Source organism: Pseudomonas sp. S3_A03 (genome assembly GCF_054668275.1).
Genome location: NZ_CP162753.1, coordinates 1,152,434 through 1,266,521, shown reverse-complemented (window position 1 = coordinate 1,266,521; position 114,088 = coordinate 1,152,434). Strand labels below are relative to the sequence as shown.

The 114,088-nt window shown below is 61.0% G+C and carries 96 protein-coding genes, 1 tRNA gene and 11 pseudogenes (2 of these 108 cut by a window edge); 46 read left to right on the top strand and 62 right to left on the bottom strand.

The window, feature by feature from the left end; genetic code table 11:
• Positions 1-620, top strand: the 3' portion of a protein-coding gene (locus AB4O25_RS05535; protein WP_460150625.1) for an ADP-ribosylglycohydrolase family protein. The gene continues 310 nt to the left of window position 1, outside the view; only the last 620 of its 930 coding nucleotides appear in the window; its start codon lies beyond the left edge, outside the window; its stop codon occupies positions 618-620.
• Positions 621-645: 25 nt separating this feature from the next.
• Here the strand turns inward: AB4O25_RS05535 and AB4O25_RS05530 are convergent.
• The 3 genes and pseudogenes from AB4O25_RS05530 to AB4O25_RS05520 all read right to left on the bottom strand — a co-directional run bounded on the left by AB4O25_RS05530 (position 646) and on the right by AB4O25_RS05520 (position 3,936).
• Positions 646-1,892: pseudogene (locus AB4O25_RS05530) on the bottom strand (NAD(P)/FAD-dependent oxidoreductase).
• A gap of 137 nt (positions 1,893-2,029) precedes the next feature.
• Positions 2,030-2,977: a dihydrodipicolinate synthase family protein gene (locus AB4O25_RS05525; RefSeq protein ID WP_017530542.1), complete on the bottom strand. Its 948-nt coding sequence runs from the start codon at positions 2,975-2,977 to the stop codon at positions 2,030-2,032.
• Positions 2,978-3,009: 32 nt separating this feature from the next.
• Positions 3,010-3,936, bottom strand: a complete 927-nt coding sequence (locus AB4O25_RS05520) for a 4-hydroxyproline epimerase (protein ID WP_460150624.1) — start codon at positions 3,934-3,936, stop codon at positions 3,010-3,012.
• 196 nt (positions 3,937-4,132) lie between these two features.
• On the opposite strand from AB4O25_RS05520, the gene AB4O25_RS05515 reads away from it, so the two are divergent.
• Entirely contained in the window at positions 4,133-4,912 is a 780-nt protein-coding gene (locus AB4O25_RS05515; protein WP_217855047.1) for an AraC family transcriptional regulator, read from the top strand.
• Positions 4,913-4,995: 83 nt separating this feature from the next.
• Positions 4,996-7,059, top strand: coding sequence for a maltose alpha-D-glucosyltransferase (treS, locus tag AB4O25_RS05510; RefSeq protein WP_460150623.1), 2,064 nt, complete (start codon positions 4,996-4,998; stop codon positions 7,057-7,059).
• 64 nt (positions 7,060-7,123) lie between these two features.
• Here treS and AB4O25_RS05505 read toward each other — a convergent pair whose 3' ends face one another.
• The 5 genes and pseudogenes from AB4O25_RS05505 to AB4O25_RS05485 all read right to left on the bottom strand — a co-directional run bounded on the left by AB4O25_RS05505 (position 7,124) and on the right by AB4O25_RS05485 (position 14,839).
• Positions 7,124-8,353, bottom strand: coding sequence for an alginate lyase family protein (locus AB4O25_RS05505; protein WP_065879023.1), 1,230 nt, complete (start codon positions 8,351-8,353; stop codon positions 7,124-7,126).
• A pseudogene (locus AB4O25_RS05500) lies at positions 8,350-11,417 on the bottom strand (efflux RND transporter permease subunit). Before AB4O25_RS05500 ends, AB4O25_RS05505 begins: the two are co-directional and overlap by 4 nt.
• Positions 11,414-12,532 carry an efflux RND transporter periplasmic adaptor subunit gene (locus AB4O25_RS05495; RefSeq protein ID WP_460150622.1) on the bottom strand — a complete coding sequence of 373 codons (1,119 nt, stop codon included), beginning with the start codon at positions 12,530-12,532 and terminating at the stop codon, positions 11,414-11,416. The pseudogene AB4O25_RS05500 and the gene AB4O25_RS05495 overlap by 4 nt, the downstream one beginning before the upstream one ends.
• A 16-nt stretch (positions 12,533-12,548) precedes the next feature.
• Positions 12,549-13,361, bottom strand: a complete 813-nt coding sequence (locus tag AB4O25_RS05490; protein WP_137220115.1) for a MipA/OmpV family protein — start codon at positions 13,359-13,361, stop codon at positions 12,549-12,551.
• Complete coding sequence (locus tag AB4O25_RS05485) at positions 13,358-14,839, bottom strand: efflux transporter outer membrane subunit (protein ID WP_460150621.1); 1,482 nt, start codon at positions 14,837-14,839, stop codon at positions 13,358-13,360. The genes AB4O25_RS05490 and AB4O25_RS05485 overlap by 4 nt, the downstream gene beginning before the upstream one ends.
• 96 nt (positions 14,840-14,935) lie before the next feature.
• On the opposite strand from AB4O25_RS05485, the gene AB4O25_RS05480 reads away from it, so the two are divergent.
• The 4 genes and pseudogenes from AB4O25_RS05480 to AB4O25_RS05465 all read left to right on the top strand — a co-directional run bounded on the left by AB4O25_RS05480 (position 14,936) and on the right by AB4O25_RS05465 (position 19,066).
• A complete protein-coding gene (locus AB4O25_RS05480; protein WP_017530533.1) occupies positions 14,936-15,625 on the top strand; it encodes a response regulator in 690 nt (229 codons plus the stop codon).
• A 5-nt stretch (positions 15,626-15,630) separates the two neighbouring features.
• Complete coding sequence (locus AB4O25_RS05475) at positions 15,631-16,806, top strand: sensor histidine kinase (RefSeq protein ID WP_460150620.1); 1,176 nt, start codon at positions 15,631-15,633, stop codon at positions 16,804-16,806.
• 345 nt (positions 16,807-17,151) lie between these two features.
• Positions 17,152-18,632 (top strand): annotated as a pseudogene (locus tag AB4O25_RS05470) (APC family permease).
• Positions 18,633-18,802: 170 nt separating this feature from the next.
• The gene (locus AB4O25_RS05465) at positions 18,803-19,066 is read left to right on the top strand and encodes a hypothetical protein (RefSeq protein ID WP_080598193.1); all 264 of its coding nucleotides are present in this window, start codon (positions 18,803-18,805) and stop codon (positions 19,064-19,066) included.
• A gap of 83 nt (positions 19,067-19,149) precedes the next feature.
• On the opposite strand, the gene AB4O25_RS05460 is transcribed toward AB4O25_RS05465, so the two are convergent.
• Positions 19,150-21,081, bottom strand: a complete 1,932-nt coding sequence (locus tag AB4O25_RS05460) for an acyltransferase family protein (protein WP_460150619.1) — start codon at positions 21,079-21,081, stop codon at positions 19,150-19,152.
• Positions 21,082-21,171: 90 nt separating this feature from the next.
• On the opposite strand from AB4O25_RS05460, the gene AB4O25_RS05455 reads away from it, so the two are divergent.
• The gene (locus tag AB4O25_RS05455) at positions 21,172-21,363 is read left to right on the top strand and encodes a hypothetical protein (RefSeq protein WP_065879031.1); all 192 of its coding nucleotides are present in this window, start codon (positions 21,172-21,174) and stop codon (positions 21,361-21,363) included.
• Between the two features lie 37 nt (positions 21,364-21,400).
• Here the strand turns inward: AB4O25_RS05455 and AB4O25_RS05450 are convergent, their stop codons facing one another.
• The gene (locus AB4O25_RS05450) at positions 21,401-22,003 is read right to left on the bottom strand and encodes a helix-turn-helix domain-containing protein (RefSeq protein ID WP_017530528.1); all 603 of its coding nucleotides are present in this window, start codon (positions 22,001-22,003) and stop codon (positions 21,401-21,403) included.
• A 161-nt stretch (positions 22,004-22,164) separates the two neighbouring features.
• Here AB4O25_RS05450 and AB4O25_RS05445 point away from each other — a divergent pair, with 161 nt between their 5' ends.
• Positions 22,165-22,860 carry a B3/B4 domain-containing protein gene (locus tag AB4O25_RS05445; protein WP_460150618.1) on the top strand — a complete coding sequence of 232 codons (696 nt, stop codon included), beginning with the start codon at positions 22,165-22,167 and terminating at the stop codon, positions 22,858-22,860.
• A 26-nt stretch (positions 22,861-22,886) separates the two neighbouring features.
• Here AB4O25_RS05445 and AB4O25_RS05440 read toward each other — a convergent pair.
• Together AB4O25_RS05440 and AB4O25_RS05435 are read right to left on the bottom strand one after the other, a co-directional pair.
• A pseudogene (locus tag AB4O25_RS05440) lies at positions 22,887-23,769 on the bottom strand (alpha/beta fold hydrolase).
• Between the two features lie 412 nt (positions 23,770-24,181).
• Positions 24,182-24,268, bottom strand: a tRNA-Leu gene (locus tag AB4O25_RS05435).
• A gap of 281 nt (positions 24,269-24,549) precedes the next feature.
• Between AB4O25_RS05435 and AB4O25_RS05430 the strand changes: the two genes are divergently transcribed.
• Together AB4O25_RS05430 and AB4O25_RS05425 are read left to right on the top strand one after the other, a co-directional pair.
• A complete protein-coding gene (locus AB4O25_RS05430) occupies positions 24,550-24,741 on the top strand; it encodes a DUF2188 domain-containing protein (RefSeq protein ID WP_083221580.1) in 192 nt (63 codons plus the stop codon).
• A gap of 150 nt (positions 24,742-24,891) precedes the next feature.
• Positions 24,892-25,350, top strand: coding sequence for a GFA family protein (locus tag AB4O25_RS05425; RefSeq protein ID WP_017528104.1), 459 nt, complete (start codon positions 24,892-24,894; stop codon positions 25,348-25,350).
• Positions 25,351-25,352: 2 nt separating this feature from the next.
• Here the strand turns inward: AB4O25_RS05425 and AB4O25_RS05420 are convergent, their stop codons facing one another.
• The 5 genes from AB4O25_RS05420 to AB4O25_RS05400 all read right to left on the bottom strand — a co-directional run bounded on the left by AB4O25_RS05420 (position 25,353) and on the right by AB4O25_RS05400 (position 28,711).
• Positions 25,353-25,880, bottom strand: a complete 528-nt coding sequence (locus AB4O25_RS05420) for a DinB family protein (RefSeq protein ID WP_017528103.1) — start codon at positions 25,878-25,880, stop codon at positions 25,353-25,355.
• Positions 25,881-25,885: 5 nt separating this feature from the next.
• Positions 25,886-26,497 (bottom strand): LysE family transporter, encoded by a 612-nt coding sequence (locus AB4O25_RS05415; protein WP_017528102.1) that lies wholly within the window; start codon positions 26,495-26,497, stop codon positions 25,886-25,888.
• Positions 26,498-26,579: 82 nt separating this feature from the next.
• Positions 26,580-27,050, bottom strand: coding sequence for an arsenate reductase ArsC (locus AB4O25_RS05410; RefSeq protein WP_017528101.1), 471 nt, complete (start codon positions 27,048-27,050; stop codon positions 26,580-26,582).
• Position 27,051: 1 nt separating this feature from the next.
• On the bottom strand, positions 27,052-28,335 hold the full coding sequence (locus AB4O25_RS05405; protein WP_017528100.1) for an arsenic transporter: 1,284 nt from the start codon (positions 28,333-28,335) through the stop codon (positions 27,052-27,054).
• 19 nt (positions 28,336-28,354) lie between these two features.
• On the bottom strand, positions 28,355-28,711 hold the full coding sequence (locus AB4O25_RS05400) for a metalloregulator ArsR/SmtB family transcription factor (protein ID WP_116078745.1): 357 nt from the start codon (positions 28,709-28,711) through the stop codon (positions 28,355-28,357).
• Positions 28,712-28,885: 174 nt separating this feature from the next.
• On the opposite strand from AB4O25_RS05400, the gene AB4O25_RS05395 reads away from it, so the two are divergent.
• The 4 genes from AB4O25_RS05395 (at position 28,886) to AB4O25_RS05380 (ending at position 30,701) form a co-directional block, all read left to right on the top strand.
• A complete protein-coding gene (locus AB4O25_RS05395; RefSeq protein WP_017528098.1) occupies positions 28,886-29,101 on the top strand; it encodes a hypothetical protein in 216 nt (71 codons plus the stop codon).
• A gap of 71 nt (positions 29,102-29,172) precedes the next feature.
• Positions 29,173-29,868, top strand: coding sequence for an AzlC family ABC transporter permease (locus AB4O25_RS05390; protein ID WP_116078746.1), 696 nt, complete (start codon positions 29,173-29,175; stop codon positions 29,866-29,868).
• Positions 29,865-30,176, top strand: coding sequence for an AzlD domain-containing protein (locus tag AB4O25_RS05385; RefSeq protein ID WP_065879038.1), 312 nt, complete (start codon positions 29,865-29,867; stop codon positions 30,174-30,176). The genes AB4O25_RS05390 and AB4O25_RS05385 overlap by 4 nt, the downstream gene beginning before the upstream one ends.
• Before the next feature lie 171 nt (positions 30,177-30,347).
• The gene (locus AB4O25_RS05380; RefSeq protein ID WP_026067277.1) at positions 30,348-30,701 is read left to right on the top strand and encodes a hypothetical protein; all 354 of its coding nucleotides are present in this window, start codon (positions 30,348-30,350) and stop codon (positions 30,699-30,701) included.
• Between the two features lie 142 nt (positions 30,702-30,843).
• Here AB4O25_RS05380 and AB4O25_RS05375 read toward each other — a convergent pair.
• The 10 genes and pseudogenes from AB4O25_RS05375 to AB4O25_RS05330 form a co-directional block, all read right to left on the bottom strand.
• Positions 30,844-31,549 (bottom strand): annotated as a pseudogene (locus AB4O25_RS05375) (YoaK family protein).
• Positions 31,550-31,642: 93 nt separating this feature from the next.
• Positions 31,643-32,671: a DNA topoisomerase IB gene (locus AB4O25_RS05370; protein ID WP_065879039.1), complete on the bottom strand. Its 1,029-nt coding sequence runs from the start codon at positions 32,669-32,671 to the stop codon at positions 31,643-31,645.
• A gap of 73 nt (positions 32,672-32,744) precedes the next feature.
• Positions 32,745-33,830 (bottom strand): molybdenum ABC transporter ATP-binding protein, encoded by a 1,086-nt coding sequence (gene modC / locus AB4O25_RS05365; RefSeq protein WP_017528092.1) that lies wholly within the window; start codon positions 33,828-33,830, stop codon positions 32,745-32,747.
• Positions 33,830-34,510 carry a molybdate ABC transporter permease subunit gene (modB, locus tag AB4O25_RS05360; protein ID WP_065879041.1) on the bottom strand — a complete coding sequence of 227 codons (681 nt, stop codon included), beginning with the start codon at positions 34,508-34,510 and terminating at the stop codon, positions 33,830-33,832. Before modB ends, modC begins: the two co-directional genes overlap by 1 nt.
• Positions 34,511-35,263, bottom strand: coding sequence for a molybdate ABC transporter substrate-binding protein (modA, locus tag AB4O25_RS05355; protein WP_065879042.1), 753 nt, complete (start codon positions 35,261-35,263; stop codon positions 34,511-34,513).
• 114 nt (positions 35,264-35,377) lie between these two features.
• A pseudogene (locus tag AB4O25_RS05350) lies at positions 35,378-36,435 on the bottom strand (NAD(P)H-dependent flavin oxidoreductase).
• 105 nt (positions 36,436-36,540) lie between these two features.
• The gene (gene ada, locus AB4O25_RS05345) at positions 36,541-37,587 is read right to left on the bottom strand and encodes a bifunctional DNA-binding transcriptional regulator/O6-methylguanine-DNA methyltransferase Ada (protein WP_460150617.1); all 1,047 of its coding nucleotides are present in this window, start codon (positions 37,585-37,587) and stop codon (positions 36,541-36,543) included.
• Between the two features lie 75 nt (positions 37,588-37,662).
• Positions 37,663-38,328 carry a DNA oxidative demethylase AlkB gene (alkB, locus tag AB4O25_RS05340; protein WP_460150616.1) on the bottom strand — a complete coding sequence of 222 codons (666 nt, stop codon included), beginning with the start codon at positions 38,326-38,328 and terminating at the stop codon, positions 37,663-37,665.
• Between the two features lie 3 nt (positions 38,329-38,331).
• On the bottom strand, positions 38,332-38,499 hold the full coding sequence (locus tag AB4O25_RS05335; RefSeq protein ID WP_017528086.1) for a hypothetical protein: 168 nt from the start codon (positions 38,497-38,499) through the stop codon (positions 38,332-38,334).
• Between the two features lie 25 nt (positions 38,500-38,524).
• Positions 38,525-38,827, bottom strand: a complete 303-nt coding sequence (locus AB4O25_RS05330) for a DUF1883 domain-containing protein (protein ID WP_003173824.1) — start codon at positions 38,825-38,827, stop codon at positions 38,525-38,527.
• Between the two features lie 212 nt (positions 38,828-39,039).
• On the opposite strand from AB4O25_RS05330, the gene AB4O25_RS05325 reads away from it, so the two are divergent.
• Both AB4O25_RS05325 and AB4O25_RS05320 read left to right on the top strand, forming a co-directional pair.
• Complete coding sequence (locus AB4O25_RS05325) at positions 39,040-39,390, top strand: hypothetical protein (protein WP_017528085.1); 351 nt, start codon at positions 39,040-39,042, stop codon at positions 39,388-39,390.
• A 22-nt stretch (positions 39,391-39,412) separates the two neighbouring features.
• Positions 39,413-39,643, top strand: a complete 231-nt coding sequence (locus tag AB4O25_RS05320; RefSeq protein ID WP_017528084.1) for a hypothetical protein — start codon at positions 39,413-39,415, stop codon at positions 39,641-39,643.
• Between the two features lie 7 nt (positions 39,644-39,650).
• Here the strand turns inward: AB4O25_RS05320 and AB4O25_RS05315 are convergent, their stop codons facing one another.
• The gene (locus AB4O25_RS05315; protein WP_017528083.1) at positions 39,651-39,932 is read right to left on the bottom strand and encodes a hypothetical protein; all 282 of its coding nucleotides are present in this window, start codon (positions 39,930-39,932) and stop codon (positions 39,651-39,653) included.
• A gap of 142 nt (positions 39,933-40,074) precedes the next feature.
• Positions 40,075-40,260 carry a hypothetical protein gene (locus tag AB4O25_RS05310; RefSeq protein WP_017528082.1) on the bottom strand — a complete coding sequence of 62 codons (186 nt, stop codon included), beginning with the start codon at positions 40,258-40,260 and terminating at the stop codon, positions 40,075-40,077.
• 311 nt (positions 40,261-40,571) lie between these two features.
• Here AB4O25_RS05310 and galU point away from each other — a divergent pair, with 311 nt between their 5' ends.
• Together galU and gorA are read left to right on the top strand one after the other, a co-directional pair.
• On the top strand, positions 40,572-41,411 hold the full coding sequence (galU, locus tag AB4O25_RS05305; protein ID WP_003173830.1) for a UTP--glucose-1-phosphate uridylyltransferase GalU: 840 nt from the start codon (positions 40,572-40,574) through the stop codon (positions 41,409-41,411).
• 106 nt (positions 41,412-41,517) lie between these two features.
• Positions 41,518-42,876, top strand: a complete 1,359-nt coding sequence (gene gorA, locus AB4O25_RS05300) for a glutathione-disulfide reductase (RefSeq protein ID WP_460150615.1) — start codon at positions 41,518-41,520, stop codon at positions 42,874-42,876.
• Here gorA and AB4O25_RS05295 read toward each other — a convergent pair whose 3' ends face one another.
• Positions 42,877-43,884: a DNA-binding protein gene (locus AB4O25_RS05295; protein ID WP_065879045.1), complete on the bottom strand. Its 1,008-nt coding sequence runs from the start codon at positions 43,882-43,884 to the stop codon at positions 42,877-42,879.
• 171 nt (positions 43,885-44,055) lie between these two features.
• Between AB4O25_RS05295 and AB4O25_RS05290 the strand changes: the two genes are divergently transcribed.
• The 3 genes from AB4O25_RS05290 to ahpF all read left to right on the top strand — a co-directional run bounded on the left by AB4O25_RS05290 (position 44,056) and on the right by ahpF (position 47,378).
• Complete coding sequence (locus AB4O25_RS05290) at positions 44,056-44,988, top strand: site-specific integrase (protein WP_017528078.1); 933 nt, start codon at positions 44,056-44,058, stop codon at positions 44,986-44,988.
• A 133-nt stretch (positions 44,989-45,121) separates the two neighbouring features.
• Positions 45,122-45,685, top strand: a complete 564-nt coding sequence (ahpC, locus tag AB4O25_RS05285) for an alkyl hydroperoxide reductase subunit C (protein ID WP_003191303.1) — start codon at positions 45,122-45,124, stop codon at positions 45,683-45,685.
• A 127-nt stretch (positions 45,686-45,812) separates the two neighbouring features.
• Entirely contained in the window at positions 45,813-47,378 is a 1,566-nt protein-coding gene (gene ahpF / locus AB4O25_RS05280; protein ID WP_068931860.1) for an alkyl hydroperoxide reductase subunit F, read from the top strand.
• Positions 47,379-47,428: 50 nt separating this feature from the next.
• On the opposite strand, the gene gloA is transcribed toward ahpF, so the two are convergent.
• On the bottom strand, positions 47,429-47,950 hold the full coding sequence (gene gloA / locus AB4O25_RS05275) for a lactoylglutathione lyase (RefSeq protein ID WP_460150614.1): 522 nt from the start codon (positions 47,948-47,950) through the stop codon (positions 47,429-47,431).
• A 197-nt stretch (positions 47,951-48,147) separates the two neighbouring features.
• On the opposite strand from gloA, the gene AB4O25_RS05270 reads away from it, so the two are divergent.
• Complete coding sequence (locus AB4O25_RS05270) at positions 48,148-48,684, top strand: DUF4946 domain-containing protein (protein WP_460150613.1); 537 nt, start codon at positions 48,148-48,150, stop codon at positions 48,682-48,684.
• A 112-nt stretch (positions 48,685-48,796) separates the two neighbouring features.
• On the opposite strand, the pseudogene AB4O25_RS05265 reads toward AB4O25_RS05270, so the two are convergent.
• The 3 genes and pseudogenes from AB4O25_RS05265 to AB4O25_RS05255 all read right to left on the bottom strand — a co-directional run bounded on the left by AB4O25_RS05265 (position 48,797) and on the right by AB4O25_RS05255 (position 51,849).
• Positions 48,797-49,154, bottom strand: a pseudogene (locus AB4O25_RS05265) (histone-like nucleoid-structuring protein, MvaT/MvaU family).
• A 198-nt stretch (positions 49,155-49,352) separates the two neighbouring features.
• On the bottom strand, positions 49,353-50,894 hold the full coding sequence (locus tag AB4O25_RS05260; RefSeq protein WP_460150612.1) for an EAL domain-containing protein: 1,542 nt from the start codon (positions 50,892-50,894) through the stop codon (positions 49,353-49,355).
• 85 nt (positions 50,895-50,979) lie between these two features.
• A complete protein-coding gene (locus tag AB4O25_RS05255) occupies positions 50,980-51,849 on the bottom strand; it encodes a LysR family transcriptional regulator (RefSeq protein WP_460150611.1) in 870 nt (289 codons plus the stop codon).
• Positions 51,850-51,925: 76 nt separating this feature from the next.
• On the opposite strand from AB4O25_RS05255, the gene AB4O25_RS05250 reads away from it, so the two are divergent.
• Together AB4O25_RS05250 and hppD are read left to right on the top strand one after the other, a co-directional pair.
• Positions 51,926-52,849 (top strand): DMT family transporter, encoded by a 924-nt coding sequence (locus AB4O25_RS05250; RefSeq protein ID WP_460150610.1) that lies wholly within the window; start codon positions 51,926-51,928, stop codon positions 52,847-52,849.
• 241 nt (positions 52,850-53,090) lie between these two features.
• Positions 53,091-54,167, top strand: coding sequence for a 4-hydroxyphenylpyruvate dioxygenase (gene hppD, locus AB4O25_RS05245; protein WP_017528070.1), 1,077 nt, complete (start codon positions 53,091-53,093; stop codon positions 54,165-54,167).
• 54 nt (positions 54,168-54,221) lie between these two features.
• Here the strand turns inward: hppD and rarD are convergent, their stop codons facing one another.
• The 3 genes from rarD to AB4O25_RS05230 form a co-directional block, all read right to left on the bottom strand.
• Complete coding sequence (rarD, locus tag AB4O25_RS05240; RefSeq protein WP_017528069.1) at positions 54,222-55,103, bottom strand: EamA family transporter RarD; 882 nt, start codon at positions 55,101-55,103, stop codon at positions 54,222-54,224.
• 186 nt (positions 55,104-55,289) lie between these two features.
• On the bottom strand, positions 55,290-56,300 hold the full coding sequence (locus AB4O25_RS05235) for an aldo/keto reductase (protein ID WP_116078758.1): 1,011 nt from the start codon (positions 56,298-56,300) through the stop codon (positions 55,290-55,292).
• Positions 56,301-56,383: 83 nt separating this feature from the next.
• On the bottom strand, positions 56,384-57,286 hold the full coding sequence (locus tag AB4O25_RS05230) for a LysR family transcriptional regulator (protein ID WP_017528067.1): 903 nt from the start codon (positions 57,284-57,286) through the stop codon (positions 56,384-56,386).
• Between the two features lie 101 nt (positions 57,287-57,387).
• On the opposite strand from AB4O25_RS05230, the gene AB4O25_RS05225 reads away from it, so the two are divergent.
• Positions 57,388-58,092 (top strand): SDR family oxidoreductase, encoded by a 705-nt coding sequence (locus AB4O25_RS05225; RefSeq protein ID WP_017528066.1) that lies wholly within the window; start codon positions 57,388-57,390, stop codon positions 58,090-58,092.
• A gap of 48 nt (positions 58,093-58,140) precedes the next feature.
• Here the strand turns inward: AB4O25_RS05225 and AB4O25_RS05220 are convergent, their stop codons facing one another.
• Entirely contained in the window at positions 58,141-59,451 is a 1,311-nt protein-coding gene (locus AB4O25_RS05220; RefSeq protein ID WP_460150609.1) for an MFS transporter, read from the bottom strand.
• Positions 59,452-59,625: 174 nt separating this feature from the next.
• On the opposite strand from AB4O25_RS05220, the gene AB4O25_RS05215 reads away from it, so the two are divergent.
• The 4 genes and pseudogenes from AB4O25_RS05215 to AB4O25_RS05200 all read left to right on the top strand — a co-directional run bounded on the left by AB4O25_RS05215 (position 59,626) and on the right by AB4O25_RS05200 (position 63,659).
• A complete protein-coding gene (locus tag AB4O25_RS05215) occupies positions 59,626-60,732 on the top strand; it encodes a sugar diacid recognition domain-containing protein (protein ID WP_116078919.1) in 1,107 nt (368 codons plus the stop codon).
• A 91-nt stretch (positions 60,733-60,823) separates the two neighbouring features.
• A complete protein-coding gene (locus AB4O25_RS05210; RefSeq protein ID WP_460150608.1) occupies positions 60,824-61,963 on the top strand; it encodes a glycerate kinase in 1,140 nt (379 codons plus the stop codon).
• Between the two features lie 52 nt (positions 61,964-62,015).
• Positions 62,016-63,086 (top strand): DUF1176 domain-containing protein, encoded by a 1,071-nt coding sequence (locus AB4O25_RS05205; RefSeq protein WP_460150607.1) that lies wholly within the window; start codon positions 62,016-62,018, stop codon positions 63,084-63,086.
• A 61-nt stretch (positions 63,087-63,147) separates the two neighbouring features.
• Positions 63,148-63,659, top strand: a pseudogene (locus AB4O25_RS05200) (GNAT family N-acetyltransferase).
• On the opposite strand, the gene AB4O25_RS05195 reads toward AB4O25_RS05200, so the two are convergent.
• Complete coding sequence (locus AB4O25_RS05195; RefSeq protein ID WP_065879059.1) at positions 63,656-64,348, bottom strand: aspartate/glutamate racemase family protein; 693 nt, start codon at positions 64,346-64,348, stop codon at positions 63,656-63,658. The pseudogene AB4O25_RS05200 and the gene AB4O25_RS05195 overlap by 4 nt on opposite strands.
• 193 nt (positions 64,349-64,541) lie before the next feature.
• Between AB4O25_RS05195 and AB4O25_RS05190 the strand changes: the two genes are divergently transcribed.
• Positions 64,542-65,213: a DUF3313 domain-containing protein gene (locus tag AB4O25_RS05190; RefSeq protein ID WP_017528059.1), complete on the top strand. Its 672-nt coding sequence runs from the start codon at positions 64,542-64,544 to the stop codon at positions 65,211-65,213.
• Here the strand turns inward: AB4O25_RS05190 and AB4O25_RS05185 are convergent.
• The 6 genes from AB4O25_RS05185 to AB4O25_RS05160 form a co-directional block, all read right to left on the bottom strand.
• Positions 65,210-66,196: a DUF3829 domain-containing protein gene (locus AB4O25_RS05185; RefSeq protein ID WP_065879060.1), complete on the bottom strand. Its 987-nt coding sequence runs from the start codon at positions 66,194-66,196 to the stop codon at positions 65,210-65,212. The two genes, AB4O25_RS05190 and AB4O25_RS05185, sit on opposite strands and share 4 nt — an antisense overlap.
• Positions 66,193-67,743 carry a J domain-containing protein gene (locus AB4O25_RS05180; RefSeq protein WP_460150606.1) on the bottom strand — a complete coding sequence of 517 codons (1,551 nt, stop codon included), beginning with the start codon at positions 67,741-67,743 and terminating at the stop codon, positions 66,193-66,195. Before AB4O25_RS05180 ends, AB4O25_RS05185 begins: the two co-directional genes overlap by 4 nt.
• 37 nt (positions 67,744-67,780) lie before the next feature.
• The gene (locus AB4O25_RS05175) at positions 67,781-69,181 is read right to left on the bottom strand and encodes a DUF1254 domain-containing protein (RefSeq protein ID WP_460150605.1); all 1,401 of its coding nucleotides are present in this window, start codon (positions 69,179-69,181) and stop codon (positions 67,781-67,783) included.
• A gap of 152 nt (positions 69,182-69,333) precedes the next feature.
• Positions 69,334-69,696 carry a response regulator gene (locus tag AB4O25_RS05170; RefSeq protein ID WP_017528055.1) on the bottom strand — a complete coding sequence of 121 codons (363 nt, stop codon included), beginning with the start codon at positions 69,694-69,696 and terminating at the stop codon, positions 69,334-69,336.
• Positions 69,697-69,947: 251 nt separating this feature from the next.
• Entirely contained in the window at positions 69,948-73,370 is a 3,423-nt protein-coding gene (locus AB4O25_RS05165) for a hypothetical protein (RefSeq protein WP_460150604.1), read from the bottom strand.
• A complete protein-coding gene (locus tag AB4O25_RS05160; RefSeq protein WP_460150603.1) occupies positions 73,367-73,795 on the bottom strand; it encodes a hypothetical protein in 429 nt (142 codons plus the stop codon). Before AB4O25_RS05160 ends, AB4O25_RS05165 begins: the two co-directional genes overlap by 4 nt.
• A gap of 258 nt (positions 73,796-74,053) precedes the next feature.
• Between AB4O25_RS05160 and AB4O25_RS05155 the strand changes: the two genes are divergently transcribed.
• From AB4O25_RS05155 to AB4O25_RS05135, 5 genes are all read left to right on the top strand, one after another.
• On the top strand, positions 74,054-77,551 hold the full coding sequence (locus tag AB4O25_RS05155) for a response regulator (RefSeq protein WP_460150602.1): 3,498 nt from the start codon (positions 74,054-74,056) through the stop codon (positions 77,549-77,551).
• Positions 77,524-78,381, top strand: coding sequence for a CheR family methyltransferase (locus tag AB4O25_RS05150; RefSeq protein ID WP_460150601.1), 858 nt, complete (start codon positions 77,524-77,526; stop codon positions 78,379-78,381). Before AB4O25_RS05155 ends, AB4O25_RS05150 begins: the two co-directional genes overlap by 28 nt.
• The gene (locus AB4O25_RS05145) at positions 78,378-78,977 is read left to right on the top strand and encodes a chemotaxis protein CheB (RefSeq protein ID WP_017528051.1); all 600 of its coding nucleotides are present in this window, start codon (positions 78,378-78,380) and stop codon (positions 78,975-78,977) included. The genes AB4O25_RS05150 and AB4O25_RS05145 overlap by 4 nt, the downstream gene beginning before the upstream one ends.
• Positions 78,971-80,164 carry a hybrid sensor histidine kinase/response regulator gene (locus tag AB4O25_RS05140; RefSeq protein WP_460150600.1) on the top strand — a complete coding sequence of 398 codons (1,194 nt, stop codon included), beginning with the start codon at positions 78,971-78,973 and terminating at the stop codon, positions 80,162-80,164. The genes AB4O25_RS05145 and AB4O25_RS05140 overlap by 7 nt, the downstream gene beginning before the upstream one ends.
• A gap of 78 nt (positions 80,165-80,242) precedes the next feature.
• Entirely contained in the window at positions 80,243-80,620 is a 378-nt protein-coding gene (locus AB4O25_RS05135) for a response regulator (protein ID WP_017528049.1), read from the top strand.
• A gap of 44 nt (positions 80,621-80,664) precedes the next feature.
• Here the strand turns inward: AB4O25_RS05135 and AB4O25_RS05130 are convergent, their stop codons facing one another.
• The 4 genes and pseudogenes from AB4O25_RS05130 to AB4O25_RS05115 all read right to left on the bottom strand — a co-directional run bounded on the left by AB4O25_RS05130 (position 80,665) and on the right by AB4O25_RS05115 (position 89,880).
• Positions 80,665-85,368 (bottom strand): hypothetical protein, encoded by a 4,704-nt coding sequence (locus tag AB4O25_RS05130; RefSeq protein ID WP_460150599.1) that lies wholly within the window; start codon positions 85,366-85,368, stop codon positions 80,665-80,667.
• Positions 85,369-85,507: 139 nt separating this feature from the next.
• Positions 85,508-87,100 (bottom strand): ATP-binding protein, encoded by a 1,593-nt coding sequence (locus AB4O25_RS05125; protein ID WP_460150945.1) that lies wholly within the window; start codon positions 87,098-87,100, stop codon positions 85,508-85,510.
• A 77-nt stretch (positions 87,101-87,177) separates the two neighbouring features.
• Positions 87,178-88,677 (bottom strand): annotated as a pseudogene (locus AB4O25_RS05120) (ATPase domain-containing protein).
• 144 nt (positions 88,678-88,821) lie between these two features.
• The gene (locus tag AB4O25_RS05115) at positions 88,822-89,880 is read right to left on the bottom strand and encodes a tetratricopeptide repeat protein (protein ID WP_017528045.1); all 1,059 of its coding nucleotides are present in this window, start codon (positions 89,878-89,880) and stop codon (positions 88,822-88,824) included.
• Positions 89,881-90,149: 269 nt separating this feature from the next.
• Between AB4O25_RS05115 and AB4O25_RS05110 the strand changes: the two genes are divergently transcribed.
• From AB4O25_RS05110 to AB4O25_RS05095, 4 genes and pseudogenes are all read left to right on the top strand, one after another.
• Positions 90,150-90,917: an SDR family NAD(P)-dependent oxidoreductase gene (locus tag AB4O25_RS05110; RefSeq protein ID WP_116078779.1), complete on the top strand. Its 768-nt coding sequence runs from the start codon at positions 90,150-90,152 to the stop codon at positions 90,915-90,917.
• Positions 90,918-90,929: 12 nt separating this feature from the next.
• Positions 90,930-92,114, top strand: coding sequence for an acetyl-CoA C-acyltransferase (locus AB4O25_RS05105; protein WP_068931850.1), 1,185 nt, complete (start codon positions 90,930-90,932; stop codon positions 92,112-92,114).
• A 12-nt stretch (positions 92,115-92,126) separates the two neighbouring features.
• Positions 92,127-93,253 (top strand): annotated as a pseudogene (locus tag AB4O25_RS05100) (acyl-CoA dehydrogenase).
• 11 nt (positions 93,254-93,264) lie between these two features.
• Entirely contained in the window at positions 93,265-94,038 is a 774-nt protein-coding gene (locus AB4O25_RS05095) for an enoyl-CoA hydratase (RefSeq protein WP_017528040.1), read from the top strand.
• 76 nt (positions 94,039-94,114) lie between these two features.
• On the opposite strand, the gene AB4O25_RS05090 is transcribed toward AB4O25_RS05095, so the two are convergent.
• From AB4O25_RS05090 to arnC, 12 genes are all read right to left on the bottom strand, one after another.
• Positions 94,115-95,266 carry an acyl-CoA dehydrogenase family protein gene (locus AB4O25_RS05090; protein ID WP_017528039.1) on the bottom strand — a complete coding sequence of 384 codons (1,152 nt, stop codon included), beginning with the start codon at positions 95,264-95,266 and terminating at the stop codon, positions 94,115-94,117.
• Positions 95,267-95,269: 3 nt separating this feature from the next.
• On the bottom strand, positions 95,270-96,376 hold the full coding sequence (locus AB4O25_RS05085) for an enoyl-CoA hydratase/isomerase family protein (protein ID WP_017528038.1): 1,107 nt from the start codon (positions 96,374-96,376) through the stop codon (positions 95,270-95,272).
• A gap of 139 nt (positions 96,377-96,515) precedes the next feature.
• Positions 96,516-97,226: an HPP family protein gene (locus AB4O25_RS05080; protein ID WP_017528037.1), complete on the bottom strand. Its 711-nt coding sequence runs from the start codon at positions 97,224-97,226 to the stop codon at positions 96,516-96,518.
• Positions 97,227-97,389: 163 nt separating this feature from the next.
• A complete protein-coding gene (locus tag AB4O25_RS05075) occupies positions 97,390-97,599 on the bottom strand; it encodes a type VI secretion system contractile sheath small subunit (RefSeq protein ID WP_017528036.1) in 210 nt (69 codons plus the stop codon).
• 190 nt (positions 97,600-97,789) lie between these two features.
• On the bottom strand, positions 97,790-99,412 hold the full coding sequence (locus AB4O25_RS05070; protein WP_460150598.1) for an ArnT family glycosyltransferase: 1,623 nt from the start codon (positions 99,410-99,412) through the stop codon (positions 97,790-97,792).
• 3 nt (positions 99,413-99,415) lie between these two features.
• Positions 99,416-100,795 carry a UDP-glucose dehydrogenase family protein gene (locus AB4O25_RS05065; RefSeq protein WP_017528034.1) on the bottom strand — a complete coding sequence of 460 codons (1,380 nt, stop codon included), beginning with the start codon at positions 100,793-100,795 and terminating at the stop codon, positions 99,416-99,418.
• Positions 100,792-101,193, bottom strand: a complete 402-nt coding sequence (gene arnF / locus AB4O25_RS05060) for a 4-amino-4-deoxy-L-arabinose-phosphoundecaprenol flippase subunit ArnF (protein WP_065879072.1) — start codon at positions 101,191-101,193, stop codon at positions 100,792-100,794. Before arnF ends, AB4O25_RS05065 begins: the two co-directional genes overlap by 4 nt.
• On the bottom strand, positions 101,190-101,537 hold the full coding sequence (gene arnE, locus AB4O25_RS05055) for a 4-amino-4-deoxy-L-arabinose-phosphoundecaprenol flippase subunit ArnE (RefSeq protein ID WP_017528032.1): 348 nt from the start codon (positions 101,535-101,537) through the stop codon (positions 101,190-101,192). The genes arnF and arnE overlap by 4 nt, the downstream gene beginning before the upstream one ends.
• The gene (gene arnT, locus AB4O25_RS05050) at positions 101,534-103,189 is read right to left on the bottom strand and encodes a lipid IV(A) 4-amino-4-deoxy-L-arabinosyltransferase (protein ID WP_460150597.1); all 1,656 of its coding nucleotides are present in this window, start codon (positions 103,187-103,189) and stop codon (positions 101,534-101,536) included. The genes arnE and arnT overlap by 4 nt, the downstream gene beginning before the upstream one ends.
• Positions 103,186-104,070, bottom strand: a complete 885-nt coding sequence (gene arnD / locus AB4O25_RS05045) for a 4-deoxy-4-formamido-L-arabinose-phosphoundecaprenol deformylase (protein WP_017528030.1) — start codon at positions 104,068-104,070, stop codon at positions 103,186-103,188. Before arnD ends, arnT begins: the two co-directional genes overlap by 4 nt.
• Complete coding sequence (gene arnA / locus AB4O25_RS05040) at positions 104,070-106,061, bottom strand: bifunctional UDP-4-amino-4-deoxy-L-arabinose formyltransferase/UDP-glucuronic acid oxidase ArnA (RefSeq protein ID WP_460150596.1); 1,992 nt, start codon at positions 106,059-106,061, stop codon at positions 104,070-104,072. Before arnA ends, arnD begins: the two co-directional genes overlap by 1 nt.
• The gene (gene arnC / locus AB4O25_RS05035; protein WP_460150595.1) at positions 106,058-107,092 is read right to left on the bottom strand and encodes an undecaprenyl-phosphate 4-deoxy-4-formamido-L-arabinose transferase; all 1,035 of its coding nucleotides are present in this window, start codon (positions 107,090-107,092) and stop codon (positions 106,058-106,060) included. The genes arnA and arnC overlap by 4 nt, the downstream gene beginning before the upstream one ends.
• A gap of 413 nt (positions 107,093-107,505) precedes the next feature.
• On the opposite strand from arnC, the gene AB4O25_RS05030 reads away from it, so the two are divergent.
• On the top strand, positions 107,506-108,318 hold the full coding sequence (locus AB4O25_RS05030) for a M949_RS01915 family surface polysaccharide biosynthesis protein (protein WP_460150594.1): 813 nt from the start codon (positions 107,506-107,508) through the stop codon (positions 108,316-108,318).
• 108 nt (positions 108,319-108,426) lie between these two features.
• Positions 108,427-109,341, top strand: coding sequence for a site-specific integrase (locus AB4O25_RS05025; protein ID WP_017528026.1), 915 nt, complete (start codon positions 108,427-108,429; stop codon positions 109,339-109,341).
• 5 nt (positions 109,342-109,346) lie between these two features.
• Here the strand turns inward: AB4O25_RS05025 and AB4O25_RS05020 are convergent, their stop codons facing one another.
• The gene (locus AB4O25_RS05020) at positions 109,347-110,555 is read right to left on the bottom strand and encodes a multidrug effflux MFS transporter (protein WP_017528025.1); all 1,209 of its coding nucleotides are present in this window, start codon (positions 110,553-110,555) and stop codon (positions 109,347-109,349) included.
• 158 nt (positions 110,556-110,713) lie between these two features.
• On the opposite strand from AB4O25_RS05020, the pseudogene AB4O25_RS05015 reads away from it, so the two are divergent.
• From AB4O25_RS05015 to fucP, 4 genes and pseudogenes are all read left to right on the top strand, one after another.
• Positions 110,714-111,421, top strand: a pseudogene (locus tag AB4O25_RS05015) (MCP four helix bundle domain-containing protein); the annotation flags it as partial.
• Positions 111,422-111,463: 42 nt separating this feature from the next.
• Positions 111,464-112,327 carry a methyl-accepting chemotaxis protein gene (locus tag AB4O25_RS05010; protein WP_370737697.1) on the top strand — a complete coding sequence of 288 codons (864 nt, stop codon included), beginning with the start codon at positions 111,464-111,466 and terminating at the stop codon, positions 112,325-112,327.
• Between the two features lie 147 nt (positions 112,328-112,474).
• On the top strand, positions 112,475-113,395 hold the full coding sequence (rbsK, locus tag AB4O25_RS05005; protein WP_017528023.1) for a ribokinase: 921 nt from the start codon (positions 112,475-112,477) through the stop codon (positions 113,393-113,395).
• Positions 113,396-113,423: 28 nt separating this feature from the next.
• Positions 113,424-114,088, top strand: the start of a protein-coding gene (gene fucP / locus AB4O25_RS05000) for an L-fucose:H+ symporter permease (RefSeq protein ID WP_017528022.1). Its footprint extends 667 nt past the window's final position; only the first 665 of its 1,332 coding nucleotides appear in the window; the start codon lies at positions 113,424-113,426; its stop codon lies off the right edge, out of view.

Below are 114,088 nucleotides of genomic sequence, written 5' to 3'. Positions count from 1 at the left end.
TTCGCCAGGCGCTGGCGACATTTGAGACCACCGGCGACCCGTTTGCAGGCTCAACGGACCCGCGTTCGGCCGGTAATGGTTCGATGATGCGTCTGGCCCCCGTCGTGTTGTTTTACTTTCCAGACCCGGTAAATATTCGTGCCTACACCCTCCAGAGTTCGCGAACTACCCACGCGGCGCAAGAGGCGCTTGAGTGCTGCCTGGTACTTGCGCAGGCGATCAGCAACGCGCTGCGCGGCGAGCCAAAGGATGACGTGTTGCGCTTATCCAGCGCAGGATTGTCCGCGCCCAAAGTCATCGCCATAGCGCATGGCGAATATCGCAGCAAGTCGACAACCGAGATCACTGGAACAGGGTATGCAGTCGCGTCCTTGGAGGCAGCGCTGTGGTGTTTCCACCACACTGACAGTTTTGCCGAGGCAGTGCTCGGCGCGGCAAACCTTGGGGATGACGCCGATACCACTGCGGCAATCGTGGGGCAATTGGCGGGCGCTTACTACGGTGTTCAAGCTATCCCTGCTGATTGGACAAACAAACTGTGGCTGCAGGATGAAATCGAGGGCATTGCTGACGCGCTATTGAGCGCGTCCGCGCACCCTGGGCAAGCGCCCACGCTTTAAGGCGTCGCGCGCAGGCCCACCTCTTTCAAAACCGATCCAGCCGATACGGCCCTGGCGCCGGCACATCTGTTTGCCCAACGTCGGCACACGCCAGTTGCCCTATCATTTCTGCCGTCACCGCCGCCTGCGTCAACCCCAAGTGCTGATGACCGAATGCGAGCAGTACTTTTGCGTCACACACCCGGTCAATGACCGGCAGCGAGTCCGGCAGGGATGGCCGAAACCCCATCCACGGCGTTGCGTTCCGCACATTCAATTCCTCACGAAACAACCCCTGGCTCAACCGATGCAACTGCCAGGCGCGGGCCATGTTCGGCGGGCGCTCCAAGCCGGCGAATTCCACCGTGCCGGCCAGGCGCAGGCCGCCGGTCATGGGGGTCATGATGAATTTGCGTTCTAGCGAGGTGACGGCAAACGGCAGCCGCTGGTGCTCGTGGGGCAGCATCAAGTGATAGCCGCGCTCGGTGTCCAGCGGGATTTTTTTGCCGGTGAGGCAGGCGGTGAGTCGGGCCGAGTGGGCGCCGCAGGCGATGAGTACCTGGCGTGCGGTGAGAGTGCCCTGGTCGGTCGTCAACACCACGCCATCAGCGTCAACCCTTGCATCGCGCACCTGACGCGTGACGAATTGCACGCCGCTGGCCTTGGCCGCTTCCACCAGTTCGCATAGCACGTGGTAAGGGTCGACAAAATGCCCCGTCGCGGGAAAAACAGCCCGCCCAGGACCTGCTCGCTTAACTGCGGCACGGCCTTGCGAATGGCCTCGGCGGGCCAGAAGTCCACCGCCACATGTTGTTGGCGCATTCGTTGTTGCAAGGCGTCGAGGGCGGGACGCGAGTCGGCCCGTTCGTACACCAGCAGCGAGCCCTCTTCGCGCAACAGTTCAGAACGATGGATGCTGGCCAGCAAACGCTGCCAGGCGCCGAGGCTGCCTTCGTTCAACGCGCGAATACCCACTACGGTGCGCTGGTATTGCGTCGCACGCAGGTTCAGCAACAGCCGCACAAACCAGGGCAGGGCGCGAGGCAGGTATTTCCAGTCCAGGCGCAAAGGGCCCATGGGGTCGGTGAGCATGGCGGGCAAGCGCTTGAGGATCGACAGGTCGGCGATGGGAAACACCTGTTCCGTCGCCAGGTGGCCGGCGTTGCCATAGGAGGCGCCTCTGCCGGGCGCCTGCGCGTCGAGCACCATCACCCGCCGACCTTGGCGCGCCACCTGCAAGGCACAGGCAACCCCGATAATACCGGCGCCGACCACGACGAAATCTTCGGCCATGGCCTATACCTCTCTCTGGCCGTCGCGATGGCCGCAGAGCAAGTGCCGACCGCTCAACAGCGTGCCTGTCAAAGTCATGAGAGCGTCCTGGAAAAACACAGTTGGCCGCAGTGAACAGCACAGCGGCGCCTAAACAATCAGCCGACGTTCTGTTCCGCCGACCAGTTGGCGTACCACTGGCGGAACAGCGCGTACTGGGTTTCGGCATAGCGGCGCTGGGCGTCGCTGAGCACGTCGGTTGCATTGAAATGCAAGTCGTAGCCGGTGTCGCCGTTGAGCACCATCAAGTGTTTGTAATACAGCACCAGGTCACCGCCTTCATCGAAGGACGACAAGACCGCCAACGCGGCCTCCAGCTCATGCGCCTGGCGCCGGGCCGTGGCATCGCCCCTGGCCGCCTGTTTGCTCAGGGCCACCAGTTGCAGCACTTCCCGTGGCAGCGCGTTGCCGATGCCGGTGATTGCGCCGGTGGCGTTGCAGTTGACGAAGCCGTGTACCACCTGGGTGTCGACGCCGACCATCAGGGTCACGTTATCGTCCTGGGAGGTGATGTGTTCGGCGGCGTATCGCAGGTCGGCGCCGCCGCCGAACTCTTTGAAGCCGATCAGGTTGGGGTGTTCGCGACGCAGCTCGAAGAACAGATCGGCGCGGGTGGCGAAGCCGTAGTACGGGCTGTTGTAGATCACGGCCGGCAGCTTGGGCGCGGCTTTGAGGATCGCCGAGAAGTGGGCCTTTTGCGCGGTTGCAGAGGCGCCCCGGGACAGCACGCGCGGAATCACCATCAGGCCGTGTGCGCCAACCTTGGCGGCGTGGGCCGCATGGGCCTGCGCTTCACGGCTGTTCACCGCGCCGGTGCCGACGATGGTCGGCACCCCGGCCGCCACCAGACGCGCCACGCCTTCCTGGCGCTGGGCCTCGGTGAGCAACGGCCAGTCGCCCATGGAACCGCAATACACCACGGCGTTCATGCCGATATCGACCAACTCGCGGCCCTTGGCGACCAGTGCGTCGAAGTCCGGTTGGCGCGCGGTGGTGCACGGGGTCATCAGCGCGGGGATACAACCGGTGAAGATGTTATCGCTCATGGTTCCAGCTCCGTTCAATCAAAGGAGGGGGCTCAGATGCCCCAGGCAAAAGGGTCTTGCTCGTCGATCAGCAGGGTGCTGTCGGCGGTCATGTAGGCGCGGCCGGTAATCAGGGGAATGACGCGCTCGCCCGCCCACTCAAACCGGCCTTCGAATTGGCTGCCGGTGATGCTGGCCTGTCTCCAGGTCTGCCCTTCGACGAGCTTGCCGTCGGCGGCCAGGCACGCCAGTTTGGCGCTGGTGCCGGTGCCGCACGGCGAGCGGTCGTAGGCTTTGCCGGGGCACATCACGAAGTTGCGGCTGTCGGCGTGGGCGTCGTCGGCGAACAGTTCGATATGGTCGATCAGCGCGCCGTCCGCGCCACCGATGCCCTGATCTTCCAGGGCCTTGAGCATCGCCCAGGTGTAATCAGTGAGGGCGTCGACGTTGCTCATCTCCAGCGCCTTGCCGTGCTCGGACACCAGGAAGAACCAGTTCCCGCCCCAGGCGATATCGCCATGGACCGTGCCATGCCCCGGCACCCGCACCGGCACCTGTTGGCGATAGCGATAGGCGGGCACATTGCGCAGGGTCACGCTGCCATCTTCGTGCAAAGTGGCCGCCACCGGGCCCACCGGGGTGTCGATGCCGTGTACGCCCGGCTGGATGCGTCCCAGGTGGTACAACGACGCGATCAGGCCGATAGTGCCGTGGCCGCACATGCCGAGGTAACCGGCGTTGTTGAAGAAAATCACCCCACAGGTTGCCTCCGGCGTCACCGGCGCGCAGTACAACGCGCCGACCAGTACCTCGTTGCCACGCGGTTCGAGCAGGCAGGCGCGGCGCCATTGGTCGTGTTCGGTGCGCAGGTTGTCGAGCTGCTCGGCGAGCGTGGCGCCCCTGAGCGCGGGGAAACCGTCCATCACCAGGCGCGTGGGCTCGCCGCCGGTGTGGGAGTCGATCACATGCAGTCGCTTCATAACGGGCTCCAGACGGTGGGTAGCGGGACGCTGGCCAGGCGGCAGTGGTCCTATCCTGAACGGGCGGGCGGTGGCGCGATTGATGTTTTTTGCTGACATCGATGACGAATTCAGCACAGTGCGCATCGCTCGACAGCACCGCCATGCATCGGGCAATCTGCTACGCGTCTAGGCGATCAGCAGGGGCTACACAGTGATGATGCACAGCGCATTTGCCGGCCTTTGCCAAGGCAGCGAGACGAGCCGCCCGCACGACATCCAGCAGTTGGTGGCCGGCGTGGCGCAGTTGCTGCCGATGCTGGATGCGATCCCCAACGCCGCCATTTTCATCAAGGACACACACGCGCGTTACGTCCTCGCCAACCGCACCCTGGTGCAACGCTGCGGCCTCAAGCAGTTGCAGCCGCTGCTGGGCAAGACCAGCGCTGACGTGTTCCCGGCGCCGCTGGGCCCGGGTTATACCGAGCAGGACCGGCGCGTGCTGCAGCAAGGTTTGGTGCTCGAAGACCAGTTGGAACTGCACCTCTACGGCACACGGGAACCCGGCTGGTGCCTGACCCGCAAATGGCCGTTATACAACCACCAAGGCCACATCATCGGCTTGGCCGGGATTTCCGTAGACCTGCAATCGGCCAGCGAAACCCACCCCGCGTATCAACGCCTGGCGGCGGTGGACGAGCACATCCGCATGCATTTCAACCGTCGCGTCACCCTCGGCGAACTGACGCGCATCGCCGGTATTTCAGTGGCGCAACTGGAGCGTTACTGCAAGCGCGTGTTCCACCTCACCCCCCGGCAAATGATCCAGAAGGTCCGGCTGGACCATGCCCATCGCTTGCTGCACGGCGACCTGCCGATTACCGAGGTGGCGCTGCAGTGCGGGTATACCGACCACAGCGCGTTTACCCGGCAGTTCAAGGCCTCGACCGGGTTTACTCCGCGTCAGTATCGCCAGGCGACGCAGGGTTTGGCTTAGCAGAGCCATAACAATGCAACGAATGGCCCGCGTACCCCTCATATGTCTACGAGCGATTTTTTACAACGACAGGGACCAAGCTTATGACCGCGGCTGACAACAACCATGTGAACTGGCTGGTGGAACAATCGATGCTGCACGCAGCCCGCCAGCGCGCCAAGCTCTACTCCGGGCAAGGCAGGTTGTGGCAACAGCCCTTTGCGCAGACGCGACCGCGCGACGCTTCGGCGTTGTCCTCGGTGTGGTTTACCGCGTACCCGGCGTCGATTGTGACCCGCGAGGGCGGCACGGTGCTGGAGGCGCTGGGGGACGAAACGCTGTGGCACACCCTGTCGAAAATCGGTATCCAGGGCATTCATAATGGCCCGCTGAAAAAGTCCGGTGGCCTCAACGGCACACTGCATACGCCGACCATCGACGGCAATTTCGACCGCATCAGCTTCGAGATCGACCCGCAAATGGGCACCGAGGCGCAGTTGCAGGCGCTGACGCGCATGGCGGCGGCGCACAACGCGGTGATCATTGACGATGTGATTCCGTCCCACACCGGTAAGGGCGCGGACTTCCGCCTGGCCGAGATGGCGTACGAAGACTACCCCGGTCTTTACCATATGGTAGAAATCCGTGAGGAAGACTGGCACCTGCTGCCCGACGTGGCCGAAGGCCGCGACGCGCAGAACCTCAGCCCCTTGCAGGTGGACGCGCTGCGCGACAAGCACTACATCGTCGGCCAGTTGCAGCGGGTGATCTTCTTCGAGCCGGGCGTCAAGGAAACCGATTGGAGCGCAACCCAGGTGGTGATCGGCGTGGATGGAAAACCGCGACGCTGGGTGTATCTGCATTACTTCAAGGAAGGCCAGCCGTCGCTCAATTGGCTGGACCCCACGTTTGCCGCGCAGCAAATGATCATCGGCGACGCACTGCACGCCATCGACGTGATGGGTGCGAAGATCCTGCGCCTGGATGCCAACGGGTTTCTCGGCGTGGAGCGCAAGCTCGATGGCACGGCCTGGTCAGAGAGCCATCCATTGTCGATCACCGGGAACCAGTTGCTCGGCGGGGCTATTCGCAAGGCGGGCGGCTTCAGCTTCCAGGAGTTGAACCTCACGGTGGATGACATCGCCTCGATGTCCCATGGCGGTGCCGACCTGTCCTATGACTTCATCACCCGGCCTGCCTACCAACATGCGCTGCTGATGGGTGATGCGGAGTTCCTGCGCTTGATGCTGCGCGAGATGCATCGCCAGGGTATCGACCCCGGCTCGCTGATCCATGCGTTGCAGAACCACGACGAGCTGACCCTGGAACTGGTGCACTTTTGGACACTGCACGCCCATGACAGCTTCCTGTACCAGGGGCAGACCTTCCCCGGCAACATTCTGCGCGAGCACATCCGCGAGCAGATGTATGAACGCCTGACCGGCGAACATGCGCCGTACAACCTCAAGTTCGTGACCAACGGCGTGTCCTGCACCACGGCCAGCATCATCACCGCGGCGCTGGGTATTCGCGACCTGGAGGCGATTACCCCGGCGGACATTCAACAGATCCGCCAGATCCACCTGCTGCTGGTGATGTACAACGCCATGCAGCCGGGGGTGTTTGCCTTGTCCGGCTGGGACCTGGTAGGGGCATTGCCACTGGCGGCGGCGGACGTTGCGCATTTGATGCAGGACGGCGACACCCGCTGGATTCATCGCGGCGCCTATGACCTGGTGGACCTTAACCCCGACGCACACTTATCCGCCGGGCAGATGCCACGCGCCAAAAGCCTGTACGGCAGCCTGAACAGCCAGTTGCAGGACCCCGAGTCGTTTGCCGCGCAACTGCAAAAAATCCTCGCGGTGCGCCGCGCTTACGACATCGCCGCCAGCCGCCAGGTGCTGGTGCCGGATGTGCAAAACCCCGCCCTGTTGATCATGGTCCATGAACTGCCGGCCGGCAGAGGCACGCAAATCACCGCGCTGAATTTCGGCGCCACGCCGATCACCGAAACCGTGAACCTGCCGGATATTGCAGCGGGGATGGTGGTGGACATTATCAACGAGCGGGTGGAAGGGGACCTGACTGCGCAGGGGGAATTCACTATCACGCTGGATGCCTATGAAGGGCTGGCGTTGCGGGTGGTGAGCAATTCGCCGATCTGATAGTCACCGCCTTCCAACGGTGGGAACGGGGCCTTAGCCGACGCATGGGGCAGTTGATGCATCGCTACGGCACCAGTTCAGCGTTTGACAGGCCGTACTCCCCCAGCGAATAGAGCAAGGTCCCGTACCCCAGTTGGTCGTAGCCACCGCTGTTGGGACCATAATCCCCGCCACCGCCTTCCACCTGGGCTTTGTTCGCGAAGGCCTTCACGTTCGGTGCGCTGAGGCCTTCAAGCACCCCGTAGTGGTTGTAGAGCAGCTCCCAGATCGGACGGATTTCGCCTCGATGCTCGGCCGAGATGGTCGTCTGCTTGAACGCGCTGTTGGTGAAGGTGGTGAATGGCACATCCTGGCCCAGGTTGTATTTGGCCACGTATTCGGCGCCTTGCAGCACGCGGTTGTTCTGGTAACCGAACAGGTCATCGCCCTGGTTCCAGGCCATTTGGCAGAAGCTACCGAGCAAGGCGATGTCGAGCAGTGTGTGCGCCTGGTCGCGCCCGCTTTCCTGGACCTGGCCCAGGCCATTGCCGTAGAGCTTCCAGACCACGTGTTCAATGGAACCGTTGCCGGCGCCATGTTTGAAATAATTGACCGCTTCATCATAGATATCGCGACGGTCGGTCAGTACGCCGATGGCCAGCATCGCGTTCATATTGGCCAGGTCCCAGTTGGCCCAATAGTGGTCGACCAACGCGTTATTGTGATGCGCCAGGAAATCATGGTTCATCGGGTAGAAGACCGTGAGCATCATGCGCTGGAACTGCTGTAAGTCCGCCGCCTTCCACTTTGGATAACCGCGCAGTATTTCGGCGGCATTGGCGAGCTGGTATCCGTACAAACCGGCGGCGAGAAATCGGTCCGAAGTGCCCTCAATGGCGGTGAGGGTGGTGGACCACTGGTTCAACAAAGCGACGGCTTTGTCGGCATACGCAGGGTCGCCCGACAGCTGCCAGCGCAGGGCCAAGGCGTACGCGGCGGCTGCGTCGTTGAATAACCTGGCGTAGTTCTCCGGATGTTGGCCATCCGCGCCCCGGTACACCACCGCGACGGGGCTCGGGTTCCAGGCCAGCGATGCATGCCGGTTGGCGATCAATTTTTGCCAGCCGGCCAGCCACGGCTGGTTATGGTTGGCCAGTTTTTCGCGGATGCGCAGGAAGTCTTGCTGGGTCTGCAACAGGCCTGGGTGGACGAACGCGGAGGCTTGAGCACCGAGACTCAGCGAAAGCGCGCCGAGCAGCACGGCCCCGCGGGTTGTGCGCTTGAGGTTGCGCGTTGCCTTCAACGAAAAAATCATGCTGTGCTCGCCTTGATATGTGAGTGTTTACGCGGTGTAAACAGCAATACGTACAGCACCGGGATCAGCCCCAGCGTGACCAATGTGCCGAGCGCCAGGCCGCCCATCAGGGTGATCGCCATGCCTTCCCACAGCGGCCCGGCAAACAGCATCAGCGGCACCAGCCCGATGATGCAGGTCAGTTTGGTCATGACGATGGGGCGCAGGCGCTTTACGGCGGCGTTCACCACCGCCTCGTAAACCGGCAGGCCCTCGTGGAGTTCGGCCTCGATACGTTCCAGCAACAGCACGGCGTTGTTCACGATAATCCCTGCCAGTGACAGCAGGCCGAACGTGGCCATGAACCCGAACGGGTAACCAGTGATCAGCAGCGCAACTGCCACGCCGATCAGGACGAAGGGGATGGCGGAAACCACAATCAGCAACTTGCGAAACGAATTGAATTGCCAGACAAACAGCAACAGCATGGCGACCAGCGCGTGGGGCAGGTATTGCAGCAACGCCTGGTTGGCGTCCGCCGAGTCCTCGATCTCGCCGCCCAGTTCAATGCGATAGCCCGGCGGCAGCGCCAGTGCCGCCACCTGCGGCGCGAGTTGCTCGACGATGGACGTCGCCGTCAACGACGGGTTATGCCCGACCACGGTAATGGCGCGTTCCTGATTGCGCCGCATCAGCGTCGAGGGTTCGCTGGCCGCGACGATGCGGGCAACGGCCGCCAACGGCACGGGGGGCGAGCCGTCGGCCGGGTAGACCAGGATGCCGCGCAGATCGGGGGAGGCCTCGGTTGTCGTCGCAGGCTCGCGCACCACCAGCGGGACGCGGGTTTGTTTATCCTGCAATGCCGAAACCTGAATGCCGCCGAAGTGCAGTTGCAAGGCCTGGCCGATGGCTTGGGTGTCGACACCGGCGCGGCGCGCACTCTGCTGATCGACCTCGACGGTATAACGCGTCAGGCGAATGCTCCAGTCGTTGCGCACATCCAACGTGCCCGGCACTTCACGCAGGGCCTTTTCGATCTGGCCGGCCAGGCTGCGCAGTACCTGTTCGTCCGGGCCCAGCACACGATAGATCGCCACACCGGCCTCAGTGGTGCCCAGGGAAAAACGCTTGGGCTCGGCGCGCAGTTCCGGGTGTTGCTTGAGCAGATAGCGGCGGGTATTGGCGATCACCGCATCGATATCCGTACCGGGCTTGACGCTGACGGTGAAGTACGCGGTTTCCGGTGCGGGCAAAGGCGGGTTGAGGCCCAGCACGATTCGTGGCCCGCCGTCGCCGACATAGCCGATGCTGTCGGCTACCTGGGGCTCCTTGCTCAGCCACAGGCTGATCTCGCGCACGCTTTGCAAGGTCTTGAGCGAGCCGCTGCCGGGTTCCAGGCTGATGGGTACCTGGAACTGCAAGCGGTCCGATTGAGGCAGAAAGTCATAGGGCACGCGCATCAGTTCGAAGATCGCGGCGGCGAGTAACACCAGCATCGCCATCAGAAACAGTGCTTTGTGTTGCAACACGCGGCCGATGACCGCGCGGTAGCCTCGGTAAAAACCGCTGTCGTAACTGTCTTCCGACGCCTCGTGGCGCGCAGCCTTGGCGAAATACAGGCACAGCAGCGGCGTGACGGTGATACTCAACAGCCACGAGCCGAGCAGCGTCAACGCCAGTACGACCGCCAGTGAACGCAGGTATTCATTGGTGCTGGTCTGGCCGAGGAAGAACGGCGAGAACGCCAGCACGATCACCAACGACGAGGTCAACAGCGGAATCGCCAGGGTGCGCCCGGCGTCTTCGCAGGCCTGGCGACGGTCCTCACCGGCGTGGAGCCGGCGCTCGATGTCCTCGGCGATCACAATGCCGTTGTCCACCAGCAAGCCGAGCGCGAGGATAATCGCGGCAATCGACACGGTTTGCAGCTCGACCCCGAGCATGCGCATCGCAAGCAGCGTACCGAGGATGGTCAGCGGCACAATCGCGCCGACCACCAGCCCGGTGCGCCAGCCCAGAAACAGCATGACTACGGCCATGACGATGACCACCGTCTCGATCATCACGTGTTTCATCTTGGCCATCTGCTGGTCGACCACATCGGCCTGGAACGTCACCATATGGGCCGTGAAACCCAACGGCAGCTGCTGTTCCAGCTCGGCCAAGCGCTTGCGCAAGGCCATGCCGAATTGGTGCACGTTCTGTCCTGGCGCCATGGACACCGCCAGCACCACCGCGTCCTGGCCTTGATAGATCGCGGCGCTCTGGGGCGGGTCGGCAGCCATCACCGAGATCTGCGCGATGGCGCCGAGGGCCACCGATTGCGCGATGCCGTTGGCGCCGGGCAGTTGGATCGGCAATTGGCGCAGTTGCTCCACGCTGAGCACTTCGCCGGTCACGGTGAGGGTGGTGATCTGCCCGCCAATATCGGCAATACCGCCGGGCGCCAACACGTTCTGTTGCTGCACTTGCTGGAACAGCTGCTGCGGGGACAAACCCAGCCCCGCCAGGCGTTGCGGGTTGAAATCGATCGAGAGTTGCTGGTCCTGCACGCCGTGCAACGTCACCTGGCCGATGCCGGGCAACCCGCCCAATTGGTCGCGCAGGCGTTTCAACGGCCCGCGCATTTCGCTCATGCTGTAGCCGGGCGCGGTGACCGCAATGGAGGCGACGGCGACGCGTCCGAAATTATCATCGACAAAGGCCCCTGGGTGCCAGGTGGAAATCCGGCGCCGGCCTCGGCGACTTTATTGCGTACCTGCTGCCACAGCACGCCCAGGTCCTTGATTTCATCGCGGGCCGTCACCTGGATAATCACGCTGCCGGGGTGGACGGTAGTCACGATGTTTTTGATCTGCGACAGCTCGCGCAGTTTTTCTTCGGTAGGCCGGGCCAGCAACTCTTCGGCGCGTTCGCTGGGCAGGCCGGGGAATTGGATACTCACCAGTGCATCGCGGATCGTCACCGAGGGCTCTTCCTGGGTCGGGAAACTCAGGAATGTGGCCACGCCTGCGAGCAGGATCAGCAAGGCGGTGAATAACGTCAGGCGGCTCGCGCCCAGGGCGTGACGGGTCAGGTTGATCATTCGGGTGTGCTCAGACGGCTGGAGGGCGAGAGCAGGTTGACGGGCTGGCCGTCGGTGAGGAACGCGACGCCGGTGACGACCACTTGCTCGCCGTCCTTGAGGCCGTTGTCGATGGCGACACGGCCCTGGTCGATCAGGCCGATCCTGATCTCACGCAGGGCGACCTTGCCCTGGGCCGGGTCATAGACGAACACCTGCACCTGGCTGGCGTCGCCGCCCATGCGCAGCGCCTGGGTCGGAATCGACAGCGCGAGCGCGGCAGGGGTCGCCAATCGCACGTTGAGGTTCACGCCGCTGGGCAGCGCCAGGTCGCGGGCGTCCAGGCGAAAACGCGCGCTTTGCAACATGCCGTTCTGCGCGCGTGTCGACAGGCCCTCCAGCACCAGCGGCAGGGTCGATCCGGGCGCGGCCGGGTCGTTGGCGACGGCGTGGTCGCCAGGCTTGAGGCCGGCGGCCTGTTCCACCGGGACTTGCACGATGACCTGCAACGCGCCGCTGGCTTCCAATTCCATCACCACTTGGCCGGGCGATAACTCGCTGTACAACTGCGCGGGTCGTGCCACGACGCGACCGTCAAACGGCGCGATCAACTGGCCCTGGCGTTGGTCGCGTCGCACCAGGTCCAGGGCCGCTTCATCGGCGGCCTGCTGCGCTACGGCGGCCTGCCACGCGGCTTCGGCTTGCTCCACCGCGCTGGCCGCGACGCTGCCCTGGGCATACAGCAGTTGCTGGCGCACCTTGTTACGCTTGCGCTCGGCGGTTTGCGCCACGCTGGCGAACAAGGCCGCCTGCGCTTGTTTCAGGCGCAACCGCACGGCCGCCGTATCGAGGCTCGCCAGCACCTGGCCTTGTTTTACGCTATCGCCGATGTCGACATTCAACGCCACCAATCGGCCCGCGCCTTCGAAGGCCAAGACCGCGCGCTGGCGTTGGCGCACCACACCGGTCAACGGCGCGGCGTCGGCGCCGTAGGCGCGCACGCTGGCGACTTTCACCGACCTTATGGCCGGCTCCGGCGCCGCCTCCTCGCGCGAACAGGCCACCACCATCAGGCAGGCAACGCCGAGCACCAGGGGGCGGCCCCAAGAACGGAACAACTGAGCAAAACCCTGCATGCCTGGCGCCTCGTTATCAGAAGGTGTAGTTGATGGCGAACATGCCCAGGCCGGCGCCTTCACGCTTGACCAGTGGGCTGTTACGGGCCTGGTCGGCGTACTGGGTCAGCGTCAGGCTGGCCAGCGTCGACCAGTGCGCGTCCAGGCTGTGCTGCCAGTTCAAGGCGGCGGAATAGGCGTAGATCCCGGCATCGGCGTTGTATCTGCCGTAGAGCGAACGCTGGCTCTGTGCCTGTGTGACGCCGAAGAAGGTCTGGTTGTAGCGGCCATCGCCGGCATGGGCGTCGATGTCCAGGGCCAGGGTGTCGCTGTCTGTGTGAAACAGCACGCCTTCGAGGCCAAAGCGGTAGCGGTTGCCACGGTGCTCGCCGGCCATGCGCAGTTCCGCTTCGCCGCTCACCGAGAGCCAGTCAAGCAGCTGCTGGCTGAGGGTGAAGTCGGCGACGGTGGCGCCGCCGATATCGCCCATGCCTTTGAGCTCGCGGTCGCCGGGGCGGCTGGTGCTGTCCTTTTCCTTACGGCCCAGGTCGTAGTTGATTGCCGCGCTGGCGCTAAAGCCGCTGTCGGATTGAAATTGCAGGCCCACCCCACGGGTGGTGTCGGCGAACAGCACGCCACGCTGGATGCTGAACATCGGCAGCACCAGTGAGCGGTAGCGGTCGGCGCCCATGTAGCGCGGCGCGACGCCCATGCCAAGGCCCAAAGTTGCGGTGGTCTTGTCGGCTGCGGGGCTGGCGTCGGCGGCCTGCGCCTGGGGCACGAGGGCGCAGGCCATCAGGGCGGCGGCGCCCCAGAGCACGGTACGGGTAGGGGCAGTGGTCAATGTCATGGTGAAACCCTTTCTTTGGATGAAAACAATGGTGCGCCGGACAGCGCGCGATACAGCGCCAGGCGGTTGAACAACACCTGGTAGTTGGCCTTGCGTAACTCGATGGCCGATTCAGTCAGGCGAATGGCAGCGGCCAGGTGCTGCGAACGCGCAGCCGCGCCGGCGGCAATCTGCTGGTCGACACGCTTGGCCTTTAATGCCGTCGAAGCGGCCAGGTCGATGTGTATGGTGGCGTCGGCCAATGCTTGTTGGCGTTGGCTCAACAGGTCGGCGATTTCGCGGAAGGCGTCCTGCACGGTCTTTTCGTATTGGGCGACAGCCGACTGTTGGCGCGCAGTGGCCAGGTCAAGATTGGCTCGGTTGCGGCCGCCGTCGAACAGCGGCAGGTTCAGTTGCGGCGTGAACAGCCAGGCGCCGCTGCCGGATGAAAACAGGTTGCTCAAGCGCGGGCTGGCGATGCCCGCGCCGGTGCTCAAGGTGATAGAGGGGAAGAACGCCGCCCGCGCGGCGCCGATGTTGGCGTTGGCGGCGCGCAGGGCTTGTTCGCACTGGCGCACATCGAAGCGCTGTAATAGTCGTTGGGACGAGAGTTCGATCAGCCACGGCGGGGTATCCAAATCAATTACAGGGTCTGTCGTGGCAGCGATCGAAGGCGTGGCCTGATAGCCAGTCACCCATGTCAGCGCCTGCTGTGCGCTGGCGTGGTCGGCGCTTGCATCCTGCCATTGCTGGGTGGCGCGCCGAACCTCCATGCGCTGGGTGTCGACCGTGTCCTGGGCGACGAGGCCTTCTTTTTGCTGACCGTCGAGTACGCTCAGCAGCAGGTTTTGGTCGTTAAGAATGGACTGCGTGTCGACCCGGACGCCTGCTTGTAAGCGTTCCTGCAAATACAGGCGCGCCACTTCAACGATCAGCGCCTTGCGCGCGGCCAGGGCACCGTAGCGCGTGGCCAGGTAGTCATGTTGCGCCGCTTCGGAGAGGCTGCGCACCCGGCCGAAAAAATCCAGCTCGAAGTCCGAGATACCCACGGAGGCCACCGCGATGTCCTGTCCATAACGTTCGTCGGCAGCCTTGTCGTGCAAGTGCTGGCGGTTGCGTTGCAGCCCCAGCGCCACGGTGGGCAGGCGATCGGCGTGGGAAATGCCGTACTGGGCGCGAGCTTGCTCCACACGCAGCGATGCAAGGCGCAGGTCGCGGTTATACGTCAGGGCTTGTTCCACCCGATGCGGCAACTGCGCCGATGAATCCAGACCGGCCAGCAGCTGTTTCTCGTCCTCGGCAAGCGCCTCTGTGTCGTTGGCCTTGGAGGAGGGCGCGCCTACCGCAGGGTTGCCCAGCAGCGTTTGCGGCACGGGCAGCGGGGGTGCCTGGTACTCAGGCGCCAGTGAGCAGCCGGCCAACAGGGCAACCAACAGCAAAACCGCGCCGTGGCGTTCAGGCAGCTTGATAGGCTTGGACAGCGATGCGGTGGTCGGCATAGGATCGGTTCGCGAAAGTCGGCGTAGGGCAATACTGGCAGCGGACTTTCAATAAACCGTTCGTGAATTATCAAGGTTTCATCAAGAGGCTTCTTTGTGTCAGGAAAACGTATCCTCATCGTCGAAGACGACGCCGACAGCGCCAACATTCTCGAAGCGTATCTGCGCCGGGACGGCTTCGAGGTGGCCCTGGCCGAAGACGGCCAACGCGGTCTGGACCTGCACAAAAGCTGGCGGCCCGACCTGATCCTGCTCGACGTGATGCTGCCGCGCCTGAGTGGCACCGAGGTGTTGTCCGCCGTGCGTCGCGGCAGTGACACGCCGGTGATCATGGTGACGGCCATGGGCGACGAGCCGGAAAAACTCGGCGCGTTGCGCTATGGCGCCGACGACTATGTGGTCAAGCCCTACAGCCCGCGCGAGGTGGTGGCGCGGGTGCATGCGGTGTTGCGGCGTAGCGCGGGCAGCCAACCGGTGGAACAGGTGCTGCGCTATGAAAACCTGCGAGTCGACCTGCTCGCGTTCACCGCCGCCATTGAGCACCGCGATGCGCCACCGCAGTGGCTGGAACTGACACCGACCGAATTCAAGTTGCTGGCGACGTTGCTCAAGACCCCGTCCAAAGCCTTCACCCGCGATGAATTGCTGGAAATCTGCCTGCCGGAAAGCGAGGCCCTGGCCCGCGTCGTCGATGCCCACGTGCACAACCTGCGGCGCAAGCTCGAAACCCATGGTATCGCCGGAGTACTGGTGACGGTGCGCTCCATTGGCTATCGGTTCAGGTGAGCAACATGCTGGAAAAATCACGGGCCAACGATAAACCTCTGTGGCGCTGGGTCGGCATGCGTATGAGCCTGTTGGCCATCGGCGCGGTGGTGGTGATCGCCGTTTGCATGTGGATCAACTTCAGGCTGTCGGACCAGTATTTTTTGCAGCGCCTGCCGCCGGCGGCGCGCGAGGAGTTGCTGCAGTTGCGCGCCGAGCCGCAGCTCAATGAGACACGCTTGCGCCAACTGGTGGCCGAGTACTATCCGGTGGAGTTCTTCCAGCCGGATATGGCCAACCGTGACTGGCTGATCCTGGCTTGCCTGGTGCTGGCCGCTATCCCGATCATCATTCTCTGCGGTTTGTGGTTTTCGCGGCCCTTGTCCAGCCAGTTCTCGGCGATTGCCCAGGGCGCACGGCGGGTCGCCGGCGGTGATTTCCTGACGCGCCTGCCGGTTCACCACGACGCACCCGACGAGCTGCAACGCCTGATCAGCGACTTCAACAGCATGACCACCCAACTGGAACGTTATGAGCGCGATGTGCGTGAGTCCAGCGCGGTCATCGCCCACGAACTGCGCACACCGTTGAATGCCGCGATGGGGCGCGTGCAGGGCATGCTCGACGAGGTATTCCCCAGCGATGCCACGCAGTTGGGCATGGTCAAGCGCCAGCTCGATCAACTGCGTAAATTGGTGGACGACCTGCACCTGCTGTCGATGGCCAGGGCAGGGCAACTGGTGCTGGAGCGCAGCGATTTTCCCCTGGCGGCGTTGGTGAGCGAACGACTGGCCTGGTTCCAGCCGCAATTGGACGAGGCCGGTGTGCAGGCACGGGTCAGTATCGAGGACGGGGTTCGTATCCATGCCGATCGTGATCGCCTGGGTCAGGTGCTGAATATCCTGATCGACAACCTGCTGCGCTATGCGGCGGCGGGCGGCGAATTGAACATCATGGCGCGCCAGGTCGAAGACCGCGTCGTGATTGAGATGGGTGACCGAGGGCCGGGCATCGAAGCACAACACCTGGACAGCGTATTTGACCGCTTCTGGCGGGCGGAGCGCTCCAGGGCACGTTATTCGGGGGGCAGCGGGCTGGGCTTGTCCATCGCCCGTGCGATTCGCCAGGCCCATGGCGGCACTATCGCTGCCAGCAATCGTGCCCAGGGCGGCACCTTGATCAGGGCGCAATTTCCGTTGTAGTTCGGCGCAGCAGGTGCGTGAGGACGTCTTGGGATCATGGCGTTACCCAGCTATCTATTTAATCGAACGCGGCGTTCAGTATTTAATATTTGCCGGACTCTGCCGCGGCTATTAGCCTCTTTCCAAGCCTCCAACGAAGCGCCGGACTTCAGGAGGCTGCTGCAATAGCCACACGAACGGAGCACTCGCCAAAAGACGTGCGCGCCTGCGAAAACCGCGCCCGCCAGTGGATGCCCAGGCAACCCCCCACACCCATTACAAGAATACCGAGCCGGGACGAACCTTGAGGGTTTGGCCACGGCTTCGGACAGCCAAAATCTGCCGATTTTCTGGAGCCACACCGCCATGAGTGCACGTCCCCAAACCGGCGTAGACGCCGATAGCGACGCCGAACAATTGCGCAAACTGGGTTACACCTCGAACTTCAATCGCAGCATGAGCCTATGGGAAAACTTCGCCCTGGGCTTTACCTACCTGTCGCCGGTGGTGGGTGTCTACACCCTGTTCGGCCTGTGCCTTGCCGCCGGCGGGCCGCCGATGTTCTGGGCCTACCTGCTGGTGGGCTGCGGGCAATTGCTGGTGTGCCTGATCTTCGGCGAAGTGGTTTCGCAATTCCCGATTTCGGGCGGCGTCTACCCTGGGCCCGACGCCTGGTGGGTAAGCGCTGGGCATGGATGGTCGGCTGGATCTACTCCATCGCGCTGTGCGTCACCATTGCCGCCGTCGCGGTCGGAGCCGGGCCTTACCTCGCGGCGATGCTCGGTTTCGAGGCGAGTAACAACACCAATATCGTCATCGCGGTGGTGCTGACGCTGTTCGCCACCCTGGTCAATCTCAGCGGCACCAAGATGCTGGCCCGCATCGCCATGTTCGGCTTTCTGTGTGAGCTGGTCGGCGCGGTAATCGTCGGTGTGTACCTGTTGGTATTTGAACGTCATCAGCCCATCAGCGTGCTGTTCAACACGTTTGATATCCGTATCGACGGTTCCTACTTGCCGGCGTTCCTCACTGCATCGCTGGCGGGCATGTTCCTTTACTACGGCTTTGAGGCCTGCGGCGACGTGGCCGAGGAAACCCCCAACCCGAGTAAACAAATCCCGGTGGCCATGCGCATGACCATATATATCGGCGGTGTGGCCGCGATGTTCGCCTGCCTGGCGCTGATCCTCGCCGTGCCGGACATGCAAGCGGTGATCAACGGCACCGATAAGGACCCGGTGACTACCATCCTCAACAATGCCTTTGGCAGCGTCGGTTCGAAGGTGGTCATGGGCGTGGTGATGATCTCCTTCATCTCGTGCGTCATCAGCCTGCAGGCCGCCGCCAGTCGACTGCTGTATTCCTACGCCCGCGATGAGATGGTCATCGGCAGCCGCCTGCTCAAGCGGATTTCGCCGACCACTCAGGTGCCGGTGGCAGCGCTGTTCGTCTCCGGTATGCTGCCGACCCTGATCATCACCCTCGGTTTCTTCCTTCAGGACGCGGTGGCGACCATCGTCAGCTTTGCGGCCATCGGTATCTACCTGGCCTTCCAGATGATCGTGCTTGCGGCCCTCTACGCTCGCGCCCGGGGCTGGAAACCCAGCGGCAAATTCGCGTTGGGGGCCTGGGGCCTGCCGGTGAATATCGGCGCGCTGATCTATGGCGTCGGTGCAATCATCAACATGGCCTGGCCGCGCACACCGGATGCGGCCTGGTACATCAACTACGCGATGGTTCTCAGCACGGCCATCGTGATTGGCCTGGGCCTGCTCTACATGTGGCTGGGCAAACCCTATGACCGTGGCACCGCACCCGCCGGCGATGCCTGGGAAGTCAGTCGATAGCCGGGGGAGGCGCGGGCTGAGTCTTGCAGGCCACTCGCTGGCTTGAATGGTTCTATGAAATGCTACAAAAGTGGATCTTTTTACCGAACCATTTCGTTCCTATAGTCGCGCCGTATCTTGAGCACTCAGCGCTGTTCGCTGAGTGCTCCTACCCTACGGGAACGCGATCTATGAATTATCAAAAATGTTCTATCGGCCTTGGCGCTTGTGCACTGTTGGTTTTGTCCGCGCTGCGATTGTCCGCCGGCCAACCGCCGGCCAGGGAAGACTTTATAAAATATCCCTCCCTGCGACAAAAGTGGTCGGCAATATGCGACCCGCGCAGCAACCTCGCCGAAGTTAACGCTGAAGGTTGCGAGCATTTACATCAATGGACGGCCGCCAGCGAATTCTCTGTTTTGGATAACTTAATGAATCAAAACCTGGGCAAGTAACAACGCTCGCTGCGGTGTTGCGGCATGTCGATTACTTAAAAAGCAGCGTCATGCCGGAGTTTGCATTGCTGTCGCTCAGTCACTCAGAGATGCCCGCTTTGTTTGAGCTTCTTGGCCAGGTATCGAGAGCCTTCAATGGTCAGGTGGTTCGGATCCCTGAATAGCAGTTTGCCGCCGCTCACCATCGAGCAATTGTTGGTGTTGCAGAAGTACTGGAGCACCGGAACGTATTTCACATTCGGCGATTTCTCAACAGCTTCAGCCAGCGCTTTATGGTACAGGGCCTTATTTTTCATCTGTTGATCAAAAGGCCCGGTGCAGGTTGGGCCGTCTGCGCTGAACCTGCGCCCGTATTTGCATGCCTCAGGGTCAAACAAGAAGGTTGGAACATCATCAAGTAGGGTGACGGATTTATGGTTGTCGGTGAAGAGTTTGAAGGTTCTTTCAAGCTGGCCGGCCGGATCTTCAGTGCTGGGTTGGATCTTTTGTTCCCAAAGCGCGGAGATGAAAACCTTTTTGATGTCTGGGTCTGCCGCGACTCTTTCTATAGCTTCACGCATGACTGGGCTGTCAAGTGCGGGCAATTGTTTTTGAGAGAAAGAGGCGACATTGCTGCTGTTGAATTCATCTGCAAACCCTGCGAGCAAGTGCTCTGCATGGCTATCGCCCAATAGCAAAATATCAATCGATCCAGTTTGTTTTGACTGAAAGCAGCGATATCCGAACTCAAGGTCTTTGAATGACAAATTCCTCAGTGCTTCGTCCGAGCATTTGTAGAAGTTTTTGCTCATGTACGTGATGTACGGATACCTGCCAAGATCTTCGGCGTAGCGCGCAACTGGCTTCGCTGCCTCGCGAAATGGAAGGCCGTCACCCACCTGAATGCCGAGCGCGGTAACTGTCGTGACGACCATCGCGCCGCACAAGCCCTTGATGGCCGTGTTGCGGTCTATGCGCTGGGTGCGAATAGGCGATTCGATGAAGCGGTACGTCGCCCATGCAAGCACCAAGGCTGCCACAATGGCCGTGGCTCTTATTTCTGGCGAAGGCGTTGCGCTCTGGATGATCCTCGGGAAGACCAGCAGCGGCCAATGCCACAGGTAGAGTGGGTAACTGATGAGCCCGATACCGACCATCAGGCGATTGGAAAGAACGAAGCGATTAACCATCCCCTCAGGGCCCGCTGCGATGATCAAAACGGCACCCGCGACAGGCACCAGGGCAAGCATTCCGGGGAATGCGGCAGCGTTGGTGATAGTGAGCAGGCCGTATCCAATCATGGCAGTCCCGGCCAAGGACATAACGTTTGCCCAAATGGCTGACGGTGCCGCTCGAAGTGCCAGGCAAGACAGTAAGGCGCCCGCCAGCAGTTCCCAGAATCGTGTTTGCGGAGAATAAAAATCTGCCGTTGGATTGTGGGATGCCTGATACAGATTCAGGCCAAATGACACTGCGATGAGCAGCCCTATAGCAATCGGCAGGTTCGTGCGCAGACGCCAGAACGCGAGTAACAGCAGCGGCCATACGAAGTAGAACTGCTCTTCAATACCCAGGCTCCACAGATGTAGAAGCGGTTTTGTGTTCGCGGCTACATCAAAGTAACTGGTCTCGCTCCACAGCAATAGATTTGAGACAAATGCGGCGCCTGCAATCGAATGTTTGGCAAGTGACAGGTACTCATCTGCCAACATCGCGAGCCAACCGAATGACAGGCATGACACCAGCACGACTATAAGTGCTGGGAATATTCTGGCGGCACGCCGGGCGTAAAATCCAGAGAGTGAAAACTTATCCTCGCGCAGCGCTTGGATGAGAATGGACGATATCAAAAATCCGGAAATGACGAAGAATATGTCAACCCCGATAAAACCACCGGTAAGTGCTGATGGGAATGCGTGAAATATAACAACAGACATCACGGCTACCGCTCGAAGCCCATCGATATCGCGTCGGTATTGGAGTGGCGTTTGGGTCGATGCCGCCTGTATTTGTTGTTCAAGTCTTAGTGACGTCATGCTCAAGAGACCTCCGGGGCTCGCTGCGAAGCGCGCATAGCCTAACCGTTGGCGACCTCTCGTCAATATTTATCTATGACGTGCGCCATTATGCCGACCAGCAATAAAGTTGGTCGCGTCCTGCTAGAGCAAAGCGTCGCGTTTAGCGAGATGTTTGCCATTTGCGCCGCATTTTCAGCGCCCCACGTACACAGCGGGATGATCGCCTCGGCCAAGCTGCGACCGAGCAGCTTCATGACCGCCAGCGAGGTCGCTCCTGACGGCGGCCTGGCACAAATCTGAAGCACGATGCTCTCACCGGCTGCCAGCCTGCAGGTATTTACTGATGCATCTCCGTCACAGACATCGTGAATACCAATTTGGATCGGCCAGCGTTGGAATAGGAATGGGGGACGTCAGTTTTGGCCACTGCCGAACTCCCCGCAGGGATGACCAACTCTGTTTCCCCTACCACGCATTTCAGCGTGCCTTTCTCCACATGAAACAGTTCCAGCGTGCCCTGCGGATGCCCCTGTGAAGCGAAAGATTCGCCTGGGTGCATTTCCCAACGCCACAGCTCGATCATGTCGGGGCCCGACGTTCCTGCCAGAAGGCGTGCCGTTCCGCCCAGGTCCCCGGTCCACAGTGTGGGGATGTCTTGGCGGTGGATGATGTGGGCGGATGGAGCTTCGGTCACGTTGACGATGTCTGCTACGGACAGGCCCAGCGCGGCGGCGATTTTGCAAAGGATGCCGATACTGGGGTTCGCCGTACATTTCTCTATTTCGACGACCATCCCCTTGCTCACCCCTGCGCGACGGGAAAGCTCATCCAATGTGATTTTCTGGGCTTTGCGCGCCTGTTTGAGCGTGCGCGCGACGGCCAGGCTGACGGCTTGAGCATCAGCGCCAGGGGTAGTCGACAGGGTGGGCTTCGTGGCCATTGATGAGGGTCATGAGGAAAAATGTGCGGGGATTCTCGGCCCTTATCAGTCGCTCCGTCAATCGGCGCGCCCGCTATAGTGGCTGATAATGGTCATTATATTGACTTTGCTGGTCGTCGCTGACTAGCATGAAATGACATTTAGGTACCTGGAGGTTTTTGATGCTGTCCGTACTGCCGTTGATCGATCAAGCCGTTGCCGAGCTGGCGCCACAGTTCCGGGCCCTGAGCATCGTGGTGCAAGCGGCGCCACTGGCCAACCCTGAGGTGGCCCAGGCTGCGCTGGACCGCGCTTGCAAGGTTGTGCAGGAAGGTGGGCCGAGCTGGGGTGAAGCCCATCTGGCCGAGTGGGCGCACACGTTCCGAAAATTTGGCGCCAAGCCGCAGCGCACGCCTTGTTCGGCTGAGGCACTGCGTAAACGGGTTTTACGTGACGGCGGCTTGCCGAGCCTGGATCCCATCGTTGACCTCTACAACGCAATCAGTCTTGAGTACGCCATCCCGGTGGGTGGGGAAAACATTGAAGCCTACGTAGGCTCTCCACGGCTCGTAGTTGCAGATGGCACCGAACCGTTTGACACCTTGAAAGAGGGGGCTCCTGCTGTCGAGTATCCAGACGCCGGCGAGGTTATCTGGCGCGATGACCAAGGCGTGACCTGCCGCCGTTGGAACTGGCGACAAGGTGTCAGGACCCGTCTGGGTGCCGACGCAAAGAGCATGTGGTTCATTCTGGAGAGTTTGCCGGCGATGCCGCTTGAAGCCTTAACGGAAGCGGGGGACAAGCTGATCGAGGGGCTGCAGCAAATGATGCCCGGCGTCCAGATCCAACGTTCACTGATTGGTGCTGGCGGCGAATAGTCAGGTACGGCTATTTCGCCATGAACTCAACCACTGAGGCTCAAAATACCGTCGGCAAATTTTTCCGGTGCCTCTTGGGGTACGTTGTGCCCAATGCCTTCCAGGCGCTGGCGCCGATACGGCCCGGTAAAATAGCCCACGAATGGGTCGTCCTTGGCCGGGGGGTCGACCGCATCGGCCGCACCCTCCAGAACCAGTGAAGGCACGGTGATCGTTGGTTGCGCGGCAAGTCGGGATTCTATATGGCGATAGGCTGGATCGCCGTCAACCAATCCGAAACGATGGCGGTACGAGTGTATGACCACCTCCACAAAGTCGTCGTTCTCAAACGCGGCGGCAGTCGTCTCAAACGCCGCCTCGGTGAACCGCCAGGTTGGGGACCACAGGCGCCATAGCAAATGGCAGAACGCCTTGCGGTTCGCGGTCAACCCAGCGCGCCCACGGCTACCGTGAAGATAGTATTGGTACCAGAGAAGATGCTCAGCTTCGGGTGAAACGGGCGCGTGCTCCTTAGCGATATTCTGGATGCTGTAGCCGCCACAGCTAACCAAACCGCTTACCCGTTCCGGCCATAGCGCGGCGACAACGCAAGCCGCTCTTCCACCCCAGTCATAGCCCGCAAGCACAGCTTTTTCGATCTTCAGGGCGTCAAGAAAAGCCAACAAGTCGGCGCCTATGGCCGCCTGCTCGCCAGAGCGCATTGCTTGCCCATCTAAAAACCGGGTGGGACCAAAACCACGAAGGTACGGAGTGAAGCATCGCTTTCCAGTCGAGGCCAGGATCTTGGCGACTTCATCGTAGGCATGCACGTCATAGGGGAAGCCGTGGAGCAACACTAGGGGGGCCGTCTACCGGGCCGAGTTCCAGGTAGGCGATTTGCAAACTACCGGCTTTAACAGTTTTCATCATGCCCTCCGAAATAGCGCCTGCAATCGAAGGGTTGGACAAACAAAACACGCCCATGCTCAAAAAAGCTGGGCGTTCAGGAGCGACCTCACGCCCGCTATGCAGTACGACCGCCGAGCACTTCAGCCACCCAGTCGGCAATGTTCATGAACTAGTCGCGTTCGGCGAGGTTATTGACGGTGTTGAGCAGTGACAGGTACGCGATGGACAGTTGGGCGTTGTAGCCTTTGCGGGCGAGGGTGGCCAGGGCGATTGAACAGTTCGCCATCCAGGCCTTGGCACAACAAGGCCATGGCTTCCCTAAAAAGCTTGGAATCCCCCGGAAAACGACGGAACGCCACAAACGAAAAAACCCGCCGAAAGGCGGGTTTTAAAGGGCTCCACGGACTTTACTGGTTGTCAGTGGAACTGGAGATGGTGCCCGAACCCGGAATCGAACCGGGACGCCCTTACGAGCGGGGGATTTTAAGTCCCATGCGTCTACCAGTTTCGCCATTCGGGCGGTAGCGCGGTTAAGCAGGGTTGGGAATATATAGATCCAGGCGCGTATGTGCAAGGTCGCACGCTAGCTTTCTTGTGCGCGGGAATGGATGAAAAAGCTCGGAAGATCAGTGAGCTACGCGGTTTTGAGGGGCGATTCGGTACTGGGGTCGAGTCGGGGGGTACTGTCTATAAATGACAGAAGAGCCTTTGAAGCCCGCGACATGTGGTCAGCCTTCCTGGCGGATGCGGGTGTAAGGTAGGCCGTGCAACCCGTGGAAATCTCAGGAAAGCGAGGTGACTATGAGCGTTCCAATGCTGAAGAAGCTGCATCTGAATGGATACCATATCGTGCAGGTCAATTACGGCCCCTGGCGAGTGTGTACGCATAGCGACCGGTTGGCGTCCTTCAATTCCCGTGAACAGGCACTGGCGTACGCCGCCACGCTGCCGGCGTACAAGGCGCGCGGCAGGCCGGTAGCCAATGATGCGTGAGGACACGTGAAAGCCCCGGTTCCGCCGGGGCTTTTGCGTATGGCGTACTGCCCCGGCGCTGATGCAGGGTTCGGTATCGTTTGCTGGCCTGTTCAACCCCAGCCGCGGGCGCTACCCTGCCACGCTTTCCATCACAAAAAGGACACGATGATGAGCGCCGAAACCCTGCTTCAAGTAGGCAGCTGCCGCTGTAACGAGGTGCGCTTTAGCCTGAGCGAGCCCCCGGTGATCACCATGGCCTGCCATTGCACCGGTTGCCAGAAGATGACCTCCAGCGCGTTTTCCCTCAGTGCGTTGTATGCCGCCGGTGCTTTCACGGTGACCCAGGGCTGCCCGGTCATTGGTGGCCTGCACGGCGTCGACCGTCACTACTTTTGCCCTCGCTGCATGAGTTGGCTGTTTACCCGGCCCCATGGCATCGACGAGTTCGTCAATGTGCGCGCGAGCCTGCTGGATAATTTCAGGGCGTACAGGCCGTTCATGGAAACCTGGACCTGCGAAAAGCTGCCCTGGGCAAATACTCCAGCGGTCGAAAGTTTCGCGAAACTGCCCGAACCCCACGACTTCCCACGCTTGATGCAAGCCTATGCCGCGTTCGGTAAGGGCTGAGTTCAGTCGATCAGTGCCAGCAAATCAGTGTCGCCGACATCCACGCCCGCCTGGGTCAAAAGCGTTGTGACCTGGCCGCGGTGGTGGGTCTGGTGATTGAAGAAGTGCAGCAGCAGGCTCGAAAACGGCTTATCGCTCGCGACGCCACGCATGTTGCGGTAATGCAGGCGCTGGTCGAGGTCGGGCTCACGCAAGGTCTCGACCCAGTCGATGATCAGTTGGTCGAGCCAACCGCGACGGGTCGCCAGTTGCTCCAGGTCCGCGAAGGCCAAGTGCTTGAGGTCGCGGGGCATGGCGATGGCTTCCAGCGGGGCCAGTGCCGAAAAGCCTGTCGGGTGTTGGGCGAAGCGCTTGAGCCACACCGTGTCGCCCAGCGCCAGATGGTTGAGCGTGCCGAGGATCGAGCCGAAAAATGCCTGGCGGTCCATGCGTAATTGCGCCTCTGAAAGCTGGGCGGCGGCGGCATAGACCTTGCGGTTCATCCACCGGTTGTACGCTGCCATCAGCACGATCTGTTCGATACGGTTCATGTGGTTTAAATGCCCTGAGCGGCCAGAATCGCCAGATAGATCAGCACCACGCCGCAGGCGGCATAACTGACGCGCTGCCACAGTGGCGAAGCATTTTTGCGCAAGAGGTTGACCAGGGTAGCGATCAAAAAGCATGACAACACCGAGGCCAGCATAAAACCTGCAAAAAACATCAGCGTCTGACCATGGCTGGGCGTGGCGCCCACGATGCCGGACAAGGCGCTGCCCAACGCGCCCCAGTAAACAATGTTCTTCGGGTTGGCCAGGGAAATCGCGGCGCCCACCGCCAGTGCGTTTTTCCCGGAAGTGGCCGCTGCGTCGTCCATTTTTGGCAGGTGCCAGGCGTCAATCAAGCTGCGTATACCAAGCCAAGCCAGGTACAGCGCGCAGATCACCGTCAGCGGCACGCGCACGGCGTCATGCTGGATGAGCAGGGCGATGCCGGTCAGGCCGATCACCGCCCACACTGCGTCGCCCACCAGCGAGCCGATCTGCACCAACAGGGCAGGCGTGAAGCCCTGCAATAAGCCACGTCGCAGGGTCTCCGCCAGCACCGCGCCGGGCGAAAGGCAAAACACAAAACCGAATACCAGCGCGTAAAAAAAGATCGTCAGCATGCCCGCTTCCTTTCGAGAAAGTGGCAGAGCATACGTCAGCAAGGGCGCTCAAATCGACCGTTGTTTGAGCCTGGCAACGTTGTTACAACGCGGCGATACGCTCAAGTTCAATCTTCAGTTGCGCCGGGGTCAGGCTGGACAGAGGCAGGTCGAAAAGCGCTCGGCAGCGGGTTTCGATGGTATTGAGTGTCGCCTCGAACGCGGCTTCCACAATGGCGTCATCGCCCTTGACGTCAGACGGGTCCTCCAACCCCCAATGCGCCTTTACCGCAGGCCCGAAATACACCGGGCAAGCTTCACCGGCAGCTCTGTCGCACACGGTGATCAGAATGTCAGGCGGGTTGTCTTTAAAAGCGTCATTGCCTTTGCTGTACAACCCCTCGGTGCTGATACCCACAGCTTGCAGCGCGCTCAGGCTGCGCGGCAGTACCTGGCCCTTGGGGAAGCTGCCGCAGCTGAAGGCCTGGAAACCCTCCGGCGCGAGGTGATTGAACAGGGCCTCGGACAAAATACTGCGGCAGCTGTTGGCGGTACACATGAACAGGACTTTCATCTTAGATACTCAGGCGCAAGGCGAGGGCGGCGAGGGTGATCAGCAACACCGGCACGGTCAGCACTATCCCGACCTTGAAGTAGTAACCCCAGGTGATGGTAATGCCTTTACGCGCCAGGATATGCAGCCACAGCAACGTGGCGAGACTGCCGATCGGGGTGATTTTGGGGCCCAGGTCGCTGCCGATCACGTTGGCGTAGATCATGGCGTCCTTGACCACGCCCACGGCGTGGCTGGACTCGATGGACAGCGCGCCGATCAACACGGTCGGCAGGTTATTCATGGCCGAAGACAGCAAGGCCGTCAGCACGCCGGTGCCCATGGCCGCGCCCCACACGCCATAAGTGGCGAAGGTATCCAGCCAGGTCGCGAGATAGGTGGTGAGGCCGGCATTGCGCAATCCGTAGACCACCAGGTACATGCCCAGGGAAAAGATCACGATCTGCCACGGTGCGTCCTTCAAGACCTTGCGCGTGGATATTTTGTGGCCCTTGGCGGCGATCACCAGCAGCAGGACGGCGCACACGGCGGAAATCGCGCTGATGGGAATGCCCAGTGGTTCCAGGGCAAAGCAGCCTATCAACAGAATGCCCAGCACCCACCAGCCGGCCAGGAAGGTGGCGCGGTCGTGGATCGCACTGGCGGGATCGGCGAGGTCGGCGGGGTCGTAGGTGTGGGGGACGTCGCGGCGAAAGTACCCCAGCAGCACGGCCAGGGTGGCGGCCACACTCACGAAGTTGACCGGCACCATCACGGACGCGTATTCGTTGAAGCCGATCTTGAAGTAATCCGCCGAGACAATATTCACCAGGTTCGACACCACCAGCGGCAGGCTCGCCGTGTCGGCGATAAAGCCCGCGCCCATCACGAACGCCAACGTTGCCGCCGGGGAAAAGCGCAGGGCCAGCAACATCGACATCACGATGGGCGTGAGGATCAGCGCCGCCCCGTCATTGGCGAACAGCGCCGACACCAGCGCGCCGAGCAAAACCATATAGGCAAACAAACGGCGACCGCGCCCACGGCCCCAACGCGCCACATGCAGGGCGGCCCAGGCAAAAAAACCGGCCTCATCGAGCAGCAGGCTGATGATGATCAGCGCGACAAACGTACCGGTGGCGTTCCAGATGATGTGCCATACCACCGGGATATCCGCCAGGCTGATCACGCCGCAGGCCAAGGCCAGGATCGCGCCCAGTGTGGCGCTCCAGCCAACACCCAGGCCCTTGGGCTGCCAGATGACCAGAATGATGGTGACGATAAAAATCGCGATCGCGACAAGCATGAATAAACGCTCCGATGGCTCAGCAGCAGGTGCTGGCCCGTTGTGGTCTGTCGCCCATTGCATCCAGACGCTGGGCGTCGTTATGCAACCATGGCTGGTTGGCTTGCAGGGTGGTGTCCAGCAGTTGGGTGACCCAGTCAGGCAGTGCCGGATTGATGCGGTAGTAAATCCATTGCCCTTGGCGACGGTCCAGCAATAACCCGCCTTTGCGCAGTTGCGCCAAGTGGCGGGAGATTTTTGGCTGGCTGTCGTCCAGAGCATGGATCAACTCGCACACGCAAAGTTCGCCTTCACGCAGAATCAGCAGGGTGATCCGGGCGCGAGTGGCGTCCGCCAGGCATTTGAACAGGGCGGGCGGGGAAAAGAAGTCGGACATGTTCAACGTCGGTATAGAGGGGGGGCGAATATATGGAATTGCGTATATGTAGGTCAAATCCTGTTTTGCGTTGACGTGGATCAAAGGTCGTCGAATCAACCACAAGTGATTGAAATTAAACTGAAACATGAATGTCCTAAAGTGCCTGCCCATTGCTGATGAAGGAAGACCCGCGTGACCCGAGCCACTCGCAACCTGCGCAAAACCCTGGATTCCGTCGCGGAAAATAACGAAACCGCGGCGTTCGACCTGATGCGCGCCGTGGAGAAACTCGCCGATGAAGTGTTGCGTCAACGCCTGCTCAATACCATTCACCGGCTCAACCAGGACGCCTATGAACTGCGTGAGGCGCGTGATTCGGTGGAGCAGGTGTCGGTAAAACTCGCCTGAGCAAGATCGTTCAAGACATCTTTTATTTGCGCTGGCATGCTCGTCGACTGTTCGTTGATGAGTCGTTTTCCATGCCTGCTGCCTTACCTCATTACGGCTTCGCTCGCGGCGCCATCGCCGTTATCCCCCTGTCCCTGGCCTGCGCGCCCTGGGGGTTGCTCGCCGGTTCCATGGCCATCGATGCGCAATTTACCCCGCTGCAGGCCCAAGGCTTGTCCGCCATCGTGTTTGCCGGTGCGGCGCAGTTGGTAGCCATCGGCATGGTCAAGAGCGGCGCCAGCCTGATTTCCATCGTGCTCACCACCTTGTTGCTGACCTCCCAGCATTTGCTTTACGGCATGCACCTGCGTCCGGTTCTTTCGCCGCTCAAGACCCGGTGGCGCATGAGCCTGGGCTTTTTGCTCACCGATGAATTCTTCGCGCTGGTCAGTCATTTTGACCGCCAGACCTTCAACCGCTGGTATGCATTGGGCGTGGGCCTGACGTTCTATATCATCTGGAACCTGTTCACCCTCGCCGGCATCGTGCTGGGTAAAAGCATTCCGGGGCTTGACCAGTTGGGCCTGGAGTTCTCGATTGCCGCGACCTTTATTGCCTTGATCACGCCCGTGGTGCGCGATGTGCCGACGGTGGTCTGCGTGGCCGTGGCCCTGCTGTGTTCGGTGTGGCTGAGTTATCTGCATTGGGAGTCGGCGGTGGTGGTGTCCGGCGTGCTGGGCATGAGCGCAGGGTTTGCCTGCAAACGACTGGGAGTCGGGCAGCCATGATTTATCTGATGATCGTGGCCATGGGCCTGGTGGTGTTTTTTAATCGTTACCTGTTTATCGAGCCGCGCCTGCCGGTGCGCCTCAACCGCGGCGCGCGCGAGTTTCTGGGGTTTGCGGTACCGGGCATGCTCACGGCGATCTGCGGACCGATCATTTTTTTGCCCGATCACCAGCTCAACCTGAGCCCGGCCAATCCGTATTTACTGGCGGGTATCTGCGCGATAGGCCTGATGTACTGGACGCGCAGTGTGTTGATTACCGTGCTGCTGAGCATGGCGTTGTTTTATCTGTTTCGCTGGTGGGTCTGACGCGCAGGCGTAAAAAAGCCCGCGGGAGGGCGGGCAGAAGGAAGACTTCTAAAAATGAGCCTGGCCACTATAGGTGGTGAGTTCTTCCTTCACAGTGAAACAAAGTTCATGCAGGCGGCAGTCAACGCCATTGCAATGGTACAGTCGCGTTTTTTTCAAGGAAGCGATGGCATGCGAAAGGTGGTCATGGGCGCATTGGTACTGGCAGCACTGGCCGGTTGCGCGGGTTCGAAGATGAAAGACGCGCGCGCGGGCACGCCCTACAAAACCCTGGCGTCGGATAAAACCACCCTGGTGGTTGCCGAGTGCGTTCAGTTTGGCTGGCAGGATGAAAGCGTGTTTGGCGTGGACGCCGGTGGTTTCAAGGAGCCGAGCGGGGCGGGCGGTTTTACCGTGTACACCACGGGCGGCGATTACTTCGTGGACGTGCAAAGCGCCGGTAGCGGATCGTCCGTCAAGTATTACGCCGCTGCCGACGGCATGCCCGCCAAGCGTCGTTTGGCCGCATTGGCGACCTGCCTGTAATCCCGTGCCTTAGGCATATTCGGAAATGCCCGGCACGACAGCCGCCGGACATTCGCTTATTATTCACACCGCTCGCCCGAGGTAATGGCTCTTTACCAGTACACGGACGTCGAGGCCAGCACGTCGGGCGAGCATCCTTCTTCTAGCGCGGCATAAACCCCAAATGCCAACGCCGAGGGGATCTTCAGTGTCAAGACCCCCAGTGCCCCGGCCAACACGCCACTGACCAGCAACGCCTTCAGGCCCATCTGCTGCTCCAACAGCGCACCGATCACCGCGCCCACAAACATGCCGCCCCACGGGATCAGTTGCACCCGCCACCCGTTGCGGCGCTCCCCCAGCATCCAGCGGCCCAGGCCACGACCAAAGCGCGACAGTGCCCCCGTGACGTAGGTCAGCCCCACCGGTAAACCATTCACCTCTTCCACCGCCGCGTTGAGCATACCCATCGCCGTGATTGCCGCCAGCAAAGCGGGCAAGGCATCCTCGAACGGCCACAGCGCGCCCGCGCACAGCAATGTGGCGATGCACAGCAGCAATGGCAGTGCATGCCGCCGCCCGAAGCGGCTGACCACCACCCCCAACGCATTGCCGACAACGAAGGTGGCAACCAGCAGCAGCAGGCGTCCTGTCAAACCGAGATCACCGGCGCTGATCGCCACCGCCAGGCGCGTGGTGTTACCGCTCATGAACGACACGAAGTCACCGCTGGCCATAAAGCCAATGGCGTCGGTCATGCCGGCCAGCACCGAGAGGCTGGCCACCAGCATCAAGCCGACCCGACCGCGCCAGCGCTGTTGATGAGCAAGCGCGGCATTGGCGAACGGCTTGTGGGACGAAGGCAGCATGGGCCGTGCTCCTCAAGTGAGATTATCCGGCCACTACGGTAGGACGCTTTGCTGACGTGCGCAATGATCTCAGACAGCTTTAAGTTGCACTGCCTAACGTCCCTTGGCGAGCTGCTCAAGGAACATGGCCAGCGCGACTTCCTCGGCCTTGAGCCCCTTGCGCTTGCGCGGCTTGGGCAGTTTCGACAGCTCGCCCAGGCTGAAATGCTCTAGCACGGCGGGGTGGATATAACACTTGCGGCACACCGCCGGCGTATTGCCCAGTTGCCTGGCGACGTCCTTGACCATCGCCACCACGTGCCGCTTGGCTTCGGATTCGGGCTGCCATTGCAGTTCGCGCAGTACCGCCAGCGCCATGGCGGTACCGGCCCAGGTGCGGTAATCCTTGGCGGTGAAGTCGGCGCCGGTCAGGCTGTGCAGGTAGGCGTTTACATCGTGGGAACTGACGGTGTGACGCTCTCCCTCTTCATCCAGGTACTGGAACAGGTTCTGCCCCGGCAATTCCATGCAGCGCCGGACCACCGTGGCCAGGCGCCGATCCCTGACGCTGACCTGATGCTCCACGCCACTCTTGCCACGGAACTGGAACTTGATTTCGCTGCCCTTGATACCCACATGGCGGTTGCGCAGGGTGGTCAACCCGTAGGACTTGTTGTCGCGCGCGTACTGGGTGTTGCCGACGCGGATCAACGTGGCGTCCAGCAGCATCACCACCGTGGCCAGGACTTTCTCGCGGGTAAAGCCGGGTTCCGCCAGTTGCGCTTGCAACCGCTTGCGCAATGGGGGCAGCGCCTTGCCGAACGCCTGCAGGCGCGAGTACTTATCGCTGTCGCGCACTTCACGCCAGCGCGGGTGATAGCGGTATTGCTTACGCCCACGCGCGTCGCGGCCGGTGGCTTGCAGATGGCCGCGCGGGTCGGCGCAGATCCACACATCGGTGTAGGCGGGGGGCACGGCCAGGGCGTTGAGACGCTTGATTTGGTCAGCGTCGTTGATGCGCTCACCCTTGGCATCGAAATACTGGAACTTGCCGCGTACTTTCTTGCGGCGGATACCGGGCTGGGTGTCGTCAACGTAATGCAAATCGCGGGGTAGATCGGCGGGCAACGCAGAGTCGGGCATGGGCGGGTTCCTTGGCAACACATCAGGCCGGTATGTCTGATTGACCGCAGCCCTGTGCGGTCGTGCCAAATAGTTATGCGAGCACGGCGACCGCCTTGATTTGCGCCCACAACGCCTGGCCCGGGTGCAGTTGCAACTGATCGCGGGAGAAGCGCGTGATACGTGCCAGCAATGGCGTGCCGGCAGCCTCCAGGCGTACCAGCACATGGGCGCTGTTGTCCGCGGCTATTTCGTCGGTCACCGTCACCGGCAAGCGGTTGAGGATGCTGCTGTGTTCTTCGGCCTGCAGGCTCAGGCTCACGTCCCGCGCCTGCACCTTGACCCGCAACGCTTTGCCGACGGCCAATGGCGCATGAGCGATGCGCATTGGCAGGGCGCTGCCAGGCAGTTGCAGCGTCAGCAGTTGATAATGCGCGTCATAGGCGCTGACGGTGCCGTTGATCACCACACCGGCGTCGTCGCCCCGTGCCAGCGGCAGGTCGAGCCGCGCCAGGGTCTCGCCGATGGGGCCGCTGGCCAGGGCCTTGCCGGCGCTGAGCAGCACGATGTGATCGGCCAGGCGCGCCACTTCATCCTGGGCGTGGCTGACGTACAGCACGGGAATATCCAGTTCATCGTGCAGGCGCTCCAGATATGGCAGGATCTCGCCCTTGCGCTGGCTGTCGAGGGCGGCCAGCGGTTCATCCATCAGCAGCAGTGTTGGGCTGGTGAGCAAAGCCCGGGCGATACCGACGCGCTGGCGTTCACCGCCGGAGAGGAACAAGGGGTTGCGCTCCAGCAGATGGCCGATGCCCAAGAGCTCGGTGGCTTGGGCCATGTCCACGCGGCGCTGCTGGCGGGGGATGCGCTTGAGGCCGAATTCCAGGTTGGCGCGCACCGACAGATGCGGGAACAGGCTGGCTTCCTGGAACACGTAGCCCAGGGCGCGTTTATGCGGGGCCACGAATAACCCGCTGCGGCTGTCCTGCCAGACCTCATCGTTGACCTGGATAAAACCGTCGTGCGCACGCGCAAGCCCGGCGATGCAGCGCAGGCAGGTGGTTTTGCCGGAGCCGGAGTGCCCGTACAACGCCGTCACGCCGCGCCCCGGCAGATGCAGGTCGACCTCTAGGGCGAAGTCGGGGTATTTGAGTTGCAGGCGTACGTCAATCGTCGACATCAGTTCCAGCCCATCCTGGTTTTACGGCTGGAGTACAGCGCCAGCAACACAAGAAACGCAAACACCAGCATGGCCCCGGCAAGCCAATGAGCCTGGGCATATTCCATGGCTTCGACATGGTCGTAGATCTGCACCGAGACCACGCGGGTCCTGTCCGGAATATTGCCGCCGATCATCAATACCACGCCGAACTCACCGACCGTATGGGCGAACCCGAGGATGGCCGCGGTGATAAACCCTGGGCGTGCCAGTGGCAAAATGACGGTAAAGAAGGTGTCCCAGGGATTGGCGCGCAAGGTCGCGGCCACTTCCAACGGGCGAGTGCCGATGGCGCTGAAGGCGTTTTGCAACGGCTGCACCACAAACGGCATCGAATAGATCACTGAGCCGATCACCAAACCGGTGAAGCTGAAGGTGAGGGTGCCCAGCCCCAGCCACTGAGTGAACTGGCCGACGTAACCGTTTGGGCCCATGGTCAGCAGCAGATAAAAGCCAATCACCGTAGGTGGCAGCACCAGTGGCAGGGCGACGATCGCGCCGATGGGGCCACGCCACCACGAGCGGGTGCGCGACAGCCACAGGGCAATCGGAGTGCCGATGACCAAGAGGATCACTGTGGTCAGCGAAGCCAGTTTGATGGTCAACCAGATGGCGGAAAAATCGGCACTCGATAGCGGCATTTATAACTCGTAACCGTAGGATTTGATAACCGCCGCGGCTTTGGGACCTTTGAGGTATTCAACCAGCGCTTTGGCAGCGGCGCTGTCTTTGCCTTTGTTGAGGATCACCGCGTCCTGTTTGATCGGGTCGTGCATGGAGGCGGGGACGATCCATGCAGAGCCGCGGCTGACTTTGCCGTCTTTGTAGATCTGCGACAAGGCCACGAACCCCAACTCGGCGTTACCGGTAGACACGAACTGATAGGCCTGGGTGATGTTCTGGCCTTCAACCAGCTTGGCCTTGACCTGCTCGGTCAGGCCTTCTTTGGCCACAACTTGGGTCGCGGCCAGGCCGTACGGCGCGGCTTTCGGGTTGGCGATGGACAGGTGCTTGAAGTCATTTTTCTTCAAGACCTCACCGTTGGCGTCTACATAGCCTTCTTTAGCCGACCACAGCGCCAACGTGCCCACGGCATAAGTAAAGCGCGAGCCCTTGACGGTGGCGCCTTCGTCTTCGAGTTTTTTCGGGGTGGCGTCGTCGGCGCTCAGGAACACCTCGAACGGCGCGCCGTTTTTGATCTGCGTGTAAAACTGCCCGGTAGCACCATAGGCCGCGACCAGCGTGTGGCCGGTGTCCTTCTGGAAGTCGGCGGCAATCGCCTGGATCGGCGCGGTGAAGTTGGCGGCCACGGCCACCTGGACTTCATCGGCGCTGGCCGAGCCGGCCGCGAACGCGGCGACCAGCACGGCCAGGCGTGAGGCGTGAATCATCATGGAGCAGCTCCTTGGGATGTACGGCAGGTGGGTAGAAGGGCTAACCGCTATGTACGCGAATATATAGCGGTTGGCCTTTGCCGGTACAGCGCAATGTTGCCGCAGGTGGCTGGGTTACGTGAGTTTGGCCAGGGCTTGTTCGGCCAACTCGCGGGTCAGCTCATAGGTGGCCAGGTCCTTGCCCAGGCGCAGTGCCTGGCCCGACCAGAGGTTGCTGAAACCCGCTTCATCCTTGGCCTTGAGCGGCATCAACGCTCCGCCGGCCTTGGGAAATGCCGGCGCCGCCGGATTGATCGCACCCAATTCACGCATCAGCCGGTTGACGATGCCCCGCGCCGGGCGGCCAGTGAACAGGTTGGTGAGTGCAGTTTCGCTGGCCTGGGCGTGGCGCAACGCATGGTGATGGGCGGCGGTTACATTCGCTTCGGGGGTGAACAGGTATGCAGTGCCGATCTGCACGGCCGAAGCACCCAGGGCGAACGCCGCGACGATCCCGCGTGCATCGCCGATACCGCCGGCGGCGATCACCGGTACGCTCACGGCGTCCACAACCTGGGGTAGCAGGGCGAACAAGCCGATCTGCGTATTGAGATCGTCGCTGAGAAACAAGCCGCGATGCCCGCCCGCTTCGATGCCCATGGCGATGATTGCGTCGCAGCCATGGGCTTGCAGCCAGACCGCCTCTTCCACAGTGGTGGCAGAGGACAGCACCTTGGCGCCCGTGGCTTTTACCCGCTCCAGCAGGGATTTTTCCGGCAGGCCAAAGTGAAAGCTGACGACCTCAGGGCGAAACTCTTCGACGACCTGGCAGGCGGCATCGTTGAACGGCGCGCGGTTGGACACCGGCGTTGGCGCATCAAAATCGGCGCCCAATTCGCGGTAGTACGGTTCCAGCAGCGCTTTCCAGCGTTGGTCCCGCGCGTCGTCAACGGAAGGCGGTTGATGGCAGAAAAATTGACGTTGATCGGTCGATCGCTGGCCTGGCGGATGGTGGTCAGCGCGTCACGCAGTTGTTCAATACTCAGCGCGGCAGCCGGCATGGAACCCAGAGCGCCAGCACGGTTGGCGGCGATTACCATGGCGGGGGTGGTGCCAACGGCCATGGGGGCCTGGATGATAGGGACCTCGATACCCAGCAGGTCGAGAATGCGCGTGTCTGGCCAGGTGCCCATGTGATGCGTCTCCAGCGTTAGTCGGTTTTTTCGCTGTTTTAGCAGGGCCATCGCTGCGCGGCCAGTCTGTTTTATTCACTGGACGACGCAGGCTTTTCGTGCGGTTCAATCGCCGCGTTCGCGCTCCAGCAATTGGCGCTTGCGTTCCACCCCCCAGCGGTAGCCCGACACATCACCGTTGCTGCGCACCACGCGATGACACGGGATTGCCACTGCCAGGCGGTTGGCTCCGCAGGCCTGGGCCACCGCGCGAAACGACGTGGGTGCGCCGATCTTTTCGGCGATTTGCGCATAGCTGGCCGTGCTGCCCAGCGGAATTTCGCGCAAGGCTTGCCATACCCGCTCCTGAAACGCGGTGCCGCGCACATCCAGCGGCAGGTCCAGGCCCAGGGCGGGCGCTTCGATAAAACCCACCACCTGCGCGATCAACTGTTCGAAGCGGCGGTCGGCGCCCACCAGGTCGGCCTTGGGGAATTGGTCCTGCAGTTCGCGCACCAGTTGCTCGGGGTCATCTCCCAGCAGGATCGCACACACGCCGCGGGCGCTCTGTGCCACCAGGATCGCCCCCAGCGAACATTGGCCCACCGCGAACACAATCTCGTTTTGGGCGCCGCCGGCCCTGTAATCGCTGGGTTTCATGCCCAGCAACTGATCGGCCGAGGCATAAAAACGACTGTTGGAATTGAAGCCTGCGTCATACAGCGCATCGGTCACCGTATGTTGGCCCTTGAGCCCGGCGCGCACTTTGCGTGAGCGGTGTGCGCTGGCGTAAGCCTTGGGCGTCAGCCCCGTGACTGCCTTGAATACACGGTGGAAGTGAAACGGGCTCAGGCCCGCCAACTTGGCCAGGGCATCAAGGCTGAGCGGGGTGTCGGCCTGCTCGATATGGCGGCAGGCCATGGCCACCCGTTGCGCATGCTGCGCTGCCCGCTGGGTCTGGTCGCCGACGGCACGCTTACTGGGCCGATAGCCTGCCGCTTCGGCTTGGGCGGGAGTGTCGAAAAACTCGATATTTTCCGGGCGCGGCAAACGCGAAGCACTGCTGGGGCGACAGTACACGCCGGTGGTTTTCACACCGTAGACGAACAGCGTATCGGCCTTGGGGTCGCGGGTGAGGATCGCAGCCCAGCGTGGATCTTGTTCGGTAGTCATGGCAGGCACTCGTTACAGGTCCTGGGCAGATTAGCCGCCTCGTAAAAACCTGGCACTCCGAAGCTTGCGCTCAAATCAGCCGGCGGTGCGCAAGGTGAGGTTGATGCGTTGCCGTCCCATGCGGGGGTGCACGCCCTCCTTGATGGGCATTACGCCATGAAAACGCAGGCGATCAACCCCGCCCCACACCACCACATCGCCATGAAACAATGAAATCTTTTGCGGCTTGTCACTACGCGCATGGCCGCCAAACAGAAAAACTGCCGGCAGCCCGAGGGACACCGACACGACTGGCGCGCTGTAGTCTCGTTCGTTCCTGTCCTGGTGCAGGGACATTTTCGCGCCGGGGACATAGCGGTTGATCAAGCAGGCATCCGGGGCGAAATCGTTGAAGCCGGCGTCGGCTGCCGCCAGCACCGCCAGTTCGCGCAATGCGTCGGGCAGGGCCGGCCAGGGTTGCTGGCTGCGCGGGTCCAGCGGGCTGTAGCGGTAGCCTCTGGTATCGGTGGTCCAGCCCAGTTCTCCACAGCTACTCAACGCAGCCGACATGGTAAAGCCGCCCGGAGTGACCATTTGCCGAAACGGGGATTGAGCCAGCACGCGGCGTAGCTCAGGTAGAAGCCGCTCAACCCAGGGCAGGGCGTAAGCCCGTAGCACGTAGGACTGTTCGCCGATTTGCTCGCGCCCGGCGGGTTGTTGCAGGGCGTCGTCGGCGAACAGATCGGCAGTGGGGCCGGGCATGCCTTACAACGCCTTACTCACGGTGATGTCAGTGATTTCATCGCTGGCATCGTGGATTTTCGCCAAGGCTTGCTTGGCTTCTTCCAGGCTATTGCTCGTCAGTTGGGCGAACTCAAAACGGCGTTCGCCGTTGAGTTTGTACTTGATTACATATTTGGTAGTGGCAGTCACGGCTATTTCCTATGGCGCGTTCGGATCAGCTCAGCTTGGTGCTGGTACGACGAACGATACGAATCTTGTGGGACAACGCAGGCTTGCGGGTGACGCTGATCGCCCGACGCGTGACCACGTCCAGAGTGATATTCCAGAACCCGGTGCTGGGCGCGGTGATCTTGGCGGGAAACTTGTCGAACGCACCGCCGTGGTAAGTGTGGCGACCGCCATTCTTGAAGCTGCGAAAGTTCGCATCGCTCATCAGGCGGATATTGCAGGTTTGCGAGCATTCGATGACGACGATATCTCCCTCGTTGAGGTGCTCGCGCTGGTGGATGAATTTCATGAGGGTGTCTCCAGAAGGGCTTTTTCTGAAAAATCAGAACGATACGTAGGTTAAGATGGAGTTTATCAGCCCCAGCGCGTTTATTATCGGCCCGTCTGCAATGACGTCGACAATTTAAAACAGTTATTTACCGAGTTATCAGGGATAAATCCTACGTGTGCGGGAGAAAATTACCATCCCCGCTGTCGTAGGGTCTTTATTGGAGGTTTTGTATGAAGTGGAGTGTGTTGGTGCTGGCCTTGGCGATAGGTGGGTGTGCTTCGGTTGCAGATATCAAGCAGACCCCGCCGACGTTGGCCGTCATTTCCGGGAAGAAGCCCCAGGAATACGCCGCGTGTGTGATACAGAAATTATCGGCTACCCGCCGTCCGCCGCAGATCGAACCGCACAAAGAAGGTGTGCGCGTGATCGTGCCGCAGAAATTTTCGGCCGACCCTTCGGCCATTTTCGAGATTGACGAGCGCTCCAGTGGCAGCAGTATCAAGCTTTACGAGAGCATGTCCAACGTGCCGATCCGCCCGGGCGATGTGAAAAAAGCCGGGGAAGAGTGCATTTCCGGCTGATGCCGTCGTGGAAAAACCAGATATGAAGCGTGAACACGTCAAAGCCCGCCATGCCGAGGGTGAAATCTCGGCTACCCATGTCATCCAGAACCCTGCCCACCTCGGTGAGTGGATCGTGTTCTTCAAGAAAAGTGGCGGGCGCAGCTTTTTCCTGGTGGACGAGCAAGACGAAGTCGAGTCTTTTGCCAGCCTTGACGAGCTGACCGAGCTACTTCGGGAGCTGGGTATCAAATTTGCCGAGATTCACTTGTAGGCGAGGGTTACTTGCAGACCACCACCACACTGCGACTTTTGTAGTTGCCCACATCCTGGCCCAGGGTCTTGTCGCTTTCTTTAAGCGATGGCGTGCCCTCGGTGCCGACAATGCGATAGCCGGTGCCGGCGCAAGAGGCATCGGCTTTTTCGTAGCAACTGGCCCAGGAATTGGCTTCGCCGGAGCAATCGATGGTCAGGCCTTGCTCGCCGTTTTTCAGGTAAACATCGGAAGTGGTGGTGCAGCCGGCGAGTGCCAGAACCGCTGTCAGTGCCAGGAGTTTGTTCATAGGTGTTCGTCGTCGAGGGTGTGGGAAGGCGCTGACACTATCGTGGGGCGTTTTCGGCAGGTTATAGCGAACTGCCATCAAGGTACAGAGTGATACAAAAAAAGCCCCGTCAAACGGGGCTTGTTGCGCGGGGGCTGAAGACTTATTTGCCCTTCGGTCGCTTGCTCGACGCGTGGCCGGCTTCATCCACGAACACTTCGGCTACCGCTATCGCCATGCTTTCTGTCTCGAAAACGCCAGCGACGCTGTCTCCGTGAAAGTTGATCAGGTGCCAGCCGTCCGCTCGCTTGGTGATCAGGTAGCCGTTCACGCCTTTTGGTTCTGACATCTATTAACAATCTCGTCTGGTCTGATTCAAGGGCCTAATGATAGCGCCAAATCTCACGAAGCCGCGTAAGTTATTCCAAGTCAGTGTTCCGGCTGAAAAAGCGTGCTAAAAAGACGGCTTACCATGGAAATGATGCGTGACCGGCAATTTTTGCCAAGGCGGTAGGAAGGTCTTTGTAAGATAAGTGGAACTTACGCTGACATTTTTTCTCTATGATGACATCGCAACGCCAGCAGCTGCCATTGTAAGGTGGCTGCGGCCTGATTAGACTGCGCCGAATTTCGTACGCACAGCCCTTTGTAAGGACCCATATGATCAAGAAATGCTTGTTCCCAGCAGCCGGTTACGGCACTCGCTTCTTGCCAGCGACCAAGGCCATGCCCAAAGAAATGCTGCCGGTGGTGAACAAGCCACTGATTCAGTACGGCGTGGAAGAAGCTCTGGATGCCGGTCTGAACGAAATTTCCATCGTCACCGGCCGTGGTAAGCGCGCGCTGGAAGACCACTTCGACATCAGCTACGAGCTGGAAAACCAGATCAAGGGCACCGACAAGGAAAAATACCTGGTCGGCATCCGTAAGCTGCTCGACGAGTGCTCGTTCTCCTACACTCGTCAGACCCAGATGAAAGGCCTTGGCCACGCGATTCTTACCGGCCGACCGCTGATCGGTGACGAACCGTTCGCTGTGGTACTGGCGGATGACCTGTGCGTTAACCTGGAAGGTGATGGCGTACTGACCCAGATGGTCAAGCTGTATCAGAAATACCGCTGCACGATCGTTGCGGTCATGGAAGTGAACCCGACCGAAACCAACAAATACGGCGTTATCGCCGGTGACGACATTGGTGATGGCCTGATCCGCGTGCGTGACATGGTTGAAAAACCTGCGCCCGAAGATGCTCCGTCAAACCTGGCGATCATTGGTCGTTACATCCTGACTCCAGACATTTTCAAGCTGATCGAAGAAACCGAGCCAGGCAAAGGCGGCGAGATCCAGATCACCGACGCCCTGTTGAAGCAAGCCAAAGACGGCTGTGTGATTGCCTACAAGTTCAAGGGCCAGCGTTTCGACTGCGGCGGCGCTGAAGGCTACATCGAAGCCACCAACTTCTGCTACGAGCACTTCTACAAGACTGGCAAGGCTTATTGATTCACGCTTGCCCATGCGTTTGTAAGAGAAAGCCACCTTCGGGTGGCTTTTTCGTTTTTCAGCGCTATGTAAGTCGGTATGCTGACGGCCTGCCGAGGAGAGTGAAATGGCCTACGATTTTGACTTGTATGTAATTGGTGCCGGTTCCGGCGGTGTTCGCGCGGCGCGCTTTGCCGCCGGCTTTGGTGCCAAGGTGGCTGTGGCCGAAAGCCGCTACCTGGGCGGTACTTGCGTCAACGTCGGCTGCGTGCCGAAAAAGCTGTTGGTGTACGGCGCGCATTTTGCCGAAGATTTCGAGCAAGCCAGCGGCTTCGGTTGGTCGCTGGGCGAGGCGAATTTTGACTGGGCTACGCTGATTGCCAACAAGGATCGCGAAATCAATCGCCTTAATGGGATCTACCGCAACCTGCTGGTTAACAGTGGCGTAACGCTGCATGAAGGGCATGCACGGCTTGTTGATGCGCATCAAGTTGAGGTCAATGGCGAACGCTTTACCGCCAAGCATATTCTGATCGCCACCGGCGGCTGGCCGCAGATTCCGGAGATTCCAGGGCGTGAACATGCCATCGGCTCCAATGAGGCATTTTTCCTCAAAACGCTGCCCAAGCGCGTGTTGGTAGTTGGTGGTGGTTACATCGCTGTCGAGTTTGCCGGTATTTTCCACGGGTTGGGCGCCCAGACTTCATTGCTGTATCGCGGCGACCTGTTCCTGCGTGGCTTCGACGGTTCGGTGCGCACCCATCTAAAAGAAGAGCTGACCAAGCGTGGCCTGGACCTGCAATTCAATGCCGACATCGAGCGCATCGACAAGCAAACGGATGGCAGCCTCAAGGCCACGCTCAAAGACGGTCGCGTGCTGGAGGCCGATTGTGTGTTCTATGCCACTGGCCGTCGCCCGATGCTGGACAACCTTGGGCTGGAGAACACGGGCGTGAAACTCGACAAGCGTGGCTTCGTCGAAGTGGACGACCTGTACCAGACCGCCGAGTCGTCCATCCTGGCTATCGGCGATGTGATCGGTCGCGTGCAGTTAACGCCGATTGCCCTGGCTGAAGGCATGGCTGTGGCGCGTCGTTTGTTCAAGCCAGAGCAGTATCGCCCGGTGGATTACACGATGATCCCCACGGCGGTGTTCAGCCTGCCCAATATTGGTACGGTGGGCCTGACTGAAGAAGAGGCGAAAGAGAAGGGCCACAAGGTGCAGATCTTCGAGAGCCGTTTCCGGCCGATGAAACTGACCCTCACGGACTGCCAGGAAAAGACCTTGATGAAACTGGTGGTCGATGCCGACACCGACAAAGTGCTGGGCTGCCATATGGTCGGCCCGGATGCCGGTGAGATCGTCCAGGGCCTGGCGATCGCGCTCAAGGCGGGCGCGACCAAGCAGCATTTCGATGACACCATCGGCGTGCACCCCACGGCGGCGGAAGAGTTTGTCACCATGCGCACACCTGTGGCGCACTGATCAGGTTTCAGGTGTTGCCTCTGGCGCCGTTGCAACGACGGCCGCCAGGCGCAATGCCTCGATACTGGCCTGGGCCTTGATAAGGTCCAGCTCCAGCGCTTTGTTGGCCTGCTGAAGCTCACTCAGCGCGTGCTGGCCTGACTCGCTTTGCATGGTTGCAACCCGCAGGCGCTCCTGCAGCAGGGTGCGTTCGCCGTCGATCTTGCTTACCTGTTCGCTCAGCTTAAGTTGCTGGGCCTGGTCCTTGCGCACTTGCTCTTGCAGCGTCGCCAACTCCTTGGTGGTTACCCGGTGCTCGATCAGCAGTCGCTCGTTGTCGCGATGCAACTGGGTGATCTCATCCTGGCGCACCATTGCGCTTTGCTGGGCTTGGCGCAGTTCTGCCTGTATCTGCTGCAACTGGCCTTCGTGGCGCCGCTGCTCCTGCTCGCGCTGTTCCTTGATTGCGTTGCGATAGTGTTCAAGCGCTTCGCGGGCGTGTAGGTGCTTATCTTCCAGCGAACGGATCTGTTCGTCCTTGTCATTAATGCGCAATTCGTAATCGCTGCACGCCTGGCTTAGTCCGGCGTTACGGGTTTGTTCGATCTGCAGGCTGGTTCGGGCGGTTTGCAGAGCGGCACTTTCTTCCGCAAGCGCCGCACCCTGGATATCGAATTGTTGCTGCAGCTGGCCGTGGGTCTCTTCAAGCGATTTCAGCTGGGCGAGCAGGGCGGTTTTTTGTTGTTCGAACTGCGACAGAGCTAGGTCAATCGGCTCTTGGGCCTTCTCTTTCAGGCGCTGGGACAGACGCGCGACCAACTCAGCCAGCTCATCGTCAATCGGGGCTTGAGCGATGGTCAGGCGGGTTTCGCTGTCGTCCAGCTCTTTCAAGTAGCGGTGGATCGTTGTTTTCGAGCCGGTATTGCCCATCTCGATGCGTACAGCATCAATGCTGGGGTTTTCGCCGCGAGCGAGGATCGCCAGGCGTGCCGCTTGAACCACTGCTTTGTTTATTCCGCCGCGTGCCATGGGGTCTCCGTCGATTTGGTACTGTAATATGTAGTATGTAGTTACATACTATAACACTATCCAAAGCTCGTTCAAATTCGGCCGATTCACAGATGGGATATTGGCGTATTATCCCGTGTCAAAAACCGTTGGGGCGCTATGCAGCCCCCAAATAGTACGAATAGGCCTCCCATGAGTGATCTGGATCGTTACCTCAATGCCGCCACCCGCGATAACACCCGGCGTAGCTATCGCGCTGCCATCGAGCACTTCGAGGTGAGTTGGGGTGGTTTCCTGCCGGCCACCAGTGACAGTGTGGCGCGCTACCTGGTGGCCCATGCAGGCGTGTTGGCGGTCAACACCTTGAAGCTGCGGCTTTCGGCGTTGGCGCAATGGCACACCAGCCAGGGTTTTGCCGACCCGACAAAAACACCGGTGGTGCGCAAGGTGCTCAAAGGGATTCGGGCCGTGCACCCAGCTCAGGAGAAACAAGCCGAGCCGTTGCAGCTCAAGCATCTGGAGCAGGTGGTGGCGTCCCTTGATAGCGAAGCGCGCGAAGCGGGCGAGGCTCAGGATCAACCTCGGCTGCTGCGCGCCAAGCGTGATAACGCGTTAATTCTGCTGGGCTTTTGGCGCGGCTTTCGCAGCGATGAGTTGTGCCGACTGAGTATCGAACACGTTCAGGCCACGCCCGGCGCCGGTATCAGCCTGTACCTGCCGCGCAGCAAAAGCGACCGCGACAACCTCGGCAAGACGTATCACACCCCGGCGCTGCTGCGCTTGTGCCCGGTGCAAGCCTATACCGAGTGGCTCAGCGCGTCGGGGTTGGTGCGTGGCCCGGTGTTTCGGGGCATTGATCGCTGGGGCAACCTGGGGGAGAAGGGCCTGCACCCCAACAGCCTGATCCCGTTATTGCGCCAGGCGCTTGAGCGTGCGGGCATCGCCGCCGAGCAATACACCAGCCATTCCTTGCGCCGGGGCTTCGCCACATGGGCGCATCGCAGCGGCTGGGATTTGAAGTCGTTGATGAGTTACGTCGGCTGGAGCGACATGAAATCCGCCATGCGCTATGTTGAATCCACACCTTTTCTCGGTATGACGTTGGCCACCCAGCCGCTGCTTTGAGTTTTCTTCTATTAATACAGTCGTCTGATAGCGAAAACCAATCGTCAGCATCAGGTTTGCCAATGAGCCATCAGTCAAGAGAGTGGGTAGGATTCACTTCATCAACTTCTTAACCCCTGACGGAGAGTCAACGATGCCTATCATCAACAGCCAAGTAAAACCGTTCAAAGCCACCGCATTCAAAAACGGCAGCTTCGTAGATGTGACCGACGCTGACCTGAAAGGCAAATGGTCCGTAGTGTTCTTCTACCCGGCCGACTTCACCTTCGTTTGCCCAACCGAGCTGGAAGACCTGGCTGACAACTACGCCGAATTCCAGAAACTGGGCGTCGAGATCTACAGCGTGTCCACCGACACCCACTTTGCCCACGCTGCCTGGCATAACACTTCGCCAGCCATCGGCAAGATCCAGTACACCATGATCGGCGATCCAACCCTGACCATCTCCCGCAACTTCGACGTACTGATCGAAGAAGCTGGCCTGGCAGACCGCGGCACGTTCGTGATCAACCCAGAAGGTCAGATCAAGATCGTTGAATTGAACGACGGTGGTGTCGGTCGTGACGCTTCTGAGCTGCTGCGCAAAATCAAAGCCGCCCAGTACGTTGCTGCCCACCCAGGCGAAGTCTGCCCAGCCAAGTGGAAAGAAGGCGAGGCCACTCTGGCTCCGTCCCTGGACCTGGTCGGCAAGATCTAAGTCTGTGAAGTCTCAAGGGCGGTATTCCGCACTTAAGTAAGCTGCATCCGCCCTCTGAACGCCCGGGCGAGATTCGCTCGGGCGTTTTTTTGTCTGCAATAAACCGAATTAACAGGAAATCGCCCGTATGTTGGACGCCAATCTTAAAGCTCAGTTGAAGTCATACCTGGAACGGGTCACCCAGCCGATCGAGATCGTCGCCTCCCTTGATGACGGCGCGAAATCCCAGGAAATGCTCGCTCTTTTACAGGACGTCGTCAGCCTCACCACGCTGATTACCCTGAAAACCGATGGCAATGATGCGCGCAAGCCCTCGTTCTCCATCAACCGCCCGGGTGCCGATATCAGCCTGCGTTTCGCCGGCATCCCCATGGGCCATGAATTCACTTCGCTGGTGCTGGCCCTGCTGCAAGTCGGTGGCCACCCGTCGAAGGCCAGTGTCGAAGTGATCGAACAGATCCGCGCCCTCAAAGGCGAGTTCAGCTTCGAGACTTATTTCTCGCTCTCCTGCCAGAACTGCCCGGACGTGGTCCAGGCGCTGAACCTGATGGCGGTGCTCAACCCGAACATCCGCCACGTTGCCATCGACGGCGCGCTGTTCCAGGCTGAAGTCGATGAACGCCAGATCATGGCGGTGCCCAGCGTGTACCTCAACGGTGTGAACTTTGGCCAGGGCCGCATGGGCCTGGAAGAGATCCTCGCCAAGCTCGATACCAGCGGCATTGAGAAGGCCGCCGAGAAAATCAGTGCCAAAGATGCCTTTGACGTCCTCGTTGTCGGCGGTGGGCCTGCCGGTTCTTCGGCAGCCATTTATGCGGCGCGTAAAGGTATTCGCACCGGTGTTGCCGCCGAGCGTTTTGGCGGCCAGGTGCTGGACACCATGTCCATCGAGAACTTTATCTCGGTACAGGAAACCGAAGGGCCGAAGCTGGCCAGCGCGTTGGAAGCCCATGTGCGTCAATACGACGTGGACATCATGAACCTGCAGCGCGCCAGTGCCTTGATCCCGGCGAAAAACGCGGGTGACCTGCATGAAATTCGTTTCGAAAGCGGCGCGACCCTCAAGTCCAAGACGGTGATCCTGGCCACCGGCGCCCGCTGGCGTGAAATGGGGGTGCCGGGTGAGCAGCAATACAAGGCCAAAGGCGTTTGCTTCTGCCCGCACTGCGACGGGCCGTTGTTCAAAGGCAAGCGCGTGGCGGTGATTGGCGGCGGTAACTCCGGCGTTGAAGCGGCCATCGACCTGGCCGGCATCGTGAGTCACGTGACCCTGCTCGAGTTCGACAACAAGCTGCGCGCCGACGCGGTGTTGCAACGCAAGCTGCACAGCCTGCCGAACGTTGATGTGATCACCAGCGCGCTGACCAGCGAAGTCAAAGGCGATGGCCAGAAAGTTACCGGCCTGGCGTATAAGGATCGCGACAGTGGCGAGTTCAAGACCATCGACCTGGAAGGTATCTTCGTGCAGATCGGTTTGCTGCCCAACACCGATTGGCTCAAGGGCACGGTTGAGCTGACCCCGCGCGGCGAGATCATTGTGGATGCCCGTGGCGAAACGTCACTGCCTGGCGTGTTTGCCGCCGGTGACGTGACGACGGTGCCGTACAAGCAGATCGTGATTGCGGTAGGCGAGGGCGCCAAGGCGTCGCTGAGTGCGTTTGATCACCTGATCCGTACGTCTGCGCCGGCGTAACGCAGGGCCTGAAAATGAAAAACCCCATGAGTGATCATGGGGTTTTTTCGTTACAGCGGCGCGGGTTGAATGATCTCGACCCAATACGCATCGGGGTCCTTGATGAATGCCAGGCTTTTCATGCGGCCATCGCTCAGGCGTTTCTGGAACTCACACCCCAGCGCTTCAAAGCGTTCGCACGCTGCAACGATATCCGGCACCGAGATGCAGATATGGCCAAAGCCACGCGGGTCGGTATTGCCGTTGTGATAAGCGAAGTCGGCATCGTTTTCGGTGCCGTGGTTGTGGGTCAGTTCAAGGATGCCCGGGATCGACTTCATCCACTGGGTGCGCGCGGCGGCGTCGGCAGGGATCTGGGATTTGTCCACCAGGGCCAGGAAGTACAGGCTGAATTCGGCTTCCGGGAAATCGCGCTTTTCAACCAGGGAGAAACCCAGGACGCGGGTATAGAAATCCAGCGACTTGGTGATGTCCTTGACCCGCAGCATGGTGTGGTTGAACACGAAGTTCGACGTGGCGGTGTCAGGTTGGGCGGTGACGCCCGGGAAGGTGTTCAGTTCGTGCAGGCTCATGGGCCCTCCAGAAAAAATGGGGCAAACGCAGCTCCTGGTGAGAGGAGCGTTCCCTTGGCTTGCGGCTGGCATCTGTGCAGCGCAGCCATGATACGCAAGGCTCGCCTGCCGCGCCAAATGAAAAAGCTGACGCAGGCCTTGCGACCGATGGGCGCAGGGGCTCACACTTTGGTGCTTGGTTCTAGGGTGTTTTTCGCATGTTCGACGTTCGTAAACGGCTATTGAGCGCTGGGTGTTTGCTGTTGGCCAGTTCTGTTGTGTTGGCGGCCGATCCGGAAATTCATTGGCCCAGCGGCTGGCAAGCCGAAGAAGTGATTGCCGATGGCGAGGTACCGGCAAAACCGCAACCGGTCTCCCGGCAGCGTGCGATCAAGAATGATGAAAACGGCAACACGTTGATGGTCATGGAGTTAACGGGCACGCCGGTCGAAAGTGGGCATAAAGTTAATCTTCAGGGCGTTTTGCTGGAAATGCGTAAGTCCATCCAGAAAGGGTTTGCCCAAGGTGGCTACCAAAGCGTGTGCACCAAAGTGCACGCTGCAACATTGAGCCGTCTTGAAGCGCTGGAAACTACTTGCGTGATTACCGAGAACGGCCGGCACGTATTGTCACAAACATTGGTGGCGGCGGTTGATACCGATAAGGCGTATGTTTTTTCATACGCTGGCCAAGCGCAAGCATACGAGGCGAGCAAGGATGAAGTCAGTTCAGTGCGCGACAGTCTCAAACTTTAAGCACGTTCGGCCGATTGCCATGGAACAAAATGAAATGTTATTTAAGTTCAGGTTCGAACGCGTGAATAAAAAAGCCCCGCTTAAGCGGGGCTTTTTTATTAGAGCAATGCGATCAACCGCGAAGCCAGGAATCTACCGTCTCGGCGCCGTATTGTTCTTTCCAGGCCTTGAGGCCACGGTGGTTGCCACCCTTGGTTTCGATCAGCTCGCCAGTGTGCGGGTTCTGGTAGACCTTGACCACGCGCGCGACGCTGTTTGGGAGCCGCGGCGGCACTGGACTTGCCCGGGTTTGGATCAAGGATCAGGATGATGTCACGCAGGCCTTTGCCGTAGGTTTTCATCAATGCCTGAAGCTTTTCTTCGAATTCGATCTCTTTCTTCAAGCCTGCGTCGTTCTTCAGGGATTCCAGCTGGGCAAGCTGCTCTTGAAGGGCTTTTTCTGCTGCGCGAAATTCGGCGAGTCTGGACAAAATCTGTACTCCAATAGTGTAGTTGGCTGATATCAACTGCAGACAAAGCTATAAGCCAAGCGCTTTAAACGACTCAAAAAATACGTCGTCCTGCGAGCTCTGCACAGGCAGGAAAAATTGTAGTAGTTAATCCGCTACGAGTAAATCACGTCTTTTGTCTCAACTAAGAATATTTCAACGCGCTGAGTGTATGGCTATTCAATGACTGATCAAGGTTTGAATGAATTCATCACCGGGTAACGGTCTGCCAAACAGGTAACCCTGCAGGAAATCCACACCGTGCGCCGCCAGGTATTCACACTGCTCGGCTGTTTCGACGCCCTCTGCAACGATGCCCAGGTCGAGCTTGCTGGACAACTCTATGATGCTGTCGAGGATATGACTTGATAGTACATCTGCGCCGATCATGGCGACAAAACTCTGGTCTATCTTCAAATAATCCACATTGAAATTACGCAAGTAAGCCAGGCTGGAGTGCCCGGTGCCAAAGTCATCGAGGGCGATCATCACGCCCAGTTGATGCAGGGCATCGAACAGCTGTCGCGTGATAGCGGTGGGTTCGATCAGCTCGCGCTCGGTCAACTCCAGCACCAGCGTCACCTGGCCTGCCGGGAAAGCGGCCAGAAATTCGCGACAGTCATCCACCAACTCCAGGTCAAGACAATGGCGTGCGGTGATATTCACCCCAATATGGAAGCCTGGGCTGATACGCGCCGCATAGGGTGCCAGTTGCGCAGCGGTCTGACGCAGCAGGGCGCGGGTCATCGGCACGATCAGGCCGCAATGTTCGGCCAAAGGAATAAACAGGTCTGGGCGCACCAAACCTTCCTTGGGGTGGCGCCAGCGCATCAACACTTCACAACCCGCCCATTCGCGCGTGTCGCCGCGCACCACCGGCTGAAAGTAAGGGACGAACTCATTCGCTTCCAGCGCTCGTTGCAATTCATGGGTGGGCGTCGAAGAGCGCTTTTGCAGCCCATGCACAAGCACACCGGCCAGAACGCCAAAAAACACCACCAGGCTGAACGACGCCGGGTAACGCTCGCGCATATAGCGCCACACTTCACCGGCGGGCATGCCGGCGTCGACACTGTACGGATAGCGCGCGGACGCCAGGTGTTGATGAGCCACGGCAAAGCCAGGCACCGGCACGTCATGCACCTTGCCGTCGGCACCGAGCCAGTGCGGGCCCACCTGCAGGGTCAGGTCCGCGTAACGGCTGATCAAGCGCAGGGCGTTGGTCAGGTGGTAGCCGTCGATAGAGGCAAAGGCGGCTTTGTCGCCGTCAACCAGTCGATGCACCAGGAGCGCGGTATCCGGCGTAACCGGGTTGCCCGTCATCAACCATAACGCGCCGTCGACATAGTCAGCCGGGTTGACGCTGGACTCATGGTCGCCGCCGAACAGTGAGCTGCAATAGATGTTCTTTTGCCAGGACAACGTGGTTGCGCGCACAAACGGTCGCCGCGTGACCTGCTCGCGCAGGGCCAGTTGGGCCGCGTCATCGCAGGGTTGGCCCGCCAGAGGCAGCAAGGCCTGGGCGGCGAGGGCGGTGTTATCAAGCATCAGGTCAAACTGGCGCACGGCTTCCTGGGCGGTGCGGACGGTACTCTGTTGCAGCGAGCGTTCGGCTTGCCAATGCAAAATGACGATGCCCAGCGCAATCGGCAGCAAGCCACCCAGCATGGTCATGAAGGTGCGAGTGGCGCGGTTTCGCGGGCCGTTGGCGGTCAGGGGCATGGGCAGAACGGCCTGTAGCAGCAATCGGGATGCGCTGATGATAGATGGCTCGCCGCCAATAAGCTCGCAGTCCAGGGCGGTGGGGTCATAGCACCAGGCTCTGGGCGATACGGATAAACGCCAGGGTCGCCGGGGAAGACTGGCGCCGGTCCAGCACGGCCAGGCCGACCTTGCGCGGCACGGCGGGCAACAATGGCCGCTGTACATAACGCGGGTCTGGCGTGGCGGGCAAGGACGCCTGCGCCACCAGGCTCACGGCATCGCCCCGGCTCACTGTCTCCAAGGTGCTCAGTAATTGGGAGCAGCGGTAACGCACATTGGGCACTAAGCGAGCGTCACTGAACAGCCGCGTCACCAGTTCCGACGAGCCTGCCTCCGTCAGTGCAAAGGGAGCGCCGCACAAGTCCTTGAGCGTTACCTGCTCACGGTCGGCCAACGGATGGTCGGTGGGCAGCAGCGCGACCATCTGGTCTTCGAACAATGGGTAGGTATCCAAGCGCTCCTGTTCGAGCACGACGAAGCCGATATCGACTCTGCGCTCGTCCAGCCAGTGGATGACTTGTCGGTCCGGCCCTTCGTCCACGTGTACTTCGATACCGGGATGCGCCTGGCGGAATCGACTGAGAATCCTCGGCAGCAAATAGGTGGAAGAGGTCGGCCCAAACGATCCAATGCGCAAGGTCCCGCGCTTCATGCCCCGGGCATCGGCGGCTTCCTGCTGCAGCGTGTTGGCGAGGCCGAGCATGGCACGGGCGCGACCGAGTAATTGCTGGCCGATATCGCTGGTTTCTACCAGGGTTTGATGGCGCCGAAACAGCGCCACGCCCAGTTCCTGCTCCAGCGCCTTGATGGCGTGGGACACCGCCGATTGGCTGATGCCCAGCCGGTGCGCCGCGCTGGTGAAACCTTGCAGCTCGGCCACCCGGGAGAATATTTCCAGTTGAGTGAGGGTCATGAGTAAATGCTCATTTTACGATGATGGCTTATTAGCTGAAGAATACGCCCATTCTCCTGTTCTTCGAGCCCACTTCATGCGCGCCACCTCTGATCGCCTCACTTACTGCAAACTCGCCGCCGTCACCATGATTTGGGGCGGCACCTTTGTCGCCGGGCGATACCTGGCGAATCAGGTCGACCCGCTATTGGCCGCCAGCCTGCGTTTTCTCCTGGCGAGCCTGGCTTTGTTACTGTTCATGGGCGTGGCCCGCATTCCCCTGGTTTGTCCAAGCCTTCGGCAATTGGCGCTGTTGACGGTGCTGGGGTTCTTTGGGATTTTTTTCTACAACCTGTGCTTCTTCTATGGGTTGCACTACATCAATGCGTCGCGGGCGTCGTTGATCGTGGCGTTGAACCCGGCCGTGATTGGGCTGGCCTCCTGGCTGCTGTTCAAAGAGCGCTTGGGGCGCAGTAAAGTCATGGGCATCGCGCTGTGCCTGGGCGGTGCCGCCACGGTGATTGTCAGCCGCAACCCGCAACTGATGCAGGTCGCCCCCCAGAGTTGGCTCGGGGATCTGCTGATCTTCGGCTGTGTGTTGGCTTGGGGCGTTTATTCGTTGTTTTCCCGTGGGTTGAACGCCACCCTGGGCCCGTTGCAGACCGTCACCTGGTCAGTGCTGCTGGGCACGTTGATGCTGACCGCCACAACCGCACTGAGCGGCGGTATCACGCTTGAAGCGGTTGCCCGTATCGACCTGCCACAACTGCTGAGTCTGGTGTATCTGGGCGTATTGGGTTCGGCGCTGGCCTATATCGGCTACTACGACGGTCTCCGGCGTATCGGCGCGACACGCTCCGGCGTATTTATCGCACTCAACCCGCTGACCGCCGTCATCTGCGGCGCGTTGCTGCTGGGCGAGCAATTGACCGTCCCCATGTTGCTGGGCGGGGCAGTCATTCTGCTGGGCATCTACCTGTGCAACAAACCCCTTGCACGGGCGCGGGTAATGGGGATTTGATAAGAGTACGGACAAACCCTGTTACGCTGTGTAGAATCGATTTACGCATACAAGAATATGGACTTGCGCTCACGCAAGCCTCGGCCGTCAGAGACTGATGACACCATGAAGCGACACGGTTCCCCCCTCATCTTTGGTGACTTCCTCGCCCGCAGCGTGCGAGGCCTGTCCTGCGCGCCACCTGTTCGCCTCATCCTTGCTGGCAATTGACATCCGTTAATCACAAGAATGAGGCGCCGAAATGGCCGACCAATACGAAAACCCAATGGGCCTGATGGGCTTTGAATTCATCGAGTTCGCATCGCCAACCCCGGGCACCTTGGAGCCGATCTTCGAGATCATGGGCTTCAGCAAAGTCGCGACCCACCGTTCCAAAAACGTGCACCTGTACCGCCAGGGCGAGATCAACCTGATCCTCAACAACGAGCCCAACAGCATCGCCTCCTACTTTGCCGCCGAGCACGGCCCATCGGTGTGCGGCATGGCGTTCCGCGTCAAGGACTCGCAGCACGCCTATAACCGTGCCCTGGAACTGGGCGCCCAGCCGATCCACATCGAAACCGGCCCGATGGAACTGAACCTGCCGGCGATCAAAGGCATCGGCGGCGCGCCGTTGTACCTGATCGACCGTTTTGGCGAAGGCAGCTCGATCTATGACATCGACTTCGTGTTCCTCGACGGCGTGGACCGCAACCCGCAAGGCGCCGGCCTGAAGGTCATCGACCACCTGACCCACAACGTCTATCGCGGGCGCATGGCTTATTGGGCCAACTTCTACGAGAAACTGTTCAACTTCCGTGAAGCGCGTTACTTCGATATCAAGGGCGAGTACACCGGCCTGACGTCCAAGGCCATGAGCGCGCCGGACGGCAGAATCCGTATCCCGCTGAACGAAGAGTCGTCCAAGGGCGCCGGGCAGATCGAAGAGTTCCTGATGCAGTTCAACGGTGAAGGCATCCAGCACGTGGCATTCCTCACCGACGACCTGATCAAGACCTGGGACGCGCTGAAGAAGATCGGCATGCGCTTCATGACCGCGCCGCCGGACACCTACTATGAAATGCTCGAAGGCCGCCTGCCGAACCATGGCGAGCCGGTGGATCAATTGCAGGCGCGTGGCATCCTGCTGGATGGCTCGTCCATCGAAGGTGATAAGCGTCTGTTGCTGCAAATCTTCTCGGAAACCTTGATGGGCCCGGTGTTCTTCGAGTTCATCCAGCGCAAGGGCGATGATGGGTTTGGCGAAGGCAACTTCAAAGCGTTGTTCGAGTCCATCGAGCGGGACCAGGTACGTCGCGGCGTCTTGACCGCCGAGTAAGTGCAAAAAGCCCGGCCGAGGGCAACCTCGGCCGGGCTTTCTATTGCCTGGGCATCAGGCTCGCTGCTGGCGCACCAAGTGCTTGAACCCCTCGAACACCAGTACCATCACGGCGACCCAGATCGAAATATAGGTCAGCCATTGCCCCGGCTTGACCCCTTCACCCAGCAACAGGGCCACTACCAGCAGCAACACCGGTTCGACGTAACTGAGCAGCCCGAACAGGCTGAACGCCAACAATCGGCTGGCGATGATATAGCTGACCAAGGCCGAGGCACTGATCAGGCCCAGCAAGGGGATCAACGCATACAGCTTGGGGTGCGCATCCATCACCGCAAAGCCTTGTTCGCCGCTTTGCACAAACCACCAGGCCACCGGCAGCATCAACGCCATATCCAGCCACAGCCCGCCAAGGTGATCGGTCTTGAGGTATTTGCGCAGGATGAAATACAGCGGGTAGCCGATGATCACCACCAGCGTCGCCCAGGAAAAACCGCCGGCCTGGTACAGCTCGTTAAGCACCCCGAGGGCAGCGCAAAACACAGCGATTTTTTGCAGGTAGGACAGCTGTTCGCCCCATACCAGACGCCCGGTCAACACCATGGTCAGCGGCAGCAGGAAGTAACCCACCGACACATCCAGGCTGCGCCCGTTCAGCGGCGCCCACATGAACAGCCACAACTGCACGCCAAGCAGCGCCGAAGACAGCACTACCCCGGCAATCCATCGAGGCTTGGCCACCAGTACGTAGAGCAACTCGCGCACCCGCCGCCATTCGCCGCTGACGATCATGAACACCGTCATGCACGGCACGGTCAGCAACATGCGCCAGCCGAAAATCTCCAGGCCGCTCAACGGCGTGAGAAGCGACGTGAAGTAATACATGACGGCAAACAACACCGAGGCCGATACCGATAACACAACACCTTTAGACACGCTGCCCTCGCGAAAGCCGATTGGAAATAAACAGGGAGAATCGAGAGCGGATTATGGTGCTTTCAGCGGCAAAGGGTGCGCTGTTTTGGGGCGGGAGACGGAAAATGACCAAAAAAGGTCGGTTTACCCAGATCGAATGTGGGGGCTGTCGACCCCCACATATTTCCAGTACGCCCGAGAGGCTGGCTAGGCGTACGCCGCCCGGCCCGAGACAAAGTGGCTCACATCATTGAACCCCGGTGTGGACGAATGCCCCGGCGTGACCAACGAATCGATAAACGCTTCATCCTGCGCCGTGATCTTCACGCCCAGCGCCCCCGTGTAGGCGTCCCACTGCGCCTCGGTGCGCGGCCCGACGATCGCCGAACTCACCGCCGCGTTGTTCAGTACCCAGGCGATCGCGAATTCCACAACCCCCACGCCGCGCGCTTGGGCGTACTCCTGAATCTGCTGGGCAATGCGCAACGACTCCACACGCCATTCGGTTTCAAGGATGCGTTTGTCCTGGCGCGCGGCGCGGCTGCCCGCTTCCGGGGTCACATCCGGCGCATATTTGCCGCTGAGCACGCCCCGGGCCAGCGGGCTATAGGGCACCACCCCCAGGCCATACGCCGCCGCAGCGGTGATCTGTTCCACCTCGGCCTGGCGATTGACGATGTTGTACAGCGGCTGGCTGATCACCGGTTTATCCACGCCCAGGCGCTCGGCCACGCGGATGACCTCGGCGATGCGCCAGCCGCGATAGTTGGACAGGCCCCAATAGCGGATCTTGCCCTGGCGAATCAGGTCGCCGATGGCCGATACAGTGACCTCCAGCGGCGTGGCGTGGTCTTCGCGGTGCAGGTAATAGATGTCCAGGTAGTCGGTGTCGAGCCGGGTCAGGCTGGCTTCAATGGCATTGAAAATGCGCTTGCGGCTCAAACCGCTGCGGTTGGGTAAGCCGTCGGGCGGGCCGAAGCCGACTTTGGACGCCACCACCCAATCCTGGCGCTGGCGGGCAATGGCTTCGCCGACCAGTTCTTCGGAGCGGCCGCCGGTGTATACGTCGGCCGTGTCGATAAAATTGATGCCTTGGTCCCAGGCCTTGTCGATGATGCGCAGCGAGTCCTCGGTGTTGGTCTGTTCGCCAAACATCATGGTGCCCAGGGTCAGGGCGCTGACCTTCAACCCGGACTGGCCCAATGTGCGGTAAATCATGCAAAGCTCCTCAAGTCTGGGAAACGTGAGCGTCATGCAATACCAGACTCAGAGGCTCTGGAACAAGCCCCGTGCGCATTTCTTCACGTGCTCAGCAACGCCTGGCAGCGCACTTGTAGAAATCGGTGCAGCACTTTTACCCGCTCCGACACTTGCAGGCGGTGCGGGCACATCAGGTTGAATGGTGTGGGTTCGCCTTGCCAGTCCGGCAGCAGTTGCACCAGGCGGCCGGCCTTGAGGTCCCGGGCGATATCCAGGTTGGCCTTATACGCAATACCGTGGCCGGCCAAGGCCCAGCGCCGCACGATTTCACCGTCATCGCTCAAGTAGTCGCCGGTCACTTCAACTTCCTGCAGGTCGTCGCCCTGGCGAAAGAACCAGGTGCTGCTGGCCCGGCCCTGGCGCATGTAGCGCAGCGTATTGTGCTGCGCCAACTGCTCCGGCGTGGTGGGTGTGCCATGGCGCGCGAGGTAATCGGGGCTGGCGCAGGCTATGCGCCGGTGGCCCGGCACCACCGGCAGCGCCACCAGGCTCGAGTCCCTCGGCACGCCGAAGCGCAGGGCGATGTCGACGGTGTCGCGGAACAGGTCGGCATTGCTGTCGTTAAGCAGCAGTTGCAGGCGGATATTCGGGTGTTCCAGCTTGAACTCGTCCAGCCAGCCAAGCACAACGTTGCGCCCGAAATCCGACGGTGCAGCCAATTGCAGCAGGCCGGTCAGCCCTTGGCTCTGCTGCTTGAGCGCCTGCTCGCCTTCGGCCAGCGCCGCCAGGGCCTCGCGCACGCTGTCGAGGTAGCGCTTGCCTTCTTCGGTCAGGCGCATGCTGCGGGTGGAACGCGCGAGCAGGCGAATGCCCAGGCGGGTCTCCAGGCGTTTGAGCGCAATGCTGGCCGCCGCTGGGGTCAAACCCAGGCCGCGGGCGGCGGCGGACAGGCTGCCGGTGTCGGCCGTGCGCACAAAGACTTCAAGGTCGAGGATCGAGCTCATTTATAAAAATCCTTTAAAGATCCTGTCGTTTTACCGGGATTTTTCGGCGATTGCCAAGCTGGGAAGATGAACGCTCACTTTCGACCCCAAGGACCTTTCCCATGACATCCCCCCTCAACGGCAAAACCGTGATTGTGATCGGCGGCAGCAGCGGTATTGGCGCGGCGGTGGCCGAGGCGGCCATGGTGCGTGGCGCACACGTGATACTGGCCGGGCGGCGCTTGTCGTCCACTACCGACGATGGCGTACGCAGCGAACCGGTGGACGTCACCGACCCGGCATCCCTGCAACGGTTGTTCGAACGCGTGGGGCATTTTGATCATCTGGTGTATACGTCTGGCCCTTCGGTACGCGCCAACCCCTTGAGCGAGACAGACTTGGAGCAGGCCCAGGACAATTTCAATGTGAAACTCTGGGGCGCATTGCGCGCTATTCAACGGGCGCTGCCCTTTCTGGATGAGCGCGGCAGCATCAGCCTGACCTCCGGGCAACTGGGGCGTAAATTAGTGCCGGGCCAGTTTATAAAGGTCGGCATCAATGCCGCGACCGAGGCACTGGGCAAACAGTTGGCCAAGGAACTCGCACCGCGTCGGGTCAATGTGATCAGCCCGGGGGTCATTGATACGCCGGCGTACGCGGGGTTGGCCGAGGAATCGCGCCTGGCGATGTTTGCCAAGGCCGGTAACGCATTGCCGGTTGGCCGGGTAGGCCAGGCGGAGGAAGTGGCGGCGGGCTATGTGCTGGCCATGGAAAACGGTTACATGACCGGCGCCGTAATCGACATTGACGGCGGTGGCTTGCTGTAACACCGCCTCCACGGTGGGAGGGCGCAAAGCCCTCCCGCGCTGACCGCATCAGGCGTTGAGGGTGCGCGTCATCCGCAATGCCAACACACTGCCGGCCACAATCACTGCGGCCAGCAGGTAAAGCGCCATATCCGTGGACCCGGTGGCATCCTTCACGAAACCGACGATATACGGGCTGAGGAAGCCGGCCATCTGGCCCATGGAGTTGATCAGCGCCAACCCACCGGCCGCCGCGCCCGCGCTGAGCATGGCGGTAGGCACCGGCCAGAACATCGGCAGGCCGGTGAGGGCGCCCATGGTGGCGATAGTCAGCCCGAGGATGGCGAGCGCCGGCGTAGTGGCGAAATTCACCGCGATCACCAAGCCAATGGCGCCCATCAACATCGGCACCACCAAGTGCCAGCGACGCTCTTTGCGCAAGTCGGCGGAACGCCCCACCAGCAACATGAATACCGCCGCCAGCAGGTAAGGGACCGCACTGAGCCAGCCAATCACCAGGTTATCGCTGAACCCCAGGTTCTTGATGATCGACGGCAACCAGAAGTTGATCGCGTACACACCGCTCTGGATGCAGAAGTAGATCAGCCCGAAGGCCCAGATGGCCGGGTTCTTGAATACTTGCCCCAGCGAGTCGGTGGTGGCCTTGGGTTTGTTTGCCAGGTCGGTGGCCTGGTCGGTTTCCAGCACCGCGCGCTCGTGCGGCGTGAGCCACTTGGCGTTGGCGAAGCTGTCACTGAGCAGGAAGTAGGCGAGGGCGCCGAGGATCACGGTCGGGATGCCTTGCAGCAGAAACATCCACTGCCAGCCGGCCAAGCCACCTTGGCCGGCGGCGAAGTGGTTGAGAATCCAGCCGGAAAACGGGCTGCCGAGCAACCCCGACACCGGGATCGCCGACATGAACAGGGCCATGATCCGCCCACGACGGAACGTCGGGAACCACTGCGAAAGGTACAGCACCACACCGGGGAAGAACCCGGCTTCGGCGGCACCGGTAAACAGGCGCAGGGTGTAGAAATGCGTCGGCGTGGTCACGAACAACAGGCAGGTGGACAGGGTGCCCCACACGATCATCATCAAGGCAATCCAGCGACGTGGACCGAACCGGGTCAGCGCCAGGTTGCTCGGCACGCCGCACAGCACGTAGCCGATAAAGAAGATCCCGGCTCCCAGGCCGTACACGGTTTCGCTGAACTTCAGTGCATCGAGCATCTGCAACTTGGCAAAGCCAACGTTGACCCGGTCGAGGTAGTTGAACAGATAGCAGATGAAAATGAACGGGATCAGGCGCAGGGTAATGCGCTTGTAGATGGCGTTTTTATCGTCATCGGTGGCCAGTGGGGCAGCGGCGCTCTGTGACATGGCGTTCTCTCTATTTATTATGATTTTGCGCGATGCGCGGGTAACGTTGATCGCCCAACGAGTCTCGGCCACGCGGCGGGGTGCTGTCTTTGTGCTCGCGCACAGACAAGCCGGCTTTGCGCTGTGCCGATGAACAACCCTGCCGTGCAGGACTTTTTCGAGGAGATGGCCCCCGTGTTCGAGCTGGATCATGACCTGGCGCAGGATATCGTCGATCGGACCATGGCGATTTTGCCCTACAACGTCAACGTCATGGACAGCCAGGGGCTGATCCTGGGCAGCGGTGAAGCCGAGCGCGTCAACACCCGCCATGAGGGGGCGCAACTGGTGCTGGCCAATGGGCGCGTGGTGGAAATCGACGGCCAGACCGCCAAGCACCTCAAGGGCGTGCAGCCGGGTATCAACCTGCCGCTGATGCACGATCAGCGCCTGATCGGCGTGCTGGGCATCACCGGCGAGCCGGAGTTGCTGCGCACGTATGCCGAACTGGTGCGCATGACCGCCGAAATGCTGGTCAGCCATCGTCACCAGCAAGCCGAGCAGCACTGGCGGCGCCAGCGTTGCGATGACCTGCTGGCATTGCTGCTGGCCGACACCGGCGACTCACCGCGCCTGGTCGATGAAGCCCAGCAACTGGGGCTCAAACCGCAACTGGCGCGCACGCCTTACCTGTTCGAGCTGGGCCCTGGCCAATCGGCGGAAGCCTTGAGCGCCTGGCTGACCTCGCGTTACCCGGACAGTTGGTGCGTCAGCTCAGCGCAGTTTTCGCTGTTGTGGTGCCGGCCGGCGGCCGTTCAGGTGGACAACCTGCGCCTGCTGGAGAAGCTCGACGCTCAAGGTTGGACGATCCTGCGGGTGGCCGTGGGCGGGCAAGCCAATGGTTTGCCCGGCCTGCGGCGTTGCTACCGACGCGTCGGTGACCTGCTGGCGTACGGTCGCGATGTGCTGCCGCACTCGCGGCTGCTGACGCTCAGCCGTTATCGCCTGCCGGTGATGCTCTGGCGCCATCGCAACGATGATGCCCTCGACGAACTGCTCAACCCTCTGCGCAACGTGCTGGCCAAGGACAGCAACGGCCAACTGCTGGCCACGCTGCGCAGCTGGTGCGAGCACGACGGCCAGAGCCAGGCCTGCGCCGATGCGCTGGGCATTCACCGCAATAGCCTGCGTTATCGCATGGAGCGCATCGCGGAACTCAGCGGCGTCGACCCGTTGACCCTGGACGGCATGCTTGCCTTGTACCTCGGCGTGCAGTTGCTGCCCCAGTCTTTGTCGGAATGAACAACAAAGCTCACCCGCACTTGTGCATCTGACCGGCGTCAATCCCGGTGCCAGCTGGCAGCATGGGCGTTATAAAAACCGGAGAAAGCCCATGAAAATCATCATCGCCCCCGACTCGTTCAAGGACAGCCTGAGTGCTGAAGGCGTCGCCCAGGCTATCGCCCATGGGCTGGCCCAGGTCTGGCCGGACGCACAGTTGATCCAATGCCCGATGGCGGACGGCGGTGAAGGCACGGTGGATTCGGTGCTCGCCGCCTGCCACGGCGAACTGCGCCACCAAACGGTGCGCGGGCCGCTGGGCGCGGCGGTCGACGCGCGTTGGGGCTGGTTGGCCGACAGCCGCACGGCGATCATCGAAATGGCCGAAGCCAGCGGTCTGCAACGGGTGCCGCCCGGCCAGCGCGATGCGTGCATCACCAGCACCTTCGGCACCGGAGAACTGATCCGCGCGGCCCTGGATGCCGGTGCCCAGCGCATCATCCTGGCGATTGGCGGCAGTGCCACCAACGATGGCGGTGCCGGAGCGATGCAAGCGCTGGGTCTGCAAGTGTTCGACGCCCAGGAGCAAGCGCTGGCACCTGGCGGCCTGGCCTTATCGCGCCTGGCCCGTATGAGTCTTGAACACCTCGACCCACGCTTGGCCGAGGTGCGCTTTGAAATCGCCGCCGACGTAAATAACCCACTGTGCGGCCCCCAGGGTGCCTCGGCGATTTTCGGCCCGCAGAAAGGTGCCACCCCCGAGCACGTCAGGCAACTTGACGCTGCGCTCGGCCATTTCGCCGACCATTGTGCCCGCGTGTTGCCCAGGGATGTACGCGACGAACCCGGCAGCGGCGCAGCGGGTGGCCTGGGCTTCGCCGCCAAAGCCTTCCTGGGGGCGCAGTTCCGTGCGGGTGTGGAGGTCGTGGCTGAGTTGGTCGGCCTTGATCAAGCCGTGCGCGGCGCCGACCTTGTGATTACCGGCGAAGGCCGTTTCGACGCCCAGACCCTGCGCGGCAAAACCCCGTTTGGCGTGGCGCGCATCGCCCGGCAACACGGCGTGCCGGTGATCGTCATCGCCGGCACCCTGGGCGATGGTTACGAGCAGATGTACGCCCATGGCGTCGACGCCGCATTCGCGTTGCCTTCAGGGCCCACCAGCCTGGAACAGGCGTGCGCTGAAGCACCGCGTTTGTTGAGTGAGCGGGCGGCGGATATTGCGCGGGTATGGCGGGTGGCAACCCGGCGCTGACGCCCCGGCCCGAACATGGGACAATCCGCGCCTTTTCGACACGGAGAGTCCCATGCTGCGCCCCGCACTCCTGGCCCTGCTGCTGAGCGGCACTGCCACCCTCGTTCAAGCCAAGCCCGACAGCGTACCGCTGCTGCGGGAAATCAAGGAATGGGTGATCGGTTGCGACAACCTGCGCAATTGCCATGCCCTCAGCGCGCCCAGTGGGGTCGACGAAGAGGACTACAGCTCGTTGACGTTGCACATCTGGCATCAGGCCGGGGCCGAGGGCTACCTGCGCTTGCGCTTCGACCATCGTGGCGAAGCGCTGGACCTGGCCACCTTGCGATTGGACGGTCAGCCGCTGGGCCTGGAGTTGACTCGGGATCTGCACGTCGAACTGGACGATCAGGGCGGCGATCCCGAGGTGCGGTCCTACGGTGTGATCGAGGAGGCCGCGGCCCGCCGTTGGTTGCAGGCCTTGCGCGATGGCAAGCGTCTGGAGCTACCGGATGACAAGGACGCCCATGTGTCGTTGAGCGGGCTGAGCGCTTCGCTGCTGTTGATAGATGCGGTGCAGGGGCGGGTTGATAACCTCACCGCGCTGGCCCGGCCGGGTAAAGGCGCGGCCAGTGCCGTGCCGGCGCGTTTGCCGACCCCGGTATTGCGCAAATTCCCGGGGGCACCCGCGTTGACCACACAGGAGCAGGCCGGCCTGGTAGCGGCTGCGCTGCGCCCCATCACGCCTGAGGTCAACGGCACGGGCGGCGAACCGGAGGCCAGCGCCGGTGCGCTGACGGCGCAGCAAGCAATGACCGTGGTGCGTTATGACTGCGCGGCCTACAACTGCGAGTACGACGTGGTCAGCCGCCAGCGCCAGGCGCCATATGCCGAAACAACCCTGCAGCTTGAGTCTTTGCCACTGGAGGACGCGGCGCTGCAAGGCTCGGTCGGCTATGACCCGGCCACGGGCACCTTGAGCTACTTCTACAAACAACGCGGGATCGGCGATTGTGGCGGCGGGGGTGTGTGGGTGTTTGACGGCAAGGGGTTCCAGCTCAGCGAATTCAAAATGATGCCGCGTTGCACCGGGGTGGCCTACGGGGATTGGCCGTCTTTGTGGTCGACCGCACCTGCGCCCTAGCCATCAAGCGGGGAGGGCCTCTACACTGGCCGGCCATGTGTTATTCAAAGGATGAAGCACCATGCACACGCCTGAACCTCATATCGTCATCCAGCGCTTTACCGAGGCCCATCTTGAAGGCGTTGCGGCGCTCTATAACGAACCTGCCGTGTGCCGTCAGGTGCTGCAGATGCCTTTCCAATCGGTGGAGGCGTGGCGCAAAAACTGGTGATGGACGATGAGCGGCGCCTGCAACTGGTGGCCGTGCATGGCGGCGAGGTCATTGGCCAACTCGGCCTGCAACAGTACCTGCGCGTGCGCCAGGCCCATGTCGGTTCGTTCGGCATGGGCGTGGCCACGGCCTGGCAAGGCAAAGGCGTGGGCTCGCGCCTGTTGACGGCCGCGCTGGACGTGGCCGACAACTGGATGAACCTGCATCGTGTGGAGCTGACGGTGTACGTCGACAACGAAGCGGCGCAACGCCTGTACCGTAAATTCGGCTTCGAGGTAGAAGGTGTGCTGCGTGACAGCGCCCTGCGTGATGGGGTGTTTGTCGACACCGTCAGCATGGCGCGCCTGCGCACGCGCGCTTAGTCCTGCAAGGCAAACGCCACCGCCGCCTGCGCATGCAGCGCGGTGGTGTCCAGCAGCGGCAACTCGCTGTGTTCGGGCTTGATCAACAGGCCGATTTCCGTGCAACCGAGGATCACCGCCTGAGCGCCGCGCGCGGCCAGGGACTGGATGACCCGTTGGTAAGTCCGGCGTGAAGTGTCGCTGATCACGCCGACGCACAGCTCCTCATAGATAACGCGATGCACCTCCTTGCGTTCATCCGCGTCCGGTAACAACACGGTCAGGCCGTGGCCGGTCAGTCGGGACGTAAGAAAGTCCTGCTCCATGGTGAAGGCCGTGCCGAGCAAACCAACCGTCAACGTCCCAGCCTCCACGGCGGCCAACGCGGCGGCATCGGCGATATGCAGGAACGGAATCGACACTGCCGCTTCGATTCGCGGCGCCAGCTTGTGCATGGTGTTGGTACACAGCACCACGCATTCGGCGCCACCCGCCTGCAAGCGGCGGGCGGCATCTTCGAGGATCAGCGCGGTGTCGTCCCAGCGTCCGGCATGCTGGGCTTGCTCCACCGGGCCGAAGTCCACGCTGTACATCAACACTTGTGCCGAGCGCAGCGGGCCGAGTTGGTCGCGCACGCACTGGTTGATGATGCGGTAATACTCGGCGCTGGACTCCCAGCTCATGCCGCCGATAAGGCCGATGGTGCGCATGTGATGTTCCTGACAATGGATGTGGTTTCACCTTACTCACTGGCAGGGCAATAGTCATACGCAGTTACCGCGCAAATGAGCGGTGCAGTTTGGTCTGAGCGCGCATGCCAGGCGCCGTCAATGAGGTGTATTCCCCAGGATTGGCTATACCTACAGCTCATTCTTACGATGATGATCGCCAGGGAGTTCAATGATGAAGCTAAGGCTAATGATCAGCGCGCTGTGCGTCGCCTCGATCGGCATGGCGGGCTGCGCCAGCAAGGTCACGCAACCGGACGAGTATTCAGGGTTCCTCTCCAACTACAGCCAACTGAAGAAAGCCACGTCACCCTCGGGCGCTGAAGTGATGCGCTGGGTCGATCCCACGCTGGACTTGAGCCGCTACACGGCGGTGTACATCGAGCCCACTCAGTTCTATCCCACGCCACAGGCCAGCGCAAAAATCCCGCAGAGCACCCTCAGCGGCATCAACAGCTATTTCAACCAGGCGCTCAAGCGTGAGCTGGCCAAGTCATTGCCCTTGGCGAACGGCCCGGGCCCTGGCGTGATTGTGGTCCGTGCCGCAATCACTGCCGTCAGCAGCAAGACCGAAGGCCTCAAGCCCTATGAATTCATCCCGGTAGCGTTGGTGGCGGCAGCGGTGAGTACCGGCGCGGGTATTCGCGACCAGGAGACCACCTTGGGCACCGAGGCGCAGTTTCTGGATGGCGCCAACGGCAAGGTCCTCGCCCAGGTGGTGCGCAAAGGCACCGGCAAGCCGCTGTCAAATGACTCGCAGGTGATGAAGGCCGATGACGTGAAAGAGGTGATCGATGGTTGGGCGTCAGATCTGCATCAGTCCTATGTGAAGCTCAAAAAACACTAGAACGCATTGCGCGCAAGGCGGTTGTAGTAGCTCAGAAGGGCGTCGTAGCGACGCGTGACGAGGTAGTAGTCCTCACTCAGTTGCGGTGGCGCGGCGTGTGCGAGCCAGTCTTGGCGAAGGGTGGTCAACGCCGCAAGGTATGCCTCTGCCGCCGGGCTGATCGTATACCAGAGGTTACTGGCTTCTTCATCCCGAGGGTTGCCGGGATGCAGGCGTTTGTACGCGTTGCCGTTATCCGCCGCCGCCTGCACGGCCGCGGCCAGGTCGGCGACGGTCTGCGGTGTCAGGCTGGCATCGCGCATGTCACGTTCAATCCGGTCAACGGCATGGCGCGCGGCGATCATGTAATTGAGTACGTGCCAGTGAAGGTCGCGGCCCATACGGGCTTCGATACGCGCCAACTGCGCGGGGCGTACGCTCAGGTCTTCACGTTCCAGTTGGTTGCGCAGGCCGGTTGAGACCGCCAGGTAGTCTTCGCCGACGTCGACCAGTTGGGCGAGCAGTGGTTTGTTCATGGCCTCAGCGACCATTTGCTGAACACCTTGAGGCACGCCATCGGGCGGCGGCATTGCCGTGATTTTGTCCGTCAGCGAGGTGAGTTTCTGCAGCCGGTAGGCGTACACACTGGCCAGGCCGATCAATGGGCTGCCGGGTTGCTGGCGCTCCAGTTTCAGGGTGTACAAGGACGAGCACACCGATGCTTGGATAATCCGCGGTTCGGGCTCGTTTCTGTCGCCGAAGTTGTCGTGCTCGGGCGCTTGTGGCGACGCGGCATGCAGGCGGTAGTACGCCAAACGGGTGTCCCGATCAATACGGTTCACGCAGTCAATGAGGGGGGCCAGCGCACTGGCTGTTGCCGTGGACGGGCTGTCACGCTGGTCCAGCCACAATTGCGCGTATTGCAAGGGTTTGGTCGCGCCGGCGACACCGAGCAGCCCCAGGCCCAACACCAGGCTTATGGGCACCAGCCATTTCGGATTCATCGCTTGGCCTCCTGGCCGTACCACTGCGTGTGCGTGGCGGGTGCCTGGCATTCGGTCGCGCTGCGCGGCATGCGGCTGCACAGGCGCTCGGTCCACTGTTGCAGGCCCTGGTTACGGGTGATCAGATGGCTGTTATCGAGCACCTTCAAACCGGCGTACAGCACAACTGCGCCGACGAGACCCAACGCGCCGCCCAGCACGGCCCAGCGCGGGTGGCGGGCGGACCAGGGGGTGTGGTGGTTGGTGAAGGGGCGCCTGATCAAGCCGACCAGTGCCAGCACCACGACCAGGGTCAAGCTGGCCAGCGGGTTGAACACATACCCCAGTGCTCCCGCCACAACGAGCCCCGGCAGCAGATCGCGTATCGGCAGCAACGGCAAGTGGCTGGCGCTGATCCAGCGCGGCAATCGCTGGCTGAGCCGTTCATCCAGCACGCGATAGTGGTGAGCCCATGGTCGCCAGCCCTGCCAGGCTACGCCCGCGCAGACCACGGCGCCTATCGCCCACACAATGCCCTGGCCCAGGGTCGGGATGATCTTCCCGGCCAGGCTTTCAACCTGTACCAGCATGCCCACCAGGCAACTGAGCACCAGCGCGACGATCCACGGCCAGGTGTCCAGGGCCGAATCCCAGCCTTGCCAAAAATACACGGTGCCGCCGGGCATCGCTTCGGCGACGCTGATGTGGTCGGCGTAAAGATCGGCGCTGAGCTGCTGGCAGGCCTTCCAGTCGTGCTCGTCCAGGCGTTGCGCGAAGGCGCGGCGCTGGCCCAGGCTCATCGGCGCGAGCAGTAAACGCGCGGCGCGCTGTTCCGGGCTGTAGGGCGGTTCGGCGGCCAAGGCGCGTTGGCGTGCGAGAAAGGCCGGCCCTTGCTGGCGTTTCAACAAGAGCGCCCACTCGTCGGCCGGGCAGGCATGATCTGCGCCACCGTGCCAGCGCTGCCCGGCACACACGGCGTCGAACAGCGTGCTTGACCAGTAATGATGATGGGCAAGCAGCCTGGCCAACCATTCATTGAACCACTCGGCATGGGGATGATTGTTCACCCAGGCATGCTCATGACGTGCGGCGTAGGCCGCCAGGAACGCGGCGTCGTCGTGCTGCCCAAGCGCCTCATACAGCGGGCGCTGCAATTGCTCGCGCTGCTGTCGCTCCAGGGCGTCGATCAATGCGCTGGGCAATTCGAGCCGTTGCCAGGCAGTCAGCCAGTTGAAGGTTTCGAAGGCCCACCGCGTGTCCTCGGCATTCAGCTCGCCTTCGATGCAGCGCTGCAACAGATGGATCTCAAGGAACAACGCCGTGCCATCGGCCATTGCCGCTTCATAGCGCTGGGCAAGGGTTTCGCCGAGGGCTTCGACGAGCACCTCGGCCTCGGGCTCCTGCTCGTTCTCACGCCAGGCCAACGCGGCTTCATAGGCTTCGCGCAGGCGCTGGAAGCCCTGCGGGTCGTCGTCCGGACGCGTCTTTTTCAACAAGGCCGCGTAGTGGCGCTTGATCGTGCGGCTATCGGCATCCGGCGCCAGGCCGAGGATGTTCCAGCAATTCATTTGCGATGCAGCTCCCTGACGACGGCCCGGCGTGCGGTTATTTGAGTGGCGTCAACGGTGGCAATTTCCACTGGCCATTGCTGGCTTCGGGCTTGGGCAGGTACACGCGCAGTACCGCATAGAACGGCGCCGGCGGGGCGGGCAGCCAGTTGGCCTGTTCCGCCTTGGGTGGCTCGTGGTGCTGCAATGCCAGGGTCAGGCCACCGTCGGCGTCCAGCTTCAGGCCCGGCAGCATGCGCGAGTTGATCAGGTAACGTTTTTTATGGTTCGGCACCAGTTGATGGGTCTTGGCGTCGTACAGGGTCAGTGACCAGAACGCATCGGCCGGCGGCAGTTGGTCCTTGCTGAAATGCACGGTATAGCTATGACGCGCGCCGTTGGCCGGTTTGCCTTCGCTATCGTCACGGTAGGTGAATGACACGGCTTCGTCGGCGGAGTTGCCGAAAATCCCCAGGTCGGCACCGGCGTAGCGGTACAGGTAATTGTTTTGCAGACGGTCACGGCTGCCGTACAGGTCGCTGCGGGCGACCTGATGAGTGTCGATCTTGTCTTTTTTGAAGGCCGCGAATTCGGCGCGAGCATCGGAAATGCCGTCCTCCAGCGCCTTGCGCTGTTCAGCGGTCAATTGGTTGGCCTTGAACGGCGCGCCAGGCGCCACACCGATCTTGGCAAAACGCGCCAGCAGCTCTTTTTCACTGTCCTGGGGGGCGGCGAAGGCCAACATGAAGTTCAGGTAACGAAACAGCTGTGGGCCTTCGGTCATGGTCGCCATGGGCTTGGGCCAGGCGAGTTTCGGCGCCTTGGCCGGTGCGGCCTGCATCACGTAGCTGCTCAGTGACTGCACCTTGTAGCCATTCTGGATCTGCTTGACCTTGTTCAGGTCTTTGTCATCAAACAACTGGGTGCGATACAGCGCATAGGCGACGTTGCTTTCGCTGTAGACCACGCGGTCCACGTCCACGGGTTGCTGCCCCTTCCAGTCGGGACCGGCGATCATGTAATGACCACCGTTGTTGCCGGTGCTGCGCGTGCCCAGGTAGGCGATGTTTTGCGTGTACAGGTCAACCAGTTGCACGGCGTAGTAACGGTCGTCCTCGATTTTCGGCAGCGTCAGCACCAAAGGCTCGCTGCGCAGGTCCATCCACACGAAGGAATACGCCATGTCGGCATTCGGGGTCGTCAAGGCGGTGTCTTTGGGGCTGGTCACCGGTGCGGTGGTACCGATACGGTTGAACGGCGCCTTGAATTCAACGCCGCCCTTGTCGACAGCCTGGGCGTAGAGCGTCTTGTACATCTGCACCACGGGGAAGCCGTAAAGGTAGGCTTCCTTTGCAATGGCCCGCGCTTCGCTCGGGGTTGCCGTGAAGTCGGCCAAGGCACCGCCGCTCAGCAATAAAGAGAGGCTCGCCAGCAGCAGGCGCGTGGGTTTTGCAATCATGTTGTTGCATCCTTCGTGAGTGCTTTTGAAGAAATGTGTTGAATGGCGCACGAGCGCGCTGAGTTTCCGTTTTTATTCGCCGCAGGTCACGTAAATCTGTGCGGGCCGGACACAAAAATGCCGCCCCGGAAGGCGGCACTGGCAAGCCGACATCATTCAGTGCCGAGGATAGACCTGACCTTGTCGCGCAACTGGTCGATGGAAAACGGTTTGCCTATCACGTGCATGCCTGCGGGCACATCGATGTTTTCGGCATAGCCGCTGGCAAACAGGATCGGCAGGGCGGGGTGCAATTCACGCACCTTGTGGGCCAACTGCTTGCCGTCCATGTCCGGCAGGCCGACGTCCGTCATCATCAGGTGGATGTTCTGGTCAGGGTTTTGCACGTGTTCCAACGCACGTCCAGCGTCGGCGGCTTCCAGCACACGGAACGCCAACTCCTCCAATACATCGACGATCAACATGCGCACGATGTCGTCGTCTTCGACGACAAGGATGGTGGAGGTGGAGGGCATAAAGAGGCGTCCTGAAGATGGGAGGGCGGGGGCTTGCTCAGTCCGAAGACCATCCTCTACTGAGTTGTCTGCGCCCCGGCAAGTTCCCGACAAAAGAAGGCTATTGTGCAGGCAATAGGCCTTGATGTCTTGTGACGAGGTTAAATGCCCGCCGGGAAAGGACTTGCCCGCAGGCAGGCGCAAAAGCGTCAGGTTGACGGTCGCCTGGCAAATCGACCGTCGCACCTGCACTTTTGGGCCTGGGGCATGGCTTACAGATCAGTCAAAAACAAGTCCTGCACGCTACCTGGCACGGTGGCGGTCACGCTATTCAACGCGGGTTCCTCGAATACCGAAATCTTGTACTCAGGCACCTGGGGGTTCTGGCCGAAATGTGCCAACAGGTATTTAGTCCTGCCGGATTTTAATGTGCTTTCCAGCGCGGCGCTCATTTGCGCCTCCGTGGAAAAGGTCGCCTTCCCATAGTTAGGGTCGAAATAAAACCATTCCTTCTTGCCATTGGAAATAACCACGCCGGCGGTGAAGCCGTGATCGGGGCCATTGATTAAAAGGGTTTTTGAAGTGCGGGCACCGGCCAGCTCTGAAATGATCTGCGTGTAAGGAACCTGCCTCGCCTGCATACCATGATGGAATTGACCGCCCAGTATTTCCTGCAGCTGACTTATCTGGTCGTTGAACTTGGCAACTTTCGATGCCTTGAGCTCTTGGATACCGGCGTTGACGGGGTCGGTTTTGCGCAATTGGGCAATGTCGCCGGGGCTAAGCGTAGGCACCATCGCGACATACAGGTTCTTGATAAACGTATCCTGCTTGCGATGCTTCACGGCGGCGGCCATGACATTGGAAAGCGCCGCGCACTCGCCGCCCGAGAGCGGGGAGACTTGACTGAGGTAATACCCTTGGGGAATCGGCGTTGCCTTGCCACCGGCGGCAGTGATTTCAGCGGCGAATTCCTTGAAGTTCTCCTGGCTGACTTTGATTCGTCGATTTTCCAAATACTTGACCAGCTGTCCAAACTCTTCTGATGTACGCCCGGGGGCAATGGCAAGTTCTGCGAGCTGGTAGTTAGTCAGTGTGTCTGAAAATTCGCGGATGCCTTCTGGGTTCCCCGAGTCGTAGCCTGTCTTAAACATGTCTGCGTCGACGATTTGCGCAGCTTCACGTGCGGATTTAAAACGCTCGGGCAGCGCTTCAAGTTCATCTATGCGTTTTACCAGGCTACCAAGCTCTGCTGGCGTACGGCGTTCGGCAACGGCAAGACGTTTCAAATCCTCAATACTCAGTGCTGTGGAATAGCCATAGATAGCGTCTGGTTTAACGTTGTTCTGGCCCAGTATGTAGGCTGCCTTGTCCTCGGTTTTGGCGTTGGCCACAGCGGCCATGAAGTCACGGCGATAGTTAGGGTTATTCGCGGGTGGCGCCAATACCGAACCGATCATCTTGCCAAACCAGCTGTCGGCAAACGCTTTTATTTCGCCTTCGAGCGCAGCCACTTTCGGCGTAAAGTCTTTGAGCGCCGGGCCATACGGGCGATGGTTGATGGCGTCATAGCCATACCATTTTCCCTCCCTGAATACAGCGCTGCCGCCGACGGTCTGCTCGGCTATTTTGAAGGTGCCCAGCGCGGCGACGTCATACGTTTTACTGGCCGCTTTCAACAAGTCATAACTACCGCTCGCGCCCTTGAACTTGTTAAGCCATTCGCCGGTTTTGGCAAGCCCTTTGCCCGCCAGCTTTGTCGCGCCCATCAATGCATCGCCCGCCCCGCCGACCGGGTTGAGCGCCTCAAGCGCGGTAACGCCAATGAATTTGGCAACTTTGGCCGCCTTGCCTGCGGCGCTGATACTTTGAGCGCCCTTGGCCAGAGCTTTTGAGGCCTGAGCCGCCTTGCCTGCGCCCAACGTTACCAAGCCGATGATGTCCACCCCCAGATCAAACAAGCCGTCGCCTACCTGGCCGTTTTTGAAGTTGACGATGGCGGATCGAAAAGGGATGAGGTTCAGAAAAAACTCACCTATTGCCGCATTCGCCTGTCGAGCCTTATCGTAAGAGGTGACGCCCTTGGCGTAATTCAATAAGTCTTCATTGCCGAGATCCAGGGATTTGACGAAGGCGTCAGCAATCAACTCTGTTCGAGAGCCACCGTAGCTATACGGCGTGTAATCAGCACCGGTCCACTCTGCGGTGTGATCAGCACCTACCCATCCTCCGGTTTGATTGGCACGCTCGCCGTTGTAGGGATCAAAGAGCTCGGTTCGGGAAATAATGTTCGCCGTGCGCGTATCCAACTTCTCGCGGCTGTAGGGCTCGCTGAACTTATTGCTTAGGTAGTTCTGTTTTTCGATGCTCGCCTTACGGGTGTCAATCTCATAAATATTGACTTCGCCGTTTCGCGTGGTTTTTACGTGCAGTGTATGCCCGCGTTTTTCCAAGGTGAGCGGCGAAAGCAAATCCATCGCTACCTTGTAATCATTGGTGTGCAGGAACTCTATCTTGCCAAACTCAAGGTTTTTTCGATCCTCCAGCGGTAGCTTGGAAAGCAGGTATTTGACCATCCCCGCATGGCCTTCGCTTTGAGATTCCAGCGCTTCTTTGTACTGGGTATTAAACACATCAACGACGTGGAAACGCTCAGACCTGCAGTACGCATTGAATGCCGTCATCGGCACGAGACTGCGACTGCTTTCCCAACGGAAGCCGGACTGGAGTTTGTCACCCTCCATCGCGATGTCGAGCATCGAACGCAAGGTCGGATCGCCCCGACGCGTGTTCCCAAAGCGCTTTTGCAGCACCTTTTGCTCAAATATCTGGGGGTCGTGGTCGGGGAATTCCTGCTTCAGGCAGTACAGGGCAATTGCCTTGCGGCTGGGAAAGGGCGTCTGGAGCTGGGTGGAGACGTGGGTCAGCGCCTCTAACTTACTGTTGTAGTGGATTCTGATGCGTTCGATTTGCGCATCGCCCGGCACTTGTTCGGCGCTCTCCAACACACCGTTGACGACGGCCCAATCCCTCAAGACTTCACGCTGAACCCGATCATCAGCGAGCGCCATGCCTTCAGCTGCGAGCAATACCTGGGCATAGGACATGTTTTGTACGCTGCCCGGTGCCTGCGCCTCCAGCTTGGCCACTTCAATCGTTAGTTGAGACCAGGCAATGCTGCCATACGTCACGCTGGCGGGAAGGTCTTTGACCAGATACTGCGGTGCAGTGCGTGAAAGCAGGAGATGAGCGGCGAATTTGGCGGTTTGAGTGGTCGCCCGGCCACTGTCGATCAAGTGTTGACTCAGCCGGTCCACAATGACAGAAGCGTGTTGCCCCCATTGCGCCTGTGCGTCCAACTGAAAACCAGCCACAGCATTACGGACCGGGCCAGTGAGCGACTCCGGATCAAGCCCCACCTGAATGGCCGTTAATAGATAGTCATAAATGCTGGTACCTGATGAAGCGCCCTTCAAGTGCGTCTGCAGGGCTTGGCCCAGCGCCTGGGCCTTGGGCGTGTCCAGCAACTGTTGAAGCGCTGTACGTGGCGCCTGAAGGTCGGCCGCGGTTGTTGGGCTGCCGCTCAGCAAATAAGCCAATGCGCCTTTACTCGCATCCGCCAATGGTAAGCCTGCCAATGAAGTGTGAGTGGACTGCAGGAAGTCGGCGATGCTCTGCCGGCCCTCTGTTGTCATGGGCACCGGCCAGGAAAGCCCACCCCCAGATTGCCCAGCGGGTGCAACGCGGCCTTCTGGTTCAGGGTTTTGACCAGCTCACCCAGCGCGTCCAATGAGGTCGGTACCTTCAAGCCATTTTGCAGTAAGAACGACTCAAGGCTGACTTGGCTCTCGGGGGCCAGTCGGCTCGTCACCTCGGCGCTCGTCAGTGAGTCGTCGGCAGGGACGCGTGCGGTGAGGTCCTGATGCACGGCGCTCAATTTGGCCGCCAACACCTCCCAGTTGCGTTGGTTGGCTAATGCGGCTTGAAGTCCGGAAACGCCGGCCGGAGCCGCTGGCCCTGGAGCGATGACGGGTTCAATTGCGCTCGCGGAGGCGTGGGGCGTTTCCGCACGGGGAAGATTGACGATGGCGGGGGCCGGGAGGCTAGTGATCGAAGCCATTACATTTACCTGTCGTAATTTGGGAAGGTACCGCGCCGAAAAGTGCTTCCCTGAACCCTCGGCCGCTCCCTGTGTGTGCAGTCGTCCTGCGTACATTCCGTTACGGTTGTCAGAATTCGTGTACAAGTCCCGATGCCACAGCCCGCATGCGTGTCTGATATGGGTAGGCATGCTCCGCGAAAAGCATCACAAACGTAGCCCTCCACCCCCAATCTGGGGCAAACTCCCGTTTTTTCCGCACCTGGCCAAGGCATGCCCATGACTCCCGCGTCGACCGTCGATGAAAAGAGCTTTCGTACCCTCCTGAGCCGAAACGTGGCCTTGCCCCTGGGCGTGGGCGTGCTCAGCGCGGTGTTTTTCGTGGTGCTGATCACGTATTTGCTGTCGGTGGTCCAGTGGGTGGCGCACACCGACCGGGTGATCAACAATCTCAATGAAACCTCAAAGCTGACGGTCGACCTGGAAACCGGTATGCGCGGGTACTTGATTACCGGCGACGAACATTTTCTCGACCCGTACGAAGTGGCCAAGCCGCGGATCCTCGCCGACCTGCGCAACCTGCAGGAGCTGGTGGCGGACAACCCGCAGCAGGTTGATCGCCTCAAGCGCCTGGAAGCCTTGCAGCTGGAGTGGAACAAATACGCCCAGTCGATGATTGATATGCAGCGCCAGAGCGGCGACTTTCGCGGCGCCGTGAAGGCGGGGCGCGGCAAGCGCCTGACCGATGAGATCCGCAAGGAATACGACGATGCCGTGGCGATGGAGCAGCAGTTTCGTATCGCCCGCAATACCGAAGTCACCCGTACCACCGTGATCAGCGTGACCTTGTATCTGGTATTCGTGCTCGGCTTGAGTGGTTTTCTGGCGTATGCCGGCCGACGGAACTTGCTCGAATTATCCGAGAGTTACAGCGCAAACATCGCTTCACAACAGAAGATCGCACGGCGCCTGGAACGCCAGGCCTGGCTGCGCAACGGCCAGACCGAACTGGCCGAGCAGGTGCTGGGCCAGCTCAGCCTGAACATGCTTGGGCGCAATATCCTGCAGTTCTTCGCTCAGTACATGGGGTCGGCGGTCGCGGCGCTGTATGTGCGCGAAGAACACGGCGGCCTCAAGCGGGTGGCCACCTATGGTTTCTCCCGCGAGCAGGAACAGCTCGAACAGTCGATCTACAGCGACGAAGGCATTGTCGGGCAAGCCGCGCAGTTGGATCGCCTGATTCGCCTGGACGACGTGCCGGTGGATTATTTCAAGGTCAGCTCGGGCCTGGGCGAAGGCGCGACCCGCAGCGTGCTGGTGGTGCCCACCAGCGATGACGATCGGGTCAATGGCGTGATCGAGCTGGGTTTCCTGCGGCCGCTGGATGAGCGTGATGTTGAACTGCTGGAGCTGATCGCCGGCAATATCGGCACCTCCATTGAAGCCGCACGCTATCGTCAGCGCCTGCAGGAAGTGCTGGCCGAGACCCAGCAGCTCAACGAAGAGTTGCAAGTGCAGCAGGAAGAACTCAAGACCGCCAACGAAGAGCTGGAGGAGCAGTCGCGCATCCTCAAGGAGTCCCAGGCCCACCTGGAAACCCAGCAGGCCGAGCTTGAGCAAACCAACGAGCAATTGGCCGAGCAGACCCAGACCCTGGCCGAGCAGCGCGACGCCATGGACCGCAAGAACGGTGAACTCAACCAGGCCCAGCTCGAATTGCAAGACCGTGCCGAAGAACTGCAGCGCTCGAGCAAGTACAAGTCCGAGTTCCTCGCCAACATGTCCCACGAGCTGCGCACGCCGCTCAACAGCTCGCTGATCCTGGCCAAGTTGCTCGCCGAGAACCCCCAGGAGAACCTCAGCGCCGAACAGGTCAAGTTCGCCGAGTCGATCTATTCGGCCGGCAATGACCTGCTCAACCTGATCAACGACATCCTGGATATTTCCAAGGTGGAGGCCGGCAAGCTCGAAGTGCGCCCGGAAAACTCCAGCGTGACGCGGCTGATCGAGGGCTTGCGCGGGATGTTCGAACCGCTGGCGGCGGATCGCAAACTGGGCTTTGAGGTTGACGTGCAGGCTGATGCGCCCGGCATGCTGTTCACCGATCGCCAGCGTCTGGAGCAGATCCTCAAGAACCTGCTGTCCAACGCGATCAAGTTCACCGAACAGGGCGAGGTCAGCCTGTCGGTGTCGCGCGCGCCGGGGCAGGGCATTGCCTTTACCGTGCGCGATTCGGGCATCGGCATTGCGCCGGACCAGCAGGAGAGCATCTTCGAAGCCTTCCGCCAGGCCGACGGCACCACCAACCGCCGCTATGGCGGCACCGGCCTGGGCTTGTCGATTTCCCGCGACCTGGCCACCTTGCTCGGCGGTTACATCAGCGTGACCAGCGAACCCGGCAAGGGCAGCGTGTTTACCCTGGTATTGCCGGAGCAGTACGTAGAACGCGAGGCCGACGCGCCGCCAATCGAGCAGCCGCGCCAGGTCGTGGTGGCGCCTGCACCGGCCCCGGTCAAGGTGTCGCCATTACCGGTGGCCGATGCGGACCTGATCCCACGCTTTGCCGACGACCGCGACAAGGCCCCGTTCACCAGCCGCTGCATCCTGGTGGTGGAAGACGAACCCAACTTTGCGCGCATCCTGTTCGACCTGGCCCATGAGCTGGGCTACCACTGCCTGGTGGCGCACGGTGCGGACGAGGGCTACAGCCTGGCCGAGGAATACATCCCCGACGCGATCCTGCTGGACATGCGCCTGCCGGACCATTCCGGCTTGACCGTGCTGCAACGTCTGAAGGAACACGCCGAGACCCGTCATATCCCGGTGCACGTGATTTCCGTGGAGGACCGCGTCGAAGCCGCCATGCACATGGGCGCCATCGGTTATGCGGTGAAACCCACCACCCGCGAAGAACTCAAGGACGTGTTCGCGCGCCTGGAAGCCAAGCTGACCCAGAAGGTCAAGCGCGTGCTGCTGGTTGAAGACGATGACCTGCAACGTGACAGCATTGCCCGCCTGATCGGCGACGATGATATCGAGATCACCGCCGTCGGCTTTGCCCAGGAAGCCCTCGACCTGCTGCGCGGCAACGTTTACGACTGCATGATCATCGACCTCAAACTGCCGGACATGCTCGGCAATGAGCTGCTCAAGCGCATGGCCACCGAGGACATCTGCTCATTCCCGCCGGTCATCGTCTACACCGGGCGCAACCTGACCCGCGACGAAGAGGCCGAGCTGCGCAAATATTCGCGCTCGATCATCATCAAGGGCGCACGCTCGCCGGAGCGCCTGCTGGATGAGGTCACACTCTTTCTGCACAAAGTCGAATCCCAGCTGTCCCATGAACGCCAGAAGATGCTCAAGACCGCCCGCAGCCGCGACAAAGTCTTTGAAGGGCGCAAGATCCTGCTGGTGGACGACGATGTGCGCAATATCTTCGCCCTGACCAGCGCCCTGGAGCACAAAGGCGCGGTGGTCGTGATCGGCCGTAATGGCCGCGAAGCCATCGACAAGCTCAATGAAGTCGAAGACATCGACTTGGTGTTGATGGACGTGATGATGCCGGAAATGGACGGTTACGAGGCTACCGCCTTGATCCGCCAGGACCCGCGTTGGAAAAAACTGCCGATTATTGCGGTCACGGCCAAGGCGATGAAGGACGATCAGGAGCGTTGCCTGGCGGCCGGTTCCAACGATTACCTGGCCAAGCCGATTGATCTGGACCGTTTGTTCTCACTCATTCGCGTATGGCTACCGAAGATGGAACGTATTTAAGTGGAGCACTGTTTTTTGGAAAAAGCAGCGACATCGAGCTGCGTCTGCTGATTGAGGCGATTTACCTCAAGTACAGCTATGACTTTCGCGACTATTCCGGGGCGTCGGTCAAGCGCCGCGTGGCCCATGCCTTGCGCCAGTTCGACTGCGCGACCATCTCGGCATTGCAGGAACGGGTGCTACACGACCCGGCGGCGTTCATGCAGTTGCTGCAGTTTTTGACGATTCCAGTGAGCGAGATGTTTCGCGACCCTTCGCACTTCCTGGCGATCCGCCAGGAAGTGGTGCCGCTGCTCAAGACCTACCCCTCGATCAAGATCTGGATCGCCGGCTGCAGCACGGGCGAGGAGGTCTATTCGATGGCCATCCTGCTGCGTGAAGAAGGGCTGCTGGAGCGCACGATCATCTACGCCACCGACATCAACCCGGCGTCCCTGGACAAAGCCAAGCAGGGCATCTTCTCCCTGGAGAATGTGCGGGCCTACACCGCCAACTATCAGCAAGCGGGCGGGCAACGTTCATTTGCCGACTACTACACAGCGGCTTACGATTACGCGATCTTCGACAAGACGCTGCGCGAAAACGTGACATTCGCCGACCACAGCCTGGCGACCGACAGCGTGTTTTCAGAAACTCAATTAATTTCGTGCCGCAATGTATTGATTTACTTCAATAAAAAATTGCAAGATCGCGCGTTCGGGTTGTTCCATGAGTCGCTGTGCCATCGTGGTTTCCTGGTGTTGGGCAGCAAGGAAACCCTGGATTTCTCCGCCTACGGCAAGCAATTCGAACCCTTGGTCAAGCAGGAACGGATCTACCGAAAATCATGAACGATGCTGTCGCCAGCCCGATTCGCGGGATTGAAGCCATCGTCGTCGGCGCGTCCGCCGGCGGCGTCGAGGCGTTGCTGAGCATTTTTGCCGAGCTGCCCGACGGCTTCGGCCTGCCGATCATTGCCGTGCTGCACCTGCCCGATGAACGCCGCAGCCAACTGGCGGAAGTCTTTGCGCGGCGCCTGCGCATCCCGGTGCAGGAAGCTCGCGACAAAGAGCTGATCGAAGCGGGCCGGTTGTATTTTGCGGGGCCTGGGTACCACCTATCGGTGGAGCAGGACCGTAGCCTGTCGCTGAGCCAGGAAGACCGCGTGCATCATTCCCGGCCGGCCATCGACTATCTGTTTACCTCGGCAGGCGATGCCTATGGCAAAGGCTTGCTGGGGATTCTGCTGACCGGTGCCAACCAGGACGGCGCGCGCGGGCTGGCCCATGTCAAGCAAGCGGGCGGCACCACCATCGTGCAAGACCCAAATGAAGCGCGGATTGCCGTGATGCCCCAGGCCGCCCTGGCCCTGCACACCCCTGACCATATTCTGACCTTGAGCCGCATTGCCGCGTTGCTGGCTTCCCTGGAACCCTCCCCATGCTAAGTACTGTCCAGGCCAAACTGCTGATCGTCGACGATCTGCCGGAAAACCTGCTGGCCCTCGAGGCGCTGATCAAGCGCGAGGACCGCCAGGTGTTCAAGGCATTGAGCGCCGACGAGGCCTTGTCCCTGTTGCTGGAACACGAATTCGCCATGGCGATTCTTGACGTGCAGATGCCTGGCATGAACGGTTTCGAGCTGGCCGAACTGATGCGCGGCACCGAAAAGACCAAGAACATCCCGATCGTCTTCGTCAGCGCCGCCGGGCGTGAACTCAATTACGCGTTCAAAGGCTATGAAAGCGGCGCGGTGGACTTTTTGCACAAGCCGCTGGATATCCATGCGGTGAAGAGCAAGGTCAACGTGTTCGTCGACCTGTACCGCCAGAGCAAGGCGATGAAGCAACAGGTCGAAGCCCTGGAGCGCAGCCGTCGTGAGCAGGAGTTGCTGCTCACGCGCCTGCAGGCCACCCAGGCCGAGTTGGAACAGGCCGTGCGCATGCGCGACGACTTTATGTCGATCGTCGCCCATGAGGTGCGTACGCCATTGAACGGGCTGATCCTTGAAACCCAATTGCGCAAGATGCACCTGGCCCGGGATAACGCGGCGGCATTCACCCTGGACAAGATGCACGCCATGGTCGACCGCGATGAGCGCCAGATCAAAAGCCTGATCCGCCTGATCGAAGACATGCTTGACGTGTCGCGCATTCGCACCGGCAAGCTGTCGATCCGCCCGGCGCGCTTCGACCTGGCGCAACTGGTCAGCAACCTGGTAGAAAATTTCGCGCCGCAAGTGGCCGCCGCAGATTCGTCGATGCGGTTGCAGACGCAAGGGCCGGTCGAAGGTAACTGGGATGAGTTCCGTATCGAGCAAGTAATCACCAACCTGCTCACGAATGCGCTGCGCTATGGGGCCAAGAGCCCGGTGGATGTGCGGGTATACACCGAACACGGTGAAGCGCGGGTGGAGGTGCGCGACCGTGGCATCGGCATCAGCGAAGAGAACCAGAAGCGTATCTTCCAGCAGTTCGAGCGCGTATCCGCCAGCCAGGTGTCGGCGGGGCTAGGCCTGGGACTGTTTATCTCCGAGCAGATCGTTGCGGCCCATGGCGGCACCATCGAGGTCGAGAGCCGGATAGGCGAGGGCGCCCTGTTTCGGGTGTGCCTGCCCCTGGATTCGTCGGCATGAAATCAATCGTCACCTTGACGCAACCTCTGCGTGACCCCATGGTCGTACGTGCAGCAACTGACCGGACAAAGGCTTCCCATGAGTGAAGATGCGCAAGATGTCGTACTGATCGTCGAAGACGACGAATCCATTATGTTTGTGCTGGGTGAATACCTGGCGGGCCTGGGGTATCGGGTCTTGAAGGCGGTAAACGGTAAGGAAGCCTTTGAGATTCTGGCGACCAAGCCGCACCTGGACCTGATGGTGACGGATTACCGCCTGCCGGGCGGTATCTCCGGCGTGCAGATCGCCGAGCCGGCGCTTAAAGTGCGGCCGGAACTGAAGGTCATCTTCATCAGCGGTTACCCGCAGGAAATTCTCGACTGTAACAGCCCGATCACGCGCAACGCGCCGATCCTGGCCAAGCCGTTTGACCTGGATACGCTGCAAGAACATATCCAGCGGTTGCTTGCCTGAGAATGGGGGCGCCTGAGCATCCAGGCGCCGTTTGGCTCAGAGGGTCAAGGCCGTAACGCGCGCGCATTGGCATTGAGCGTGCTGGCGGGTGTGTAGGCAAATTCCCATCCGACTTTTCCATCAAAACCGTTCAAAAAGCGCTGAAGACCTTCGCCGTTGCCGAGCTTGTAGACGGTCACTCCACCGCTGATCTGCCCGGTATTCCCACTGCTGATCATGGCCAGGTCCAAGTCCGGGCTGTTGGTGTTGAACAGGAACAGCTCGTTGTGATGGGTCTTCTGAATGTAGACGGTGTGGGCAAATTCCCCGCCCTCATACGCGTGCCTGAAGTTCAAGAACCCTGACTCCGTGATCTGCGCCGGATTGAAGGTGGTTTTCAGGCTGTCCGGCTTGATGCCCATCAACTCAAGATAGCCTGCGGAGTAATTGGAACCGCCTGTACGGTTGGTGGCCGCTTTCACCGTCTCCAATACGCTGGGCGAGAGGGTCTTTTCAGCTTGCCCTATGCGTATCGACGCTTCGTAGCAGATCAGGCCCTGATTGTCCGGATGCGCGTGCAACGTCTCCCAATGGTGCTTCAATTCAGCGTTCGAGAGGCTGCGTGGCCCTTGGGAAGGTGTGATGGGCGTGTCGTAGAGGGCTTTGAGGTCTGGCGTGAATACGCTGTTTTTTTGTTGCCACGCATCATCATGATCAAAGACCTTGAATTCGAGTTTATTGCGCTCAGTACCGTGGGTTTTATAGCCCTTGGCCAGCTTCTTGTCGTTGAACACCTTATCAAGCCCGCCTCGCATGGCTTCGGCGCTTGGAAACGTGGCAAGGCCATGGTTGGGGTCGTAAAAGTAGTAAGTCTTGTCGGCGCCGTTTATTTTTACGCCTGCCGCCATTGCATGGCCTGGCGAATCAATCATGACTGATTTCGAGGCGTGCGCCTGCGCCAGTTCCTTGATCATGTCTTGATAGGCGACCTGCCGAATGGGCTGCCCTGCGTGGAACGCAGCCTGGGACCCCACCTGAGTTTGAAGCCTGTTTAATTTGTCGATGAAATCCCTGGACGCCGGGTCCCTGGGAAAGGCTGCGGCGGTGTACATGTTCTTGATCAGTACGTCTTGCTTTCCCTCCGCCATCGCGCTGGCCATGGCGCGTGCGAGCGCTGCACATTGCCCTTCGGCCAGTTGTGCGGTCTGAGTGAGGTAAATAACCTGCGGCATGGCCGTTACCTCACCGAATCTCGGTTCGATGCGATCGATAAACCGGGCGGAGCCACTTCGCCCGGGCTCGTAGGCGATGTCATCATATTTTCGCACCAACATCCCGACTTGCTCCGTCGTGAGGTCCTTGTTGCCGGCCAGGGTCATAACCTGCGCAATCGTCATGTTATTGCGTGCTCCGCTGATCGTTTGCAGATCGCCATACCGATAACCCTGCTCGAAGGCTTCCTTATCGGGCCCATTTCGGTGAGTCGCGACAGTTTTTTTCCAGTCGCCGACAACACGCTCATCCAGCGGCTTGCGAGCCGTGGCTGCCGTTGCCCAATTGCCCAGCCCCTGCGTATCAATATGGGCCGAGGGCAGGAAATCCTGTAAGGGCGTCCCGTAGGGTTGTCCATTGGCGGGGTTGTAGGCGTACCACTTGCCGTGCCGCATAACCGCCGGCGCCTCGACAATTTGATGGTTGATTCGGTAGGTGCCAAAGGAAGATGAATCGTAGCGTTTGCTTGCCGATATCAGGTCATAGCCGTTTGACGTATGAGCCAGCCCGCGTAATTGCCGCAGTTCACCAGCGCTGGATGACCACACTTTTTTACCGCCGGCAATCAGGCCGCGCCCGATATCGGTGACACCGTCCAGCGGGTTAAGCGTGCCCAGCGCCGCGCGCCCGATAATCTTTGTACCGTGAGCGACTTTACTTGCAGCGGACGCACCGGCATGCAGCGCTTTGGCGCCTTTAGCCGCCGCGCCCAACGCCAGGGCAAAGCCGAAGGCATCGAATACCAGATCAATCACGCCGTCACGCACGTTACCTGCCCGAAAATTCTGAATAGCGGACCGTAAGGGGATCAGGTTGAGCAGAAATTCGCGGGCTTTTTGGTAGAACGGAACCTCGGTGTCGAACGTCGTCACGCCCTTGGCCTCATCCGCCAGTTCACGGATGCCGATATGTTTTACCAGGGTGTCGGCAATGTACCGGGTTCTCTCGCTTGCAAAGCTGTTGGGCGTGCCGCTCTGGCGTTTTGCATCGGTAACGCTTGCCGAATAAGTGCCGGAAGGTGTGATTGCCTTGAGCATCGGGCTCTTATGGGTGTGACCATCGCTGTACAGTTGCGGCCCCAGCGGATAATCCTTTAGCTCAGCACGTTGGCGAATCGTATTGTCGTTCAGATTTATTTCATACACGGTAGTGTCACCGCCGAGCACCGCTTTAATCAGTAATGCACCGGGTACTTTCGTTTCGTTCAGCGTTTGACTGAAACCCGTGTGGGAGACATGGAACTCTTGGAGCGTGGTGATCTGTGCGCACTCGATCTTTTTTCTGTCTTCGAGCGCAAGGGTCGCAATAAGGTGCTTGACTTGCGTGCCAATCGCCTTTTCAGCGGAGGAAAAGTACTGGGGAAGCTCGCTTGCGAAACGCGCGTTGATGTCAGTCAGTTGGTCAGCTTTACCAGAGATAGTCCGGAAGTCGAATTGATCACCTGCTGACCAATGGGAGGCTGGAGGCGTGCTGATAGTGCCGTGCAGGTAAAGATCCAGCACCGAATAAGGCCCCGGAAAATCACGTTGTTTCGGGACGGATGTGATGCATTTTTTCTCGAATGGTATCCGGTCGCCGTAAACCCGCTTGAGCTCATCAAGCGCCATTTTCTTGCGTTCAGGCATGGGGGTGGAGAGGGCGCTTGAGGCTTCGCTCAGCTGCGCAATCTGGTCATTGAACGCCCGAGTGACGCGACTCATCTGGTCGGCGCTGTAGTCATCCGAGGTGTTCAGTTGCAGAACCCCATTGGCTACCCCCCAATCTTTAAGCGCAGCCCACTGGGCCTGCTGTTCCACCTCTTGCTCCTGCTCCGTGACGGGGGCCAGGTCGGCCCGCTTCATGACGTCGGCATAGCTCATGTGCGCGGTTGCGCCCGGCGCCTGATGCTCAAGGCGTGCCACGGCGACACTGAAGCTGACCCAACTGTGGGAACCGCATGTCACGTTGTCGGGGATGTTCTGGACCAAAAACGCCGGTGCGCGGCGTGACAACAACAAGTGGGCCGCAATCGGCGCCATCTCCACACTGGCACGTCCCTTGGCAACCAGGTGACTGGTCAGCCCGGCGACTACGGCTGAAGGGTGCCGGCCCCAATGCGCATAGTTGGCCAGGTCAAAACCGGCGACGCCGGTTCTGACGGGGCTCGACGTGTTGCCCGCTTCGGATTCTTCGTCCAGGGTCGCGCCGAGGGCGCCCAGGGTCCAGTCGTTGATGCTATCGGGCGTCGATACCCCCTCATATCTCTGCTGCAGCGCCACGCCCAGCGCCTGGGCCTTGGGCGTCGCCAGAAGGGTTTGAATGAACTGCGTCGGGTTACTCAGCTCGGAGGTTGAATAAATTTCGTTGCGCGTCAGATAGCCCAGCAAACCTTGGCTCGATTGGTAATTCTGCAAACCACTGATGCCCAGCGTGTTTTGCCTGAGGCTACGCCTCATGCTGGACCTGTCAGCATCACTCAGCGGAATCGGCCAGGCCAATGCGCCGCCGAAGTTACCGTGAGACGCCCCTGCAAGTGGCGGGGTATCCAGTGCCTCGCCCACATTTATCAACTCGTCGATGCTGTCGGGCAGCTTCCAGCCTTTATCGCTGAGGTATTTTTCGAGGCTGACCGTAAGGGCGTCATCCAAGCCTTTGTTGAGCGAGTCGCCATGCAGCCTGAACGTCGTGCGGGCTAATTCATCGCGAATGAACGACGGCAACCGCTCGGAGGCTGGCCGCCGCCTTGGAGTTGCCGGGGCGTCAGCGAGCTTTTGCGCCTCAATGATGATAGGAATCAACTTAAAGGCCGCCGTCCTTTGGTTGTGTAGCTCCGCCAGATTGGCCTGTTCGTCGCGCAGTACCTGTTCGGATCGCTCAGGCGCCAATCGTGCCGGACCGAAGGCTTTTGACTGCTCAAGCTCTGCGGCGCGAATGCCCAGCGCCTCACGGGTTTGCCCGGTGATGGCCTCACCATAAAAATCGGCGACTTCGCGGTAGTCGGCGGTGGTTCTGTTGACCGGGGAGTAAATATAGTCGGACCTGGAAGTGAGCGCGCTTGCGGCCTGCATGATCGGCGCCATCATCGACGTCCACAAATAGCCTTGCGCGAAGCCCGAAAACGTCTTTGGCTTACCGTCGACAACGGCAACGATGTAATTGCTCGCGGGGCTGATCTCGATAGGTTTCGAACGATCAATGCCGTTGCGGCTTGCCCACACAACAAAGTGCGGGCTCGCCATCAAATTGTTCAGGTGTGACCACCATTGGCCGAACGAGGAGGCGGGAGGGATGTTCTCTATATAACGAAGCTCGCCGGTCCTGGCCGCAAGGCGCTGTGTTTGCGCCACACGCAATGCCAGCTCACTGTCGGCTATGTCGCGCGCACTCTGCGCGGCGGTTTCAGGCTCATGCCGGGGAGCCTCTTGGGGCGTCACCGCGCGTGGACGGCGCGCGGCGCTGTCGGCCGGTGTATTCGAGGGAATCTGAAGCGTTGGATGAACGAGGCGCGAAGCGATCATGGCTGGATGGGTTCCTAGGTGGATTCAGTTTCACCCCAGCGGCATATACGACGCTGCGATGGCAACTGTGTACCCTGGCCCCCTGAAGCGATTCCTTCCTTGCAGGAACGATTCGTTGCGCGATATTGCCTCGCTTGCCTTATGTCTTAATCATTTCCCTCACCTTCGCCGTCAACAGGTCGAAGGTGAACGGCTTGGTGATCAATTGCATCCCAGGGTCGAGAAAACCTCCACGCACCGCCGCATGTTCGGCGTACCCGGTGATGAACAGCACCTTGAGGTCCGGCCGTAGCTGGCGGCCGATTTCGGCCATCTGCCGACCGTTCATGCCGGGCAAGCCGACGTCGCTGATCAGCAAGTCGATACGCTGCTCGGATTCAATGATCGGCAGCGCCGTGTCGGCATCTCCGGCAACCACATAGCCGTAACCCAACTCCTTGAGCACGGCGCAGACCAGTATGCGCACCGCCGGGTCGTCCTCGACGAGCAGCACGGTTTCCCCGGCGTTGGCAAAAGGCAGCAACGCCGGGTCGACCAACGGGACCGCGTGCATTTCGCCGATAAAACGCGGCAGGAACAGGCTGACAGTGGTGCCTTTGCCCACCTCGCTGTGAATGGTGACGTGGCCGTGGGACTGGCGGGCGAACCCGTAGATCATTGACAACCCCAGGCCAGTGCCCTGGCCGATGGGTTTGGTGGTAAAGAAGGGGTCGAACACCCGGCCGATAACGCTTTCGGGTATACCGCAGCCGTTGTCGCTGATGCTCAGCTCGACGTAGTCACCCGGGGTGAGGGTGCCGTAGGCGGCGGTAAAGACGTTGTCCAGGTGGCGATTGGTGGTCTCCACCCGCAGGTTGCCACCATTGGGCATGGCATCGCGGGCATTGAGCACCAGGTTGAGCAGGGCGCTTTCCAGTTGGTTGGGGTCGGCTTCAGCGGTCCACAATTGCTCGGTGAAGCGCATCTCCAGATGGATGCTTTCATTGATGCTGCGTTGCAGCAGTTCGCCCATGGAACTGACCAACTGGTTGATATTGACCGGCTTGGAATCCAGCGATTGGCGGCGGGAAAACGCCAGCAGGCGGTGAGTCAGGCCGGCGGCACGGTTGGCGGACGTGACGCCCAGGTCGATCAGGCTATCGAGGTCGTCGAGTTTGCCGCGTGCCACGCGCCTTCGCAGCAGCTCCAGGCTGCCGATAATCCCGGTGAGCATATTGTTGAAGTCGTGGGCAATGCCGCCGGTGAGTTGGCCCACGGCCTCCATTTTCTGCGATTGACGCAGGGCTTCCTCGTTGTTGCGCAATTGCGCGGTGCGTTCCTCGACTTGCTGCTCAAGGGTTTCCAGGGTGCGTTGCAGGCGCAGTTCGCTCTCGCCCAGGTCGATCAGGCGGTCGCGGGCTTCATATTGGCGGCGCCGACCGCGCAGCGCCGTGCTGACCAGGCTGATCAGCGTGACGGGATGGAAGGGCCGCTCCAGGAATGTCACGTTGCCCAGCAGGCCGCTGAGGTGCGACGAGCCGTTCTGCTCGCCGCCACCGTGATGGGTCATCAGCACGATGGGCATGTCCGACCATGGCGGCTGTTGATGCAGGTACTCCAGCAGCGGCTCCAGATCGGCGCCACGCAAGGCTTCGGCGGCGATGATCAGCAGGCCGGCGCCCTGTTCCAGGGCCTCGCACAACATTGGCAGGTGCGTGGCGACGATGCCGCTGTAACCCGCCTCGTTGAGCATTTGCAGGGCCAGTGCGCTGTCGCGACCCAATGGCGCCAGGATGATTGCGCGTTCGGACACACCGGGTAGAGTCGGCACTATCCCTCTTCCTTGAGCAGAGGGGAGCCGGCCCCCATGTAGGTGGGGATGCCGCGCAGTACGCCCTGGAAGTTGTCCAAGGGCTCGCCGACGGTCAAGCCACGGCTGCTGATGCGGTATTCGCGAATCGTCGATTCGTGGGAGCCGGTGCGTTTCTTGATGATCGAAATGGCGCGACGCACTTTGCCCAATGCCTCGAAGTAACGCAGCAGAATCACGGTGTCGGCCAAATAAGTGATGTCGACCGGTGTCTGCATGTCGCCGACCAGCCCGTGCTGGGCGATAGTCATGAAGGTGGCCGCGCCGCGACGGTTGAGGTACAGCAGCAACTCGTGCATATGCAGGATCAACGCGTTCTCTTCCGGCATTGCCGCCTGGTAGCCGTTGATGCTGTCGATCACCACGGTCTTGATCCCGCGTTCGTCGACACAACGGCGCACCCGGTGGGAGAACTCGCCGGGAGACAGTTCGGCGGCGTCCACTTGTTCGATCAAAAGGTTGCCGGTGGCCTGCAGGGCGGCGAGGTCGATGCCCATGTTTTTCATGCGCTCGAACAACAACCCCAGCTCTTCATCAAAGATGAACAGCGCGGCTTTTTCCCCGCGTGCCACGGCGGCAGCGGCGAAGATCATCGAGATCAGCGATTTACCGGTACCGGCCGGGCCCAGGATCAGGCTGCTGGAGCCGGTCTCGACGCCACCGCCCATCAGCGCATCCATTTCCAGAATGCCGCTGCTCAGGGTCTGCCGCACGTAGCCACCACGGTGTTCCGCCGCCACCAGGCGCGGGAACACGTGGATGCCGTCTTGCATGATCGTGAAATCATGAAAGCCGCCACGGTATTTCTGGCCGCGGTACTTCACGATCCGCACGCGACGGCGCTCGGCACCGTAGCTGGGCGTCAGTTCTTCCAGGCGAATCACCCCGTGGGCCACGCTGTGTACGGTTTTATCCAGGGATTCGGTGGTCAGGTCATCCAGCAGCAGTACGGTGGCGTCGTAACGCACGAAGTAATGTTTGATCGCCAGGATCTGCCGGCGATAGCGCAATGAGCTTTGCGCCAACAGGCGGATTTCCGAAAGGCTGTCGATCACCACGCGGGCGGGCTTGACCCGCTCCACCACTTCGAAGATCTCGCCGGGTGGCTTCGCCCAGTTCAAGGTCCGAGGAATACAGCAGGCTTTGCTGGTGCTCGGCGTTGAGCAGGCTTTCGGGTGGGGTCAGTTCAAAAATGTGGATGTTGTCATCCAGGTCCCACCCGTGGGATTTGGCGCCCTGGCGCAGCTCGCGCTCAGTCTCCGAGAGGGTGATATACAAAGATCGCTCGCCGTTTTTCGCTCCGGCCTGGAGGAAATGCAGCGCCACGGTGGTCTTGCCAGTGCCAGGTTCGCCTTCGAGCAGGAACAGGTGGCTACGTGAGAGCCCCCGGAAAGAATGTCATCAAGACCTTCGATGCCGGTGGCCGCCTTTTCACTGAACAGCGCTTTGGATGTAGACAAGAAGTGCCCTCGATTCAGGTACAAGTAGAGGGGCATGCCCGTCACGACATGCCATGTTCACTTGACCATGGCACTTTGCAGCCGTTCCACAATTGCTGCAATTTGTCGCTGTAAGCGGCCGCTGTACAACCCGTTTTGGCGGGTCTACAGGCCTTGTTGCAGCGCCGGATCATCGGGGTTCTGCTGTTCCAGTTGAGCCAGTAACACCTGCACATTCTGCAATTGGCCGCTCTCTTTCCAGTAGTTGACCAGCAACACCCGCGCCTTGCGGTTGGCGGGGTGGCGCTGCACGATCTCCTCCAGCTGGCGCTGCGCGGCTTCCAGTTCCTGTTGGTCGTGCAGGGTGGTGGCCAGGTCGTAGCGGTAATCCTGATGGTCCGGCTCCAGTTCCACCGCCTTGGACAGGCCGAGCAACGCATAAGGCCGCTCGCCATGGTGCAGCAGCCACATACCCAGGGCGTGTTGCAGGTACGCCGACTCGGGGTGTGCCGCCAATTGGCGCGCCAATAGTTGCCGCGACTCTTCGGTCTTGCCTTGTTTATCCAGCAACTCGATTTGCGCCACCACGGCCTGGAGGTTGTCCGGCTCCAGGCGCATCGCTTGCTCCAGGGCATTTTGTGCATCGGGCAGCAGCGCGCTGTGGATGTAAAGGCGCGCCAGTTGAATCCAGCCATCGGCGGTTTCGGGCTGGGCCTTGAGGTATTTCACGAATTCATCCAGCACTTGCTGCAACGGCCCGAAATACAGGCCCAGGGTGTCCGGCGACAAGCCGAGCAGGGCATTGGCGGCAGCAAAGCGCACGCTTTGCTCCGGGTCATCGAGCAGCGGGCCGAGCAACAGCGTGCGCTGCCCGCTGGGCACCAGGCCCACAATGCTGTGGATCGCCGCTTCGCGCACCCGTGGCGAGTCGCTGGCCAGGTCTTTGTCCGCCAGCTTCAAGGCTTGGGGGCTGGGGTAGTTGGGCAACTCGGCGTGCAATGCGGCACGACGCTCTTCAGACAGGTCCGGCCGCCCCAATTGCTGATACAGCACACGGGCGGCCCCCGGCTCGCCGTTACGGGCCTGTTTCAGGGCCTTGGAGTAACCATGGGCAATGGCAGGCGCCACCGCCACCGGGGTGGAACGGGACAAATACCAGGTGATCAGCACAATAAAGAATAGGGCGCACAGGCCAACGATGGCGTAACGGCGTGACTTTGACATGCAGGCGTCCAAAAGCTCGAACAGCGAGGGAAAAGTCGTCAGCTTCTGTCAGACCAAGGCAGGTGTCAAACCCGCATCAACGGAGTACGTACGCCACCGGATCAAGGACCGGTGCCCCCAGGACGTTGAGCCGGCGGGGTCTATGCTCCAGGAGCATTGGCCAAAACAGTCAGCCATGTTGAAGGCTTTGACCATTGCTGCTCAACGGCGCTGAAGCGACTATTCGGCCCATACGCTCGTTACCCGGTCCATCGTTCAAGGAAACAATGATGCAGATTGAAAACAAGGTTTTTCTGGTCAGCGGCGGCGCTTCGGGCCTCGGCGCAGCCACCGCTGAAATGCTGGTAGCCGCCGGTGCCAAGGTAATGCTGGTGGACCTGAACGCCGACGCAGTGGCGGCCAAGGCCAGGCAGTTGGGCGATAGCGCCCGCAGCGTGGTAGCCGATATCAGCCAGGAGGCCGCTTGCGAAGCCGCCGTGCAGGCCGCTGTTGCGGCCTTTGGTGGCCTGCACGGGCTGGTCAACTGCGCGGGTGTGGTGCGCGGCGAAAAAATCCTCGGCAAGAACGGCCCCCATGGGCTGGCGAGTTTTGCCCAGGTGATCAACGTCAACCTGATCGGCAGCTTCAACCTGCTGCGCCTGGCGGCGGCGGCTATCGCCGAAACCGAGGCGAATGCCGATGGCGAACGCGGGGTGATCATCAACACCGCCTCCGTGGCGGCGTTCGACGGCCAGATCGGGCAGGCGGCGTACGCCGCGTCCAAAGGTGCGATTGCCAGCCTCACATTGCCGGCGGCCCGGGAACTCGCGCGCGTGGGTATTCGGGTGATGACCATTGCGCCCGGCATCTTCGAAACGCCGATGATGGCCGGCATGACCGAGCAAGTGCGCGACTCCCTGGCCGCCGGCGTGCCATTCCCGCCACGCCTGGGCAAACCGGCTGAATACGCCGCGCTGGTGCGGCACATTATTGAAAACAGCATGCTCAATGGCGAGGTGATCCGTCTCGACGGCGCCTTGCGCATGGCGGCCAAGTAAGGAGCGGTACTCATGAGTGATCCCATTGTTATTGTCAGTGCAGTGCGCACGCCCATGGGCGGCTTTCAGGGCGACCTCAAAGGCCTGACCGCGCCGCAGTTGGGTTCTGCCGCGATTCGTGCGGCGGTCGAGCGCGCCGGTATCGCCCCGGATGCCGTGGATGAGGTGCTGTTCGGCTGCGTGCTGCCCGCCGGCCTGGGCCAGGCGCCCGCACGCCAAGCGGCGTTGGGCGCGGGCCTGGACAAGTCGACCCGTTGCACCACCCTCAACAAAATGTGCGGCTCGGGCATGGAGGCGGCGATCCTGGCCCATGATTCGCTGCTGGCCGGCAGCGTCGAGGTAGTGATTGCCGGCGGCATGGAGAGCATGTCCAACGCGCCGTATCTGCTGGACCGCGCCCGCAGCGGTTACCGCATGGGCCATGGCCGCGTGCTGGACCATATGTTCCTCGACGGCCTGGAAGACGCCTACGACAAAGGCCGCCTGATGGGCACCTTCGCCGAAGACTGCGCCCTGCATAACGGTTTCAGCCGCGAGGCCCAGGACGCATTTGCCATCGCCTCCCTGACCCGTGCCCAGGATGCGATCACCCATGGCAACTTCGCCGCCGAGATCGTCCCGGTACAGGTCACCGTGGGCAAGGAGCAGAAAACCATCCTCCACGACGAACAGCCCCCCAAGGCCAAGTTGGACAAGATCAGCAGCCTGAAACCGGCTTTCCGCGAAGGCGGCACGGTGACGGCGGCCAATTCCAGCTCGATTTCCGACGGTGCGGCCGCGTTGCTGCTGATGCGTGAGTCCGAAGCGTTCAAGCGTGGGCTCAAACCATTGGCGGTGATCCGCGGCCATGCGGCGTTCGCCGACGAGCCGGGGCTGTTTCCGGTGGCGCCAGTGGGGGCGATCCGCACGCTGATGAGTAAGACCGGCTGGGACTTGGCCGAGGTCGACCTGTTCGAGATCAACGAAGCTTTCGCCGTGGTCAGCCTGGTGACCATGAGCAAACTGGATATCCCCCACGCCAAGGTCAATGTCCACGGTGGCGCCTGCGCGCTGGGGCATCCGATCGGGGCCTCCGGTGCGCGCATCCTCGTGACCCTGCTCTCGGCCCTGCGCCAGAAAGGCCTCACGCGAGGTGTTGCCGCCATCTGCATCGGCGGTGGCGAAGCCACGGCCATGGCCGTCGAATGCCTGTATTAAGGACTCTGCACCATGCTGCCCAATGACGAACAACTGCAAATCAGCGACGCGGCCCGGCAATTTGCCCAGGAGCGCCTGAAACCCTTCGCCGCCGACTGGGACCGTGAACACCGCTTTCCCAGGAAGCCATCGGCGAGATGGCCGAACTGGGCTTTTTCGGCATGCTGGTGCCGGAACAGTGGGGCGGTTGCGACACCGGTTACCTGGCCTACGCCATGGCCCTGGAAGAAATCGCCGCCGGTGACGGCGCCTGCTCGACCATCATGAGCGTGCACAACTCGGTAGGGTGCGTGCCGATCCTGACGTTCGGCAACGAGCAACAGAAAGCGCAATTTCTTACGCCCCTGGCCAGCGGCGCCATGCTCGGTGCTTTCGCGCTGACCGAACCCCAGGCCGGCTCCGACGCCAGCAGCCTGAAGACCCGTGCGCGCCTCAACGGCGACCACTATGTGCTCAACGGCTGCAAGCAGTTCATCACCTCCGGGCAAAACGCGGGCGTTGTGATTGTGTTCGCGGTCACCGACCCGGCTGCCGGCAAGCGTGGCATCAGCGCGTTTATCGTGCCCACCGATTCGCCGGGCTACAGCGTGGCGCGGGTTGAAGACAAACTTGGCCAGCATGCGTCGGACACCTGCCAGATCCTGTTTGAGGACGTGAAAGTGCCGGTGGCCAACCGCTTGGGTGAGGAGGGCGAAGGCTACAAAATCGCCCTGGCCAACCTTGAAGGCGGTCGCGTCGGCATCGCCTCGCAGGCCGTGGGCATGGCCCGCGCCGCGTTTGAGGCGGCGCGTGATTACGCCCGTGAACGCGAGAGCTTCGGCAAGGCGCTGGTCGAGCACCAGGCCGTGGCGTTTCGCCTGGCCGACATGGCGACGCAAATCGCCGTGGCCCGGCAAATGGTGCACTACGCCGCGGCCCTGCGTGACAGCGGCAAGCCGGCCCTGGTGGAAGCATCGATGGCCAAGCTGTTTGCCTCTGAAATGGCCGAAAAAGTCTGTTCGGCCGCCTTGCAAACCCTGGGCGGTTACGGTTACCTGAGCGACTTCCCCCTGGAGCGGATCTACCGCGATGTGCGGGTCTGCCAGATTTACGAAGGCACCAGCGATATTCAACGCATGGTCATCTCACGCAATCTTTAAGGAGCCGATACATGAGTTACGAAACGATTTTGCTCGACGTCCAGGGCCGTGTCGGGCTGATTACCCTCAATCGCCCCCAAGCCCTCAATGCGCTCAACGCGCAATTGGTCAGCGAGCTGAACCAGGCGCTGGACGGCCTGGAAGCCGACCCGCAAATCGGTTGCATCGTACTGACCGGCTCGAAAAAAGCCTTCGCCGCCGGCGCCGATATCAAGGAAATGGCCGAGCTGACCTACCCGCAGATCTACCTGGACGATCTGTTCAGTGACAGCGACCGCGTGGCCAACCGCCGCAAGCCGATCATTGCCGCCGTGAATGGTTTTGCCCTGGGCGGCGGCTGTGAGCTGGCGCTGATGTGCGACTTTATCCTGGCCGGTGATGGCGCCAAGTTCGGTCAGCCGGAGATCAACCTCGGCGTGCTGCCGGGCATGGGTGGCACTCAGCGCCTGACCCGTGCGGTGGGCAAGGCCAAGGCCATGGAAATGTGCCTGACCGGGCGCTTTATCGACGCCGTGGAGGCCGAACGCTGTGGGATTGTCGCGCGTATCGTGCCGGCCGATGAGCTGCTGGACGAAGCGCTGAAAGTCGCCACGCTGATTGCCGGCAAATCGGTGCCGATCAGCATGATGGTCAAGGAAAGTGTGAACCGTGCGTTTGAAGTGAGCCTGTCCGAAGGCGTGCGGTTTGAGCGCCGGGTGTTCCATGCGGCGTTTGCGACGCTGGATCAGAAGGAAGGCATGGCGGCATTCGTGGCCAAACGGGCGCCGGAGTTCAAGGACAAGTAACACGCTCCCAAGAACGCCGCTGACCCTAGGTGGGACGGGGTTGCTCCCTCCCACCTAGGTTTTTGTGGTGTCTCACTCAGAGCTGGTAGTTCTTCAGCTCTCTGGCAATCACCAGGCGTTGAATCTCGCTGGTCCCTTCGTAAATCTGCGTGATCCGCGCATCCCGGTAGTAGCGCTCCACCGGGTAGTCCTCCAGGTAGCCATACCCGCCATGAATCTGCATGGCTTGGGAGCAGACCTTCTCAGCCATCTCCGAGGCGAACAGCTTGGCCTGGGACGCTTCCGACAGGCATGGCTTGCCGGCACTGCGCAGGCGCGCGGCGTGCAGGATCAACAAACGTGCCGCGTTCAGGCGGGTTTGCATGTCGGCCAGCAGGTTGGCCACGCTCTGATGTTCAATGATCGCCTTGTCGAACTGCACGCGGTCGCGGGCATAGGCCAGCGCCGCTTCAAATGCGGCGCGGGCGATCCCCAGAGCTTGGGCGGCAATGCCGATGCGGCCACCTTCAAGGTTGGACAGCGCAATCGCCAGGCCCTTGCCGCGTTCGCCCAGCAGGTTGGCCTCGGGCACGGTGCACTGGTTGAGCGTGACGGCGCAGGTGTCGGAGGCGCGAATGCCCATCTTGTGTTCGGTGCGGTCCACCACAAACCCTGGGGTCTGGGTGGGGACGAGGAACGCCGAAATACCTTTCTTGCCCAATTGCGGGTCGGTGACGGCAAACACAATGGCCAGCTTGGCGCGTTTGCCGTTGCTGACAAATTGCTTGGCACCATTGATCACCCACTGGCCATCGCGCAGTTCTGCACGGGTGCGCAGGTTATGCGCTTCGGACCCGGCCTGGGGTTCGGTGAGGCAAAAGCAGCCGATCGCCTGGCCGCTGGCAAGCTCGGCCAGCCAGGTTTGCTTCTGCTCAGCTGTGCCGTAGTTGAGGATTGGCCCGCAACCCACTGAATTATGGATACTCATCAGTGCGCCAGTGGCGCCATCACCGGCGGAAATTTCCTCCACCGCCAGGGCGTAGGCCACGTAATCGACGTAGGTGCCGCCCCATTCTTCAGGCACCACCATGCCCAGCAGGCCGAGCTCGCCCATCTTCGCCACCAGGGCGTCGTCGATCCAGCCGGCTTTTTCCCAGGCTTGGGCGTGAGGGGCGATTTCACCACGGGCGAAGTCGCGCGCCATGTCGCGAATCATTACTTGTTCTTCTGTGTATTCAATATCTTGCATGACTTATCTCGCAACCTGCTCGAAGTGTTGGAAGAAGCTTTCTACATGGGCGACAGCCAACCCGTGCAGGGTGGGCGGGTTCCAGCGAGGGGTCTTGTCCTTGTCGATGATCAGGGCGCGCACGCCTTCGATCAGGTCGCCGCGCTCGAACCATTGGCGGTCCAGGTGCAGCTCCAGGGCAAAACACTGCTCCAACGGCAGGCGCCGGCCACGGCGCAGCATTTGCAGGGTCACGGCCATCGCCAGCGGCGAGCGGGTCTGCATCAGGTGGGCGGTGCTGAGCGCCCACTCATGGCTGTCGGCGACGGTCACGGCCTGCAATTGCTCGACGATGCTCGGGATGTCCGGCTGGGCGAAAAAGTGGTCGATCGCCGGGCGCAGCGCAGCCAGCGGCGCATCGGGCAGTTGTTGCACGGCCAGCTTGGCCAACAGGCCTTGCAGGTCTTTTAGCGCAGCGTCGTGCTGCCATTTCAGCTCATTGAGCTTCTGGTCCAGCTCAGCCAGCCTGGCGCTGTCCAGGTACCAGTCCGCGAGGCCGCAATACAACGCGTCGGCGGCGCGTATTTGCACGCCGGTGACGCCAAGGTAAATCCCCAGTTCACCCGGAATGCGCGGCAGAAAGTAACTACCGCCCACATCGGGAAAGTAACCGATGGCCACTTCCGGCATGGCCAGGCGGCTGCGTTCGGTCACCACGCGCAAATCCGCGCCTTGCACCAGGCCCATGCCTCCGCCCAGCACAAACCCGTCCATTAGGGCCAGGACCGGTTTGCGGTAATGATGGATGGCCAGGTCGAGGGCGTATTCCTCGACGAAGAAGTCTTCGTGCAAGGTGTCGCCGTTTTTGAAACTGTCGTAGAGGGAGCGGATGTCGCCGCCGGCGCAGAAGGCCTTTTCGCCAGCCCCGCGCAGGACCACGGCATAGACGCTGGGGTCATCGGCCCAGGCCTGCAGTTGTTGGGTGAGGCGGCGGACCATGTTCAGGGTAATGGCGTTCAAGCCGGCCGGGCGATTGAGGGTGAGGTGACCGATATGGTTACGAACGTCGGCCAGTACCTCTTCCTGGGGTAACTCGGCACGGCTTGCTTCGGATGGAACCTGAGCAGTCATCTATAACTCCCTGCTTTTATTGTTCTTTATCAAGATGTTCGCGAGCGAACCTTCTCGTGATCGTACCAGTGCAAATTTGCCCCGTACAACCCGGAATCATGCAGGTCGTTTTTGCATTTATGCAGGACGCAGCGCGGCGTCAGGGCACGCGGCTTGCCAGGACTTCGCCGATGCTGCGTCGGCGCGCGTGCGTCTCGGCGGCGTGAATCAGTTGCTCGAGTTCCGTGGGCGCCACGTCGTAGAACTGCTCCATTTCGGCCAATGCCAGCTTCAGGTCGGCGGCGGTCACCGCCGGGTCCCGAGCGGCCTCGTGGTGACTCAACATCGGCGTCGCGGGCTCAACGGCCCCCTTGGGGTAGCGAGTGCGCGTGGCGTTGTTATAGGCCAAGGCACAGGCGAGCAGGGCGCCAGCCCCCAGCAACACTGCGCCCAATTCATGCCAGCCGAGGGCGGCGGAGGCCGGGTCGGCCAGTACCAGGGTCATGGCCAGGCCACCGGCTGGCGGGTGCAGGCACCGCAGCCAACACATCAGTATCACGGCCATGCCGGCCGCCAGGCAGGCACCGCCCAATGTGCGCCCGAGCACGCGTGCCACCAGCAGCGCCACGACACCGGCGCACAGGTAACTGCCGATGATCGACCAGGGTTGCGCCAGCGCACCGGATGACACGGCAAACAGCAATACCGCAGAGGCGCCTAGCGGGCCCAGCAGGTGCAGAGCCACCGGCATGCCGAAAACCTGGGCGCAGAGCCAGACACTGAACAAAGTGCCCAGGGCCATGCCGATCGCGGCACGGCTCCATTCGGTGGGACGGGTGTTGATAGCAGCGGGGAACCAGCGAGCACGCATTGAAAAGGGTCCATAAACGACGGGCAAAAAAAAGGCTTGTCTGGTTGCCCGGAAAAGCCTCTTGAAAGTTCCTGCATTTGGGGGAGGAACCTGCGCAGTGTGCCGTGGCTGGTAAGGCTGCGCCAATGCATATTAATGCAGGTTAAATACAAAAATAGTGAGCTCAAACGAGGTCGGTATCGGTCTCTTCGCGGAATACATGGCGCCGTAGCGTTTCCTGCATCCCCGGCTCGCCGGCGAGCGGCCCTTTGAGCGCGACCAGGGCGTTGCGCAACGTCATCAGCCGATCCAGCGGCGCAATCGGCAGATAGCCGATATGGACCTCATCGCGGGCCAGGGAAACCGGGGGATCCAGCGAAACATCATTCGGCACGGCGTCGTCCTCTCACGAAGTAGGCCGCGTTGGGCGGCGGCCTATAGCGTCCTTGTTGTTATCCATGGCCCGTGGCGGTAAAGGCTTACCGCACGTGGCCATGGAGTTTACAGTTGGGATCCGCGCGCCGAACAGTGAAATGACATCGGCCGTTACGCATAGCTATGTAGGAGTCTTCTGCGCCCCAGGTTCAAGGTTGCGAGCTTTTGGCCAAGTGCAGCAGCACATAGGGGTTTTTATCGAATTCCCCCATCAGGGTCGGTTTGATCGAGGCAAAACGCGGGTCTTTCAGCGCCTCGAAATCCGCCTGGCTCATCACCAGCCAAGCGGGGCCTTGCAGGGGCGTGAGGTCGGAAGCCTGCTGGGTGAACAACGGCACCTGGTCGCAGTCGAGGTTGACCATGTATTTGATGGCCTTGGCGTCTTTGCCCAGGCCATGCAATACCACCGGCGCCCGCTGCTGCATCACTTGTTCATGCACGCGCAGGGTAAACGTGCGGGTGTCGTAGAGCACGCGCTCCAGCGGCTCGACCACCAGAATATAGGTGGCCCACACCGCCAGCACCGCCGCGAATGCCGGGCCCACTGGCCGCAAGCGCGGCTTGAACAACGCCAGCAGTGAAAGGGCCTGCAACAGGCCAAGCAGGCCAAACACCCACGTCAGATGGCTCAACTGTTCGGGGTAGCGTGACCGCGCAAACAGCAGCGCGCTGATCAGCAAGGCCGGCAACAGGGCCCAGAGGGTCAGCATCAGCCCGCGCAGCCAGGCAAACATGCGGCCCTGCGCCACTTGGAACGGATACGCGGCAATGATCGCCGCCATCGGCAACATCGCCAGCACATACCGCGCCTTTTTCGCCTGGGGAATCGACAGGCCCAGCATCACCAGCACACCGGCGGCCGCGCAGTACAACAGCAGTTTCTCTGCGGGCTGCGGCGAGTGCCGTCCACCCAGCGCCACGGCCAGCAACACCAGCAGCGCCAATGGATAGGCCAGCGCGTAGTTGCCCATTGAACTGGTGAAGTAATACAGCGCGCTGCTTGAACCTTCGCTGCCATCCATGCGCCCCAGGAACTGCATGCGAATCACGTCTTGCATGAAGCTTTCGCCACCGCTGAGCTTGGCCATCAGCAACAACAGGCCGACGCAAGCGACTAGCAACGCCAGGGCCAACAGACCAAAACTGAACAACTGGCGCCACTGCCGGTTGATCAGGTAATAGCTGCACAGCACGCCGGTCGGCACGACAAGGCCAATCGGCCCGCGAACCGCAAACCCCAGGATCAATAGCAGGTACAGCCAATGCAGCCGCTTACCCGCGCCGAAGTGATCATGGGCGTAACCCAGGTAGAACGCCGTCAAGGTAATGGCCGCGAGCATTTGGTCCAGGGACACGGCGCGGGTTTCGCTGATAAAGGTACTGCTCAACAGCATCAGCGCGATGCTCAGCAGCCCCCAGCGCCGGGAGTAGGGCGCCGTAAGGCGATATACCAGGACCACGATCAGCGCCGAGGCAATGGCCGTCGGCAACCAGGCCGTAAGGCTGGTGACCTGGCCCAGGGGCAGCGACAGCAGCCAGGTCAGCAGCGTTGAAGTGGCCAGGTAATCGGCGTACGGCTGGCCGTAGGTGGTCGGGAAAAATCCCGGGCCATGGCGCAGCATTTCTTGGGCAAAGAGCACGAAGCGTGAGTCGAAGCCGATAATCGCCTGGTGCCAGCTGCCTGCGATAAACAGCAACAACGCCAGCAATCCCAAGCCGAGGGATTGGCGGCGGATCGTTGCAGTGAGCAGGGGCGTTTGGACGTTGTTCACGTATCAGGCTTCCACGACCTGCGGCACCCACTGTTGCTGCGGAATCGGCAATTGGCACGAGTCGCCACGGCCGATCGGGAAATACTGGAAGCCCTTGCGCGACAGGCGCTCGCCGTCGTACAGGTTGCGGCCATCGAAGATCACCGGGGTTTTCAGGCGCTGGTGGATCAGGTCGAAGTCCGGGGCCTTGAACTGTTGCCATTCGGTGCAGACGATCAATGCATCGGCACCGTTCAAGGTCGATTCCGGCGTTCCCATCAGCATCAGGCGCGCTTCGTCGCCGTAGATACGCTGGGTTTCCTGCATGGCTTCCGGGTCGAATGCACGCACATCGGCACCGGCGGCCCACAGCGCTTCCATCAGCACACGGCTGGGGGCGTCGCGCATGTCGTCGGTGTTCGGTTTGAACGCCAGGCCCCACAGGGCAAAGGTCTTGCCACGCAGGTTACCTTTGAAGAACGCGTTGACGCGCTCGAACAACTTGCTCTTCTGGCGTTGGTTGATGGCTTCCACGGCTTCCAACAGATCGCTGGAGCAGTTGGCCTGCTTGGCGCTGTGGATCAAGGCGCGCATATCCTTGGGGAAACACGAGCCGCCGTAGCCGCAACCGGGGTAGATAAAGTGGTAGCCGATGCGCGAGTCGGCGCCGATGCCCAGGCGCACGGCTTCGATGTCGGCGCCCAGGTGCTCGGCCAGCTCGGCGATCTGGTTGATAAAGCTGATCTTGGTGGCCAGCATGCAGTTGGCGGCGTACTTGGTCAGCTCGGCGCTGCGCAGGTCCATGAAGATGATGCGGTCATGGTTGCGGTTGAACGGTGCGTACAGATCGCGCATCACGTCGCGCACTTCTTCGCGCTCGCAGCCGATGATGATGCGGTCCGGACGCCGGCAGTCGGCCACCGCCGAGCCTTCCTTGAGGAATTCCGGGTTGGAGACGATATCGAAGTCCAGGTGCCGACCGGCCACGTGCAGGGCTTTTTCGATATACGCACGCAGGGTGTCGCCGGTGCCCACGGGCACGGTGGATTTTTCTACCAGGATCACCGGTTCCATACGGTGGCGAGCCACGGCGTCGCCCACCGACAGTACGTATTTCAAGTCGGCCGAGCCGTCTTCATCCGAAGGCGTGCCCACCGCGATGAACAGCACTTCGCCGTGTTCGACCGCGAGTTTTTCATCAAAGGTAAAGCGTAGGCGCCCGCTTTCCAGGTTCTCCTTGACCATGGCGGCCAACCCCGGCTCGAAGATGCTCACATGGCCTTGCTGCAACAGCTTGACCTTGTTCTGATCGACGTCCATGCAGATGACATCGTGACCGACTTCGGCCAATACGGTGGCCTGCACCAGGCCGACGTAACCACTACCAAATACACTGATTTTCATGGGGCATTCCTGGGACTTGTGGCACTAGCACGACGAGAGTTGATGATCAGCACACCGAGGATGACAAGCGCCACCCCCAGGGTTTTGGAAAGCGAAAAATGTTCGTTGAACACCGGCAGGCTGGCGGCCAGCAGGTACACCAGCGCATAGCTGATGCTCAGCAGCGAGTAGGCACGCCCCAACGGCAGGTGCTTGAGCGCGCCGAGCCAGCAGAGCATCGACAGGGCGTAGGCGCAGATCGCCAGCATCACCACGCCAAGGGCGTCGAGGTCGATCCGGGCCGTCAGCCATTCGTGGGGCAGCGGTAGACGCGTCATGCTCCAGCGCATGCCCAGTTGGGCAACGCTCACCAGGCCGACGCTACCCAGCGCCAGGGCAAAGCCTTGAACCCGGCTCATACCTGGCGCCCCAGCAGCACGACACCGGCAATCACCAGCAACACGCCCAGCCAGTGGCGGCGGTCGATGGGTTCATGGAAGACAAACCGTGCCACCAGCGTGACCAATACAAAATTCAGGCTGAGCATGGGGTAGGCGATGCCCACTTCCAGGCGCTGTAGCACCAGCAGCCACACCAGCAAGCCCAGGCCCAGGCAGATCAACGCGGCCCACAGCCACGGCGAGCGCAGTTTCAGCGCCCAGCCGTCGGGCTGGGTGCGCCAACCTTCCACGGCGAATTTTTGCGCCACCTGGCCCATGCAGGTCAGCAGGCATGCGGCGAGCAACAGCAGCAAGGTCGTCACGGTGCAACCTGCGCGAAGATCAGAATCACAATATTGCCTTGCTCATACCGTTTGCCGTCCTGAGGCAGCAGGTTCAGTTCGGCGACCTCATCGTCGCCCTTGACCCGCATCACCACGCCGACAGCCCCTTTTTTGCGCGCGTCGCTCATCCATTGCCGGACATGGCTTGTGTCGACCTGGTGATGGCCGGCATCCGGGTAGGCGAGGCCGTATTTCACTTCGCCAATCGTGTTGTAGAGGGTCACGTCCGGGCGTTGCAGGCGCCAGGACAGGGCCGACGCCGCGCCGAGGTCATTGCTGAGCAACGCGCTGGCCGGTTGCAGTTCCTGCAGGTGGTCGATGATGAATTGATCCGGGGTCTTGTTGTAGACCACCGAATGCGGCAGCGCGGCCGGCAGCAGCGCAACCATCAGCCAACTGCCGAGTACCGGCGCGGCCCACAGATGCAAAGGCCGTGCAGCCTGCAGCAGGTTGACGATGATCCAGGCGAACAGGAAGGCGAACACCAGCACCAGGCTGAGGGTTTCCTGGCCGTGCTCATACACCGGTTTTTTCAGTTGAAACCAGGTCAGCGCCAGCAACACCACGACGCCGATCACCAGGTTGAGCCAGCCATTGATGCGCAATACGCGGCCACGGCCGGCGGCCAGTTTGGCGGCCAGGGTATTGCCCATCAGCAAGGCCAGGGGCAGCAGGCACGGCATGATGTAGGAAGGCAACTTGCCCTTGGCCAGGCTGAAGAACGCCAGCGGCATCAGCAGCCACAGCAACACAAAACCGCTGCCGGCGCTGCGCTTGTCCAGCCACGCCTGCTTGAGCGTTGATGGCAGCAGCGCCACCCACGGCAGGCAAAACGCGACCAGCAGCGGCAGGTAGTACCAGAACGGCTCGGCATGCTGGGCATCGTCACCGGCAAAGCGCTGGATGTGTTCGTGCCAGAAGAAGAAGTTCCAGTAGTCCGGTTCCTGCAGATGCACCGCCAATGCCCACGGCAGGCTGACGACGATTGCCACCACCACGGCCACCACGCCATACGCCAGGAGTTCGCGAAAGCGTTTTTGCCAGATGGCATAGGGCAGGGCGATCAGCACCGGCAGTAGCCACGCCAGGAAGCCCTTGGTCATAAAGCCCATGCCACAGGCAAAACCGAGCAATGCCCAGGCGCCCAAACGGCCATTGCGGCTGGTGCTGTCAAAACAAAACCACAAGGCCACCCCGGTCAGGTTGACCCAGAAGGTGAACTGCGGATCAAGGTTGGCATACCCGCCCAGCGCCGCGACGCTGACAAAACTCATGTACAGCACGGTACTGATCAGGGTTTTCTGCGGGTCGTTCCATAGCCGACGCGACACCAGCGCCACCAGCAGGATGCTCAAGCCGGTACTCAATGCCGAGGCGAAACGCACGCCAAACAGGTTCTGGCCGAAGATCGCCTGGCCCAGCGCGATCATCCAATAGCCGCCCGCCGGTTTTTCGAAGTAGCGAATGCCCATGAAGTGCGGCGACGCCCACTTGCCGGTCAGCAGCATTTCCTGGCTGATCTGCGCGTAGCGGGTTTCATCCGGAATCCACAAGCCATGGGTGGTCAGCGGCAGCAAATAGAATGCGCCGAACGCCAGCAGGAGCAGGGGCAGCGCCCAACGTCGGATCATGCCTGTTGCACGCCGAGCCAGCCCTCGCGGCCGCTCAAGGCGCCGCGTACCAGCTGTTGCCGGGGCAGGGTGGAGAGGTCCGCCGGCAGCAGGTCGCCCAGCGGTTGGAAGTGGATGCCGCGCTGCCCGGCCTGGGCGAGCAACTGGCGAAAATCGTGGGCCATCAGAATCCCTTCTACTTCTGCGTGGATCGTGTAGACGTTGAGCTTCGACTCGGTGAACCGGTCAAGAATGAAGCGGTTGAAATCCTTGGCGGCCACCACCGGCCCGACGACTTCGTCGAAGGTCGGCAGGTCCACCGGAATTTGTGGGGTGCCCGCGCTGCCGTCGGCCAGGGTCGGTCGAAACAGGCTGGTGCCCCGGCAATCACTGTTGTAGCGAAAGTTGAAACCTTGCTTGGCTTGCACCACGCGCTCATCGGCACGCCAACCGGCGGCCGCTGAACAGTCGACGCGTTCGCCGAGGATGTCGCTCAAGGTGTCGACGCCACGGCGGATCTGCTCGAGCAATTGCGCATCGCTCCAACGCCCGGTGTTGGCCTGCCAGCCGTGGTGGTCCCAGGCGTGCAGGCCGACTTCGTGCCCGGCGGCCTTGGCCTGGCGCATCAAATGCCCCAGATCGCGGCCAATCGGCTTGCCCGGCCAGGCAGTGCCGGCCAGCAGGATGTCCCAGCCGTACAGGCCGGCGGCGTTGGAGCGCAGCATCTTCCACAGGAACTGCGGGCGGATCAGGCGCCACAAGTGGCGCCCCATGTTGTCCGGCCCGACACTGAAGAAGAACGTCGCTTTCACCCCCGCTTCATCGAGGGTGTCGAGCAGCCGTGGCACACCTTCACGGGTGCCTCGGTAGGTGTCGACGTCGATGCGCAAGCCTGCCTTCATCAGTGCTTATCCGCGATTTCGAGCATGGCTTCGCGCAGGAAGAAGTCCAGCGTGTTGCCGATGGTTTCGCTCATCGCCACGGTCGGCTCCCAGTTCAGCAGGCGCTTGGCGTTTTCGATGCTTGGCTTGCGGTGCGCCACGTCCTGGTAACCGGTGCCGTAGAACGCCTTGCTCTCCACATCGCGGAACCCGGCGAACGGCGGGAAATTGCCGCGCAGCGGGTGCGCTTCGAACTGGCGCAGCAGTTCTTCGCCCAACTGGCGGATACTGGCTTCGTTTTCCGGGTTGCCGATGTTGATGATCTGGCCGTTGCAGGCATCGTTGTCGTTATCGATGATGCGCGCCAGGGCTTCGATACCGTCGGCGATGTCGGTAAAGCAGCGTTTCTGCTCGCCACCGTCGAACAGGCGAATCGGCGTACCTTCCACCAGGTTGAGGATCAGTTGGGTGATCGCACGGGAGCTGCCGATACGGGCGGAATCCAGGCGGTCCAGGCGCGGGCCCATCCAGTTGAACGGACGGAACAGCGTGAAATTCAGGCCCTTGGCGCCGTAGGCCCAGATCACGCGGTCCAGCAGTTGCTTGGAGACCGAGTAGATCCAGCGTTGTTTATTGACTGGGCCGACCACCAGGTTGGAGGTGTCTTCGTCGAAATACTGGTCCTGGCACATGCCATACACTTCAGACGTCGACGGGAAGATCACGCGCTTGTTGTATTTGACGCAGTAACGCACCAGCTTGAGGTTTTCTTCGAAGTCCAGTTCGAATACGCGCAGCGGGTTGCGGGTGTATTCGATCGGCGTGGCGATGGCCACCAGCGGCAGCACCACGTCGCACTTCTTGATGTGGTACTCGATCCACTCGGTGTGGATGCTGATGTCGCCTTCCACGTAATGGAAATTGGGATGGCTGCGCAGGCGCTCGATGGCGTCGGAGCCGATATCCAGGCCGTAGACTTCGTAACGGTCGTCACGCAGCAAGCGCTCGGACAGGTGGTTACCGATAAAGCCGTTCACGCCCAGGATCAGTACGCGGGTGCGGCGTGGCTTGCGCCCGGATTCGGCACCGCGCAGTACGGAGCCGTCGACCAGGCCCAGCTCATTGGCAAGCGAAGGGCCGGCCAGGTACAGGCCGTTATCGTTGCGCTGGCCGAACTTGACCACCAGGGAGTCTTCACCGCAGGCAATTCGCAGCGGGTTGACGCTGATCACCCGGCCCGGCGCCAAGCCTTCGTTGCCCTTGACCACCTCGGCCTGCCACACGATCAGTTTGTGCTCACCAACGGCGCAGAAGGCCCCCGGATACGGTTGGGTCACGGCACGAACCAGGTTGAACAGTTCTTCAGCCGGTTTTTTCCAGTCCAGCTTGCCGTCGGCGACGGTGCGGCGGCCGAAGTACGTTGCCAGGCTTTCGTCCTGGGCGGTCTCGCTCAACTTGCCCTGGGCCAGTTGCGGCAAGGCATCACGCAGCAGGCTGGTGGCGGCATCACGCAGCTTGGCGTGCAGGGTCAGGCCGGTATCGCTGCGTTCGATGCTGACTTTGTGCTGGGCAAGGATCGCGCCGGCATCGGCACGCTTGACCATGCGGTGCAAGGTCACGCCGGTTTCGGTTTCGCCATTGACCAACACCCAGTTGGCCGGCGCGCGGCCACGGTATTTGGGCAGCAACGAGCCGTGCAGGTTGAACGCACCTTGGCGGGCGGTGGCCAGCAGCGGCTCGCTCAGCAGGTTGCGGTAGTAGAACGAGAAGATGTAATCCGGGTTCAGCTTGGCGATGCGCTCGATCCACAGCGGGTGGTTGGCGTCTTCCGGGGCATGCACGGGGATGCCGTTGCGCGCGCAGAGCTGGGCGACGGAACCGTAGAAGGTGTTTTCCTTGGGGTCATCGGCATGGGTGAATACGGCAGCAATGTCGTAGCCGGCCGCCAGCAGGGCTTCAATGCCTGCACAGCCAATATCGTGGTAAGCGAAGACAACAGCGTTTGAATTCATGACGAAACCTGATCGGAAGGAGAAGTAGAGGTATGGGAAGTCGCCAGGCCGTCAACCACGACGACTGGAGCCGGTGCCGCCGGGGTGTTGCGCAGCACCTTTTCAATAAAGAAGCGTGGGCGGGCGCGGACATCGCTGTACATGCGGCCTAGGTATTCGCCCAAAAGGCCCATGCCGATGAACTGGCCACCCGTAAAGACGAACAGCACCGCGAACAGCACGAACATGCCATCGCCCGCCCATTGGGCACCAAAGGCCAGGCGCAGCACGATCAGCGCAAATGCAAACAGAACGCCCACGGCCGCCAGGCTGAAGCCGACGATGGACAGCAGGCGCAGCGGCGTGGTGGTCATGCAGGTAAGCAGGTCGAACATCAGGCTGATCAGGCGCATGGCGCTGTATTTGGACTCGCCGTGTTCACGCTCGGCGTGGTGCACCAGGATTTCAGTGGTGTGGCGGGCAAAGCCGTTGGCGAGGATCGGGATGAAGGTGCTGCGCTCGCGGCAGGCGAGCATCGCGTCGACGATGGTGCGGCGGTATGCGCGCAGCATGCAGCCGTAGTCGCTCATGGCCACGCCGGTGGAGCGTTGCACGGCCAGGTTGATCAGGCGCGACGGCCAGCGGCGAAAGGCCGAGTCCTGGCGGTTGTTGCGCACGGTGGCAACCACGTCGTAACCCAGGGCAGCTTGTTCCACCAAGCGCGGGATTTCTTCCGGCGGGTTCTGCAGGTCGGCGTCGAGGGTGATCACCACGTCGCCCCGGCACTGTTCGAAACCGGCCATGATCGCCGCGTGCTGGCCGTAGTTGCGGTTGAGGATCACCGCGACCACGTTACCGCCATCCTCGCAGGCGGCGTCTTCGAGCATTTGCGCGCAATTGTCGCGGCTACCGTCATCCACCAGAATGATTTCGTATTCGTAGGCCAACTGCTTGCAGGCGGCTATGGTGCGACGCAGCAGTTCAGGCAGGCTGTCTTGTTCGTTGTAGACCGGAATAACGATCGACACACAATGAATAGGGTAGGGTTTCAAAGATTCAGGACCTCGGGGTTAGAGCAACTTGGCGCGTTGAAAACAGCAGCATTCATTGGCTGAGCAGGCAGCCCGCAGATAAACAAGGCGGCATTAAAGGCGAAGCAGAATCAATAGGTTAGTCACTAAAACGCGGATTGCCATGAAGTGCTGCAACAAAGATTAAGCGTAAAAATGTGGAACCGATATGAAAGGCAGATGAAAAACTCGTTTATTTGACAGGCAGACAGCTAGGGTTCAGCTAGTGAACCAAGGCGTTGCCGCCGTTTGTGGGTGGGCGAATCAGAACGCTTTTTGAGCGGTTTGGTTCAGGCTGGGCGAGCAGGCTTGGCCGCTGAACTTTATTCAAGAATCTTCTCTGCAATGGCGCCCAAGTGCCGGTAAAGTAAGCGCTCTCTTGCCAGGGTAATGGGATGAATAGCGTGCAGCTTTTACGCGGCCGGTTGCGGCCAGTGTTGATGGGGTTGTTGGTGGGCGTGGCGTGTGTCACCAGCGTGCGGGCCGATGACGGCGTGGCGCTGACCAGCATCGACCAGGTGCCGGACGGTGTGGAAGTGCGTGGCAAGCAGGTCGCGGCCTATACCTGGGACGACCGCCAGGGCAAGAACCTTCTGGTGCTCGCCGAGCAAGTCAGCGAACGCGAAGACGATGGCACCCAGTCGGCGTTCGTGTACGCCGCCCAGTACCTGATCGACGGCAGCCGCCCCAAACGCGTGTGGATGCTCTATGACGACGTGCAGCGTTGCGAGTTCGACGCAGCGCTGCGCTTTGATCGGGGCGCAACCAAGGTCACCGACCTGACCGGCGACGGCATCACCCAGGCCACCGTGGGCTATTCGCGCACCTGCACCAGCGATGTCAGCCCCAATGAGTTCAAATTGATCATGCACGTGGGCAAGTCGCAGAAGTATCGCCTGCGTGGCGTCGACCGCCATGGCGCCGCCTGGTGGGACGAAGAGGCCGGCGCGCTGCGCGGCATGCCGCTGCCCACGGATTGCAGCGTGGCCGGGCAGCAGGCCTTGGTCAGCCAATACAAGGAGCAGGGCACTGAGTTGCCGTTGCCGGGTTGCTATGGCGATGAGAAGGATTTTGCCAAGGCGCCCGAGGCGTACCTGGCGTTCATGCGCCAGCACTGGTTCGCCCTGATGCAAAAGCAAGACGCTGAATGGAGCCAGGCCCAGGCCCAGCCGTCGCAACCCACCGAAGAAGACGATACGGCCCCGTGATTTGGTACGAGGGCGGCTCCTGCGCTAGACTCGGCCCTCGCCAATTCCATAAATACCTAGGTTAAACAAAGGTTTGTTCAAGGTATTTAATCCAAAGGCTGATCTATTTTGACTGAGTCCATTCGCAACCCTCTGACCCTCTACCTGACCCGTCTGGCACCCTCCAGCCAACTGACCATGCGTTACGTGTTGCAAGATGCCGCCGACCGCCTGGGCTTCGAGGACATCAACCTTGAAGACATCGACTGGCACTTGTTGCAACCCGAACATGTCATCGCGCTGGTGGCAGCCCTGCGTGAGGACGGTTACGCGCCCAACACCTCGTCGCTGTACGTGAACGCCGTACGCGGCGTGATGAATGAAGCCTGGCGCATGAGCCTGATCAGCCAGGAACACCTGTTGAAGATGCGCACGGTCAAGGCCGCGCCCGGCACTCGCCTGGGCCAGGGCCGCAACCTGCGGCGCACGCTGATTCGCGAAATGATGCAAGCCTGCGCCGCCGACCCACGCCCGCAGGGCCTGCGCGACGCGGCGGTGATTGGGATTTTGTACGGCTCGGGTATGCGCAAGTCCGAGTCGGTCAACCTCGACCTGGCGCAGATCAACTTCGACGAGCGCAGCTTGCGGGTGATCGGCAAGGGCAATAAAGAGTTGGTCAAATACGCGCCGGACTGGGCGTTTGCCAAGTTGCAGGCGTGGCTGGCGTTTCGGCGCGAGCAGCTCAAGGAGGGCGAGCAGGACGATCACTTCCTGTTTAATCGTATCCGCCGGGGCAGTCATATCACCCGTGAGCGCATCACCAAGCACGCGATCTATTACATTGCCCGCCAACGCGGAGCGCAGGTGGGGGTGAAGATCATGCCCCATGACTTTCGCCGCTCGTTCATTACGCGCGTGATCGAGGAGCATGACCTGTCGATTGCGCAAAAACTGGCGCATCACAGCAATATCCAGACCACCGCCAGCTATGACGTACGTGACGACAATGAGCGGCGGCGGGCAGTGGACCGGTTTGATCTGTGACGAGGTCAGGGCGAGGGCGGTGCGCTTGCCAAATGCGCCGGCAAACGGCGCAGGGTCCACATCACCGTGAGCATCGCGGCGACAGCGCACAACGCAATGCCGATCAACATGGGCGCAGGCGTGTGGTTGGCGAACACGCCCACCAGGGTCATGCACAGCGCAGCGGTAATCATCTGGATGGCGCCCAGCAGGGCCGAGGCGGAGCCGGCCACTGCGCCATGCTCTTCAAGGGATAACACACCGGCGGCCGGCAACAGCAGGCCCAGGAACCCGAAGCCCGTAAACAGCAGGGTCATCATCAACGCCAGGCTATCGATCCAAAGCGTGGTCATCGCCAACAGGACCATGACCACCGCCACCGCCGTCACCGACCAGCGAATCACCGGCGCCAGGCCAAAACGCGCGCTCAAGCGTGCCGTCAGTTGGCTCATGGCAAAAAATGATGCGGCATTGAGTGCGAAACACAGGCTGAATTGCGTCGGCGTGAGGCCGAAATGCTCGATGTACACGAAGGGCGCGCTGCCGATGAACACAAAGAACGTCGCCAGGCCAAACCCGCAGACGACCGACAGCCCGATAAACACCGGATCGCGCAGCAGTGCCCCATAGCTGCTGAACGCGTTGCCCAGGGTCTTACCCAAGCGGCGTTCGGCCGGGTGCGTTTCGGGCAGTTGCAGGATCGTCATCACCAGGCATGCCACGGCTACCACCGCCAACACCGCAAACACTTCGCGCCAGCTCCACAGGGCGATCACCACGCTGCCGGCCAGTGGTGCGAGGATCGGCGAAACACTCATCACCAGCATCAGCAAGGCCATCAGCCGCGCGGCTTCATGGCCGGTGTACAGGTCACGCACTATGGCCCTGGGCACGACCATACCGGCACAGGCGCCGAATGCCTGCACCGCGCGAAAACCGATCAGCACTTCAATGCTCGGGGCCAGGGCGCAGCCGACACTGCCCACGGCAAAGATCACCAGCCCGGCATAAATCGGTGGCTTGCGCCCGAATACATCGCTGATCGGCCCGTAAAACAGTTGGCACACGCCGATGATCATGAAGAACACCGTCAGGCTCATTTGCACCGCCGCCGGCGAGGCATTCAGGCTCGCGCCCAGGGTGGGCAAGGCGGGCAGGTAGCTGTCGATAGCGAACGGGCCGACGGCGGTGATCAACCCCAGCAGCAGGGCCAGGTGGGCGATACTTCGTGACATGAGGCGGTTCCGGGCAGTGCAGAGGCCGGTCAGCTTAAGGGAAACGCGCAAATCCGCAAACTTAGGCTTCACTAACAGGCAACTGGTGCCGATAACACCAGTAGCAATGCGCGAGCGGTTGGGTTGCCAGCCGGCAGTCCAAGTACGGGGATACCAGCATGACGATCAAATTACGCTTGATGTTGTTGATTGCGACCGGGTTGCTGACGGCCCTGGTCATGAGCCTGACCGGCTACTTGGGCAACACCCGGATGGGCAACGCCGTGCAGGACAACGAGGTCGGCATGACCGTGCTGCGTAACCACATGGAAGCCGACATGATGCATGACGCCCTGCGCGCCGATGTGTTGTCGGCCATGTTGGTGGGCTTGGGGAAGAGCACCAGCACCAAGGAGGAGGTCAATAGCTCGCTGAAGGAGCATGCCGACAATTTTCGCCAGGTACTGGGGGAGAATCTCAAGCTGCCGGTGGTAGACACGATCAAGACCAGCCTGGAGAAAATCAAACCCAGCCTGGATACCTACATCAGCGCCGGCGAACGCATCGTCGCGCTGGCCCTGGTTAACCCCGAGGCCGCGCGCGGGGAGCTGGACGCCTTCAATACCGCCTTCAGCCAGTTGGAAGATCAGATGGCCGCCCTGAGCGAACTGATCGAAAGCCATACCCTGAAAACCAGCGAGGGCACGCACCAATCCCTGAGCAACGCCAATTTCACCCTCGGCGCGGTATTGATTGCCAGCCTGTTGCTGCTGCTGGCCCAGGGCCGTTGGGTCATCCTCAGCATCATGGGCCCGCTGCAAACCGCCAGCCGCATTGCCGCCAGCATCGCTCGGGGTAATTTGAGCGAGCCGATTGTCGAACCGCGTCGCAAGGACGAGGCCAGCTCGTTGATTCGCAGCCTCGCCACCATGCAGCGCGACCTGCGCGGCATGATCGAGGTGGTGCGCAGCAACGCCCAGGGTGTCAACGGCATGAGCGAGCGATTGAGCCAGGGCTGCCATGAAGTGGCCGGCAGCAGCCAGCAACAAAGCAGCGCCGCCAGCACCATGGCGGCGGCGGCGAGTGAAATGACCGCCAGTATTGAAGAAATCACCCGGCATGCCGGGCGCGCCCTGGATATGGCCAACCAGGCTGAAGCCCTGGCCAAGGATGGCGGGCGCGTGATTCACCAGGTGGTCAAGGACATGGACGGCATCGCCCGTTCGGCCCAGCAATCGGCCCAGGTCATCCGCACGCTGGATAAAGAGTCCGAGGCGATCTACAGCATTATCCAAGTGATTAAAGGCATCGCTGACCAGACCAACCTGCTGGCCCTGAACGCTGCGATTGAAGCCGCGCGCGCGGGCGAACAGGGCCGTGGGTTTGCCGTGGTGGCCGACGAAGTGCGCAGCCTGGCGGGACGCACCAGTGCCTCGACCCAGGAAATCGCGAGCATGGTCGCGCGTATCCAGCAAAACACCCGCGAGGCGGTAACTAGCATGGAGGAGGGGGTTTCCCAGGTCGACAAAGGCATGGCCGTGACCGCTGAGGTCGAGCGGGCGATTCGCGAGATTCTGCAGGCCACCCTGAATACCACCGAGCTGGTCAACGATATTTCACGCACCATCGGGGAACAGAGCCTGGCCAGCAACGAAATCTCCCATCAGGTGGAAATGATCGCCGGCATGTCGGAGAACAACAGCCGCGTTATCGGTGAAACGGCTTCGACCACCGATGAGCTGGCCGGCCTGGCCGGCAAATTGTCCCAGTCGGTAGATCGGTTCAGCTTGTAACGCAGGCACATTTTCAGCCGGCCCCTGTGGGCCGGTTTTTTTTGCTCGTGCAAAATAAAGATTGAATATTCACACCTAATGTTATTTAAATAACAAAACAAGAGCGACACGACCTGCCTGGTCGTGCCGTAACAAGGTGGAATAGCAATGAGCAAGATCGCAGTCATCGGCAGCAACATGGTGGACTTGATTACCTACATCGACCGCATGCCGGCCCAGGGCGAAACCCTGGAAGCGCCGGGTTTTGCCCTCGGGTGCGGCGGCAAAGGGGCCAACCAGGCGGTGGCGGCAGCCAAGCTTGGGGCCGATGTGCTGATGCTGAGCAAGGTCGGCGACGACATGTTTGCCGACAACACGGTGGCCAATTTCCAGCGCTTTGGCATCGACACTCGTTATGTACAGCGAGTGCCGGGCGTTTCCAGCGGGGTGGCGCCGATTTTTGTGCGGGCCGACTCCCATAACAGCATTTTGATCGTCAAGGGTGCCAATGCGCATTTGTCGCCGGCGGATATCGAGGCGGCGGCCGAGGACCTGCGGCAGTGCGGGCTGATCGTGCTGCAGTTGGAAATCGCGGTGGAAACCGTGTACTACGCCATCGAATTCGCGCACCGGCACGCCATTCCCGTCCTGCTCAACCCCGCGCCGGCCCTGTCCGGGCTCAGCGCTGAACACTTGGCGCACCTGGACTTCCTGATCCCCAACGAGTCGGAACTGGCATTGCTCAGCGGGCACGTGGTCGACTCGCCGGAATCGGCGCATGCCGCCGCCCGCAGCCTGGTGGCCGGTGGCATTCGCCACGTGATCGTCACCCTCGGCGAACACGGCGCGTTGTACGTGGGGGAGGAGGGCGAGTTCCAGGTACCGGGGGTGCGGGTCGAGGCCCGTGACACCACTGGCGCCGGGGATGCGTTTATCGGTTGCTTCATTCACCACTGGAACCGCGACGGCCATATTCGTCAGGCCATGGAACAGGCGGTGGCCTATTCCGCCTGCTCGGTCATGGGCCTGGGTACACAGACGTCCTACCCCGACCACGAAACGTTCGAGCGCTTTCAGCAACAGCCGTAACACTCTCAACCCAGCCCGGAGAACAATAATGAACAAACCTGCGCTGCAACAGACACCCGATGGTTTCTACCTGAACCGCACACCTTGGTTCGCCTTTATCCTGCTGTGCAGCATTTTTGCGCTGTGGGCCGCGGCGGCGAGCATGAACGATGTGCTGATCGCCCACTTCAAAAAAGCGTTTTTGCTCAGCGATTTCCAGACCGCCTTTGTGCAGTCGGCGTTTTACCTGGGCTACTTTTTCGTGGCGATTCCAGCGGCGATGGTGGTTCGTCGTTTCAGCTACAAAAGCACCATCCTGATCGGCCTGCTGTTGTATATGTTCGGCTGCCTGCTGTTTTTTCCGGCAGCCTCCACCGCCAAATACGGCATGTTCCTGCTGGCGCTGTTTGTGATTGCCGCCGGCCTGTCGTTTCTGGAGACGGCCTGCAACACCTACTCGACGCTGATGGGCCCTCGGGAAACCGGGACGCGGCGATTGAACATTTCGCAGACCTTTCACCCGTTCGGCGCCATGGCCGGGGTGTACGTGGGCAGCTTCGTGATGTTCAAGGACACCGACGCCACCACGGAGCAACTGACGCAGATGAGCGCCTCCGAGGCGGCGGTGCAGCAGTTGCAAATGATCCAGTCCACGCTGTTGCCTTACCAGTGGATGATTGCGGTGCTGGTGCTGATATTTATCCTGGTCGCCAT

Bases quoted from the DNA above. Each gene is read 5' to 3' on its own strand.
- AB4O25_RS05525 (WP_017530542.1), bottom strand. From the start codon at position 2,977: ATGAGCGATAACATCTTCACCGGTTGTATCCCCGCGCTGATGACCCCG.
- AB4O25_RS05520 (WP_460150624.1), bottom strand. From the start codon at position 3,936: ATGAAGCGACTGCATGTGATCGACTCCCACACCGGCGGCGAGCCCACG.
- AB4O25_RS05515 (WP_217855047.1), top strand. From the start codon at position 4,133: ATGATGCACAGCGCATTTGCCGGCCTTTGCCAAGGCAGCGAGACGAGC.
- treS (WP_460150623.1), top strand. From the start codon at position 4,996: ATGACCGCGGCTGACAACAACCATGTGAACTGGCTGGTGGAACAATCG.
- AB4O25_RS05505 (WP_065879023.1), bottom strand. From the start codon at position 8,353: ATGATTTTTTCGTTGAAGGCAACGCGCAACCTCAAGCGCACAACCCGC.
- AB4O25_RS05495 (WP_460150622.1), bottom strand. From the start codon at position 12,532: ATGCAGGGTTTTGCTCAGTTGTTCCGTTCTTGGGGCCGCCCCCTGGTG.
- AB4O25_RS05490 (WP_137220115.1), bottom strand. From the start codon at position 13,361: ATGACATTGACCACTGCCCCTACCCGTACCGTGCTCTGGGGCGCCGCC.
- AB4O25_RS05485 (WP_460150621.1), bottom strand. From the start codon at position 14,839: ATGCCGACCACCGCATCGCTGTCCAAGCCTATCAAGCTGCCTGAACGC.
- AB4O25_RS05475 (WP_460150620.1), top strand. From the start codon at position 15,631: ATGCTGGAAAAATCACGGGCCAACGATAAACCTCTGTGGCGCTGGGTC.
- AB4O25_RS05465 (WP_080598193.1), top strand. From the start codon at position 18,803: ATGAATTATCAAAAATGTTCTATCGGCCTTGGCGCTTGTGCACTGTTG.
- AB4O25_RS05460 (WP_460150619.1), bottom strand. From the start codon at position 21,081: ATGACGTCACTAAGACTTGAACAACAAATACAGGCGGCATCGACCCAA.
- AB4O25_RS05455 (WP_065879031.1), top strand. From the start codon at position 21,172: ATGCCGACCAGCAATAAAGTTGGTCGCGTCCTGCTAGAGCAAAGCGTC.
- AB4O25_RS05450 (WP_017530528.1), bottom strand. From the start codon at position 22,003: ATGGCCACGAAGCCCACCCTGTCGACTACCCCTGGCGCTGATGCTCAA.
- AB4O25_RS05445 (WP_460150618.1), top strand. From the start codon at position 22,165: ATGCTGTCCGTACTGCCGTTGATCGATCAAGCCGTTGCCGAGCTGGCG.
- AB4O25_RS05430 (WP_083221580.1), top strand. From the start codon at position 24,550: ATGAGCGTTCCAATGCTGAAGAAGCTGCATCTGAATGGATACCATATC.
- AB4O25_RS05425 (WP_017528104.1), top strand. From the start codon at position 24,892: ATGAGCGCCGAAACCCTGCTTCAAGTAGGCAGCTGCCGCTGTAACGAG.
- AB4O25_RS05420 (WP_017528103.1), bottom strand. From the start codon at position 25,880: ATGAACCGTATCGAACAGATCGTGCTGATGGCAGCGTACAACCGGTGG.
- AB4O25_RS05415 (WP_017528102.1), bottom strand. From the start codon at position 26,497: ATGCTGACGATCTTTTTTTACGCGCTGGTATTCGGTTTTGTGTTTTGC.
- AB4O25_RS05410 (WP_017528101.1), bottom strand. From the start codon at position 27,050: ATGAAAGTCCTGTTCATGTGTACCGCCAACAGCTGCCGCAGTATTTTG.
- AB4O25_RS05405 (WP_017528100.1), bottom strand. From the start codon at position 28,335: ATGCTTGTCGCGATCGCGATTTTTATCGTCACCATCATTCTGGTCATC.
- AB4O25_RS05400 (WP_116078745.1), bottom strand. From the start codon at position 28,711: ATGTCCGACTTCTTTTCCCCGCCCGCCCTGTTCAAATGCCTGGCGGAC.
- AB4O25_RS05390 (WP_116078746.1), top strand. From the start codon at position 29,173: ATGCCTGCTGCCTTACCTCATTACGGCTTCGCTCGCGGCGCCATCGCC.
- AB4O25_RS05385 (WP_065879038.1), top strand. From the start codon at position 29,865: ATGATTTATCTGATGATCGTGGCCATGGGCCTGGTGGTGTTTTTTAAT.
- AB4O25_RS05380 (WP_026067277.1), top strand. From the start codon at position 30,348: ATGCGAAAGGTGGTCATGGGCGCATTGGTACTGGCAGCACTGGCCGGT.
- AB4O25_RS05370 (WP_065879039.1), bottom strand. From the start codon at position 32,671: ATGCCCGACTCTGCGTTGCCCGCCGATCTACCCCGCGATTTGCATTAC.
- modC (WP_017528092.1), bottom strand. From the start codon at position 33,830: ATGTCGACGATTGACGTACGCCTGCAACTCAAATACCCCGACTTCGCC.
- modB (WP_065879041.1), bottom strand. From the start codon at position 34,510: ATGCCGCTATCGAGTGCCGATTTTTCCGCCATCTGGTTGACCATCAAA.
- modA (WP_065879042.1), bottom strand. From the start codon at position 35,263: ATGATGATTCACGCCTCACGCCTGGCCGTGCTGGTCGCCGCGTTCGCG.
- ada (WP_460150617.1), bottom strand. From the start codon at position 37,587: ATGACTACCGAACAAGATCCACGCTGGGCTGCGATCCTCACCCGCGAC.
- alkB (WP_460150616.1), bottom strand. From the start codon at position 38,328: ATGCCCGGCCCCACTGCCGATCTGTTCGCCGACGACGCCCTGCAACAA.
- AB4O25_RS05330 (WP_003173824.1), bottom strand. From the start codon at position 38,827: ATGAAATTCATCCACCAGCGCGAGCACCTCAACGAGGGAGATATCGTC.
- AB4O25_RS05325 (WP_017528085.1), top strand. From the start codon at position 39,040: ATGAAGTGGAGTGTGTTGGTGCTGGCCTTGGCGATAGGTGGGTGTGCT.
- AB4O25_RS05320 (WP_017528084.1), top strand. From the start codon at position 39,413: ATGAAGCGTGAACACGTCAAAGCCCGCCATGCCGAGGGTGAAATCTCG.
- AB4O25_RS05315 (WP_017528083.1), bottom strand. From the start codon at position 39,932: ATGAACAAACTCCTGGCACTGACAGCGGTTCTGGCACTCGCCGGCTGC.
- AB4O25_RS05310 (WP_017528082.1), bottom strand. From the start codon at position 40,260: ATGTCAGAACCAAAAGGCGTGAACGGCTACCTGATCACCAAGCGAGCG.
- galU (WP_003173830.1), top strand. From the start codon at position 40,572: ATGATCAAGAAATGCTTGTTCCCAGCAGCCGGTTACGGCACTCGCTTC.
- gorA (WP_460150615.1), top strand. From the start codon at position 41,518: ATGGCCTACGATTTTGACTTGTATGTAATTGGTGCCGGTTCCGGCGGT.
- AB4O25_RS05295 (WP_065879045.1), bottom strand. From the start codon at position 43,884: ATGGCACGCGGCGGAATAAACAAAGCAGTGGTTCAAGCGGCACGCCTG.
- AB4O25_RS05290 (WP_017528078.1), top strand. From the start codon at position 44,056: ATGAGTGATCTGGATCGTTACCTCAATGCCGCCACCCGCGATAACACC.
- ahpC (WP_003191303.1), top strand. From the start codon at position 45,122: ATGCCTATCATCAACAGCCAAGTAAAACCGTTCAAAGCCACCGCATTC.
- ahpF (WP_068931860.1), top strand. From the start codon at position 45,813: ATGTTGGACGCCAATCTTAAAGCTCAGTTGAAGTCATACCTGGAACGG.
- gloA (WP_460150614.1), bottom strand. From the start codon at position 47,950: ATGAGCCTGCACGAACTGAACACCTTCCCGGGCGTCACCGCCCAACCT.
- AB4O25_RS05270 (WP_460150613.1), top strand. From the start codon at position 48,148: ATGTTCGACGTTCGTAAACGGCTATTGAGCGCTGGGTGTTTGCTGTTG.
- AB4O25_RS05260 (WP_460150612.1), bottom strand. From the start codon at position 50,894: ATGCCCCTGACCGCCAACGGCCCGCGAAACCGCGCCACTCGCACCTTC.
- AB4O25_RS05255 (WP_460150611.1), bottom strand. From the start codon at position 51,849: ATGACCCTCACTCAACTGGAAATATTCTCCCGGGTGGCCGAGCTGCAA.
- AB4O25_RS05250 (WP_460150610.1), top strand. From the start codon at position 51,926: ATGCGCGCCACCTCTGATCGCCTCACTTACTGCAAACTCGCCGCCGTC.
- hppD (WP_017528070.1), top strand. From the start codon at position 53,091: ATGGCCGACCAATACGAAAACCCAATGGGCCTGATGGGCTTTGAATTC.
- AB4O25_RS05235 (WP_116078758.1), bottom strand. From the start codon at position 56,300: ATGATTTACCGCACATTGGGCCAGTCCGGGTTGAAGGTCAGCGCCCTG.
- AB4O25_RS05230 (WP_017528067.1), bottom strand. From the start codon at position 57,286: ATGAGCTCGATCCTCGACCTTGAAGTCTTTGTGCGCACGGCCGACACC.
- AB4O25_RS05225 (WP_017528066.1), top strand. From the start codon at position 57,388: ATGACATCCCCCCTCAACGGCAAAACCGTGATTGTGATCGGCGGCAGC.
- AB4O25_RS05220 (WP_460150609.1), bottom strand. From the start codon at position 59,451: ATGTCACAGAGCGCCGCTGCCCCACTGGCCACCGATGACGATAAAAAC.
- AB4O25_RS05210 (WP_460150608.1), top strand. From the start codon at position 60,824: ATGAAAATCATCATCGCCCCCGACTCGTTCAAGGACAGCCTGAGTGCT.
- AB4O25_RS05205 (WP_460150607.1), top strand. From the start codon at position 62,016: ATGCTGCGCCCCGCACTCCTGGCCCTGCTGCTGAGCGGCACTGCCACC.
- AB4O25_RS05195 (WP_065879059.1), bottom strand. From the start codon at position 64,348: ATGCGCACCATCGGCCTTATCGGCGGCATGAGCTGGGAGTCCAGCGCC.
- AB4O25_RS05190 (WP_017528059.1), top strand. From the start codon at position 64,542: ATGAAGCTAAGGCTAATGATCAGCGCGCTGTGCGTCGCCTCGATCGGC.
- AB4O25_RS05185 (WP_065879060.1), bottom strand. From the start codon at position 66,196: ATGAATCCGAAATGGCTGGTGCCCATAAGCCTGGTGTTGGGCCTGGGG.
- AB4O25_RS05180 (WP_460150606.1), bottom strand. From the start codon at position 67,743: ATGAATTGCTGGAACATCCTCGGCCTGGCGCCGGATGCCGATAGCCGC.
- AB4O25_RS05175 (WP_460150605.1), bottom strand. From the start codon at position 69,181: ATGATTGCAAAACCCACGCGCCTGCTGCTGGCGAGCCTCTCTTTATTG.
- AB4O25_RS05170 (WP_017528055.1), bottom strand. From the start codon at position 69,696: ATGCCCTCCACCTCCACCATCCTTGTCGTCGAAGACGACGACATCGTG.
- AB4O25_RS05165 (WP_460150604.1), bottom strand. From the start codon at position 73,370: ATGACAACAGAGGGCCGGCAGAGCATCGCCGACTTCCTGCAGTCCACT.
- AB4O25_RS05160 (WP_460150603.1), bottom strand. From the start codon at position 73,795: ATGGCTTCGATCACTAGCCTCCCGGCCCCCGCCATCGTCAATCTTCCC.
- AB4O25_RS05155 (WP_460150602.1), top strand. From the start codon at position 74,054: ATGACTCCCGCGTCGACCGTCGATGAAAAGAGCTTTCGTACCCTCCTG.
- AB4O25_RS05150 (WP_460150601.1), top strand. From the start codon at position 77,524: ATGGCTACCGAAGATGGAACGTATTTAAGTGGAGCACTGTTTTTTGGA.
- AB4O25_RS05145 (WP_017528051.1), top strand. From the start codon at position 78,378: ATGAACGATGCTGTCGCCAGCCCGATTCGCGGGATTGAAGCCATCGTC.
- AB4O25_RS05140 (WP_460150600.1), top strand. From the start codon at position 78,971: ATGCTAAGTACTGTCCAGGCCAAACTGCTGATCGTCGACGATCTGCCG.
- AB4O25_RS05135 (WP_017528049.1), top strand. From the start codon at position 80,243: ATGAGTGAAGATGCGCAAGATGTCGTACTGATCGTCGAAGACGACGAA.
- AB4O25_RS05130 (WP_460150599.1), bottom strand. From the start codon at position 85,368: ATGATCGCTTCGCGCCTCGTTCATCCAACGCTTCAGATTCCCTCGAAT.
- AB4O25_RS05125 (WP_460150945.1), bottom strand. From the start codon at position 87,100: ATGCTCAACGAGGCGGGTTACAGCGGCATCGTCGCCACGCACCTGCCA.
- AB4O25_RS05115 (WP_017528045.1), bottom strand. From the start codon at position 89,880: ATGTCAAAGTCACGCCGTTACGCCATCGTTGGCCTGTGCGCCCTATTC.
- AB4O25_RS05110 (WP_116078779.1), top strand. From the start codon at position 90,150: ATGCAGATTGAAAACAAGGTTTTTCTGGTCAGCGGCGGCGCTTCGGGC.
- AB4O25_RS05105 (WP_068931850.1), top strand. From the start codon at position 90,930: ATGAGTGATCCCATTGTTATTGTCAGTGCAGTGCGCACGCCCATGGGC.
- AB4O25_RS05095 (WP_017528040.1), top strand. From the start codon at position 93,265: ATGAGTTACGAAACGATTTTGCTCGACGTCCAGGGCCGTGTCGGGCTG.
- AB4O25_RS05090 (WP_017528039.1), bottom strand. From the start codon at position 95,266: ATGCAAGATATTGAATACACAGAAGAACAAGTAATGATTCGCGACATG.
- AB4O25_RS05085 (WP_017528038.1), bottom strand. From the start codon at position 96,376: ATGACTGCTCAGGTTCCATCCGAAGCAAGCCGTGCCGAGTTACCCCAG.
- AB4O25_RS05080 (WP_017528037.1), bottom strand. From the start codon at position 97,226: ATGCGTGCTCGCTGGTTCCCCGCTGCTATCAACACCCGTCCCACCGAA.
- AB4O25_RS05065 (WP_017528034.1), bottom strand. From the start codon at position 100,795: ATGAAAATCAGTGTATTTGGTAGTGGTTACGTCGGCCTGGTGCAGGCC.
- arnF (WP_065879072.1), bottom strand. From the start codon at position 101,193: ATGAGCCGGGTTCAAGGCTTTGCCCTGGCGCTGGGTAGCGTCGGCCTG.
- arnT (WP_460150597.1), bottom strand. From the start codon at position 103,189: ATGATCCGACGTTGGGCGCTGCCCCTGCTCCTGCTGGCGTTCGGCGCA.
- arnD (WP_017528030.1), bottom strand. From the start codon at position 104,070: ATGAAGGCAGGCTTGCGCATCGACGTCGACACCTACCGAGGCACCCGT.
- arnA (WP_460150596.1), bottom strand. From the start codon at position 106,061: ATGAATTCAAACGCTGTTGTCTTCGCTTACCACGATATTGGCTGTGCA.
- AB4O25_RS05030 (WP_460150594.1), top strand. From the start codon at position 107,506: ATGAATAGCGTGCAGCTTTTACGCGGCCGGTTGCGGCCAGTGTTGATG.
- AB4O25_RS05020 (WP_017528025.1), bottom strand. From the start codon at position 110,555: ATGTCACGAAGTATCGCCCACCTGGCCCTGCTGCTGGGGTTGATCACC.
- AB4O25_RS05010 (WP_370737697.1), top strand. From the start codon at position 111,464: ATGCAGCGCGACCTGCGCGGCATGATCGAGGTGGTGCGCAGCAACGCC.
- rbsK (WP_017528023.1), top strand. From the start codon at position 112,475: ATGAGCAAGATCGCAGTCATCGGCAGCAACATGGTGGACTTGATTACC.